This is a genomic window from Streptomyces sp. DSM 15324, assembly GCF_001514285.1.
Classification (GTDB): Bacteria; Actinomycetota; Actinomycetes; order Streptomycetales; family Streptomycetaceae; genus Streptomyces.
Window position 1 is genome coordinate 1,000,678 of the sequence record NZ_KQ949023.1, and the last position, 111,952, is coordinate 1,112,629.

At 72.3% G+C, this 111,952-nt stretch carries 100 protein-coding genes and 3 pseudogenes (2 of these 103 running past the window's edge); 50 read left to right on the forward strand and 53 right to left on the reverse strand.

Features of this window, described 5'->3' with window-relative positions; all coding sequences use genetic code 11:
• The 13 genes from AQJ58_RS04380 to AQJ58_RS04440 all read left to right on the forward strand — a co-directional run.
• Positions 1-513, forward strand: partial view of an MAB_1171c family putative transporter gene (locus tag AQJ58_RS04380; RefSeq protein WP_067244878.1) — the 3' end only. 729 nt of this gene lie to the left of the window's left edge; 513 of the gene's 1,242 nt are visible here — the last part of the coding sequence; its start codon lies beyond the left edge, outside the window; it ends in the stop codon at positions 511-513.
• 180 nt (positions 514-693) lie between these two features.
• Complete coding sequence (locus AQJ58_RS04385; protein WP_234359950.1) at positions 694-1,182, forward strand: hypothetical protein; 489 nt, start codon at positions 694-696, stop codon at positions 1,180-1,182.
• A gap of 253 nt (positions 1,183-1,435) precedes the next feature.
• Complete coding sequence (gene fabI, locus AQJ58_RS04390) at positions 1,436-2,215, forward strand: enoyl-ACP reductase FabI (protein ID WP_067244880.1); 780 nt, start codon at positions 1,436-1,438, stop codon at positions 2,213-2,215.
• A gap of 211 nt (positions 2,216-2,426) precedes the next feature.
• The gene (locus tag AQJ58_RS04395) at positions 2,427-3,854 is read left to right on the forward strand and encodes a DHA2 family efflux MFS transporter permease subunit (RefSeq protein WP_067244881.1); all 1,428 of its coding nucleotides are present in this window, start codon (positions 2,427-2,429) and stop codon (positions 3,852-3,854) included.
• Between the two features lie 151 nt (positions 3,855-4,005).
• Positions 4,006-4,533, forward strand: coding sequence for a YceI family protein (locus AQJ58_RS04400; RefSeq protein WP_067244883.1), 528 nt, complete (start codon positions 4,006-4,008; stop codon positions 4,531-4,533).
• Between the two features lie 254 nt (positions 4,534-4,787).
• Positions 4,788-5,657, forward strand: a complete 870-nt coding sequence (locus tag AQJ58_RS04405) for an NmrA family NAD(P)-binding protein (protein ID WP_067244885.1) — start codon at positions 4,788-4,790, stop codon at positions 5,655-5,657.
• Positions 5,644-6,366, forward strand: coding sequence for a putative quinol monooxygenase (locus AQJ58_RS04410; RefSeq protein WP_079078688.1), 723 nt, complete (start codon positions 5,644-5,646; stop codon positions 6,364-6,366). The genes AQJ58_RS04405 and AQJ58_RS04410 overlap by 14 nt, the downstream gene beginning before the upstream one ends.
• A gap of 70 nt (positions 6,367-6,436) precedes the next feature.
• Positions 6,437-7,237 carry a class I SAM-dependent methyltransferase gene (locus AQJ58_RS04415; protein ID WP_079078689.1) on the forward strand — a complete coding sequence of 267 codons (801 nt, stop codon included), beginning with the start codon at positions 6,437-6,439 and terminating at the stop codon, positions 7,235-7,237.
• Positions 7,238-7,261: 24 nt separating this feature from the next.
• Positions 7,262-7,927, forward strand: a complete 666-nt coding sequence (locus AQJ58_RS04420; RefSeq protein WP_067244888.1) for a nucleoside/nucleotide kinase family protein — start codon at positions 7,262-7,264, stop codon at positions 7,925-7,927.
• Complete coding sequence (locus AQJ58_RS04425; protein ID WP_067244890.1) at positions 7,914-9,626, forward strand: GH3 family acyl-acid amido synthetase; 1,713 nt, start codon at positions 7,914-7,916, stop codon at positions 9,624-9,626. Before AQJ58_RS04420 ends, AQJ58_RS04425 begins: the two co-directional genes overlap by 14 nt.
• Positions 9,623-10,519 carry a class I SAM-dependent methyltransferase gene (locus AQJ58_RS04430; RefSeq protein ID WP_067244892.1) on the forward strand — a complete coding sequence of 299 codons (897 nt, stop codon included), beginning with the start codon at positions 9,623-9,625 and terminating at the stop codon, positions 10,517-10,519. Before AQJ58_RS04425 ends, AQJ58_RS04430 begins: the two co-directional genes overlap by 4 nt.
• Before the next feature lie 38 nt (positions 10,520-10,557).
• The gene (locus tag AQJ58_RS04435) at positions 10,558-11,715 is read left to right on the forward strand and encodes a hypothetical protein (RefSeq protein ID WP_067244893.1); all 1,158 of its coding nucleotides are present in this window, start codon (positions 10,558-10,560) and stop codon (positions 11,713-11,715) included.
• Positions 11,712-12,539: a DUF6182 family protein gene (locus tag AQJ58_RS04440; RefSeq protein WP_067244895.1), complete on the forward strand. Its 828-nt coding sequence runs from the start codon at positions 11,712-11,714 to the stop codon at positions 12,537-12,539. Before AQJ58_RS04435 ends, AQJ58_RS04440 begins: the two co-directional genes overlap by 4 nt.
• Here the strand turns inward: AQJ58_RS04440 and AQJ58_RS04445 are convergent.
• On the reverse strand, positions 12,536-12,895 hold the full coding sequence (locus AQJ58_RS04445) for a MazG-like family protein (protein WP_067244897.1): 360 nt from the start codon (positions 12,893-12,895) through the stop codon (positions 12,536-12,538). The two genes, AQJ58_RS04440 and AQJ58_RS04445, sit on opposite strands and share 4 nt — an antisense overlap.
• 45 nt (positions 12,896-12,940) lie before the next feature.
• Positions 12,941-13,507, reverse strand: coding sequence for a DoxX family protein (locus AQJ58_RS04450; RefSeq protein WP_067244899.1), 567 nt, complete (start codon positions 13,505-13,507; stop codon positions 12,941-12,943).
• A 128-nt stretch (positions 13,508-13,635) separates the two neighbouring features.
• On the opposite strand from AQJ58_RS04450, the gene AQJ58_RS04455 reads away from it, so the two are divergent.
• Complete coding sequence (locus AQJ58_RS04455) at positions 13,636-13,962, forward strand: nuclear transport factor 2-like protein (RefSeq protein WP_067244901.1); 327 nt, start codon at positions 13,636-13,638, stop codon at positions 13,960-13,962.
• Positions 13,963-13,984: 22 nt separating this feature from the next.
• Here the strand turns inward: AQJ58_RS04455 and AQJ58_RS04460 are convergent.
• The 5 genes and pseudogenes from AQJ58_RS04460 to AQJ58_RS04480 form a co-directional block, all read right to left on the reverse strand.
• Positions 13,985-14,302, reverse strand: a pseudogene (locus tag AQJ58_RS04460) (ATP-binding cassette domain-containing protein); the annotation flags it as partial.
• Between the two features lie 502 nt (positions 14,303-14,804).
• Positions 14,805-15,575: an SDR family oxidoreductase gene (locus AQJ58_RS04465; RefSeq protein WP_067244902.1), complete on the reverse strand. Its 771-nt coding sequence runs from the start codon at positions 15,573-15,575 to the stop codon at positions 14,805-14,807.
• 76 nt (positions 15,576-15,651) lie between these two features.
• Positions 15,652-16,638, reverse strand: a complete 987-nt coding sequence (locus AQJ58_RS04470) for a small ribosomal subunit Rsm22 family protein (protein WP_067244904.1) — start codon at positions 16,636-16,638, stop codon at positions 15,652-15,654.
• A 32-nt stretch (positions 16,639-16,670) separates the two neighbouring features.
• Positions 16,671-17,828 carry a serine hydrolase domain-containing protein gene (locus AQJ58_RS04475; RefSeq protein ID WP_067244906.1) on the reverse strand — a complete coding sequence of 386 codons (1,158 nt, stop codon included), beginning with the start codon at positions 17,826-17,828 and terminating at the stop codon, positions 16,671-16,673.
• Positions 17,792-19,066, reverse strand: a complete 1,275-nt coding sequence (locus AQJ58_RS04480; RefSeq protein ID WP_067244909.1) for a multidrug effflux MFS transporter — start codon at positions 19,064-19,066, stop codon at positions 17,792-17,794. Before AQJ58_RS04480 ends, AQJ58_RS04475 begins: the two co-directional genes overlap by 37 nt.
• 86 nt (positions 19,067-19,152) lie before the next feature.
• Between AQJ58_RS04480 and AQJ58_RS04485 the strand changes: the two genes are divergently transcribed.
• The 3 genes from AQJ58_RS04485 to AQJ58_RS04495 all read left to right on the forward strand — a co-directional run bounded on the left by AQJ58_RS04485 (position 19,153) and on the right by AQJ58_RS04495 (position 21,613).
• Complete coding sequence (locus AQJ58_RS04485) at positions 19,153-20,148, forward strand: Gfo/Idh/MocA family protein (RefSeq protein WP_067244911.1); 996 nt, start codon at positions 19,153-19,155, stop codon at positions 20,146-20,148.
• A gap of 16 nt (positions 20,149-20,164) precedes the next feature.
• A complete protein-coding gene (locus AQJ58_RS04490; protein ID WP_067244912.1) occupies positions 20,165-20,806 on the forward strand; it encodes a TetR/AcrR family transcriptional regulator in 642 nt (213 codons plus the stop codon).
• Positions 20,807-20,905: 99 nt separating this feature from the next.
• On the forward strand, positions 20,906-21,613 hold the full coding sequence (locus AQJ58_RS04495; RefSeq protein ID WP_067244914.1) for a bifunctional DNA primase/polymerase: 708 nt from the start codon (positions 20,906-20,908) through the stop codon (positions 21,611-21,613).
• 94 nt (positions 21,614-21,707) lie between these two features.
• Here AQJ58_RS04495 and AQJ58_RS04500 read toward each other — a convergent pair whose 3' ends face one another.
• Genes AQJ58_RS04500 through efeO form a run of 4 tightly spaced genes read right to left on the reverse strand, consistent with a single transcriptional unit; the run spans position 21,708 to position 25,973 of the window.
• Positions 21,708-22,721 (reverse strand): SCO2278 family lipoprotein, encoded by a 1,014-nt coding sequence (locus AQJ58_RS04500; protein ID WP_079078690.1) that lies wholly within the window; start codon positions 22,719-22,721, stop codon positions 21,708-21,710.
• Positions 22,669-23,553, reverse strand: coding sequence for an iron uptake transporter permease EfeU (gene efeU / locus AQJ58_RS04505; protein WP_067244917.1), 885 nt, complete (start codon positions 23,551-23,553; stop codon positions 22,669-22,671). Before efeU ends, AQJ58_RS04500 begins: the two co-directional genes overlap by 53 nt.
• Positions 23,554-23,556: 3 nt before the next feature.
• Positions 23,557-24,819, reverse strand: a complete 1,263-nt coding sequence (efeB, locus tag AQJ58_RS04510; protein WP_067244919.1) for an iron uptake transporter deferrochelatase/peroxidase subunit — start codon at positions 24,817-24,819, stop codon at positions 23,557-23,559.
• An 11-nt stretch (positions 24,820-24,830) separates the two neighbouring features.
• Positions 24,831-25,973, reverse strand: coding sequence for an iron uptake system protein EfeO (gene efeO / locus AQJ58_RS04515; RefSeq protein WP_067244921.1), 1,143 nt, complete (start codon positions 25,971-25,973; stop codon positions 24,831-24,833).
• A gap of 240 nt (positions 25,974-26,213) precedes the next feature.
• Here efeO and AQJ58_RS04520 point away from each other — a divergent pair, with 240 nt between their 5' ends.
• Together AQJ58_RS04520 and AQJ58_RS04525 are read left to right on the forward strand one after the other, a co-directional pair.
• Entirely contained in the window at positions 26,214-26,867 is a 654-nt protein-coding gene (locus tag AQJ58_RS04520) for a PhzF family phenazine biosynthesis protein (RefSeq protein WP_067244923.1), read from the forward strand.
• A gap of 142 nt (positions 26,868-27,009) precedes the next feature.
• Positions 27,010-27,234, forward strand: coding sequence for a hypothetical protein (locus AQJ58_RS04525; RefSeq protein WP_067244924.1), 225 nt, complete (start codon positions 27,010-27,012; stop codon positions 27,232-27,234).
• An 81-nt stretch (positions 27,235-27,315) separates the two neighbouring features.
• Here the strand turns inward: AQJ58_RS04525 and map are convergent, their stop codons facing one another.
• The gene (map, locus tag AQJ58_RS04530; RefSeq protein WP_067244926.1) at positions 27,316-28,173 is read right to left on the reverse strand and encodes a type I methionyl aminopeptidase; all 858 of its coding nucleotides are present in this window, start codon (positions 28,171-28,173) and stop codon (positions 27,316-27,318) included.
• Between the two features lie 58 nt (positions 28,174-28,231).
• On the opposite strand from map, the gene AQJ58_RS04535 reads away from it, so the two are divergent.
• Positions 28,232-28,459: a hypothetical protein gene (locus tag AQJ58_RS04535; protein ID WP_067244928.1), complete on the forward strand. Its 228-nt coding sequence runs from the start codon at positions 28,232-28,234 to the stop codon at positions 28,457-28,459.
• A 53-nt stretch (positions 28,460-28,512) separates the two neighbouring features.
• Here the strand turns inward: AQJ58_RS04535 and AQJ58_RS04540 are convergent, their stop codons facing one another.
• Both AQJ58_RS04540 and AQJ58_RS04545 read right to left on the reverse strand, forming a co-directional pair.
• Entirely contained in the window at positions 28,513-29,811 is a 1,299-nt protein-coding gene (locus AQJ58_RS04540; protein WP_067244930.1) for an MFS transporter, read from the reverse strand.
• Between the two features lie 107 nt (positions 29,812-29,918).
• Positions 29,919-30,515, reverse strand: coding sequence for a hypothetical protein (locus tag AQJ58_RS04545; protein WP_067244931.1), 597 nt, complete (start codon positions 30,513-30,515; stop codon positions 29,919-29,921).
• A 104-nt stretch (positions 30,516-30,619) separates the two neighbouring features.
• Here AQJ58_RS04545 and npdG point away from each other — a divergent pair, with 104 nt between their 5' ends.
• Positions 30,620-31,336 (forward strand): NADPH-dependent F420 reductase, encoded by a 717-nt coding sequence (gene npdG, locus AQJ58_RS04550; protein ID WP_067244933.1) that lies wholly within the window; start codon positions 30,620-30,622, stop codon positions 31,334-31,336.
• A 4-nt stretch (positions 31,337-31,340) separates the two neighbouring features.
• Positions 31,341-31,580: a hypothetical protein gene (locus tag AQJ58_RS04555; protein WP_199844524.1), complete on the forward strand. Its 240-nt coding sequence runs from the start codon at positions 31,341-31,343 to the stop codon at positions 31,578-31,580.
• On the opposite strand, the gene AQJ58_RS04560 is transcribed toward AQJ58_RS04555, so the two are convergent.
• Both AQJ58_RS04560 and tnpA read right to left on the reverse strand, forming a co-directional pair.
• Positions 31,570-32,370: a site-2 protease family protein gene (locus AQJ58_RS04560; protein WP_067244936.1), complete on the reverse strand. Its 801-nt coding sequence runs from the start codon at positions 32,368-32,370 to the stop codon at positions 31,570-31,572. The two genes, AQJ58_RS04555 and AQJ58_RS04560, sit on opposite strands and share 11 nt — an antisense overlap.
• A gap of 227 nt (positions 32,371-32,597) precedes the next feature.
• Entirely contained in the window at positions 32,598-33,029 is a 432-nt protein-coding gene (gene tnpA / locus AQJ58_RS04565; RefSeq protein ID WP_079078691.1) for an IS200/IS605 family transposase, read from the reverse strand.
• Between the two features lie 23 nt (positions 33,030-33,052).
• On the opposite strand from tnpA, the gene AQJ58_RS04570 reads away from it, so the two are divergent.
• From AQJ58_RS04570 to AQJ58_RS04580, 3 genes are read left to right on the forward strand one after another with little or no spacing between them, the layout of a single operon-like run.
• The gene (locus AQJ58_RS04570) at positions 33,053-34,399 is read left to right on the forward strand and encodes an RNA-guided endonuclease InsQ/TnpB family protein (RefSeq protein WP_067244939.1); all 1,347 of its coding nucleotides are present in this window, start codon (positions 33,053-33,055) and stop codon (positions 34,397-34,399) included.
• 58 nt (positions 34,400-34,457) lie between these two features.
• Positions 34,458-35,030, forward strand: a complete 573-nt coding sequence (locus AQJ58_RS04575) for a DUF6578 domain-containing protein (protein ID WP_067244941.1) — start codon at positions 34,458-34,460, stop codon at positions 35,028-35,030.
• Positions 35,027-39,367: an AfsR/SARP family transcriptional regulator gene (locus AQJ58_RS04580; RefSeq protein ID WP_067244943.1), complete on the forward strand. Its 4,341-nt coding sequence runs from the start codon at positions 35,027-35,029 to the stop codon at positions 39,365-39,367. The genes AQJ58_RS04575 and AQJ58_RS04580 overlap by 4 nt, the downstream gene beginning before the upstream one ends.
• Before the next feature lie 39 nt (positions 39,368-39,406).
• Here AQJ58_RS04580 and AQJ58_RS04585 read toward each other — a convergent pair whose 3' ends face one another.
• The 3 genes from AQJ58_RS04585 to panB form a co-directional block, all read right to left on the reverse strand.
• Positions 39,407-40,243 (reverse strand): ABC transporter permease, encoded by an 837-nt coding sequence (locus AQJ58_RS04585; protein WP_067244945.1) that lies wholly within the window; start codon positions 40,241-40,243, stop codon positions 39,407-39,409.
• Positions 40,240-41,265, reverse strand: a complete 1,026-nt coding sequence (locus AQJ58_RS04590; RefSeq protein WP_067244947.1) for an ATP-binding cassette domain-containing protein — start codon at positions 41,263-41,265, stop codon at positions 40,240-40,242. Before AQJ58_RS04590 ends, AQJ58_RS04585 begins: the two co-directional genes overlap by 4 nt.
• A 163-nt stretch (positions 41,266-41,428) precedes the next feature.
• Entirely contained in the window at positions 41,429-42,295 is an 867-nt protein-coding gene (gene panB / locus AQJ58_RS04595) for a 3-methyl-2-oxobutanoate hydroxymethyltransferase (RefSeq protein ID WP_067244949.1), read from the reverse strand.
• A gap of 190 nt (positions 42,296-42,485) precedes the next feature.
• On the opposite strand from panB, the gene AQJ58_RS04600 reads away from it, so the two are divergent.
• From AQJ58_RS04600 to AQJ58_RS04615, 4 genes are all read left to right on the forward strand, one after another.
• Positions 42,486-44,078, forward strand: coding sequence for an MFS transporter (locus AQJ58_RS04600; RefSeq protein ID WP_067244950.1), 1,593 nt, complete (start codon positions 42,486-42,488; stop codon positions 44,076-44,078).
• A gap of 57 nt (positions 44,079-44,135) precedes the next feature.
• On the forward strand, positions 44,136-44,762 hold the full coding sequence (locus AQJ58_RS04605; RefSeq protein WP_107121955.1) for a TetR/AcrR family transcriptional regulator: 627 nt from the start codon (positions 44,136-44,138) through the stop codon (positions 44,760-44,762).
• Positions 44,763-44,955: 193 nt separating this feature from the next.
• Positions 44,956-46,005, forward strand: coding sequence for an endonuclease/exonuclease/phosphatase family protein (locus AQJ58_RS04610; protein ID WP_079078692.1), 1,050 nt, complete (start codon positions 44,956-44,958; stop codon positions 46,003-46,005).
• A 105-nt stretch (positions 46,006-46,110) separates the two neighbouring features.
• Positions 46,111-47,331: an MFS transporter gene (locus AQJ58_RS04615; RefSeq protein WP_067244952.1), complete on the forward strand. Its 1,221-nt coding sequence runs from the start codon at positions 46,111-46,113 to the stop codon at positions 47,329-47,331.
• 117 nt (positions 47,332-47,448) lie between these two features.
• Here AQJ58_RS04615 and AQJ58_RS04620 read toward each other — a convergent pair whose 3' ends face one another.
• Both AQJ58_RS04620 and AQJ58_RS04625 read right to left on the reverse strand, forming a co-directional pair.
• Positions 47,449-49,275, reverse strand: a complete 1,827-nt coding sequence (locus AQJ58_RS04620) for an acyl-CoA dehydrogenase family protein (protein ID WP_067244954.1) — start codon at positions 49,273-49,275, stop codon at positions 47,449-47,451.
• An 89-nt stretch (positions 49,276-49,364) separates the two neighbouring features.
• Positions 49,365-51,404, reverse strand: coding sequence for an NAD(+) synthase (locus AQJ58_RS04625; RefSeq protein WP_234359951.1), 2,040 nt, complete (start codon positions 51,402-51,404; stop codon positions 49,365-49,367).
• Positions 51,405-51,572: 168 nt separating this feature from the next.
• Between AQJ58_RS04625 and AQJ58_RS04630 the strand changes: the two genes are divergently transcribed.
• The gene (locus AQJ58_RS04630; RefSeq protein WP_067244957.1) at positions 51,573-51,977 is read left to right on the forward strand and encodes a hypothetical protein; all 405 of its coding nucleotides are present in this window, start codon (positions 51,573-51,575) and stop codon (positions 51,975-51,977) included.
• Between the two features lie 126 nt (positions 51,978-52,103).
• Here the strand turns inward: AQJ58_RS04630 and AQJ58_RS04635 are convergent, their stop codons facing one another.
• The 3 genes from AQJ58_RS04635 to AQJ58_RS04645 form a co-directional block, all read right to left on the reverse strand.
• Positions 52,104-54,053 (reverse strand): S53 family peptidase, encoded by a 1,950-nt coding sequence (locus AQJ58_RS04635; protein WP_067244959.1) that lies wholly within the window; start codon positions 54,051-54,053, stop codon positions 52,104-52,106.
• Positions 54,054-54,225: 172 nt separating this feature from the next.
• Positions 54,226-54,849 (reverse strand): DUF305 domain-containing protein, encoded by a 624-nt coding sequence (locus tag AQJ58_RS04640; protein WP_067244961.1) that lies wholly within the window; start codon positions 54,847-54,849, stop codon positions 54,226-54,228.
• Positions 54,846-55,514 (reverse strand): thioredoxin-like domain-containing protein, encoded by a 669-nt coding sequence (locus tag AQJ58_RS04645; RefSeq protein ID WP_067244963.1) that lies wholly within the window; start codon positions 55,512-55,514, stop codon positions 54,846-54,848. The genes AQJ58_RS04640 and AQJ58_RS04645 overlap by 4 nt, the downstream gene beginning before the upstream one ends.
• A gap of 161 nt (positions 55,515-55,675) precedes the next feature.
• Between AQJ58_RS04645 and AQJ58_RS04650 the strand changes: the two genes are divergently transcribed.
• Positions 55,676-56,128, forward strand: a complete 453-nt coding sequence (locus AQJ58_RS04650; RefSeq protein ID WP_067244965.1) for an RrF2 family transcriptional regulator — start codon at positions 55,676-55,678, stop codon at positions 56,126-56,128.
• A 26-nt stretch (positions 56,129-56,154) separates the two neighbouring features.
• Here AQJ58_RS04650 and AQJ58_RS04655 read toward each other — a convergent pair whose 3' ends face one another.
• On the reverse strand, positions 56,155-57,342 hold the full coding sequence (locus AQJ58_RS04655; RefSeq protein WP_067244967.1) for a globin domain-containing protein: 1,188 nt from the start codon (positions 57,340-57,342) through the stop codon (positions 56,155-56,157).
• A gap of 319 nt (positions 57,343-57,661) precedes the next feature.
• Here AQJ58_RS04655 and glnA (AQJ58_RS04660) point away from each other — a divergent pair, with 319 nt between their 5' ends.
• Positions 57,662-59,023: a type I glutamate--ammonia ligase gene (gene glnA / locus AQJ58_RS04660; RefSeq protein WP_055634019.1), complete on the forward strand. Its 1,362-nt coding sequence runs from the start codon at positions 57,662-57,664 to the stop codon at positions 59,021-59,023.
• Between the two features lie 96 nt (positions 59,024-59,119).
• Positions 59,120-60,184 (forward strand): S8 family peptidase, encoded by a 1,065-nt coding sequence (locus tag AQJ58_RS04665; RefSeq protein ID WP_234359952.1) that lies wholly within the window; start codon positions 59,120-59,122, stop codon positions 60,182-60,184.
• 13 nt (positions 60,185-60,197) lie between these two features.
• On the opposite strand, the gene AQJ58_RS04670 is transcribed toward AQJ58_RS04665, so the two are convergent.
• Positions 60,198-60,644 carry a VOC family protein gene (locus tag AQJ58_RS04670; RefSeq protein WP_067244970.1) on the reverse strand — a complete coding sequence of 149 codons (447 nt, stop codon included), beginning with the start codon at positions 60,642-60,644 and terminating at the stop codon, positions 60,198-60,200.
• 220 nt (positions 60,645-60,864) lie between these two features.
• Between AQJ58_RS04670 and AQJ58_RS04675 the strand changes: the two genes are divergently transcribed.
• Positions 60,865-63,906 carry a bifunctional [glutamine synthetase] adenylyltransferase/[glutamine synthetase]-adenylyl-L-tyrosine phosphorylase gene (locus AQJ58_RS04675; protein ID WP_067244971.1) on the forward strand — a complete coding sequence of 1,014 codons (3,042 nt, stop codon included), beginning with the start codon at positions 60,865-60,867 and terminating at the stop codon, positions 63,904-63,906.
• Between the two features lie 335 nt (positions 63,907-64,241).
• On the opposite strand, the gene AQJ58_RS04680 is transcribed toward AQJ58_RS04675, so the two are convergent.
• Entirely contained in the window at positions 64,242-65,270 is a 1,029-nt protein-coding gene (locus AQJ58_RS04680) for a DMT family transporter (protein WP_079078693.1), read from the reverse strand.
• A 71-nt stretch (positions 65,271-65,341) separates the two neighbouring features.
• On the opposite strand from AQJ58_RS04680, the gene AQJ58_RS04685 reads away from it, so the two are divergent.
• Complete coding sequence (locus AQJ58_RS04685) at positions 65,342-66,244, forward strand: LysR family transcriptional regulator (RefSeq protein ID WP_107121956.1); 903 nt, start codon at positions 65,342-65,344, stop codon at positions 66,242-66,244.
• A 24-nt stretch (positions 66,245-66,268) separates the two neighbouring features.
• On the opposite strand, the pseudogene AQJ58_RS04690 reads toward AQJ58_RS04685, so the two are convergent.
• Positions 66,269-66,550 (reverse strand): annotated as a pseudogene (locus tag AQJ58_RS04690) (TetR/AcrR family transcriptional regulator C-terminal domain-containing protein); the annotation flags it as partial.
• A gap of 188 nt (positions 66,551-66,738) precedes the next feature.
• On the opposite strand from AQJ58_RS04690, the pseudogene AQJ58_RS44230 reads away from it, so the two are divergent.
• Positions 66,739-66,882: pseudogene (locus AQJ58_RS44230) on the forward strand (amidohydrolase); the annotation flags it as partial.
• A 93-nt stretch (positions 66,883-66,975) separates the two neighbouring features.
• On the opposite strand, the gene AQJ58_RS04695 reads toward AQJ58_RS44230, so the two are convergent.
• Positions 66,976-67,836 (reverse strand): phosphatase PAP2 family protein, encoded by an 861-nt coding sequence (locus tag AQJ58_RS04695; RefSeq protein ID WP_067245798.1) that lies wholly within the window; start codon positions 67,834-67,836, stop codon positions 66,976-66,978.
• Between the two features lie 165 nt (positions 67,837-68,001).
• Positions 68,002-69,036 carry a LacI family DNA-binding transcriptional regulator gene (locus AQJ58_RS04700; protein WP_067244975.1) on the reverse strand — a complete coding sequence of 345 codons (1,035 nt, stop codon included), beginning with the start codon at positions 69,034-69,036 and terminating at the stop codon, positions 68,002-68,004.
• Positions 69,037-69,464: 428 nt separating this feature from the next.
• Between AQJ58_RS04700 and AQJ58_RS04705 the strand changes: the two genes are divergently transcribed.
• The 7 genes from AQJ58_RS04705 to AQJ58_RS04735 all read left to right on the forward strand — a co-directional run bounded on the left by AQJ58_RS04705 (position 69,465) and on the right by AQJ58_RS04735 (position 82,222).
• On the forward strand, positions 69,465-70,739 hold the full coding sequence (locus AQJ58_RS04705) for an extracellular solute-binding protein (RefSeq protein ID WP_067244976.1): 1,275 nt from the start codon (positions 69,465-69,467) through the stop codon (positions 70,737-70,739).
• Positions 70,740-70,854: 115 nt separating this feature from the next.
• Positions 70,855-71,859 (forward strand): carbohydrate ABC transporter permease, encoded by a 1,005-nt coding sequence (locus AQJ58_RS04710; protein WP_067244978.1) that lies wholly within the window; start codon positions 70,855-70,857, stop codon positions 71,857-71,859.
• Between the two features lie 14 nt (positions 71,860-71,873).
• On the forward strand, positions 71,874-72,797 hold the full coding sequence (locus AQJ58_RS04715) for a sugar ABC transporter permease (RefSeq protein WP_067244980.1): 924 nt from the start codon (positions 71,874-71,876) through the stop codon (positions 72,795-72,797).
• A 115-nt stretch (positions 72,798-72,912) separates the two neighbouring features.
• Complete coding sequence (locus tag AQJ58_RS04720; RefSeq protein ID WP_067244981.1) at positions 72,913-74,646, forward strand: glycoside hydrolase family 13 protein; 1,734 nt, start codon at positions 72,913-72,915, stop codon at positions 74,644-74,646.
• 194 nt (positions 74,647-74,840) lie between these two features.
• Positions 74,841-76,220, forward strand: coding sequence for an alpha-amylase (locus AQJ58_RS04725; RefSeq protein ID WP_067244983.1), 1,380 nt, complete (start codon positions 74,841-74,843; stop codon positions 76,218-76,220).
• 164 nt (positions 76,221-76,384) lie between these two features.
• On the forward strand, positions 76,385-81,751 hold the full coding sequence (pulA, locus tag AQJ58_RS04730) for a pullulanase-type alpha-1,6-glucosidase (protein ID WP_067244985.1): 5,367 nt from the start codon (positions 76,385-76,387) through the stop codon (positions 81,749-81,751).
• A gap of 108 nt (positions 81,752-81,859) precedes the next feature.
• Positions 81,860-82,222 (forward strand): 5-carboxymethyl-2-hydroxymuconate Delta-isomerase, encoded by a 363-nt coding sequence (locus AQJ58_RS04735; protein WP_067244987.1) that lies wholly within the window; start codon positions 81,860-81,862, stop codon positions 82,220-82,222.
• A gap of 3 nt (positions 82,223-82,225) precedes the next feature.
• Here AQJ58_RS04735 and AQJ58_RS04740 read toward each other — a convergent pair whose 3' ends face one another.
• From AQJ58_RS04740 to AQJ58_RS04750, 3 genes are all read right to left on the reverse strand, one after another.
• Positions 82,226-82,915, reverse strand: coding sequence for a TetR/AcrR family transcriptional regulator (locus tag AQJ58_RS04740; RefSeq protein ID WP_107121957.1), 690 nt, complete (start codon positions 82,913-82,915; stop codon positions 82,226-82,228).
• A 90-nt stretch (positions 82,916-83,005) separates the two neighbouring features.
• Positions 83,006-84,934 (reverse strand): hypothetical protein, encoded by a 1,929-nt coding sequence (locus AQJ58_RS04745; protein WP_067245800.1) that lies wholly within the window; start codon positions 84,932-84,934, stop codon positions 83,006-83,008.
• Positions 84,935-85,015: 81 nt separating this feature from the next.
• A complete protein-coding gene (locus AQJ58_RS04750) occupies positions 85,016-85,510 on the reverse strand; it encodes a tetratricopeptide repeat protein (protein WP_107121958.1) in 495 nt (164 codons plus the stop codon).
• A gap of 98 nt (positions 85,511-85,608) precedes the next feature.
• Here AQJ58_RS04750 and AQJ58_RS04755 point away from each other — a divergent pair, with 98 nt between their 5' ends.
• Positions 85,609-86,058: a hypothetical protein gene (locus AQJ58_RS04755; RefSeq protein ID WP_067244992.1), complete on the forward strand. Its 450-nt coding sequence runs from the start codon at positions 85,609-85,611 to the stop codon at positions 86,056-86,058.
• A gap of 107 nt (positions 86,059-86,165) precedes the next feature.
• On the opposite strand, the gene AQJ58_RS04760 is transcribed toward AQJ58_RS04755, so the two are convergent.
• The 8 genes from AQJ58_RS04760 to AQJ58_RS04795 all read right to left on the reverse strand — a co-directional run bounded on the left by AQJ58_RS04760 (position 86,166) and on the right by AQJ58_RS04795 (position 94,549).
• A complete protein-coding gene (locus AQJ58_RS04760) occupies positions 86,166-87,752 on the reverse strand; it encodes a DUF1996 domain-containing protein (RefSeq protein ID WP_067244994.1) in 1,587 nt (528 codons plus the stop codon).
• A gap of 171 nt (positions 87,753-87,923) precedes the next feature.
• Positions 87,924-88,580, reverse strand: a complete 657-nt coding sequence (locus AQJ58_RS04765) for a LuxR C-terminal-related transcriptional regulator (protein ID WP_067244996.1) — start codon at positions 88,578-88,580, stop codon at positions 87,924-87,926.
• Positions 88,565-89,884, reverse strand: a complete 1,320-nt coding sequence (locus AQJ58_RS04770; protein ID WP_067244998.1) for a sensor histidine kinase — start codon at positions 89,882-89,884, stop codon at positions 88,565-88,567. Before AQJ58_RS04770 ends, AQJ58_RS04765 begins: the two co-directional genes overlap by 16 nt.
• Positions 89,885-89,936: 52 nt before the next feature.
• Positions 89,937-90,965: an NAD-dependent epimerase/dehydratase family protein gene (locus tag AQJ58_RS04775; protein ID WP_067245000.1), complete on the reverse strand. Its 1,029-nt coding sequence runs from the start codon at positions 90,963-90,965 to the stop codon at positions 89,937-89,939.
• Positions 90,966-91,025: 60 nt separating this feature from the next.
• A complete protein-coding gene (locus tag AQJ58_RS04780) occupies positions 91,026-91,595 on the reverse strand; it encodes a winged helix-turn-helix domain-containing protein (RefSeq protein ID WP_067245002.1) in 570 nt (189 codons plus the stop codon).
• 443 nt (positions 91,596-92,038) lie between these two features.
• On the reverse strand, positions 92,039-93,070 hold the full coding sequence (gene glnII / locus AQJ58_RS04785; RefSeq protein WP_067245004.1) for a glutamine synthetase: 1,032 nt from the start codon (positions 93,068-93,070) through the stop codon (positions 92,039-92,041).
• Between the two features lie 287 nt (positions 93,071-93,357).
• The gene (locus AQJ58_RS04790) at positions 93,358-94,065 is read right to left on the reverse strand and encodes an RlpA-like double-psi beta-barrel domain-containing protein (protein WP_067245006.1); all 708 of its coding nucleotides are present in this window, start codon (positions 94,063-94,065) and stop codon (positions 93,358-93,360) included.
• A 124-nt stretch (positions 94,066-94,189) separates the two neighbouring features.
• The gene (locus AQJ58_RS04795) at positions 94,190-94,549 is read right to left on the reverse strand and encodes an arsenate reductase family protein (protein WP_067245008.1); all 360 of its coding nucleotides are present in this window, start codon (positions 94,547-94,549) and stop codon (positions 94,190-94,192) included.
• 239 nt (positions 94,550-94,788) lie between these two features.
• On the opposite strand from AQJ58_RS04795, the gene AQJ58_RS04800 reads away from it, so the two are divergent.
• The gene (locus AQJ58_RS04800) at positions 94,789-95,103 is read left to right on the forward strand and encodes a hypothetical protein (protein ID WP_067245803.1); all 315 of its coding nucleotides are present in this window, start codon (positions 94,789-94,791) and stop codon (positions 95,101-95,103) included.
• 76 nt (positions 95,104-95,179) lie between these two features.
• Here AQJ58_RS04800 and AQJ58_RS04805 read toward each other — a convergent pair whose 3' ends face one another.
• Positions 95,180-96,364 (reverse strand): winged helix DNA-binding domain-containing protein, encoded by a 1,185-nt coding sequence (locus AQJ58_RS04805; RefSeq protein WP_067245010.1) that lies wholly within the window; start codon positions 96,362-96,364, stop codon positions 95,180-95,182.
• Positions 96,365-96,560: 196 nt separating this feature from the next.
• Here AQJ58_RS04805 and AQJ58_RS04810 point away from each other — a divergent pair, with 196 nt between their 5' ends.
• Together AQJ58_RS04810 and AQJ58_RS04815 are read left to right on the forward strand one after the other, a co-directional pair.
• The gene (locus AQJ58_RS04810) at positions 96,561-97,919 is read left to right on the forward strand and encodes a DUF2252 domain-containing protein (protein ID WP_067245012.1); all 1,359 of its coding nucleotides are present in this window, start codon (positions 96,561-96,563) and stop codon (positions 97,917-97,919) included.
• Between the two features lie 102 nt (positions 97,920-98,021).
• Positions 98,022-98,282, forward strand: a complete 261-nt coding sequence (locus tag AQJ58_RS04815) for a hypothetical protein (protein ID WP_067245014.1) — start codon at positions 98,022-98,024, stop codon at positions 98,280-98,282.
• A 20-nt stretch (positions 98,283-98,302) separates the two neighbouring features.
• On the opposite strand, the gene pspAB is transcribed toward AQJ58_RS04815, so the two are convergent.
• From pspAB to glnA (AQJ58_RS04840), 5 genes are all read right to left on the reverse strand, one after another.
• Positions 98,303-98,887: a PspA-associated protein PspAB gene (gene pspAB, locus AQJ58_RS04820; protein WP_067245016.1), complete on the reverse strand. Its 585-nt coding sequence runs from the start codon at positions 98,885-98,887 to the stop codon at positions 98,303-98,305.
• Between the two features lie 3 nt (positions 98,888-98,890).
• Positions 98,891-99,808, reverse strand: a complete 918-nt coding sequence (gene htpX, locus AQJ58_RS04825; protein WP_067245804.1) for a zinc metalloprotease HtpX — start codon at positions 99,806-99,808, stop codon at positions 98,891-98,893.
• 108 nt (positions 99,809-99,916) lie between these two features.
• A complete protein-coding gene (locus AQJ58_RS04830) occupies positions 99,917-101,422 on the reverse strand; it encodes a hypothetical protein (RefSeq protein WP_067245018.1) in 1,506 nt (501 codons plus the stop codon).
• Positions 101,423-101,424: 2 nt separating this feature from the next.
• Positions 101,425-101,682 carry an SCO2583/SCO2584 N-terminal domain-containing protein gene (locus AQJ58_RS04835; protein ID WP_067245020.1) on the reverse strand — a complete coding sequence of 86 codons (258 nt, stop codon included), beginning with the start codon at positions 101,680-101,682 and terminating at the stop codon, positions 101,425-101,427.
• 109 nt (positions 101,683-101,791) lie between these two features.
• Complete coding sequence (gene glnA, locus AQJ58_RS04840; RefSeq protein WP_067245022.1) at positions 101,792-103,201, reverse strand: type I glutamate--ammonia ligase; 1,410 nt, start codon at positions 103,199-103,201, stop codon at positions 101,792-101,794.
• A 196-nt stretch (positions 103,202-103,397) separates the two neighbouring features.
• On the opposite strand from glnA (AQJ58_RS04840), the gene AQJ58_RS04845 reads away from it, so the two are divergent.
• Entirely contained in the window at positions 103,398-103,865 is a 468-nt protein-coding gene (locus AQJ58_RS04845; protein ID WP_067245024.1) for an RDD family protein, read from the forward strand.
• Positions 103,866-103,991: 126 nt separating this feature from the next.
• Here the strand turns inward: AQJ58_RS04845 and AQJ58_RS04850 are convergent, their stop codons facing one another.
• The 4 genes from AQJ58_RS04850 to lipB all read right to left on the reverse strand — a co-directional run bounded on the left by AQJ58_RS04850 (position 103,992) and on the right by lipB (position 107,201).
• Positions 103,992-104,690 carry a DUF4191 domain-containing protein gene (locus tag AQJ58_RS04850; RefSeq protein WP_067245026.1) on the reverse strand — a complete coding sequence of 233 codons (699 nt, stop codon included), beginning with the start codon at positions 104,688-104,690 and terminating at the stop codon, positions 103,992-103,994.
• 123 nt (positions 104,691-104,813) lie between these two features.
• Positions 104,814-105,017 (reverse strand): SCO2195 family GlnR-regulated protein, encoded by a 204-nt coding sequence (locus tag AQJ58_RS04855; protein WP_067245807.1) that lies wholly within the window; start codon positions 105,015-105,017, stop codon positions 104,814-104,816.
• 289 nt (positions 105,018-105,306) lie between these two features.
• Positions 105,307-106,296, reverse strand: coding sequence for a lipoyl synthase (gene lipA / locus AQJ58_RS04860; protein ID WP_067245027.1), 990 nt, complete (start codon positions 106,294-106,296; stop codon positions 105,307-105,309).
• Positions 106,297-106,403: 107 nt separating this feature from the next.
• A complete protein-coding gene (lipB, locus tag AQJ58_RS04865; RefSeq protein WP_067245028.1) occupies positions 106,404-107,201 on the reverse strand; it encodes a lipoyl(octanoyl) transferase LipB in 798 nt (265 codons plus the stop codon).
• A gap of 245 nt (positions 107,202-107,446) precedes the next feature.
• Here lipB and AQJ58_RS04870 point away from each other — a divergent pair, with 245 nt between their 5' ends.
• On the forward strand, positions 107,447-108,952 hold the full coding sequence (locus AQJ58_RS04870; protein ID WP_067245030.1) for an NsdA family TPR-like regulatory protein: 1,506 nt from the start codon (positions 107,447-107,449) through the stop codon (positions 108,950-108,952).
• 72 nt (positions 108,953-109,024) lie between these two features.
• On the opposite strand, the gene AQJ58_RS04875 is transcribed toward AQJ58_RS04870, so the two are convergent.
• Complete coding sequence (locus AQJ58_RS04875; protein WP_067245032.1) at positions 109,025-110,488, reverse strand: NAD(P)/FAD-dependent oxidoreductase; 1,464 nt, start codon at positions 110,486-110,488, stop codon at positions 109,025-109,027.
• A gap of 197 nt (positions 110,489-110,685) precedes the next feature.
• Complete coding sequence (locus AQJ58_RS04880) at positions 110,686-111,585, reverse strand: TIGR01777 family oxidoreductase (protein WP_067245033.1); 900 nt, start codon at positions 111,583-111,585, stop codon at positions 110,686-110,688.
• Between the two features lie 70 nt (positions 111,586-111,655).
• Between AQJ58_RS04880 and AQJ58_RS04885 the strand changes: the two genes are divergently transcribed.
• Positions 111,656-111,952, forward strand: the 5' portion of a protein-coding gene (locus AQJ58_RS04885; protein ID WP_067245035.1) for a GNAT family N-acetyltransferase. The gene runs 198 nt beyond the window's last position; only the first 297 of its 495 coding nucleotides appear in the window; the start codon lies at positions 111,656-111,658; the stop codon falls past the right edge of the window.

The following is a 111,952-nucleotide window of genomic DNA, read 5'->3' on the forward strand; positions in this document are numbered from 1 at the left end:
TCCCGGGTGACGGCCGTGGTGGCGCGGCACGCGGTGTTCCGCGAACTCGGTCCGCTCTGGCGGGCGTTGCACGACGCCTACCCCGAACTGGCCCTGCCGCGCACCTCCGAGTCGTGGTGGACCCGTAGTCCGTACGTCTGGCCCTGGCGCGCCCGTGCCTACTACCGGCGGGTGATCGAGATCCGGGACGGGCTGGTCCGGCTCACGCCGTACTGCGCCCTCGACGTCGAGCGGGACGCGCGGGCCGCCGGGGAGGCGCGCGGGCTCGTGGGCCGGGACCTGGACCTCCACACGGGTGCCGCGGTGGTGGCCGCGGCGCTGGTGCGCAGGGCCGGTGACACCCCCGCCGACGAGCGCTGTGCCGTCCCCGGCGGCGGCGGCCACGACCTGGACTCGGACGCACGCTGGCTGGTGGGTCTGTCCAGAGCGTTGACAACCCTTCAGGCTTCGGGCAAGGTCCCAGCAGCCCCGTCCCGTCCGCACACGGGGACCCCCGGGTCCGCACACCGCTGACACCTGCTGTCCCGGGAGGACTCCCGTTCCCACGCGCCCCGTGCCACCCGTGCGGTACCGTCCGTCGGGTCGGCGCGGCGTCGCCGTCGCGCGGAGTCAAGCGGGACACGCTGTCTGCTCAGGGTTTTCTCCTGTAAAGTCGTGAGCCGGTATGCGCTTTCACCAGGAGAGGAGCAGGCGGTGGCGGGTGGTGACGGCGGCACCGGGAGCTGGCCTCGGCCCGCCGGTGACTTCACCCAGTGCCTCAACGGACTCTTCGCGTCCGTGACGTACGAGGACAACCACGGCCGCACCCAGTCGTACTCCACGCCGTACGTGGCCCGGAAGATCACCGAGGACCCCTCCCACGACACGACGGTCTCCCGTGTCTACCTCGCGGCACTGCGCTCCGGGCGCAACACCAATCCGACGATCGCGGTCGTCAAGGCCATCGCCAAGTTCTTCGACGAGCGCCGCACGCCCGGCATGCCGCACATCACGGCCGCCTATCTGCTCGGCGTCGAAGAGGTCGAGGAACTGGAAGAGCTGGAGCGCAAGCTGACCGATCGTCAGGTGCGCACCATCGCCATGCGCGCCGGTGAGATGACCCCCGCGATGCGCCGTCAGCTCCTACAGATGCTCGACGCCCTCGACGCGCAGGCCGACTCCTCGGCGCCGGACCGCGGCTGACGCCCTCGGCCCGTCGGCGGCCTTTTCCTTCACCGCGGCCCGGCTCCCGTTCCGGCCTGTGCGGCCAGTCCTGTGCGATTTCTGGCGCGGGAGCGGATGGTGTGGTCCTCCCGCCTGCAAGTAAAGTATAGTTTACGTCCAGGCGGGGCGGTGAATGCCGTGCACCTTCCTGATCAGCAGCCTCACACACCACTTCCACCGGAGCCGTCCTGTCCTGTGCGGACGGCGGATTGGGCATGGGTCACTGAGCACCATGAGTGGAATCCTCGCAGGCAAGCGCATCCTGGTCACCGGCGTCCTGACCGACTTCTCCATCGCCTTCCATGTGGCACGTCTCGCACAGGAGGAGGGGGCCGAGGTCGTCCTGACCGGCTTCGGCCGGCTCGCCGTCGTGGAACGGGCGGCACGGCGGCTCCCGAAGCCGGCACCCGTCATCGAACTCGACGTCCAGAACCAGCAGCACCTGGACAGCCTCGCCGGCCGCGTCGGCGAACACCTCGGCGAGGGCGTCGGTCTCGACGGGGTCGTGCACTCCATCGGCTTCAGTCCCCAGGACGCCCTCGGCGGCAACTTCCTCAACACCCCCTGGTCCTCGGTGGCGACGGCGGTCGAGATCTCCGCGTACTCCCTGAAGTCCCTCACCACGGCGCTGGTGCCGCTGCTGGGCCGACGCGGCGGATCCGTGGTCGGCCTGAGCCTGGACTCGCAGGTCACCTGGCCGATGTACGACTGGATGGGCGTGGCCAAGGCCGCACTCGAATCGACGTCACGCTACCTCGCGCGCGAGCTGGCCGAACAGGACATCCGCGTGAACCTGGTCTCCGCCGGGCCGGTCAAGACGGTCGCCGCACGCTCCATACCGGGTTTCGCCCACCTGGTCAGGGTCTGGGACGAGCGCTCCCCGATGGAATGGGACATCAACGACCCCGAACCCGCCGCACGAGGTGTGGTCGCCCTGCTGTCCGACTGGTTCCCGAAGACGACGGGCGAGATGGTCCACGTCGACGGCGGCCTGCACGCGGTCGGCGGCTGAGGCCCCGAAGGAGCGGCGTTCGGTGCGCGCACCCGCGTCGCCCGGCGCGGTCGGTGCCCCGCATCGACGCCCCTCCCGCCGTGCGGCCGCGCGCACCGGAACCCGCCCACCCCCGGTGAACGGCCACCCCCGCCTTCCTCCGACCCGATCCGCCGGCCCGGCGCCAGCGCCGGCCGCCCCCCCACCGAGCACCGAACTCCTGAGGAGTGTCATGCAACAGCGACCGGCAGCCCGTCCGGACACCGCTTTATGGACGCTGGTCATCGCCAGCGTGGCCGGCTTCATGGCCGCCCTCGACAACCTGGTGGTCACCACCGCGCTGCCCTCCATCCGCGAGGACCTCGGAGGCGGACTCGGTGATCTGGAGTGGACGGTCAGCGCCTACACCCTCACCTTCGCCGTGCTCCTGATGATGGGCGCCGCCCTCGGCGACCGGTTCGGCCGCCGACTGCTCTTCACCGTCGGCCTCGGCATCTTCACCGCCGCCTCCGCCGGTGCCGCCCTCGCGCCCGGCATGGAGGCCCTCATCGCGGCACGGGCCGTCCAGGGACTCGGCGCCGCGATCATGATGCCCCTCACCCTCACCCTGCTGTCCGCCGCCGTACCGCCCGAGCGGCGAGGCGCCGCCTTCGGCATCTGGGGTGCGGTCAACGGCCTCGCCGTGGCCGCCGGTCCGCTCATCGGCGGCACGCTCACCGAGCACCTCTCCTGGCAGTGGATCTTCTGGATCAACGTGCCGCTGGGAGCCGCACTCGTTCCCCTGGCGCTGCTGCGCCTGGAGGAGAGCCGTGGCCCCTCCCCCCGGCTCGACCTCCCCGGCACCGCGCTCGTCAGCGCCGGCCTGTTCGGCATCGTCTACGCGCTGATCCGCGGCAACGGCGACGGCTGGTCCAGCCCGCGCGTCCTCACCGGCCTGATCGGCGGCACCCTCCTGCTCGCCGTGTTCGTCCTCTACGAGACACGCGCCAACAACCCGATGCTGCCCATGCGCCTCTTCCGCAGCCGCGCCTTCAGCTCCGTCAACGCCGCCAGCCTCTTCATGTTCGTCGGCATGTTCGGGTCCATCTTCCTGCTCAGCCAGTTCCTCCAGGACGTCGGCGGCTACTCGCCGATGGAGGCCGGTGTGCGGATGCTGCCCTGGACGGCCATGCCCATGATCGCCGCGCCGATCGCCGGCACGCTCTCCGACCGATTCGGCGGACAGCCGGTCGTGGTCACCGGCCTGCTGCTCCAGGCCACCGGACTCGCGCTCCTCGCCCTGGTCGTGTCTCCCGGCGTGTCCTATCCGGAACTGGTCCCGTCCCTCGTCATCAGCGGCCTCGGCATGGGCTTCTTCTTCGCCCCGACGGCCAACCTGGTCATGAGCAGCGTCCGTCTTGAGGAACAGGGCATCGCCTCCGGCTCCAACAACGCGCTGCGCGAGGTCGGCGGAGCCCTGGGGGTCGCGACCATGTCCGCGGTCTTCTCCGCACAGGGCGGCTACGCGTCGGCCCGGCAGTTCGTCGACGGACTGACGCCCGCGCTGTGGGCCGGGACCGCGGCCGTCGTGTGCGCCGCCGTCGCCGCCGTGCTGGTGCCCCGGCAGACGGGACGCGTCCAGGAACCGAGCGCCGAACGCCCGGATCCCGTCACGGCCTGACGGCCCTCGTTCCTCCTCCGTCCCCGGACCCCGCGTCGAGGCCCCGCGTCGAGGCCCGCCCCGGCGTCCGGCGGACGGAGGTGGCGTTACGGGAGCCGGCTGCGCCCGCAGACGACGGTTCCCTTTCTCCTACAGCGCAGAGGAGCGCAGCATGGCCGTTTTCGGCAACACGGTGGAGTTCAAGCCCGGGACGGGCACGTACACCATCGACCCCGCACAGTCCACGGTCCGGTTCCGGATCCGCAATTTCTTCGGCCTGGCCGTCGTCCGCGGCACCTTCGCCGTCTCCGGGGGCGAGTTGGTGGTGGGCGATCCCGCGGAGTCCTCGACCGTCGAGGCGGTCGTCTCCGCCGCCAGCATCGACACCGGCAACGAGAAGCGTGACGCGCACGTCCGTGAGGCCGGGTTCCTGGACGTCGCCACGCACACCGAGATGCACTTCCGGGGTGAGCGCGTCGAGGCCGGTGACGGGGCCTACCTGGTCCACGGGCGGCTGACGGTGCGGGGGATCAGCAAGCCGGCCGCGCTCACCCTGGACGCCGTCTCCGGAGACGAACGGCGCCTGGTGTGCCACGCGGTCACCACCGTCGACCGGTACGCCTTCGGCGTGACCAAGGGCAAGGGGTCCATGGGCCGTCACCTGACCCTCGATCTCGACGTGGTCGCCGAGCGGCGCTGACCCCCCCAGGACCGTCGGCCGGAAACTTCGCGGAATCTTAGAGAAATTTCCTTGCCCGTCGGATTCCCGGACTGTGAAGCTGTAGCCCGAATTCCCGGGCAATAGCGCCGGCGTGGAATCAGCCGCCCTGTCGCACATTCCGTGCGGGACGGGCGCCGAAATTCATTCCTTCCGGAGAACAGCCGGGAAACCGAGGGGCCCCTGAGGGGAACCACCGCGGAAATCCAACGAAGCCAACGGAAAGGGAGAGGGTCATGGGCGCGGACATCACGGCTCTGGTCATCGGAGCCACCGGAAACGTCGGCCCCAACGTGGTCCGTCAGCTGATCGGCGAGGGTGTCACCACCCGCGTCCTGCTGCTGGCGGACGACCCCCGGGCGGGACGCCTGCCCGACGAGGGAGTCGAGGTCTTCCACGGCGACCTGGCCGACCCCGACAGTCTGCTGCCCGCCCTCGACGGCGTGGAGTCCGTCCTGCTGATGTGGCCGTTCTTCACCCTGAACGTCGACACCGCCCCGGCGGTCCTGGAGCGCATCGAACGCCACGCCCGGCGGGTCGTCTTCGTCTCCTCGATCGGCGTGCACATCGGCTACGAGCACACCGACAACAACTGCCACGCCTACCTGGAAGGACTGATCGAGAAGACCGGCCTGGAGTGGACGTTCCTCCAGACCACCGGGTTCACCGCGAACGCCCGGCTCTCCTATGCCCAGCAGATCAAGGCCGGCGGCGTGGTGCGTTCTCCCTACGGCACCGCAGCCCGTTCCTCCATCCACGAGGAGGACGTCGCCGCCGTCGCCGTCCGTGCCCTGACCGGCAGCGAGCTGGCCGGCCGCCGCCTGGTCATCACCGGCCCCGAGGTCCTCACCCAGATCCAACAGGTGGAGATCATCGGCGAGGTGATCGGACGCGAGCTGAGCTGGGAGGACGTACCGGCCGAGGCCGCGCTCGAGGCCATGGTCGGCGCGGGCTGGCCGCCCGCCTACGCCAGCGGTGCCCTCGACTACTTCGCCATGCTCACCGAGGAGCCCGAGCTGATCACCACGACGGTGGAAGAGGTCATCGGCCGTCCGCCGCGCACCTTCCGCGAGTGGGCCGTGGAGTTCGCCGATGACTTCCGCTGAGCCGATGACGTCCGCCGAGGCGACGGCTTCCGCCGAGCCGATGACGTCCGCCGAGGCGATGCCCTCCCCCGACGGGACGGGCGAGGGGTTCCGCACCTTTCTCACCCTGCGCACGGACGGACCGCCGACCTCGCGGCAGGCGGTCACCGCCCTGGAGGAGGCGGTCGACGGCTGGATCCGCCGACTGGACGGGTTCCTCTCCTCCCGCATCCACCTGGGCCTCGACGGAGCGACCGTCGTGCACTCCGTGGCCTGGCGGGACGAGGCGAGCGCCCGCGACTCCTACCCGGCCGGCATCGGCGAGGCCCTCCTGAACCGCCTCGGCCCAGCGGTCACCGGCCCGGACCTGGTGGGCGGCGTCCCGTCCCCCGGCGTGCGGGGACCGGCGGCCGACAGCCCGCCCGGCCTGGTCTGCGTCGCCACCCGGTACGTCGCCGACCGCGGGGCCGCCGAGGCCATGGCGGACCTGCTGCGCCGCAGCGGCGACTGGAAGAAGGACTTCCCCGGGTTCATCGCGGCGACGCCGTACATCAGCCCCGACGGCAGGACGTACGTCAACTACCCGCAGTGGGCCGACCGCGACGCCTTCGAGGCGTACATGGCCGATCCGCGCAACGCGGCCGGACAGCAGGACATCGGCGACCTGGAGGTCGCGCCGCCGGACCTCCTGCTGTGCACCCTGGTCGCCGAGACCCTCGCGGCCGGGTAGACGACGGCTCTTGCCGCCTCCCGCGCCCCCACCGCCGCCCGACCGCATCCGCCCGGAGGAAGTGACAGGCATGACCACGGACGCACAGGCCGCCCGCAGCACCGGATCGCTGACCCAGGGGCAGCTCTCCCCGCTCGACCAGATACGGCTGTTCGAGAAGAAGTACGACGTGGTGACCACCGGCATCATCGGCCGGCTGCCCCTCGCCCCCACCTGGCGGTGCCTCGACCTCGGGGCCGGCGCCGGATCCATGGCGTACTGGCTGGCGGAACGGGTGAGCGGGGGATCGGTGCTCGCGCTCGACACCGACACCGAGTACCTCGAACCCGGCCGGGCCGCCAATCTGAGCGTACGTCAGGCGGACCTGACCACGGCCGAGTTACCCGAGGGAGCGTTCGACCTGATCCTGGTCCGGGCCGTCCTGGAGCATCTGCGGGAGCCCGAGGAGGCGCTCGGCCGGATCACCCGATGGCTGGCGCCGGGCGGCTGGCTGGTGGCGGAGGACTTCTACTACCTCCCCGCGGAGCACGCCCCCACCCCGGTCGGCAGAGCCCTCGTCGGGGCCTATGTGCGGCGGATGGAGGCCCAGGGCGCCGACATGCGGTGGGCCAGGGCCCTGCCCGCCGCCCTGAGCCGGGCGGGACTGGCGAACGTCGACTCGGAGGTCACCCCCGCGGGCCCCGGCCAGTCGGCCGCCGACGACGAACTGATCGGCACCCGGCTGCGCCAGGAGGGACACACCCTGGTCGACAGCGGCCTGGTCACGGCCGAACAGCTCACCGACTTCCTCGACGCCCTCGGCACACCCCGGGGCCAGGACATGACGACCCTGCTGATCTCCGCGTGGGGACAACGGCCGACAACAGGCTGACCGGAAAAGGAAGAAGAAAGCGCCATGCCCTTGAGCCGCCGGGAATTCCGGACCGGTTCCGTACCGCCGTTCTTCGTTCTCCTCGGGCCGGACTACGCGGGAAAGTCGTCGGTGCTCGCCGAGCTCAGGCGCACGGCCACGCCCTGGCGCCTCGTCTCCGTCGACGACACCTTCCTGGCACCCGAGCACGCCCTGATCGGACGGCTGCGCCGGGACGTGGTGAAGGACGTGGCACCGCACGAGAGCCGGTGGTCCCCGGACTTCCTCGCCGCGATGATGCACACCGCCGTCGTGCACCTGCGGGACCAGCTCGTCAACGGCGATCCGCTGACCCCGGCCGTCGTCGACTCCTACTACTACAAGTTCCTCGCGAAGTGCCGGCTGGCCGGTGTGCCCGACGACCCCCTCCTGACCTGGTGGCGGTCCTTTCCCCCGCCGGGCCGGATCATCTACCTCGATGTCAGCCCCGAGAACGCCTGGCGCCGGTCGCGGGACGGCGCCGACCTCAACGTCCTCGAGTACTACGGCCCGCAGCCGCAGCCGTGCGGATTCAAGCGCTACCAGAGGGACCTCGACCGGCTCGTGCGCGAGGAGATACGGGACCTGCCCGTGACCGTCCTCGCGGAGCAGACCGACGCCGCGCGGACCGCGGCCACCGTACGGGAGCTGATCACCCATGAACTCGGCTGACCCGCAGCCAGGCACCGACCGCACGGACCGCTACACCGCGCGGGTCTACACGGAACGGGCCCGGCTGCTGGCCGCCCTCGCCGACCCGGCCGCACACCAGCGCCACGTCCTGGCCGACCTGCTGGAGTTCAACGCCAGAACCGACTACGGCACCGCCCACGGCTTCGGCCGTATCCGCACCCTCGACGCCTACCGCCGGGCGGTGCCCATCCAGACGTACGCCGATCTCGAACCCTGGATCGAGCGGAGCGCGGCCGGTGAGCCGGACGTCCTGACCGCCGACCGGCCCGCCGTCTTCTTCACCAGCAGCGGCAGCACCGGCGCCCACAAGAAGATCCCGGTCACCCCGCGGTTCATGCGGACCTCGTTCTTCCCCTTCTACTACGCGGCATGGGCACCGCTCATCGCCCACTTCCCCGAGGTGCTCCGGCGTCCCGACGCGGTGCTCAACCTCAAGCACGACCCGCTCGCCGCCCCGCCCACCACCAGCTCCGGCAAGCCCCATGTGGGCGCCAGCCAGGTGGACTTCGGCGCGACCTTCGGCGAGCCCCTCTCCGCCGAACCGGGCACCGACGCCCCCTGGGCACGGCTGCCGGTGCCGGTCGACGCGCGCGACCACCTGGAGAAGACGTATCTGCGGCTGCGCCTCGCGGTCGCCGCCGACGTCCGCTGCGTCATCGGGATCAACCCGGCCATGGTGGCGGCCCTGCCCCACCAACTGAGGCTGTGGTGGCCGCGGATCATCAAGGAGATCCGTGACGGCACGCTCGGCGGCCGCCCCCATGGGAGCCCCGATCCGCACCGCGCGGCCGAACTGGAACGGCTCGCCGACCGGTTCGGCACCGTGCGCCCCGCCCATGTGTGGCCCAGGATGCGTGCCCTGTTCTGCTGGACCACCGGTCTGGCCACCCTCTATCTGCCCCGGCTGCGGGAGGAGTTCGGCGCCGGCGTGGCCGTGCTGCCCGCTCCGGTGGCCGCCTCCGAGGGCCCCGTGGCGGTCCCCCTGGACCGGCACGGCAGCGCGGGCACTCCCGTCCTCACCGCGTCGGTGTACGAGTTCGTCGACGCCGACCTGGACCTCGTGCCCGACGCACCGACCCTGCGGCCCGAGGAACTCGAACCGGGACGCGACTACCACGTCGTCTTCAGCCATGTCGGCGGCCTCTACCGGTACGCCGTCGGGGATGTCGTCCGGGTCGTCGACCGGGCACACGGCGTCCCCCGGGTCGCCTACGCCGGACGCGCCACCCGCAGCGACCACGCCGGGGAACGGCTGCGCGAGGCCCATGTCGTCCGGGCCCTGTCGGCCGCCGCCGACGCCACCGGAGTCGAACTGCGCAATGCCGCCACCCGGGTGGACACCGCCGGCGGCACCGCCCGGTACGTGTTCGCCGTGGCGCCCGCCGGCCCGTGGCACGACGAGGAGGCCGACGCGTTCGCGGCACGGCTCGACGACCGACTGGCCCACGAGTCCGCGGGCTACCGCGCCGCCCGCGCCACCGGCCGCCTCGCCGCGCCCACCGTCCTGAGGCTGCCCGCCGACGCCTTCTGGCGCGACTGGCAGGACACCGTCGCCGCCGGGGTACGGCCCACCCAGGTCAAGGACCGGCTCTTCCGCCAGGACCCCGGCCAGTGGGAGCGGCTCGTCGGCCCCACCGGCGCGGCACCGGCCCCGCTGCCGCTGGAGGAGGGCGCATGACCACGCACGAGAACCCCACCGCCACGGACCCGGCGGAGCTGACCGCGCTGGAACGCACCGCGCTGCTCACCGCGGCGTTGCGCGCCGCCGAGTCGAGCCGCGCGGACCGGCTGTACACCGACCCCTACGCCGCCGGACTGGCCGGAGCCCGCGGCCGGGCGCTGCTCGCCGAGATCGCCGCGGTCACCGGCCGCCGCACAGACCGCCAGGAGGTGCCGAGCACCCCCGACTTCAACGCCATCCGCACCCGTTTCCTCGATGACCGGCTGCGCCGCCTCACCCACGAACACGGCGTACGGCAGGTCGTGCTGGCGCCCGCGGGCCTCGACACCCGGGCCTGGCGGCTGGCCTGGCCGGACGGCACCCGGTGGTTCGAGATCGACCGGCCCGCCGTGCTCGGCCACAAGGGACGACGGCTGGCCGGCCGCCCGCCCCGGGCGGACCTGCGCACCGTCGCGGCCGACCTGACCGGACACGGCTGGGAGGAGAGCCTGCGCAACAGCGGCTACGACCCGGCCCGTCCCTCGGCGTGGGTGCTCGAAGGCCTGCTGTACTACCTTCCGCGGGACGACGTGCGCCGGCTGCTGACCAGGATCGCCGCCTGCTCCGCACCGGGCAGCGGGATCGCCGCCGATCTGGTGAACACCGCCGCCCTGACGCTGCCCCACATGAAACCGCTGCTCTCGGTGTTCGAGGGCTGGGGAACGCCCTGGGTGTCGGGCTTCGACGAGCCCGAGGCCCTCTTCGACGCCTGCGGATACACGGTGACGGCCCTCCAGCCCGGCGAGGAGGGAGCCGACTTCGACCGCTGGCCCGATCCGGTGCCGCCCCGGCACCTGCCGGGCGAGGGCCGCGTCTTCTTCGTCCACGGATCCCTGCGGGCACCCCGGTGAAGGGGACCGGCACAGGAACGCCCCGCGCGGCGACGGCCGTGGCCACCCCGGCCCCCGCGCCGGGCCGGCCCGCGTCCCGGTCCGCCGGGCACCGGGTTCTGCTGGCCCCGGTCACCGTCACCCCGTCCAAGCCGCTCACCCCCAGCCACCTCAAGGGACTGCTGTGGTCGGACGTGATGTACCGGGCCACCCGCCATGTCGCCGAGGTCACCCTCCGCTACAGCCACACGACCTACCACCCGACCGAACAGACCCTGGGCTTCTGGGAGTTCCTCGACCGCCGGTACGGCGACCTGGACTACACCTCCCTCGACGAGCGCGCCGTCGGAGAGCTGTACGTCGCCTTCCGCGCGGCCGGCGAGGACGTCCCGGCAGCCGCCCTGCGCCCGTACGCGCAGGCCGTCGAACACGGCTGGACCCACCCCGCCGCCACCACGGTCCTGCGCGTCTGGGCCGAGCAGTACACCGCACTCGGGCTGACCGATCCCGGACTGCTCGCCCACCAGCCGCCGGGACTCGGCCTGACCGAGGTGATCGCCCGGCTCGGCACCCTCGGGATGTGCCTGGACCAGCGGGCCCTGGGCGGCCCCGTCTACCTCGACCTGACCCGCCACGGTCTTCCCCTGCGGACCCTGGTGAGCGCCGACGGCCGGCCCAACTACCTGGCCTGCGCCCTGCGCGAACTCCTGCCCCTGGCACCGGCGTACGACGAGGTCGTCCTGCTCTACGACAGCCAGCTGGACCCCGACTACCAGCGTCTCGCCCGGGTCCTCACCGCGCTCGGGCCCACGGTGGTCCGGGTACCGGTCGGACGCGTGCCGGTCGACGGCAGGATCCGTTCCGCGCGGGAGGGCGGCTGGCACGACCACGACGCCCGCGCCCTGCTCGCCGCCGCCCGATCCGGACACACCCCGGCGGCCGTGCGCCTCGGCATGCGTCTGTACTTCATCGCCGTCCTCGGCCCGGGGCAGTCCGAGGGCCACCGGCCCGACCTGCTGCACCAGTGTCTCGGCCGGGCCGAGCGGCTCCTGGCGGCGGCGGACGGGGACCCGGAGCCGCCCGTGCCCCCGCTCGCCGAACGCGTGGCCCGCCACCGCGGATCCCACCTCCACGTCGATCCCTACCGTCTGACGTCGTCACTCCTCGGCAGACGCCGCCGCCCGGCGGGCGACCTGCTGACGGGGGTGTACCTGTGACCCCGACCGAGAACGCCTCAGCCGCGGCGCAGCGGACCCTGCGGGCCGCCGTGGCGCAGCGCCTGCGCCGCGCGCGGCCCGAACTGGCCGCGCGCCACGACCTCTCGACACCGGCGGGCCTGGCGGCGGCCGCCGCCCAGGCCGCCGAAGCCGCCCACGACACGGTCGTGGCCGTGGTGGTACGGGACCTGGACCTGGCGGCCTGGGCCCGGCAGACCTGTGCCTACACCCTGGGGCTGGGCGTCGAGGAGGCCGGCGCCTGGCGGCGGTCCCTCACCCGGACCGTGTTCCTCGCGGGCAATCCCGAGCACCTCGGCGCACGCTTCCCCCTCGTCCGCCTCGCGCCCGACGGCTCGGCCGCGTGGACCGTCCCCGGCCCGCCCGCGGCCACCGTCGCGTTGCGCCGCCTCCTGAAACTCCTCCAGGCCCCGGCCCAGGTCCCCACCGGCCGGGACGTGTCCTTCGAGGTACCCCACCCCGCGTCGTACGACGCTCCGGGGGCGGTCCGCCCACCTGTCCGCCCGCCCGTCCGCCGGGACCTCTGGCTGGCCACGGCCGACTGCACGACGGCAGCCGCCCTCATCCACCTGAACCACCTCCTCGCCGAGGCCGTCCTGGACGGTCTGATCGCCCCGGGAGACCGGCTGACCCTCCGCAGAACCCCACGCCTCGCGCCCCGCCAGTCCGACTACGCGGCCGTACGGGCCGTCCCGGACGACCACGACCCGCGGCGCCTCCGACTGACGGCGGCACTCACCACGCCGTCGGTCCAGGACCTGTCCGACCTGTCCGACCTGTCCTCAGGCGCGGGGGCGGCTTGCTAGGGGGTTTCAGTCGGGGCGAGGTGACCGAGCGACCGCTCCGCCACCCGCCCCAGATGTTCCCCGAACACCCGCTCGGGCTCCGGTGTCAGCGTCCGCAGCGCCACCAGCGCCGTGATCACGACGTCGCACAGCTCCCCCTGTACGTCCTCCCAGCTGTGGCTGTTCCCCTTCCTCGGGTTCTGGCCCATCGCGCCGATCACCGCCTCCGCGACCTCGCCGACCTCCTCCGACAGCTTCAGCATGCGCAGAAGGAGGCCCGTGGAGCCGTCGTGCGGGCGGTGGGTGTCCAGCCAGGTCCAGAGGGATTCGATCGTGGGCCAGATGTCGTCGGAGGTGGGGGAGACGGCGTCAGTCATGGGGGCAGCTTGGCATGAGCGGCCGAGCTGGTGACACCGCCCGCCTCATCCCATCAGCAGCTCCCCCTCCTCGAACAACGCCGCCTGCTCGCCCTCCTCCCGGCGCCGGACCCGGCGGTTGCGCGTGCCCACCACCACCGCTGTCAGCACGCCCGTCGCCGCCAGGGCCGTCGGGACCATCCAGCCCCGGTCGAGGACGTGGCCGAGGGCGTGGTCGAGGGAGAGGCGGCCGGGGCCCGTGATCGCGAGGCCGGTGGCGGCCAGGCCCAGGGTGGCCGCGTACTCGTAGCCGCCCTCCATGTTGAAGAAGCCGTTCGGGGTGTGGACCGCCGCCGCGCCCGCCATGCCGCCGGCCGCCGCCGCGCCCGCCGCCGGGGTCGCCAGGCCCAGGGCGAGGAGTGTGCCGCCGCCCGCCTCGGCCAGGCCCGCCGCCGTCGCGCTGGCCCGGCCGGGCTTGTAGCCGACCGACTCCATGAACTGGCCCGTGCCCTCCAGGCCGTGGCCGCCGAACCAGCCGAAGAGTTTCTGCGCGCCGTGGGCGGCCAGTACGCCGCCCGTGCCCAGCCGTAGCAGCAGCAGACCCACGTCACGGCGGTTGAAGGAGGTGGTCACAGCGACTCCCTGAGTGGACAGCAGGACAACCCCCCTCGCGTTTCCACCCTCGCATCCCTCACACGCCCCCGCCCCCCGCCGGTGGCGTTCGGGTGGCGGGGGGCCTGGCGCGGTGTGACGCTGCCCGTATGACGATCCAGACCGGAAAACTCACCGACCCGGCCGTCCGGGCCTTCGTCAACGCCGTCAACGACGGTGACCAGGAGGCGTTCCTCAAGATCCTGACCGAAGACGCGACCATGGCCGACGACGGCACCGACCGGGACATGGTCCAGTGGATCGACCGGGAGATCTTCACCCCCAGGGGCCACATGGACGTCGTCAACCAGTCGAACGACGGCCACGACCTCGTCGTGAACTACCGCAACGACACCTGGGGCGAGATGCGGACCCGCTGGCACTTCGACGTCACCCGTGACGGGCACATCGCCCGGTTCGAGACCGGGCAGGCGTAGCCGGGGCGGGAGGTTCCCGGGTTCAGTGGCCCTGCCGCGCCGGCGCGTACGCGTGGTGCGCGTGCTGCTCGGTCAGCGTGATCCGGCCCGCCTTGATCGTGGCCAGGCGCGGCGCGCGGCGGGCGATCGACGAGTCGTGGGTGACCATGACGAAGGTCAGGCCGTACTCGTGCCACAGGCCCTCCAGCAGTCCCATGATGTCGTCGCGGGTGCCCTCGTCGAGGTTGCCGGTGGGCTCGTCGGCGAGCAGGACCTTCGGCTTCTTCACCAGCGCGCGGGCGATCGCGACGCGCTGCTGCTGGCCGCCGGAGAGCTCCGCGGGGGTGGGGTGGGCAATCTGGTGGAGCCCCTGAGCGAGGGCGGGACCCCGGCCTCACCTTCCGCCGCCGTCCACGCGGGCTCGACGGCCGCGCCGAAGGCCGACGAGTCGGGTGCGGCCCGGGGCGCGCTGGGCGCGGCGGGAGCGCTGTCCGTCCTGGCGGCAGGCGCATACACAGTGCGAAGGAGACTCCGGGCGCGACGAGCCACCACGGACCCGCACCCCGCAGACGACAGCACCCACACGCCCGACCCGGCCCGGCCACGAAATAAGTGGCAGCCGCTCCACGCCACCGGCGCAAACCTCGCGGTCCCGGCGAGGCCCACCCCCACCCGGTGCCGTGGAGCGGCTGCCCTTCCCCCCCTCGGTATGGCTCGATGGGCTCCGTCAGCGGAGCGTCCCCGTGGGGAAAGTGTGAAGTTCTCGTGGAGATCAGTTGAGCACAGGTCCGCTACCGGCCGCAATGGCACGGATGGCCAAATTCCGCTTGTACGGGTGGGGGAGTTGACGACCCGTGAGGCCCTCACCCGCGCCCCACGTACGGCATCGCCGTCGCCAGCACCGTCGCGAACTGCACGTTCGCCCCCAGCGGCAGCTCCGCCATGTGCCGCACCGTGCGCGCCACGTCCGTCACGTCCATCACGGGTTCCGGCGCGATCTCGCCGTTGGCCTGGAGCGCGCCCGTCTCCATCCGGGCTGTCATCTCGGTCGCCGCGTTGCCGATGTCGATCTGTCCCACGGCGATGCCGTACGCCCGCCCGTCCAGGGACAGGGACTTGGTCAGGCCGGTCAGCGCGTGCTTGGTCGCGGTGTACGGCGCCGACAGCGGGCGCGGGGAGTGCGCCGAGATCGAGCCGTTGTTGATGATCCGTCCGCCCCGCGGCTCCTGCTCCTTCATCTGCCGGAACGCCGCCTGGGCGCACAGGAACGCCCCGTTGAGGTTGGTGTCCACCACGTGCCGCCAGGCGTCGTACGGCAGATCCTCGAACGGCACCCCGCCCGGCCCGAACGTGCCCGCGTTGTTGAACAACAGGTCCAGCCGTCCGAACCGCTCCCGCACGGCGGCGAACAGGGCGGCCACGTCCGCGGGGTCCGAGACGTCCGCCCGTACGGCGAGGTGCGCGCCCCCCGGCACCAGTGCCGCCGTCGCCTCCAGCGTCCCGGGGCGCCGGCCGGCGAGCCCCACCGCCCAGCCCGCACGCAGCAGTTCCACGGCGACCGCCCGCCCGATGCCGGAACCGGCGCCGGTGACGATCGCGACCCCTGCGGTCCCCGCACTCTCCTTGGCGTCCATGGAGCCGCAGCGTACGGCAGGCGGAAAGGCGGCGTCCCTCATCCGGACGACCCGCCTCAGGCCCGCCCGGGGGTGCTCACGGCCGGGGCGGCCAGGCGTCGCCCCAGTCCGCGTCCCGGGCCGCCCTGTACAGCTCGCCGTGCTTCTTCGTCACCGTCGTCCGGGCCAGCCGCTCCTCGGTCTCGCACAGGTCGAGGAGCACCTGCCCCTTGCGGATCTGCGGCCGGCGCACGACACGGGAGGAGGCGAGGGAGACCGGGAAGCGGGCGGCGGCGACGTACGAGAACTTCTCGTCCTCGTACGGCAGGGAGCCCCCCTTGACCTGCCGGTGCAGGGAGGAGCGGCTGACCCGCGCCGAGAAGTGGCACCAGTCCGTGCCGGGCGCGATCGGGCAGCCGGCGCTGTGCGGGCAGGGCGCGGCGATGTGGAAACCGGCGCCGACCAGCCGGTCACGGGCCTCGATCACCCGGGCGTAGCCGTCGGGCGTGCCCGGCTCCACGATCACCACGGCCTGCGCGGCGCCCGCGGCGGCGTCCACCAGCGCGGCGCGGTCGGGGGCGGCCAGCTCGTTGAGGACGTACGAGACCGTCACGAGGTCGGCCGGGTCCAGCGCGAGGGCCGACCCGATCCGGGCGCGCCGCCAGCGGACCTCGTCGAGCGCCGGGTTCGCGGCGGCGATCTCCCGGCCCAGGGCCAGCGCGGGCTCCGCCCAGTCGAGCACGGTCACCGGACGCCTCCCCTCCCAGACGGCGCTCACCGCCCAGGTCGCCGCGCCCGTCCCGCCGCCCACGTCCGTGTGGCTGCCCGGCGTCCACCGCGGCACCGCGTCCGCGAACGCCTCCAGCGCCGAGCACACCGCCTCGAAGGTCGCCGGCATCCGGTACGCGGCATAGGCGGCCACGTCCGCCCGGTCGCGCAGGATCGGCGCTGCGGTGGGGGTGGCCCCCCGGTAGGTGGCGATGAGCCGCTCGACGGCCTGGGCGGCCTGCCGGGGCGGCAGACCGTCGAGGAGTTCCCCGAGGGCGCTACGGAGGGTTTCGGCGGCGGAGACGGAGACGTTCACCCGCCGATTTTCTCAGGTCGCGGCCGGCGGGTTCACCGCACCGCCCGCGCCAGCCGCGTCGCCGCCCGCGCCCGCGGCCCGCTGTCCGGGGCCCTGCGCACCGGATGCACCGTGTTCGCCAGCAGCACGAGGTAGGTGTCCGTGGCCGGGTCCAGGACCAGGGACGTACCGGTGAAGCCGGTGTGGCCCGCCGCGCCCCCGCCGGACAGCTCGCCCATGAACCACGGCCGGTCCACGGCGAAGCCCAGCCCCGGCGGGGCCAGCAGCAGCTCCACGAAGTCCGGGCCGAGGACACGCGCGCGGCCGTAGCAGCCGCCCGCGAGCAGGGTGCGGCACAGGACCGCCAGGTCGCGGCCGGTGGAGAAGAGTCCCGCGTGCCCGGCCACCCCGCCCAGCGCCCAGGCGTTCTCGTCGTGCACCTCGCCCCGCAGCATGCCCCGGTCCGCCTTCGCCCACGGCCGCCGCTGGTCCTCGGTGGCCGCCGCGCCCGGGCAGGGGCCGAAGCGGGTCGCGGTCATGCCCAGCGGACGGGTGATCCCCTCGTGCACCAGGACGTCCAGGGTCCGGCCCGAGAGGCGCTCCAGGAGCTGCTGGAGCAGAAGCATGTTCAGGTCGGAGTAGACGTACGCGCCGGGCTCCCCGGCCGGCGTCTCGGCCCGCAGCAGCTCCAGCCGCTCCCCGGCGTCCGCGCAGTCGTACAGCGGCAGCTCGGGGCGCAGGCCCGAGGTGTGGGTGAGGAGCTGGCGGACCGTGACGCCGTGCGCGGCGGCCCCGCGGAAGTCGGGCAGATACGCGCCGACCCGGGCGTCGATGCCCAGCGTGCCCCGCTCGATCTGCTGCACCGCCGCCACCGAGGTGCACAGCTTGGTCAGGGAGGCAACGTCGAAGGGGGTGTCCACCGTCATCGGGACCCGCGCCCCGGGCGGCAGCTCCACCCCGGCACCGGCCTCCGGGTCGTAGGAGGCGTACCGCACCGCCCAGCCCGCCGCCTCCTCGACGGCGATCACCGGGCCACGGCCCGCGACCACCACGGCGCCCGCGGCCCAGGGCCGCTCACCGGTGGTCAGGGTCCTGACGTCGTCCACGAGGAGGCGCATCTCCTCCGGGTCGAGCCCGGCCCGTTCCGGGGTGTCGACGCGCAGTCTCGGCGCGCTCAGCTCTCCTCCACGGTCTGTCTCCAGGGACGGCACAGTCCCACGAAACAGGCCAGCGCCACCAGCGCGGCCGCCAGCTGGACGACGGCCATCGGGACGGCGGTGTGCTCCCCGGCGATCCCGACCAGCGGGGAGGCGACCGCGCCGATGAGGAAGGAGGAGGTGCCGAGCAGCGCGGAGGCGGACCCGGCGGAGTGCCGGACCCGGGTCAGGGCGAGCGTCTGCGCGTTGGGCAGCGTCACACCCATCGCCGACATCAGCACGAACAGGGCCACCGCCACCGGAGCCAGACCCACCGCGCCGAACACACCCGACGTCATCAGCAGCAGCGCGGCCGCCGCCAGCGCCACCACCGTCAGCCCCGCGGCCAGCACCCGGTCCAGCCGGACCCGGCCCACCAGCAGCTTGCCGTTGATCTGCCCGACCAGCACCAGCCCCACCGAGTTCACCCCGAACAGCAGACCGAACATCTGCGGGGAGGCGCCGTAGATCTCCTGGACGACGAAGGGCGAGGCGCTGATGTACGCGAACAGCGCGGCGAAGGCGAAGCCGCCGGCGAGCAGGTAGCCGGTGAAGGACGCGTCGGCCAGCAGCCCGCGCATCGACCGCAGGGCCTCGCCCACCCCGCCCGCGTGCCGCCCGGCGGGCTCCAGCGTCTCCGGCAGCCGTGTCCACGCGAGCACCGCCAGCGCCAGCCCCACCACCGAGAGCAGCGCGAACACCCCCCGCCAGTCCGTCGCCCGCAGGAGCTGCGCCCCGATCAGCGGCGCCACCACCGGCGCCACCCCGGAGATCAGCATCAGGGTGGAGAAGAAGCGGGCCATCGCCACACCGTCGTACAGATCGCGCACCACGGCCCGCGCGATCACGATTCCCGCCGCGCCCGCGAGGCCCTGCGCCAGCCGGAAGGCGACCAGCAGCTCCACGGTCGGCGCGAGCGCGCACAGCACGGTCGCGACGACGTACACCGCGAGCCCCGCGAGCAGGGGGCGCCTGCGCCCCCACCGGTCGCTCATCGGCCCGACCACCAGCTGCCCCAGCGCCATGCCCGCCAGACAGGCGGTCAGCGTGAGCTGGACGGTCGCGGCGGGCGCGTGCAGACCACGGGTGACCTCCGGCAGCGCCGGGAGGTACATGTCCATCGACAGCGGGGGAGTGGCCGTCAGACCGCCCAGCACCAGGGTGAGAAGCAGACCGGTCCGGCGCGGGCCGGCCGACGGCGGCGCGACGGCCGTCGTCTCCGGCACCCGCGGTATCGCCCCACCCTCCGGCATGCCGCCGCCCCTCCCTCTGCCCGGTCCTCGCCCCTATGCTCTCAGCTCGGAACGACTGCTGGTACGGCACGAGGACGGGACGGGGTATGACGACGGACACGGTGCGATGGGGAATCCTGGCGACCGGCGGCATAGCCGCCGCGTTCACGGCGGACCTGGTCGACCTGCCCGACGCGGAGGTCGTCGCGGTCGGCTCCCGCACCGAGGCCTCCGCCCAGGCCTTCGCCGAACGCTTCGGCATCCCCAGGGCCTACGGCGACTGGGGCGCGCTCGCCGAGGACGCGGACATCGATGTCGTCTACGTCGCCACCCCGCACGCCGCCCACCGTGCCGCCGCCGGCCTGTGCCTGAAGGCCGGCCGGGGCGTGCTGTGCGAGAAGCCCTTCACCCTCAACGTGCGCGAGGCGGAGGAACTCGTCGCCCTGGCCCGCGACAACGGCCGCTTCCTCATGGAAGCCATGTGGATGTACTGCAACCCGCTGATCCGCCGCCTGAAGGCGCTCGTCGACGACGGCGCCATCGGCGAGGTCCGCACCGTCCAGGCCGACTTCGGACTCGAAGGCCCCTTCCCTCCCTCGCACCGGCTGCGCGACCCCGCCCAGGGCGGCGGCGCCCTCCTCGACCTCGGCGTCTACCCCGTCTCCTTCGCCCACCTCCTGCTCGGCGAACCCGACGGCATCCGCGCGCAGGCCGTCCTCTCCGCCGAGGGCGTCGACCTGCAGACCGCCCTCGCCCTGTCCTGGGACTCCGGCGCGCTCGCCGCCCTGCACTGCTCGGTCTCCGGCGGCACCGGCACCACCGCCTCCGTCACCGGTTCCCGCGGCCGCATCGACATCCCCTCCGGGTTCTTCCACCCCGACCGGCTGGTCCTGCACCGCGCCGGACGCGACCCCGAGGAGTTCACCGCCGACCCCGCCGACGGTCCGCGCACCACCTTCCGCCACGAGGCCCGCGAGGTCATGCGCGCCCTCAGGGCCGGCGAGACCGAGTCCCCGCTCGCCCCGCTCGACGGCACCCTCGCCGTGATGCGCACCCTGGACGCCGTACGGGAACGGATCGGCGTGCGCTACCCGCACGAGTAGGCCGTACCGTCGACCCATGGTCACCCAGCCCGCCAAGCCCGCTCAGCCCGCCCGACCGGCCCCCGACACCAGTCGCCGCAGCGAGAGGTCCCGCCGCGCCATCTACGAGGCGGCCCTCGCGCTCGTCGCCGAGGCGGGCTATCCGAAGACCACGATCGAGGGGATCGCCGCCCGCGCCGGCGTCGGCAAGCAGACCATCTACCGCTGGTGGGGGTCGAAGGCCGACGTCCTGCTGGAGGCGTTCCTCGACCTCGGCGAGCGGGCCGCCGAGGCCGCGGGGCACGCCCCGGACTCCCTGCCCGACACCGGGGACCTCGCCGCCGACCTCAAGGCCGTCCTGCGCGCCACCGTCGACGAACTCCTCGACCCCCGCTTCGAGGCCCCCGCCCGCGCCCTCTCCGCCGAGGGAGTGGTCAACGAACCCCTCGGCCGCGAGTTCGTCGCCAAGCTCCTCGAACCCCGGCTCCAGCTCTACGTCGACCGGCTGCGCTCCGCCCAGCGCACCGGCCGGCTCCGCACGGAGATCGACCCGCGCATCGCCCTCGAACTCTTCGTCTCCCCGCTCGCCCAGCGCTGGCTCCAGCGCACGGGCCCCATCTCGTACGCCTACACGGACACCCTCGTCGACTACGCCCTGTACGGACTCGCACCCCGCTGACGGGCCCTTTGCCCCGTTTGGGGGTACGGAACCCCCGATGCGCCGGATGATGGGACCATAGGGCATGCTGTCCGCATCACCAGCGAGGCGAGGGGATAGATGAGCGCGGAGTTCGCCGGCCTGAGCGGCCTGCGGGGCAGACTCACCCAGTGGCTGCGCGGAAGCGGCCCGAGCGGGGCCGCCGACGAAGGCGGCCGGGAAGCCCTGCTGCTCGCCGCGGCCGGGGCCGGACTGCCCCTCGCGCCCGCCGCGTACCCCGCCGCCGACTACCGCTGCTCCTGCGACCGCGTGGGCTGTCCCACCCCGGCCCGGCACCCGGTGTCCTTCGCCTGGCAGACCCAGTCGACCACCGACCGGGCCCAGATCGAGCGGTGGGCCCGGCACCAGCCGCAGGCCAACTTCATCACCGCGACCGGCATGACCCACGACGTCCTCGACGTCCCCCTGGAGGCCGGCCGCGAGGCCCTCGACCGGCTCCTCGGCGCGGGCGTGGAGGTCGGCCCGGTCGCCGAGAGCGACGACGGCCGCCTCCTCTTCTTCACCCTCACCCGGGGCACCCCCGAGGACGAGGACGAGTGGTGGCCCTGCGAGCTGGACTGCCACCCCGAGACGATGGACGAACACCCCGGCCTGCGCTGGCACTGCCGGGGTTCGTACGTCCTGGTCCCACCGGCCCGTCTCCCGGGGGACGACGGCCGGTCCGTCCACTGGCTGCGGGGCCCCGAACACCCCCTCCCGGAGCCCCTGAGCCTCCTGGAGACCCTGACGGAGGCCTGCGCCCGGCACGCGAACGCCTACGGCTCGTAGGTTTCCTGTCCTCAGGGGCGCGGGGCGGTATCGATGTGCGGCTCCGCCGCGTGGGCGCGACCAGCCGCCACGCGCCCGCCGGCGAACGACGGCTTCACCCGCCCTTCGCGCCGGTCAGCCCCTCCAGCCGGCTCAGCAACGCCACCTTCCCGTCCCCGGACCCCTTCACCGGATCGAGCGCGATCGCGTTCGCCACGAACTCCATCGTCAGCGACTGCTTGATCTCCCCCGTGGTCAGCGCCTTCACGCTCACGTTCGGTGCCGGCACGGACGCCCCCGTCGCGGCCGTCTGCTTGACGTAGTGGTGGGAGGCGAAGAAGACCAACGCCCCGCCGTCCGCCGTCCGCAGCGCCAGGGGAGCGAACTCCCCGCCGGCCAGCGGCTCGTCGACGTACTGCTGCACCAGCCCCGGCTTCTCGGCGTTCTTCGCCCGCGTGGTGCGCAGGGTGCTGGTGTACGCGCCGTCCGCGAACACACCCCCGCCGTCCCCGAGGTAGGCGGTGTACTCCTTGCTCAAGTCCTCCGGCGCCCGCGTCAGTTCGGCCGAGTCCGCCGGTACGGCCTCGGCCCAGCCGTCCTTGTCCTTGCTGAACTCCGGCAGCGCGCCCCGCGCCACCAGCGTCAGGTACGCCGCCTGCCACGGCTCGGAGAGGTCGCCCCGGGTGAACACCAGCACCCACCGGGCGTCACCGCCCTTGTTGGCCCCGGCGTCGGCGACGAACCAGCGCGGCCAGCCCGCCTTCTTGGGGATCGTGTACGTCACGTCCGACAGCACCAGCGGGGTGTGCTGCGGGTTGCCGCCCGGGTTGTTGACCTTCCCGGCCTTCAACCGCGCCGCGTCGATGGCCCCGAGGGCGCCGGTGGTGTACGCGGCGTCCAGCGAGGGGTCGTACGCCTGGTCGGCCTTGTTGTACGCGGCCGTGAACTGATCGAGCGCCTTCGCGGCCTCCGCGCGCGTCGCCGAGGGGAGCACCACCCGCTCCCCGTGGACGACCACACAACCGCTCGCCGTCAACGACAAGGCCGTCGCGCAGGCCGCCCACAGCGCGCCCCGCTCAAGCCTGCGGAGCCTTCGACTGCCGGGAACCCCGGTCGTCAGGTGCGTCATCAGGAGCCTTCACCTTCCCCTTCCCGGAGGCGAACCCTACCGGGGCGAGGAACAGCGCGAGCGTGGGGACCAGGTACAGCAGCCACACCGTGACCTGGAGGACGGTCGGATCGGGCTGGAAGTTGAACACGCCCTTCAGCAGCGTTCCGTACCAGCTGTCCGGCGGGATCGTGCCGCTGATGTCGAAGGCCAGGCTGTTCAGGCCCGGCAGCCAGTCGGCCTCCTGGAGGTCGTGGAAGCCGTACGCCAGCACGCCCGCGGCCACGACGACGAGCATGCCACCCGTCCAGGTGAAGAACTTCGCCAGGTTGATCCGCAGCGCCCCGCGGTAGAACAGCCAGCCCAGGAACACCGCGGTCGCGAGGCCGAGGGCCACACCGATGAGCGGACGCGGGGTGCCGTCACCGGCCGCGTGCACCGACGCCCACACGAACAGGGCGGTCTCCAGGCCCTCCCGGCCCACCGCGAGGAACGCGGTCGCCACCAGCGCGCCCGTGCCCATCGCGAGGGCGGCGTCCAGCTTGTCGTGCAGCTCGGAGCGCAGATGCCGGGCGGTGCGCCGCATCCAGAAGACCATCCAGGTCACCAGGCAGACCGCGAGGACCGACAGGGAACCGCCGAGCGCCTCCTGCGCCTCGAACGTCAGCTCCTGCGAGCCGAATTCGAGGACGCTGCCGAAGCCCAGCGCGATCAGCACGGCGATCGCGATACCGGTCCACACCGGCTTCAGCGCGTCCCTGCGGCCGGTCTTGACCAGGTAGGCGATGAGGATGCAGACGACCAGCGAGGCCTCGAGACCCTCGCGCAGGCCGATCAGATAGTTGGAGAACACGGGCTACGCCTCCTCGGAGAACAGCGTCCGGCCCCACCAGTCGTCCTTGTCCCGGACGCCCGGCGGCACGGCGAAGACGGCCGAACCCACGTGCTGGATGTACTCGTTGAGCGCGTCGGTCGCGAGATTGCGCTGGATGCGGATGAACCCGTTGCTCACGTCGCGCATGTAGGCCAGGAAGAACAGGCCCGCCTCCAGGCGCCCCAGACCGTCGGTGCCGTCGGTGAAGGAGTAGCCGCGGCGCAGGATCGTCGAGCCCTGGTTGGAGTCGGGGTGCGCGAGCCGGACGTGCGCGTCGGGCTTCATCGCCTTCAGGAACGGCTCGTCGTGCTCCTTCGCCTTGCCGACGGGCGCGCCCTCGCCCTTGTCCCGCCCGAACACGTCCTCCTGCTCCTGGAGCGAGGTGCGGTCCCAGGTCTCGATGTGCATCCGGATCCGCCGGGCGACGACGTAGGAGCCGCCCACCATCCACTCGGGGCCGTCCTTCTCGCCGACCCACACGAACTTCTTCAGCCGGTCGGTCTCGGTGCCCGCGATGTTGCGGGTGCCGTCCTTGAACCCCATCAGGTTGCGCGGGGTCTGCGCGTCCGGGGTGGTGGAGGAGGTCTTGCCGAACCCGAGCTGCGACCAGCGGATGGAGACCTTGCCCATGCCGATGCGGGCCAGGTTGCGGATGGCGTGCACGGCGACCTGGGGGTCGTCGGCGCAGGCCTGGACGCACAGATCGCCGCCCGAGCGGCTCGCGTCGAGGGCGTCCCCGGCGAACTTGGGCAGGTCGACGAGCGCGTCGGGCCGCTTGTCGGCCAGATCGAACTTCGCGAAGAGCGACGGGCCGAAGCCGAGGGTGAGCGTCAGCCGCGAGGGCTTCAGGCCCAGGGCCTCCCCGGTGTCGTCCGGCGGGGCCTCGGCGAGCCCGCCGTACGCCCCGTCGCCGACCGCCTTGCCGGCGGTCATCCGGCGCGCGGCGGCCGTCCAGTCCTTGAGCATCCGGACGAACTCGGCGCGGTCGGTGGTGTCCACGTCGAACGCGGCGAAGTGCAGCCGGTCCTGGACCGGGGTGGCGATACCGGCCTGGTTCGCGCCGTGGAAGGCGACCGCGGCGCCGGTCTCGGCGGCCGTCGGCTCGACGTCGTCGCCGGTGCGGGCCATGGCCACCGCGCCGCCGGCCACGGCGGCCCCGAGCGCGAGCCCGGCCCCGCCCCAGCCGATGAGCGACCGCCGCGAGGGGTGGTGGTCGTCGTTCCTGGTCTCGGTGATCTCGGTCATCGCCGTCCCCCTTACTTGGCCACGGCCGCGGCGAGCTTGGACAGGGGCTCGGCGAGCGCGTTCACCGCGTCCGAGAGCTCCTTGCGCTGCGCCTCGGTGACCTTGTCGTAGGAGACGAAGTCGTACGAGGCCTTGTCGGTGCGGTACGTGTCGAGCAGCGTGTTCAGCGCGGCGAACTGCTTGTCGAGTTCGGCGGTGAGCGCCGCGTCGTTGGTCTGCGCGACCGGCTTCAGCAGGTCGTACGCCTTCTGCGCGCCCTCGACGTTGGCCTTGAAGTCGACGAGGTCGGTGTGCGCGTAGCGGTCCTCCTCGCCGGTGACCTTGCCGGTGGCGACCTCGTCGAGCAGCTCCTTGGCGCCGTTGGCCATGGAGGTCGGGGTGATCTCCGCCTTGCCGACCCGGCCCTGCCAGTCCTTCAGGTCGGTGACGAGCCGGTCGGCGAGGGTCTTCTCCTCGTCGCCGATCTTCTTGTCCTGCCAGAGGGCCTTCTCCAGCCGGTGCCAGCCGGTCCACTTCTGGCCGTCCTCCAGGCCGTCCGCGCGGGTGTCGACCAGCGGGTCGATGTCACCGAAGGACTCGGCGACCGGCTCGGTGCGCTCCCAGCCGAGGCGGGAGGGCGCGTAGGCCTTCTGCGCGGCGGTGAGGTCGCCGGCCTTGACCGCCTTCACGAAGGTCTCGACGAGCGGGATGGTGGCGTCGGCCTGCTCCTGCGCGTACTCGCGGTAGTCGGCGACGGCCTGGTCGAGCTTGGGGTCGCGCTCGGCCGCGCTGCCGCCGCCGGTGACCTTGAGCTCCTGGCGGATGCCGGCGCCCTTCATGCCGGGCTTGCAGGCGATCCGGTAGGTGCCGGCCTTCACCTCGGCGGTGACGTGCTGCTTGGTGCCGGGCCCGATGTTCTCCCGCTCGGTCACCACCCGGTCGTCCGGGAACAGCACGTACACCTCGGTGACCTTGGAGCCCTTGTTCTCGATGGCGAGCTCGACGTGTCCGGCGGAGATCTCCTTCCTGGAGGTCTCGCACCGGGAGTCCGTGGCCGTCACGTTGATGACGCGGTCGCCGTTCTTCGCATCGCTCTTCTCGGTGCAGCCGGTGACGGTGGTCAGTGCGGTCACGGCGGTGACGGCGGTGACGACGGACAGTCTGGCGGCTCGCATGCGGGCTCCCGGCGATGGCTGAATATTCACGTGACGGCACTCACAGGATTGGTGAGCCTCGCCTAACTTATCCAAGGCTTACCTAGGTAATGCCCGCCCGTGCCGTGATTCAGCTCTCATAGACGCTGTAAGAGCACGAGGCGATCACGGTGGCTCAAAACAGACCCCAACGGAAGGTCAAAGGAGATTCAAGGATTCCGCATCCGGGTCGCACCCTCCGGTCGGTGTTTCAATTCCGGAGTGACTGATTACGACGTGCTCCGCGTCTTCTGCGCGCCGAACGGCGGCTACGGCAACGAACTGGGCGTGGTCCGCGAAGGCTCGGTGCTGCCGGACCGCGAGGACCGCCAGGCCCTCGCGGCGAAACTCGCCTTCAGCGAGACGGTGTTCGTCGACGATCCCGAGCGCGGGATCATCGACATCTACACCCCCACCGCCCGCCTGCCCTTCGCCGGCTACCCCTGCGTCGGCGCCGCCTGGCTGCTCGACGTCCCCGAACTGGTCACCCCGGCCGGGGTCGTCGGCGCCCGGCTGGACGGGGAGTTCAGCTGGATCGAGGCACGCGCCGAGTGGGCGCCGCCGCGCACGTTCCGCCAGTACGCGAGCGCCGCCGAGATCGACGACCTGAGCGTGCCGCCGCCCGGCGAGTGGATCTATGCCTGGGCCTGGGAGGACGAGCCCGCCGGGCGGATCCGCGCCCGCGGCTTCCCCGGCCGCGGCGACGGGATCGAGGAGGACGAGGCGACCGGAGCCGCCGCGCTCCTGCTCACCGAACAGCTGGGGCGGGCCCTGAACATCACCCAGGGCGCGGGTTCGCAGATCCTCACCGCCCCGCAGCCGTACGGCTGGGTGGAGATCGGCGGCCGGGTCCGACTGGAGGGCGCCGAGCGCTGAGCGCCGGGGCGGGCGCCGGACGATACCTCCGATGACCGGCGTTCGTGGTGTTCCGGGCGTCCGTACGGGTGGTCCCGCGTGTGCGCCGGGAGGCGAACGGTTACCTCTGGCGTGACCACTCAGCCTCCGTGAGAGGAGCATCATGCGTATCCGATCAGTCCTGGCCGCCACCGTCCTGGGGGTCGCGCTGGCCGCCGCCGGCGCGACGAGCGCCACCGCCGACGAGGGACCGCGCCACGGCGGCCACTACGGCTCGGAGGCCACGTACGGCGGTGAGCACGAGCCCGTGTGCAGCCCGTACTTCGGCAAGATCGACACGGTCTCCAGCGACATCTTCTGGGGCGGCGCGCACTGCGGCTGGTTCTGACCGGACCGGACCGTGCGACGGACAGTGGGCCCCCTCCCGCCACGGGAGGGGGCCCACCTGTCTCCACGCGGGCTCCGCCCGCTACGGGAGCGTGAGGATCTCCGCGCCGGTCTCCGTCACGACCAGCGTGTGCTCGAACTGGGCGGTGCGCCGGCGGTCCTTGGTGACCACGGTCCAGCCGTCGTCCCACATGTCGTAGTCGTGCGTCCCCAGGGTCAGCATCGGCTCGATCGTGAAGGTCATCCCCGGCTGCATCACGGTCGTCGCGTGCGGGCTGTCGTAGTGCGGGACGATCAGGCCCGAGTGGAACGAGGAGTTGATCCCGTGGCCCGTGAAGTCCCGGACCACGCCGTAACCGAAGCGCTTGGCGTACGACTCGATGACCCGCCCGATGATGTTGATCTGGCGGCCCGGCCGGACCGCCTTGATCGCGCGGGCCAGGGCCTCCCGGGTCCGCTCCACCAGCAGCCGGCTCTCCTCGTCGACGTCCCCGACCAGGTAGGTGGCGTTGTTGTCGCCGTGCACCCCGCCGATGTACGCCGTCACGTCGAGGTTGACGATGTCGCCGTCGCGCAGCACCGTCGAGTCCGGGATGCCGTGGCAGATCACCTCGTTGACGCTGGTGCACAGCGACTTGGGGAAGCCGCGGTAGCCGAGCGTGGAGGGGTAGGCGCCGTGGTCGCACATGTACTCGTGCGCCACCCGGTCCAGTTCGTCGGTCGTCACCCCCGGCGCGATCAGCTTGGCGGCCTCCTCCATCGCCCGCGCGGCGATCCGCCCGGCGACCCGCATCGCCTCGACGGTCTCCGGGGTCTGCACCTCGGGGCCGGTGTACGGCTTCGGCGCGGGCTTGCCGACGTACTCGGGACGGCGGATGTTTCCGGGCACGGAACGGGTGGGGGAGAGTTCCCCGGGCACGAGCAGCGACTGGCCTGACATACCGGCGAGTCTATCGAGCGGCCACGGGGGAACATGGGGGTGGCGAGAGGAGCCGGTCATGCCCCTGTTCAAACGGCGCGTCACGGGAAAGCCGGGCGAGTGGTACTACTGCCTGGAGCACAAGAAGGTCGAGGAGGGTCCGGACTGTCCCGGCAAGGACCGCTTCGGCCCGTACGCCTCCCGCCAGGAGGCGGAACACGCGATGGAGAGCGCCCGCGAGCGCAACCTCCAGTGGGAGAACGACCCGCGGTGGCACGACGCGCCGAAGAGCGAGGCCGACGACTGACGGCGGGTGCGGGGCCGGCCGTCGTGGCCGCTCGCGCGGTTCCCCGCGCCCCTTCAGGGCGCGGACACCGCCCCCGCCCCCGCCGCCGCCCGCCGCTCGCGTTCGCGGGCCGCGTGTTCGTCGGTCCGCACGTCGTAGCGCATCAGCGCCGGCAGGCACAGGGCCAGCAGCCCCACCGCGCCGGCGCACAGCGCACCGCCCGACCACACGGACGTGCGCACCCCCAGCCAGGCAGCGAAACCGCCGCTGCGGACCTGGCCCACCGTCGGTCCCGCGGAGTAGGACAGCAGCTCGATCCCGGCGAGCCGCCCCCGCAGCTCGTCCGGGATCGTCTGGTTCCACATCGCCCCGCGGAAGATCCCGCTGACCATGTCGCACCCGCCCGCGAGCGTCAGGCACAGCAGCGCCAGCCAGACGTTGCCGACCAGCCCGGCGCCCGCGATCGCCACGCCCCACAGCGCGGCCGCGACCACGACCGCCCGTCCGTGCCGGTGCACCCGGGAGGTCCAGCCGCTCGTCAGGCTCACCAGCATCGCCCCGGCCGGCAGGGACGCGTACATCAGGCCCAGCGACCACTCGGCGTCCAGCTCGTCGGCGAGGAACGGCAGCACGGCGAGCGGCATGGCCAGGAACATCGCGGCGAGGTCCACGGCGTACGTCCCGAGGAGTTCCTTCCTGCCCCAGGCGTACCGGGCTCCCTCGGCGATAGCCCGCCAGGACGGCTGCGCGGCCTCGTGCGCGGCCGGGGAGGCGGCGATCCGCACGGTCAGGGCGACGGAGACGGCGAAGGTGAAGGCGTCGGCGGCATAGGCCCAGCCGAGGCCCGCGTACGCCACGACGATCCCCGCGACCGCCGGTCCGGCGACCCCGCCCACCGTCCAGCGCAGCGAGTTCAGCGCGGTGGCCGCCGGCAGGTGCTCATGGGCGACGATCCGCGGCCACAGCGAGTCCAGCGCGGGCCGCTGCACGGAGAACAGCACGGCGGAGAGCCCCGCGACCAGGTACAGCGGCCATACGGCGGGCTCCGGCAGCAGCGCGTTCACCAGCAGCGCGGCACTGAGCAGGCCCTGCCCGACCTCCGTCCACACGATCAGGGTCCGCTTGTCGAGAGCGTCGGCGAGCGCGCCCCCGTACAGCCCGAACACCACCAGCGGCACCAGCTCCACGGCCCCGATCGCCCCCACCGCCGCCGCGGACCCGGTCAGCTCCTTCACCTGCACCGGAAGCGCGACGAACGTCAGGAAACTCCCGAAGTTCGAGACCAGCCCCGAGAACCAGAGCCGTCTGAAGTCACGGGAGGCGTGCCAGGGGGCGAGATCGGGAAGAACCGCACGCAGGGAGTCGATGGCCACGAGGGGCCATGCTCGGCGGACCGGGGGAGGAGGGCAACGGGTTTTCCCAGGCGGCCGCACGTTTCCCGCCGCGAACCGGTTCCGGGGGAGGTGGTCCGTCGGGCGAGTCACCAGGAGGGTGGGGGCGGGGCGGTCAGGGACTCCGCCAGTCTGGAGAGGCGGTCGCGCAGACCCCGCCGTGCCCGGGCGGAGCGCCCGCACTCGCCCGCCGCCGCGCTGACCAGGTGCTGCACGGTGTCCAGGTCCAGCTCCGAGCCGTCCGGCACGGTCAGCGCCTCGTGGGACAGCGCCGTCAACTCGTCCTCACCCGGCCCGAGGGACAGCACCGTGAGCCCGGAACGCCGCGCGTCCGCCACCCGCTCCAGCAGCTCCGGATCCCCTTCCGGGGACGCCACCAGCAGCGTCTCGCCCCGCCGCGCCGCCTCGATCCGCCCGAGGCCCACCGCGAGATGCGCGGGGTCGCCCGCACGCGCGTGATGCCGTACGAGCGTGGGCGCCAGTTCCGGCGTACCGGACCACGCCGCCTCGTCCACCAGATGCGCCGCGAGATGCCAGGGCTCGTACGCCGCCGTCCCCACCAGCAGCAGCCCGCCCCCGTGCGAGACCACCGATCCGCGCAGCACCGCGCCGAACCTCCGCGTGGCCCCGAGCCACTCCGTCCCGGCGAGCACCTCGCGCAGCAGCGCGACCCGTACGGCGTCCATGCGCCCGCATCCTGCCCCAGCGGCCCCACCCCCGCCCCCGCTTCGCCCCCCCATTCACCCGACACGGCGAAAGCGTCCTCGCCGGCCCCGCGTAAAGTCGGCCCATGACCTCTACCGACAGCGCACAGAACGCCCCCGCGAAGGCCCCCGCCAAGGACCCGTGGGACCTCCCCGACGTCTCCGGACTGGTCGTCGGCGTGCTCGGCGGCACCGGCCCGCAGGGCAAGGGTCTCGCCTACCGGCTCGCCAAGGCCGGCCAGAAGGTGATCATCGGCTCGCGCGCCGCCGACCGCGCGCAGTCGGCCGCCGAGGAGCTCGGGTACGGCGTCGAGGGCGCCGACAACGCCGAGACCGCCCGCCGCAGCGACATCGTGATCGTCGCCGTGCCGTGGGACGGGCACGGCGAGACGCTCGGCTCGCTGCGCGAGGAACTGGCCGGCAAGCTCGTCGTCGACTGCGTCAACCCGCTCGGCTTCGACAAGAAGGGCGCCTACGCCCTCAAGCCCGAGGAGGGCAGCGCCGCCGAGCAGGCCGCCGCCCTGCTGCCGGACTCCCGGGTCGCCGCCGCCTTCCACCACCTCTCCGCCGTCCTCCTGCAGGACCCGGCGATCGAGGAGATCGACACCGATGTGATGGTGCTCGGCGAGGAGCGCGCCGACGTGGAGATCGTGCAGGCCCTGGCCGGCCGCATCCCCGGGATGCGCGGCGTCTTCGCGGGCCGGTTGCGAGGCGCCCACCAGGTCGAGTCCCTGGTCGCCAACCTGATCTCCGTCAACCGCCGCTACAAGGCACACGCGGGCCTGCGGGTCACCGACGTCTGAGCACATGGGGGACACTGGACGACGCACGCACCCACCCGGTGTCCCCCGACAGGAGAGCAGCACCATGCCCCGCCTCGCGATCTACACCCTCGTCGTCTGTCTCCTCGCTGTCGCCGCCGCGATCGTCTCGTTCGCGCAGGGCAGCTTCCTCGGGGTCGTCTGGGTGCTGCTGGCCGGGCTGTCGTCCAACATGACCTGGTACTACGTCAAGCGGGACAAGGCACGCAGGTCCGTCACCGGCTGACCGCGCAGTAGGTGTTCGTCTCCTGCCAGAAGCGGTAGAGGTTCTGACCGCAGTACGTGTCGAAGTCGCTGATGCCGAGACCGCGCAGCACCGCGTCCACCCCGTCGAAGAACACCGCGTTGACCGACGGCACCCACAGCAGTGCGAACACGAACAGCAGTCCGAACGGTGCGAACGGCTCCACCTGCCGCTTCACGTCGTACGACAGCCAGGGCTCGATCACGCCGTACCCGTCGAGGCCGGGCACCGGCAGGAAGTTCAGGATCGCCGCGGTGACCTGGAGCAGCGCCAGGAACGCGAGCGCGAAGCGGAAGGCGGCCGGCACCCCGTCCAGCGCGCCCAGCCAGAACGGCGCCGTGCACACGGCCGCGAACAGCACGTTCGTCAGCGGGCCGGCCGCCGAGACCAGACTGTGCTGCCAGCGCTTGCGGATCCGCTGCCGCTCGATGAACACCGCGCCGCCCGGCAGACCGATTCCGCCCATGACCACGAAGATCACCGGCAGCACGATGCTGAGCAGGGCATGGGTGTACTTCAGCGGATTGAGGGTGAGGTACCCCTTCGCGCCGACCGTGATGTCACCGCTGTGCAGGGCCGTCCGCGCGTGGGCGTACTCGTGCAGACACAGCGAGACGATCCAGGCCGCCGTCACGAACAGGAACACCGCCAGGCCGGGCTGCTCGGCGAACCCCGTCCAGGTGGCCCAGCCGGTGACCGCGGTGACGGCGAGGATCCCCACGAAGACCGGGCTGATCCTCCGGTCGCCGTTACGGGTGGTGGCGGTGGTCATGGGGCTCCCCTGAGCTGCTCGGCACGCGTGGAACGGCCCGACCGTACCGGGCGCACCGGGAAAACGTCTCGCGGTGGCCGCCGGGTTCCGGGGAAGGTGGGGACATGGGGCTGTGGCAGGTGTTCTACCTTTGATCTTGGCCAGTGCTCCGGCCTTCAGGCCGGATGGTGAAGGCCATCTCGGAACTGCGCTGACCCGCGCATGAGTACGGGTCCGCAGTATCAAGCTCAGCCTGTGGGGCGCTTCTGCCGCTCGATGTACTGCTTCACGACGGTCAGGGGCGCTCCGCCGCAGCTTCCGGCGAAGTAGGAGCCGGACCAGAAATGGCCGCCCCACAGGTACCGGCGGACGTGCGCATCGTACTCCTTGCGTAGCAGCCGGGCGGAGACGCCTTTGAGGCTGTTGACGAGCTTGGAGAGTTGGACTTTCGGCGGGTAGTGCACGAGCAGATGCACGTGGTCCTCCTCGCCGTTGAACTCCTTCAGCTCGGCCTCGAAGTCCGCGCACACCTCTCGCATGATCTCTTCGCAGCGCATCAGCATGGCGTCGGTCATGGCCTTGCGCCGGTACTTCGTGACGAAAACCAAGTGGACATGCAGGTTGTAGACGACATGGCGGCCAGTGCGTACATCGGGATTCGGATCCCATCGAGGTGACATGAACCAAATGATAGAGTGATCGCATGACCTCGGAACTCGGCCTGGCGAAACGGCAGTTCGGGCACCGCGCCCGACTGGCGCTGTCCCCTGCCGAGACTCGTGTTCTGGACGACCAGGCGCATGCAGCCCGCACCCTGTGGAACTGCCTGCACTCCTGGTGGACGATGCTGCCGAAAGAAAAGCGCAACCTGTCCGCCGCCGACGAGGCGATCCGGCAGGGCCGCAAGGATCTCGATTACCTCGGCAAGCTGCCCGCCCAGGCCGCGCAGGCCGTCTTGAAGACGTACTTCCAGAGCTGGAAGAACTGCTGGGACGGCCGGGCCGACGCCCCGAACTACAAGGGTCGCTTCCGCTCCGCGATGACGGTGGACATCCCCCAGGGACGGGACCTGCACATCGTCCGCGTGCACCGCCGGTGGGGCATGGTCAACATCCCCAAGGTCGGCCGTGTCCGCTTCCGCTGGACCAAGGATCTTCCCGTGGGCAAGAAGGCTGACGCCGACAACCGGATCACCGGCGCCAGGCTGGTCAAGAATGCTTTGGGCTGGCACATCGCCTTCCGCGTGCAGGCATTGGAGGCCGAGCCCGAGCCGCACCAGGGGCCGGAAGTCGGCATCGACGCCGGAGTCAACATCCCCCTCGCCCTCTCGAACGGGGACCATCAGGACCACGGGCGTGCATCCCGCCTGCCGGACGGCACCGCCGACCGCGACAAGTGGCTGACGCCCAAGGAGAAGGCCAAGCTCCTCAACCTGGAGCGGCAGGCCGCGCACCAGAAGTCTTTCCGCAAGAGGGGGGAGAAGACCTCCCGCCGCTTGCAGCACACCTACGACCAGATCAAGCAGCTCCGAGCAAAAGCCACGCGACGAGTCCTCGACTGGCAGCACCAGACCACCACCCACCTCGCCCGCACATACGGCACGGTCGTGGTCGAACAACTCAACATCCTCGGCATGACCAAAGCCCCCGCACCGAAGCCCGACCCCGACAACACGGACGAGTTCCTGCGCAACGGCGCCGCAGCGAAGGCCGGGCTCAACCGCTCCATCGCCCAGGAGGCGTGGGGCCGGACCGTGACGATGCTGACGTACAAGACCGCCCGCTTGGGCGGCCGGCTCGTCAAGGTCCCCGCCCCGCACACCTCCCAGCGATGCTCAGCCTGCGGCTTCATCACCCCCTGCAGCCGAGAGACCCAAGAGAAATTCGCGTGCAAGAACCCCGACTGCGGCTTCGTCGGCAATGCCGACTGGAACGCGGCCCGGAACATCTTGCACCTGCACCGGATCGGCCACGTCATCGTGGAGGTCCCGGCCGCCGGAAGGCGCGGTCGCAGGGCGGGTAAAACCGTCAAACCTGCCGCAGCAATGTAGGCAGGAATCCCCTTCCTGAGCTTGCGAAGGGAGGGGAGAACTTCAAGAGGACTGGCAGATGGAGTGCTGTGGCGAACCGTTCGCCGTGGGCGACGAGGTGAGCTGGCCGCTGCTGCTGCGGCCCTGCGGTGAGGTCCTCGGCGAAGGCTGGGACGAACACCTCACCGAGGTCTCAGGGCCGGTGGAGGACGTGCGGGACGACGAGTCCGGCGCGGGCGCGGTACGGGTGGTGCGCGAGGGGCCGACGACGGCGGTGCCGGTCGGTGACGCCTGTGACGAGCTGTCCCCCGGGGACCCGGTCCGCGTGGTCGGGCTGCTCGTCGTCAACGGGCACGGCGGCGGACCGCGGGTGACCGGCCGGGTGCGGGCCGTCCGGGTGGTCACCGAGGTGTACGAGGAGAATCCGCCCGGCTCGCGCACCTGGGAGCCGGTACCGGGGGAACGCGGGCTGCGTCCGGTGGACCGCTGTCCGAAGTGGTTCGACGACGGGACACCGGACGAGCGGGGCCGGCGGCCCGCCGAGTCGGGCGTCCTCGCGACCCTTGAGATCCCCGATCCCGATCCCGACCTGGGTGTCCGCGCCACCCCGGCGCAACTCCGTGACCGCTCCCGTTCCCGCCGGAGACAATGAACCCCGTGCGCTACCGCATTCTCGGCACCACCCAGGCATTCCGCCCCGACGGCACCCCCGTCGCCGTCGGCGGGGCGCGGCTGCGCGCGCTCCTGACCGTGCTGGCGTTGCGGGCCGGGCGGAGCGTGCCCGCGGCGCTGCTCGTGGAGGAGGTGTGGGCCGGGGATCCGCCCGCCGACGGACACGCCGCGCTCCAGGCCCTGGTCGGACGGCTGCGCCGGGCGCTGGGCGCGGGCGAGATCGTCTCCGGCGAGGGGGGCTACCGGCTCACCGCCGCCGCCGACGCCGTCGACCTGCACCGGTTCGAACGGCTCACCGCCGACGGCGTCCGCGCCCTCGCCGACGGCGACCCCGCCAGGGCGGCCGTCCTCCTCGACGACGCCCTCGCGCTCTGGCAGGACCCGCCCCTGGCGGACCTGCCCGACCGCACCACGGAGGCCGCCCGCCTCCAGGCCCGCCGGCTGGACGCGGTGCGCGTCCGGCACACCGCCGCGCTCGCCCTCGGCCACGCCGAACGCTCGCTGCCCGAACTCACCGCCCTGTGCGACGCCCACCCGCTGGACGAGCCGCTCCAGGCACTGCGGCTGCGCGCCCTGCGCGACGCCGGCCGCCCGGCCCAGGCCCTGGCGGCCTACGACGGTGTCCGCCGCCTCCTCACCGACCGCCTCGGCTCCGACCCGGGCCCGGAACTCCAGACCCTCCACGCGGAACTCCTCAACCCCCCGGCCCCCCGGCCGCCGTCCACCCAGAACGGGGGGCCCGGACCGGCCTCGGCCGCGCAGCCCCTGCATGGGGGTCCCGGGCCGGCCCCGGTCGCAGGGCCCCTGCATGGGGGGTACGGCGCCTCTTCGGCTGCGCAGGCTCCGCTAGGGGGTCCCGGGTCTGCTCAGGCCGCGCAGCCCCTGCTCGGGGGCGACGGCCAAGTCCCGGCCGCGCAGCCCTCGCACGGGGGCGACGGGTCGGCCGCGGCCGCGCAGGCCCTGCATGGGGGTCGCGGGGCCTCTTCGGCCGCTGGGCACCTGTACCGGGGTGCCGGGTCGGCTCAGGCCGCGCAGCCCTCGCTCGGGGGCGACAGCCGAGCCCCGTCCGTACAGCCCCCGCATGGGGGCCACGGGCCGGCGGCGGCCGCGCAGCCCCTCCTGCATGGGGGGCACGGGGCCTCTTCGGCAGTAGGGCACCCGCACGGGGGTGCCGGGTCTGCTCAGGCCGCGCAGCCCCTGCTCGGGGGCGACGGCCAAGTCCCGGCCGCGCAGCCCCCGCACGGGGGCCACGGGCCGGCCGCGTCCGCACAGCCCCCGCACGGGGGCCACGGCGCCTCTTCGGTCGTACAGCCCGCGCACGAGGGCTACGACCCCACCCCCTCCACCTGGCCCGCGGACCCGGGCTACGACCCCACCCCCGCCACCCGGCCCGCGGACCCGGGCCACGGCACCACCCCGGCCGCCCGGCCCCCGCTCCCGGACGGCCCGCCCACCCCGGACGGCTCCCGCCCGCCTGCGGCACAGCCGCCCGTCGGGCCACCCATGACCAACGGTGCCGCCGGTCCGACCGAGTCTCGGCTCCCCGCCGGGCCACCGGTATCGAACGGTGTCGCCGGTCCGACCGAGGCCCAGCCGCCCGCCGGCCCCCATAGCGCCCCCTGGCCCCGGCCTCACCCGCCCGCCGGCCCCCACAGCGCCCCCGCGCCCCCGCCCGTCGGCCCGCCCGCTGCGGGCGTCTTCCCGGCCAGCACCGGCACCGGCGCCGCCGCCGTCGCGGGAGACGGGAAGCTCTCCTCGGTGCCCCTCGCGCCCCCGGGCCGTTCGCCCGGACTCACCGCGCCGCCCCCCGGCAACCTCCGTGCCCGTCTCACCTCCTTCGTCGGCCGGGAGGGGGACATCGACGCCATCCGGGGGGACCTCGTGGAGGCGCGGCTCGTCACGCTGCTCGGGCCGGGCGGCGCGGGGAAGACGCGGCTGTCGCAGGAGGCCGCCGAGGGTGTGCGGGACATCGCGCGCGACGGCGTCTGGCTGGCGGAGCTCGCCCCCGTCGCCGACCCGGACGCCGTACCGCAGGCCGTGCTGACCGCCGTCGGCGCGCGGGAGACCGTGATGTACGCCGCCGGCGCGGAGGAGATGCGCGCGGTCGCCGAGCGCATGGACGACCCGGTGGAGCGGCTGGTCGAGCACTGCGCCCGGCGCCGCATGCTGATCGTCCTCGACAACTGCGAGCACGTCGTCGAGGCGGCCGCCCGTCTCGTCGAGGAACTCCTCGTCCGCTGCCCGGGCGTGACCGTCCTCGCCACCAGCCGGGAACCCCTCGGCGTCCCGGGCGAGTTGCTGCGCCCCGTGGAGCCGCTGCCGGAGCCCGTCGCGCTGCGGCTGTTCGCCGACCGGGGCGCCGCCGCCCGCCCCGGCTTCCGGATCGCGGACGATCCCGAGGCCTGCGCCGAGATCTGCCGCCGGCTCGACGGCCTGCCCCTCGCCATCGAACTCGCCGCCGCCCGGCTGCGCATGCTCACCCCGCGCCGGATAGCCGACCGCCTCGACGACCGCTTCCGGCTGCTCACCTCGGGCAGCCGTACCGTCCTGCCCCGCCAGCAGACCCTGCGGGCGGTCGTGGACTGGTCCTGGGACCTGCTGGACGAGGAGGAGCGCGAGGTCCTCGCCCGGCTGTCGGTGTTCGCCCGCGGCTGCGACCTGGCCGCCGTCGAGGCCGTGTGCGGGCCCGCCGCGCGCGACGCGCTCTCCTGCCTCGCCTCCCTCGTCGACAAGTCCCTCGTGGTCGCGGCGCCGGGCCCGGACGGCGAGATGCGCTACCGGCTCCTGGAGACCGTCGCCGAGTACGCCGCCGAGCGGCTCGACGAGACCGGTCGGCGTCACGAGGCCGAGTGGGCGCATCTGACGTACTACCGCGAACTCGCCCGCACCACCGAGCCCTCGCTGCGCGGCCCGCGCCAGCAGGCGGCCGTCGCGCTCTTCCAGCTCGAGTACGAGAACCTGCGCACCGCGCTGAGCCGCGCCGTCGCCGCCCGCGACGAGCAGGAGGCCCTCTCCCTCTCCCTCTCCCTCTCCTGGTACTGGCAGATGCGGGACCTGCGGATCGAGGCCCGTACCTGGTGCGGCGCGGTCATGGCGCTCGGCCCCGACCCCTTCGCCGAGCCCGTCCGCCCCGCCGCCGCGGTCCTCAGGCCGGTCATCGAGACGCCGCCACCGCTGTCCGGCGAGGTCCTCGCGGAGGCCCGGCGCGGGGTCCACCTCGTCCATCTCGCCTGTATGGAGACCGAGCTGGACGCCTGGAACACCCCGGAGGCCCGGCGCAAGCTGCGGATCGTCAGCGAGACCTACGCCCCCGGGCTGCCGCAGACCTGCCGCCCGCCGGGCCTGCTCTGGTTCTACGCCGTGATGATGACCGGGGACATGGACCGCATCCGCGTCATCCTCGACGCCAACGTCGCGACCTGCCGCACCACCCCGGGCTTCGAGTGGGAGCTCGCCACCACGCTGCAACTGCGGGCCAACCTCCTCGCCAACCGCGCCGACTGGGCCGGCGCCGCCGGCCGGGACGCCGACGAGGCCCTGGAGGTCTTCCGCCGGCTGGGCGACGCCTGGGGCGCGGGCGAGGCCCTCTCGGCGCGCGCCGAGGCCCGTGAGCGCACGGGCGACTACCGGGGCGCCGCGGCCGACTACGAGGAGGCCCGGCGCCAGGCCGAGCGGCTCGGCGCCCGCCACCAGTCGGCGGTCCTCGGCGCCCGGCTGGGCAGCGCGCTGATCGAGGCGGGTGAGGAGGAGCGCGGCGAGCGCCTGCTGCGCGAGGTCGTCGAGGCCACGGCCGACGGCCACAACGAGGCCATGCCCGCGGCCCGGCTCTTCCTGGCCTCGTACCTCGGGCTGACCGGCCGCGAGGCCGAGGCCCGGGAACAGCTGCGGCTGCTGCGCGAGACGTTCAGCCAGGCGCACTTCGTGGTCTTCGACGCCTTCATCCTGGGCGCGGAGGCCTGGGTGGACGTGGTCGACGGCCGGTACGCGCCGGCCCTGGTCTCCGTCCGCAGGGCCATGGAGCACGCGGCCGACCCGCTGGCCATGAACGTCGCCCCGCACATGCGCAGCTTCTACCTGGCCATCGGGGCCTACGCCCTGGCCTGCGTCGAGGGCGGCGCCCGCGCCCGGGACGCCGCCCGGTGTCTCGGCGGTGCGGCGGCCCTGCTGCCCCCGGGCCATGTCGCGGTCCGCCTGGAGCGCGAGACGGTCGCCCGGGCCACTGCCGCCGCCCGGGCCGTACTCGGCGACGCGGCGTTCGAGGCCGCGTACGCCGAGGGCGGCGCCCTCTCCTACGAGGAGGCCGCCGCCCTGGTCTGAGGGCCCCGCAGGACCCGGCTCGGCACCGAAGGGCCCGGCTCAGCTCTTGGTGCGGAACGTGCGGATGGCGACCGGCGCCATCACCGCCGTCAGCCCGACCGACCAGGCCAGCGTCACCCACAGGCCGTGGGCGACCGGACCGCCCACCATCAGCCCGCGGGCCGCGTCCGCCAGCGAGGACAGGGGGTTGTATGCGGTGAAGGTCTGCAGCCAGCCCGGCATCGAGGCGGTCGGCGCGAAGATCGACGAGCCGAACTGGAGCGGCATCAGCACCAGGAAGCCCATCGCCTGCACCGACTGGGCGCTCTTCATGACCACGCCGAGGGTGAGGAACACCCACATCAGCGCCGAGCCGAACACCGTGGCCAGCCCCACGGCCGCGAACAGCCCCGGCCAGTGCGTGATGTCGAAGCCCACCAGCACGGCCACGACCATGAGGATCACGCAGGCGACCAGCATGCGCATCAGCTCGACCACGATCTTGGCGAACAGCACCGACCCCCGGCCGATCGGCAGCGACCGGAAGCGGTCCATGACCCCGGAGTTGAAGTCCGTGTTGAAGCCGGTGCCCACGCCCTGGGCCATGTTCATCCCCATCATGGCGAGCAGACCGGGGATGACGTACTGGACGTAGCGCTCCTGTCCGCCGCCCAGCGACTGCCCGATGGACCCGCCGAAGACGTACACGAACAGCAGGGTGAAGATCACCGGGAACAGGATGGCGTCGAACATCGACTCCGGGTCCTGCCTGATCCACAGCAGATTGCGGCGGATGAGGGCACCGGTGTGCCGCAGATGGCTGCGCAGCGGGATCCGCGCGTCCGCCGCGCCCTTGATCTCGACGGCGGTGGGGGTGGCGGTGGCGGTGGCGCTCATACGGCGACCTCCTCGCGGTCGGCGGCGGGCACGGCGTCCTGCACGGCACCGGCGCGGTGGCCGGTGAGGGAGAGGAACACCTCGTCGAGGCTGGGCAGTTCGGTGGTGACGGAGGAGAGGGTGACGCCGCGCGCGGTGACCGCGCCGACGACGGCGGTGAGCTGCTCGTCGCTGAGCACCGGCACCAGCAGCGAGCCGCGTTCGGTGTCCACGACGGTGCCGGCGAGGCCGGTGACGCCGAGCTCGTCGATCCAGCCGGCCAGCGGGCGCAGCTGGAGCGGATCGGCGGGCCGGATGCGCAGGGTGCGTCCGCCGACCTTCGCCTTCAGGTCCTCGATCTCGCCGCCCGCGATGACCCGGCCCCGGTCCACCACGGTCAGCTCGGAGGCCAGCTGCTCGGCCTCCTCCATGTACTGGGTGGTCAGCACCACGGTCACGCCGTCCCCGACCATCGTCTTGACCTCGTCCCACACCTCGTTGCGGGTGCGCGGGTCGAGCCCGGTGGTCGGTTCGTCCAGGAAGAGCACGGTGGGCCGGCCGATCATGGACGCGGCGAGGTCCAGCCGCCGCCGCATACCGCCGGAGTACGTCCCCGCCGGCCGCCGTGCGGCCTCGGTCAGCGAGAACCGCTCCAGCAGTTCGTCGGCGCGGGCCCGTGCGTCCTTGCGGGACAGGTCGAGCAGCCGCCCGATCATGTACAGGTTCTCCCAGCCGGGGAGCTTCTCGTCCACGGAGGCGTACTGCCCCGTGAGGCCGATGACCCGGCGCAGCTGCCGCGGCTGGCGTACGACGTCGTAGCCGGCGACGGTCGCCTGCCCCGCGTCGGCGGCGAGCAGCGTGCACAGGATCCGCACCAGGGTGGTCTTGCCGGCGCCGTTCGGCCCCAGCACCCCCATCACGGTGCCCTCGCGCACATCCAGGTCCACCCCGTCCAGCGCCTTGGTCTCGCCATAGTGCTTGACCAGTCCCCGGACGGTCACGGCGCTGCCGGCGCCACCGGGGTTCGTGTCGATTCGCGTCATGCCAGGAACGGTGCCAGCCCCGACCGACAAACCACCGACAGCTCACCTACAGGCGTTCACCCGCGCCGACAGTCCGCCGACAAGCCCGCCGACAGTCCGCCGACAGAACGCGGCAGCCCGCCGACGGGGGAAGATCGGCGGGCTGCACTGTGCGGGGATGGTTCTAGTGGACGGAGTGCTCCTCCAGCGGGAACGTCCCGCCGACGACGTCCTCGGCGAACGCCTTCGCGGCGTCGCCCATCACCTCACGCAGGTTGGCGTACTGCTTGACGAACTTCGGCATCCGTCCGCCGGTCAGCCCGAGCATGTCGGTCCACACCAGCACCTGGGCGTCGCACTCCGGGCCCGCGCCGATGCCCACGGTGGGGATGTGCAGCACCCGGGTCACCTCGGCGGCGAGCTCGGCCGGCACCAGTTCCAGGACGACCGCGAACGCGCCCGCGTCCTGGACGGCCTTCGCGTCCCGCAGCAGCTGCTGGGCCGCCTCCTCGCCGCGGCCCTGCACGCGGTAGCCCATCGCGTTCACCGACTGGGGGGTCAGCCCGATGTGGGCCATGACCGGGATGCCGGACTCCACCAGCAGCTCGATCTGCCGGTGCGAGCGCTCGCCGCCCTCCAGCTTGACGGCCCCGACGCCGGCCTCCTTGACCAGCCGGGTCGCGCTGCGCAGCGCCTGGACCGGGCCCTCCTGGTACGAGCCGAAGGGCAGGTCGCCGACGATCAGGGCACGCCGGGTGCCGCGGACGACCGCCGCCGACAGCATGGTCATCTCGTCGAGGGTGACGGGTACGGTCGTCTCGTACCCCAGGTGGCAGTTGCCCGCCGAGTCGCCGACGAGCATGACGGGGATGCCCGCCTCGTCGAAGACGGACGCGGTCATCGCGTCGTAGGCGGTCAGCATGGGCCACTTCTCGCCGCGCTCCTTGGCGAGGGCGATGTCGCGGACGGTGATACGGCGTGTGCCCTTGCCCCCGTACAGCGCCTTGCTGCCGTCGGAGGGGTTCGTCTGGGCAGCCGAAAGCTGCGTCATTGCAACGGCTCCTTACGTCATCTCGAGGCGCCCTCACGGCGTCCCCGGACCACCCCCCATGGTGGCACCTCGTGCCACGCGGGGCCAGACCGCCCCGTGGGTCCGAGCGCAAGTAAAAGCTGGGTAAGAGAACCGCGTGTCGATCAAATACGAGACGGTCTCGTATCGAAAAAGCTCTACCCTCGACGGCATGACTACTCCTGCCGTACCCGCCGCGCCCCGGATACCGGAACAGGTGCACCGGCGCCGCTGGGCGATCCTCGGCGTGCTGATGCTGAGCCTGCTGATCGTGGTGCTGGACAACTCGATCCTGAACGTCGCGATCAAGACCATCTCCACCCCGGCCCCGACCGGGCTCGGCGCCACGCAGAGCGAGCTGGAGTGGGCCATAAACGCCTACACCCTGGTCTTCGCCGGTCTGCTGTTCACCGCCGGTCTCCTCGGCGACCGCATCGGCCGCAAGAAGGTCCTGCTCGGCGGACTGGCCGTGTTCGGCATCGGCTCGGCGCTCGCCGCCGAGTCGGGCTCGCCCGCCCAGCTCATCGCCTTCCGCGCGCTGATGGCCGTCGGGGCCGCCTTCGTGATGCCGGCCACCCTCGCCGTCCTCATGAACGTCTTCGAGCGGGACGAGCAGCCCAAGGCGATCGGCATCTGGGCCGGCGGCGTGGGCCTCGCCATCGCGATAGGGCCGATCACCGGAGGTCTCCTCCTCGACCACTTCTGGTGGGGCTCGGTCTTCCTCATCAACGTGCCGATCGTGATCCTGGCGTTCGCGCTGATGCTCTGGCTGGTGCCCGACTCCCGCGACCCCCGGCCGGGCCGGATCGACGCCGTGGGCGTCGTCCTGTCCGTCGTCGGCCTCGTGCTGCTCGTCTACGGCATCATCAAGGGCGGCGAGCTGGCCGACTTCACCGACGTCAAGGTGCTGTCGACGATCGGCGCCGGTCTCGCCGTACTCGCCGCGTTCGTCGTGTTCGAGGCGCGCAGCGACCACCCGTCGATAGACGTCACCTACTTCAAGAACAAGGTGTTCTCGGCCGCCATGGCCGTCATCACCCTGGTCTTCTTCGCGCTGATGGGCGTGACCTTCTTCTCGGTCTTCTACACCCAGAGCGTGCGCGGCTACTCGCCGCTCCAGTCCGGTCTGCTCCTGCTGCCGCTCGCCGCCGCCCAGCTGATCTTCGCGCCGCGCGCCCGGCTGGTCGTCGACCGCTTCGGGGTCCGGGCCACCACCACGGGCGCCATGCTCGTGCTCACCGCGACCCTGGCCGCGTTCGCCACCCTGGACGCCGACACGCCGATCTGGCTCCTGGAGATCGTCTTCTTCTGCATGGGCACCGGCATGGCCCATGTGATGACCCCGACCAGCGTGGTCATCATGCAGGCCCTGCCCCGGGAGAAGGCCGGCTCCGCCTCCGCCCTCAGCAACACCTTCCGCCAGCTGGGCGGCGCCCTCGGCATCGCCGTCCTCGGCTCGGTGCTCTCCACGTCGTACCGCACCGGCATCGAGGACAAGCTCGGCGCGCTGCCCGCCGGCCTGCGCGAGACCGCGGGCGAGTCCATCGCGGCCACCCTGGGCGTCGCCGCGCGGCTCGGCGCCCGCGGCAAGGGCCTGGTCGGGCCGGCCAACGACGCCTTCCTGCACGCCATGCACGTCACCGCGCTGTGCGGTGCCGTGGTGGCGCTGGCCGGGGCGGTCGTGGTGGCGGTCTTCCTGCCCCCCAAGCCGAAGGCACCTCAGCAGGGCGCCGCAGAGGAGGAGTTGGTCCGCACGGAGTCCTAGCACCGTCGTCAGGGGAGGCCCCGTGGGCGAGAATCCCCCCAGGAGACGAAAGGAACGATGGACGTGAGCCTCGTCGGCAGTGGCACCGCTCCGGACCAGCCCACCAGGGGCCGGCCCCGCAGCGAGGCCGTGGAACGGGCCATCCTCGAGGGGACGATGAAGCTCCTGGAGGACGGCGTGCCCCTCGCCGAGATCTCCATAGAGCGCATCGCCCGCACGGCGGGTGTCGGCAAGGCCACCATCTACCGGCGCTGGAGCGGCAAGGAGGAACTCTTCGTCGACGTCCTGCGCAGCGCCGAACCCGAGGACCCCGAACAGCTCCCGGGCACCTCCATGCGGGACGACCTCATCGTCCTGCTGGAGTCCCTGCGCCAACGGGGCCTCGCCAACCGCTCCTCGGCGATCCTGCACAACGTGCACGCCCAGATGAAGAGCAGCCCGAAGATCTGGGCGGCCTACCACAACGCGGTCATACTTCCCCGGCGCAGGGCCGGCATCGAAGTCCTGCGCCGCGGCCAGAAGAACGGCGAACTCCGCGCCGACCTGGACGTGGAACTGGTGAACGACATCGTCGTCGGCCCGATGCTCGTGCGTGCCGTCCTGCGCCCCGAGGCCGACCTCCCCGAGGACCTGGCGGAACGGATCGTCGACACCCTGCTCGCCGGACTGCGGCCCGTCGACTGACCCGGCGGCCGCTGCAATGTGCGCGTTCCGTCACAGGTCGGTCCACGCGGCGCCGCTCAGGAACTCCCGGCGCGGCACCGTTCGTCCTCGTGCCCGTACAGCCGTCGAGGGACGGCAGGATGGAAGCCGATCATCCCCTAGGGTCTATGCCCGGGGGAGAGACGGTGTGCACGGCAGGCAGTGAGGCGACGGTATGGCGCAGCAGGCGTACATGACGGAGACGGACGACGGCGGCAGCTCGGGACCCGAGCGCCGAGGAGACCGGTTCCGGCGCCTGATCGGACGTCTGGTCTCGGGCTGGCGCGGTGACCCACGCATCTGGCGCCGAGGTCTGGTGGTCGCGGCGCTGGCGCTGCTGCTCTCCCTGGTGATGCTGCTGCACTCGCGCATCCCCAACCGCTTCGGCAACCTCGGCAGCCTCACGGAGACGTTCCTGCCCTGGTTCGGGCTGTTCATCCCGGTGCTCGTGCTGCTCGCCCTGGTCCGCAGGTCGGCGAGCGCGCTGATCGCGCTGGTCCTCCCTGCCGTCGTCTGGCTGAACCTCTTCGGCGGGCTCCTCAGCGACAAGACCGGCAGCGGCGGCGACCTCACCGTCGCCACGCACAACGTCAACGCCGACAACCCCGACCCCTCCGACACCGCCCGGGACGTGGCCGCGTCCGGCGCGGACGTGGTGGCGCTGGAGGAGCTGACCGCCTCGGCGGTGCCGGTGTACGAGAAGGCGCTGGCGGCGACGTACCGGTACCACTCGGTGCAGGGCACGGTCGGCCTGTGGAGCACGTACCCGCTGAGCGGGGTCGAGCCCGTCGACATCAAGCTGGGCTGGACGCGCGCGATGCGGGCGACGGTGACGACCCCGGAGGGCGAGGTCGCCTTCTACGTCGCCCACCTCCCCTCGGTCCGCGTCAAGCTGCAGGCCGGCTTCACCGCCCGTCAGCGCGACAAGAGCGCGGACGCGCTGGGCGAGGCGATCGCCGACGAGCCGCTGAGCCGGGTGATCCTCCTCGGCGACCTCAACGGCACCATGAACGACCGCTCGCTGAACGCCGTTTCCTCCCAGATGCGGTCCACGCAGGGCGCGGCCGGCGACGGCTTCGGCTTCAGCTGGCCGGCGTCGTTCCCGATGGCACGGATCGACCAGATCCTGGTGCGGGGCGTGGAGCCGGTGACGTCGTGGACGCTGCCGCAGACGGGCAGCGACCATCTGCCCATCGCGGCACGCGTGAAGTTGACCGGCTCGTAACCCGCAGGAATACCGGACCGGGGAGACTTTGTTCCGTCGTTGAACATACGGAGTGTATGGCCGTACGACGGCACGACCCCCTGATCCGAAAGGCCACGTCCCCTCATGCCTCTGGCGCTGCTCGCCCTCGCCGTGGGTGCCTTCGGCATCGGCACCACGGAGTTCGTGATGATGGGCCTGCTGCCCGACGTGGCGGCAGACCTGCGCGTCTCCCTCCCCACCGCCGGCCACCTCGTCTCCGCCTACGCCCTCGGCGTCGTCATCGGCGCGCCCCTGCTCGCCGCCGTGACGGCCCGGATGCGCCGCCGCACCCTGCTGATGTCCCTGATGGTCCTGTTCGTCGCCGGCAACACCCTCTCGGCGCTCGCCCCCGGCTACGACTCCCTCCTCGCCGCCCGCTTCCTCAGCGGCCTCCCGCACGGCGCCTTCTTCGGCGTCGGCGCGGTCGTCGCCACCGGCCTGGTCGCACCGGAGCGCAAGGCGCGCTCGGTGTCGCTGATGTTCCTCGGCCTGACCGTCGCCAACATCGCGGGCGTCCCCGCCGCCACGCTCATGGGGCAGCACCTCGGCTGGCGGGCGACCTTCCTCGGCGTCGGCGTGATCGGCCTGGCCGCGGTGGCCTCCCTGGCGGTCCTGATCCCCCGGGACACGGGCGGGGTCCCCGCCACCGGCCTGCGTCACGAACTCGCCGCCCTGACGTCCCTCCCGGTCTGGCTGGCCCTCGGCACGACGGTGGCGGGCTTCGGTGCCCTCTTCTCGGCGTACAGCTACATCACCCCGATGCTGACCGACGCGGCCGGCTACGCCGACGGGAGCGTCACGCTCCTCCTCGCCCTGTTCGGCGTCGGCGCGACGATCGGCAACCTGCTGGGCGGCCGCCTCGCGGACCACGCGATGCGCCGCACCCTCTTCGCGGGCCTGGCCTCGCTCGCCGCCGTCCTCGCCCTCTTCCCGCTGATGATGCGCACCCAGGGGACCGGAGCCCTGGCGGTGGTCCTGCTCGGCATCGCGGCCTTCGTCGCGGGCACCCCCCTGAACCTCATGGTCATGGAGAAGGCCGCCACGGCCCCCTCCCTGGCCTCCTCCGCCAACCAGGCCGCCTTCAACCTCGCCAACGCGGGCGGCGCCTGGATCGGCGGCCTGACCCTGGCGGCGGGCCTCGGTGTCACGTCCCCGGCCCTCGCGGGCGCCGCACTGGCACTCCTCGGGCTGGGCGTCGCGGGGGTGGCGTACGGGGTGGACCGCCGCCGTGCCGCCGCCCGCGGATTCGAGCGGATCGTGGCGACCCACGTACCGGAGCCGGCGGAGGCGGCCGCACACCACTGACAGCGGTGGTGGACGGTCGGCCGGGCACCGGTCTCGGTCGTCCGCCAGGCGCACTCGCGTCACACAAGAAGGTCCATCGGCACGGCCCCCGTCACGAACGCGAGTCCCGCAGGCTGGTCACGGCTCGGTCCGGGCCGGCTCGGCCGGGTGAGCCGCGGTGGCCGTGAGCATCGGCAGTGAGGAGAGGTGCTCCTCGGGGACGTCGAAGGCGTCCGTGAGCGCGGCGAGATGGGGGGCCAGGCGGGCGATCAGCTCGCCCCGTGTCCGTGGCAGCGCCCTGACCTGGGGGGCGGTGAGCGCCTTGTGCGCCAGCAGCAGTCCGGCGCGGGCGTCCACCTCACCGAGCAGGAACAGCGCGCACAGGGATTCCAGGGCGGCGCGCGCCGAGGGGGCTGTCACGCGTGCGCACGCGGCGGTGAACGCGTCGGCCGCCTGCCCCACGGTGAACGCCTCGACCAGGGCCAGCGCGGCGTCGGACGCGTTGTTCCAGCGGCCCAGCCCGTCATCGCTGCGGCCGCTGCGGAGGTCACGCCGGGCGGTCAGGTGCCAGTGGCGTTCCGCGGCGGTGACGGCGCTTCGCAGGAAGCCGAGGTCGGTGAGGCTCTCCAGGCCGGTGGCCTGCGGAGGCTGCGGGGCGAGCTCGTGCCCGAAGATCATTTCGGCTCCGGCCTTGCACCAGACGGCCAGGTTGTCGCCCTCCGCCGTGATCGCGCCGTCGGCGTTGGCGGAGTACTCCGCCAGGCCGTTGACCGGGAACAGCCCCTGGGCGCCGCAGCGTTCCCGGCTCTCGGTCGTGATGTCCCGGGCCTTCCAGGTGACCCAGCCCTTGGTGACCGCCACCAGGCGCTCCGCTTCCGCGTGTTCGCCGGGGCGGTGGGTGATCCAGCGGTCGGTGACCGCGCGGTGCAGGAAGGTCGTGGCGTAGGCGGTGGCCACGCACTCCAGCAGCCGGGCGTGGTGGCTGCGGTGGGCGGCCAGCGGGATGCGCTGCCCGGCCACCGGGCCGGAGATCTGCCGGACATGGGCGTAGCGCACCGCGGTCGCCAGCGCCGACCGGCAGCCGCCGAGGGTGCTCGCGCTCATGCAGAGCTTGCCGACCGTCACCCGGCGGATGGCATGCAGGAACCGCTTGCGCGGACTGCCCACCGCACTGCTGAAGGTGCCGTCGGGCCCCAGCCGTCCGTGCGGGCCCTGGAGCAGGGCGGTGCGGGGCAGGCGGACCCGGTCGAAACGGGTGACACAGTGGTCCACCGGGCTGCCGATACGTTCCGGCAGCAGCGTCACGGTGACACCCGGCAGCGTGCCGCGGTGGTCGCTGAGCGGGGTGAGGAAGAGAAAGACGCCCTGGTCCACGTCGTCGACGAGCAGCCGGGCCGCGACGACCGCGGTCTTCGGCCCGCCCACCGGGCTGGTGTTGGGCATGTACGTGCGCGCGCCGTCGTTCGGGGTGTGCAGGACGAACTCGTCGCGTTCGCGGTCGTAGCGAGCGACGGTCTCCAGCGCCGCGGCGTCGTTGCCGTGCGCCCGCTCGGTGCACAGGAACGTTCCGACCCGGGCCAGCGACCAGAACGCGTCCAGTTCCCGGGCCGGCGACTCCTCGTCGTCCAGCACGCTGCCGAGGAAGAGGTTGAAGTGGATGCCGGCGACGGTCGCGGTGGCCCCGTCGACCACGGCAGCCCATTCGTGCAGGGCGGCGAGCCCGCGCGGGTCCGCGACGAACCACTGCGGGGAGACGGGCAGTTGCTCGTTCACGGCACGAAGACGGTCGTACGCGTGCTGCCACCTCTCCTCGACGGATGCCGAGGGACGGTGGCGGAACAGCTCGGCCGAGACGACCTTGCGCCGGTGCCCGTGCACGTAAGGACCGTCGGGCCCGTCCTGGAAGAGGGCGTCGGTCAGTCCGGTGCGGTCGAGATCGGTGGGGGAAGAAGGAGTGATCAACACGGCCGTTCAACGACACCGAACGACACACGGAAACGATCATGACTGTTGCCGTTGGGTTAAACCGCGGGACTCCCCCGCCCGGAAGGGCCCTAGTCGTCGAACCGGGCGAGATCCCGCAGCCACGCCCGCGCCGAGCTGTCCGACGGTGCCCGCCAGTCACCGCGCGGTGACAGCGAACCCCCCGCCGACACCTTCGGCCCGTTCGGCATCGCCGAGCGCTTGAACTGGGCGAAGGCGAAGAAGCGGCGGCAGAAGACCTCCAGCCACTGCCGGATCTCGGGCAGGTCGTACGCCACCCGCTTGGCCTCGGGGAAGCCGGGCGGCCAGGCGCCGTCCGCCGCGTCGTGCCAGGCGTGCCAGGCCAGGAAGGCGATCTTCGAGGGGCGGAAGCCGTACCGCAGGACGTGGAAGAGCGTGAAGTCGTGCAGCGCGTACGGGCCGATCTTCGACTCGGTCGACTGCATCTCCTCGCCCGGGACCAGCTCCGGGCTGATCTCGGTGTCGAGGATCGCGGCGAGCGTCCCGCCGGTCTCGTCGTCGAACTGGCCGCTGCTGATGACCCAGCGGATCAGGTGCTGCATCAGCGTCTTCGGCACGCCCGAGTTGACGTTGTAGTGGCTCATCTGGTCGCCCACGCCGTACGTGGACCAGCCGAGGGCCAGTTCCGAGAGGTCGCCGGTGCCGAGCACGATGCCGCCGCGCTGGTTGGCCAGCCGGAAGAGGTAGTCGGTGCGCAGGCCCGCCTGGACGTTCTCGAAGGTGACGTCGTACACCGGCTCGCCGGAGGCGAACGGGTGGCCCATCTCCCGCAGCATCAGCCGCGCGGTCGGCGTGATGTCCAGCTCGGCCGCGGTGACGCCGAGCGCGTTCATCAGCTTGTGCGCGTTGTCCTTGGTGTGGTCGCTGGTGGCGAAGCCCGGCAGGGTCCACGCCAGGATGTCGCTGCGCGGGCGGCCCGCGCGGTCCATCGCGCGGGCGGCGACGATCAGCGCGTGCGTGGAGTCCAGGCCGCCGGAGACCCCGATGACCACCTTGGGGCCGCCGATCGAGGCCAGTCGCTGCTGGAGGCCCGCGACCTGGATGTTGTACGCCTCGAAGCAGTCCAGCGCGAGCCGGTCGGCGTCGGCCGGCACGAACGGGAAGCGCTCCAGACGGCGGCGCAGGCCCAGGTCGGCCGACGGCGGGTCGAGCTCGAAGGAGACCGTCCGGAAGTCGGCGGTCCGGGCGTGGTGCGTACGGCGGTTCTCGTCGAACGTGCCCATCCGCTGCCGCTCCTGCCGCAGCAGGTCGAGGTCCACGTCGGCCACCGCGTACTCGTCGCCGAGCGGGAAGCGCTCGGTCTCCGCGAGCAGCACGCCGTTCTCGTAGACCATGGCCTGGCCGTCCCAGGACAGGTCGGTGGTGGACTCGCCGAGGCCGGCGGCCGCGTAGACGTACGCGGCGAGGCAGCGCGAGGACGCCGAGCGGCACAGCAGCTTGCGGTCCTCGGCCCGCCCGACCGTGATCGGGCTGCCGGAGAGGTTCACCAGGACGGTCGCACCGGCCAGCGCCGCCTCCGCGCTGGGCGGCACCGGCACCCACATGTCCTCGCAGATCTCCGCGAACAGCGTGAGACCGGGGACGTCGTCGGCCGTGAACAGCAGGTCCACGCCGAACGGCACGCTCGCGCCCCCGACCCGGATCGAGCCGCCGCGCTCGTCGGCGCCGTCCGCGATCTGCCGGCGCTCGTAGAACTCACGGTAGTTCGGGGGGTACGACTTCGGCACGACCCCGAGGATCCGGCCGCGGTGCACGATCACCGCGCAGTTGTAGACCCGGTTGCGGTGGCGCAGCGGGGCGCCGACGACCAGCACGGGCAGCAGCCCGGCCGAACCGGCCACCACGGTCGCGAGCGCCTCCTCGACCTGGTCGAGCAGCGCGTCCTGGAGCAGCAGGTCCTCGATGGAGTAGCCACACAGGCCCATCTCCGGGAAGACGGCGACGGCGACGCCCTCCTCGGCGCACCGGCGCGCGTGGCGCAGCACCGCCTCGGCGTTGGCGGGCGGGTCCGCGATGACCGTGTGGCCCGTACACGCGGCGACGCGCGCGAAGCCGTGCTGATAGATCGACCAGAAGTTCAACGGAGGCACGCGGCCCAGTGTAATCGCTGTAATCGTCAGAGCGACGCGATGGGGGTGCGGGAGTCCGGGGCGTCCCGCGCCGGGTCCGGGAGCCGGTTCCTGGTCACGGCGCCCCGGCTCAGGTCGGCTCGGCCGCAGGGCTGTTGGGGGCGGGTGAGCGTGCCTTCAATGGGACGTATGGCGTACACGAGGTCACAGGCGGAGCGTGCGGGCCGCCGGGCGGGCTGGGGCTGGTTCCTGGCGTGGTTCGCGGTGGGAGCGTGCGCCGCCGCGGGGTTCGCCGCCCTTCTGTCGGTGGGGGTGGTCCTGCTGGTCCTGGCCGCCGTGGCTGCGGGGCTGCTGTTGTGGAAGGGGCCCGGGCGGGCCGTTCTCGGAGGGCTCGCCGGTCTGGCGCTGCCGCTCTTCCACGTCGCGTATCTCAACCGCGGTGGTCCGGGGAACGTCTGCCGTTCCGTGCCGGGCGGACAGACGTGCACCGACGAGTACGCCCCCCTGCCGTTCCTGGTGGGCGGTGCTCTTCTGCTGGCGGCGGGTTTCGTGATCTTTCTGGTGATCGAGCGGTCCGGGCGGGGCCCTCGCTGAAGCGTGCTCCTGTTCCGGGGATTCAGGAGCACGCCTTGCGCTATTTCGCCGTGGAACCGGTGGGTGCGTCGGTGTTCCCGGACGGCTGGCCGTCCGGGAACGGGTTGTTCCGGGCGTGCTGCCGGGTCAGCGGCTGCGGTGCGGACGGAAGGAGTCGATGTAACGGCTCGTCGGGGTGCCCACGCCGGTGACGTCGTCGTAGCCCTTGACCGCGGACAGCGAGCTGTCCTTGCCGAGGCTGCGGACCGAGGTGCTCAGGCCGTCGGCGGCGTCGAAGCCGTTGACGAAGTCCACGCGGGCCACGGCCAGGTCGGAGCCGGTCGGGCTGTCGGTGACGTCGTGGTAGACGCCCCGACCGGACCTGGCGTAGATCGACGGGTTGGCGAAACCGATCGGCCGGCAGCCGTGCGCCTCCTGGGCCAGGGCCTGCACCGCCGCGATCACCGGGGCGGCGAGCGAGGTGCCGCCGATGCGGTACTCGCTGTACTGCTGCGACCCGTCCGGGAAGGTCTGGGTCTGGCCCACCTTGAAGCCGGTGTTCGGGTCGGCCAGAGCCGCGATGTCCGGGACGACCCGGTTGCCGGCCGCGCTGTTCGCGGTGGCCAGCGCCTTCGGGACGACGCCCCTCTGGTAGAAGGGCTCCGCGACGGTCTTGCTCGTGCCGCCTCCCGCGCCCGAGGTGAACACCCCCGGGAAGTCGGTCCAGCTCTTGCCGTCCGCGGACAGCACCGCCTTCTCGGTGCCCCAGCCGGTCTCCCACTGGTACGTGTCGCCCTTGCCGACCGCCAGCGACGTGCCGCCCACCGCCGTGACCCAGGCCGAGTTGGCCGGGCTGTCGACCTGCTTCGTCCCGGTGTTGGCGACCTCGTCGCCGTCGTCGCCGGAGGAGAAGTAGAAGCCGATGCCCTCGACCGCGCCGAGCTGGAACACCCGGTCGTAGGCGGCCGCGAGGTCCGGTGTCTGGCTGGCCTCGGTGTCGCCCCAGGAGTTGGAGACGATGTCGGCCAGGTGGTTGTCGACGACCTTGCTGAGCGCGTCGAGCAGATCGTCGTCGTGGCAGGAGGCGGATCCCACGTACGTGACGTTCGCAGCCGGCGCGACCGCGTGCACGGCCTCGACGTCGAGGGTCTCCTCGCCGTACCAGCCGGCCGCCGAGCACTCCTCGGTGTTGGTGTAGTCCTTCGGCAGGACCTGGGTCAGCTGGCCCGTCTTCCAGGCCGCGTCGCCGTGCTTTTGCGCATAGGTGGCCGCGTCGGAGGCGATCGTGGGGGAGGCGTACGCGTCGGTGATGGCGATGCGCACGTTCTTGCCGGTGTAGCGGCCGGCGCCGTAGGCGGAGCGCAGCTGCTTGCCGGTGTAGCCCTCGACGGCGTACGGGATCTTCGTGCCGTACGCGTCCGGGAGGGTGCTCGCGACGGCGGAGCCGTAGTACGAGGAGAACGGCCCGGAGTTCTTGAACACGGCGTCCGGCGGCGGCAGCTGGTCCTTGCTCCTGGCCTTGTGCGGCGCGTTGTCCAGGCCGGTGACGGTCAGTACGGCACCGTCGAGGCTCGCGGGCGCGGACGCCGACTTCGAGGGCGCGCGGTAGGTCTTCGAGCCCTTGGCGTAGTTGTGCAGGTCGGTGCCGAACGCCTTCTCGGCGGCGGCGACGTCACCGCTGACGGAGACGTAGTGCGGGGTGGTGCCCGTGACCTTCAGACCGGCCGCCGTCAGCCATGCCTTGACCGCGGCGACCTGGGTCGCGGTCGCGCCGAAGCGGGCGGCGGCCTGCTGGGCGGAGAGGAACTTGCCGTAGGCGGGGGAGCTCGGGTCGGACACCGCCTTTGCGTAGGCGGCGAGGCCTCGGGCGTCGCGGCCCGCGAGGTACACGCGGGCGTTCAGCCGGGCGCTGTTCGAGGTCGAGCCCTTGTCCGCCGTGGCCGTCGCCCACGCGGGCTTGGTCCCGGCCAGCGTGTCACGGGTCGGAGCGTCCGCGGCGTGGGCGGCGGGTATGCCGAGCGCGAGGGCGCCGGCGATCATGGGCAGTGTCGCCGCCATGCTCACCCCGGCGCGCAGCGCGGCGCGGTTGGATCTCATCGGACCCCCTGTGTGTGGTTCGACGCGAGTTGATCACTCGACGTGACGGCCACTCTTGCGACGAACCGTTCATGCAAGGGGAATACGAAAACCAAGAAGCGGCCAAGTGACCGCTTGCTGGGGTGATTTGACGGACAAGTCCGCGAAGTCGAGGGAAAACCCTACGGGTGGCCTACGCCTTCGCCCCACGCGCCTTCAACATGTCCGCCATCAGGGCGATTTCGGACTTCTGCGCGTCGACCATGCCCTGCGCGAGCCGCTTCTCCACGCCGACCGTGCACTGGGCGACACAGCCCTCGGCCATGTGGATGCCGCCCTTGTGGTGAGCGGTCATCAGCTGGAGGAAGAACACCTCGGCCCGCCTGCCGTTCAGCGTGCCCAGCTTCTTCAGCTCGGTGTCCGTCGCCATGCCGGGCATGAGCGCGCCGTCCTTGCCGTCGGCCATGTCGCCCATCCCCATCCAGGTCATGGGCGCGTCGGAGGACACCTTCGGCAGCCCCCACAGATCGAGCCAGCCGAGCAGCATCCCGCGCTGGTTGGCCTGCGTCTGGGCGATGTCGTAGGCGAGCCGCCGCACCTCCTCGTCCGTCGTCCGGTCGCGCACGATGTACGCCATCTCGACGGCCTGCTGGTGGTGGACGGCCATGTCCCGGGCGAACCCGGCGTCGGCGGAGTCGGCGGCGGGGACCGATCCGCCGCTGCCCCCGTCGTCCGCGGCGACGGCGTAGGTGATGGCGCCGGCCGCGACGAGCACCGCCGCCGCGGCCGAGGCGATCCAGCCCGCCGACGTCCTCACTTCATCGTCCCGCCGGTGCAGGAGGCGCCCGGCTCGGGCGTCTGCTCACCCTGCACGAACTTCTCGAAGAACGTGGCGACGGCGGGGTCGTCCGCACCGGTCACCGTGCGCTGCTTGCCCCAGGCGCTGAGCATGATCGGGTCGGCCTGCTTGTCGTCCGGACTCATGAACGTGTACGGCGTCTTCTTCACCTTCGCCGCGAGCGCGTCGACGTCGGCCTTCTCCGCCTTGCTGGTGTACGTCACCCAGACCGCGCCGTGCTCCAGCGCGTGCACGGCGTTCATGTTGTTCACGGGCTCGGTGTAGACGTTGCCGTTGCAGTTCAGCCAGACCGGGTCGTGGTCGCCGCCGACCGGGGGCTCCATCGGGTACGTCACGGTCTTGGCGACATGGGTGCGCCCCAGGGTGCCCTTCCAGGTCTTCACCCCGTCCGAGCCGGTGACCCAGTGCCCCGACGCCTTGGAGTCGGAGGCGGTGGTGGAGGAGTCGTCGTCGGACTGCGACTTCACGACGAACACCCCGCCGACGACGAGCGCGGCGACCGCGACCACGCTGCCCGTGATCACGAGGATCCGGTTGCGCCGCTCTCGGGCCTGCTGGGCCCGCCGCATCTCTTCTATGCGCGCCTTGCGCGCGGTGCTGCCGGTCTGGTCGGCGGAACCCATGGGGCCTGTCCTTCTGGGGAAAGGGGGCGGGACGGTGGCGGTGGTGCGGCTGGTGTCCAGCGAGTCCACTGATCGTAAGGGGGAGGACGCGCGAAGGCGTAGACACCCGCCCGGCCACTCCATAATTTGAAGCCCAGATGCGTATTATCTACGCTTCTCCCATGCGGCTGCTGCGATCCACCGACCTGGCCCTGCGGGTCCTGATGCGCCTCGCGGTCGCGGGCGAGACCACCCCGACGACCCGTGAGGTGGCGGCCGCGATGCAGGTCCCCTACACGCACGCGGCCAAGGTCGTGGCCGAACTCCAGCACCTGGGGCTGCTGGAGGCCCGCCGGGGCCGCGGCGGGGGCCTCGCCCTGACCGGAAAGGGCCGTACGGCGTCCGTGGGCGGCATCGTCCGCACCTTCGAGGGCGACGGCGACGTCGTCGACTGCGAGGGCTCGACCCCCTGCCCCCTGAACTCGGCCTGCCGCCTGCGCGGCGCCCTGCGCCGGGCCCAGGAGGCCTTCTACGCCTCCCTCGACCCCCTCACGATGGCGGACATCGTGGCGGAACCGACGGGGCCGCTGCTGCTGGGCCTCACGGGCCCCGGGTCCGGCGCGCACGCCCTCTGACGCGCGCCCCCGGGAGAGTTCGTAGGTCAGGCCGCCGCCAGCCACAGGTCGGGGCCGAAGACCTCGTAGTGGATGTCGGCGGGGGCGACGCCCTTCGCGATCAGCTGGGCGCGCACCGCCCGCATGAAGGGGAGCGGGCCGCACAGGTACGCGCGCGTGCCCGCCGGGACGGTGACGTCCGTGAGGTCGACCAGGCCCTCGGCGGCCCCCTTGGGGGCCTCGCGCTCGTACCAGAGGTGCACGGACGCCTCCGGGAGCTTCGCCGCGTACGCCTCGTGGTCGGCGCGCAGGGCGTGGGTCGCGGGGGTGCGGTCGGCGTGCACGACGGTGACCGGGGCCCGGTGACCGCGCCGCGCCAGGTCCGCCAGCATCGCGACCATCGGGGTCACGCCGATGCCGGCCGAGGCCAGCAGCAGGGGCGTGCCGTCGGTCCCGTCGAGGACCAGGTCGCCGTACGGCTCCGAAAGGTCGAGCACGTCCCCCACCCGCACGCGCGCGTGCAGGTGGTTCGAGACCTCGCCGTCGGGCGCGGCGCCCTCGCCGCGCACCCGCTTGACGGTGAACTGGCGGACCGAGTCGTCCGGCGCCCCCGAGAGGCTGTACTGGCGTGTCTGCCGGGCGCCGTCGGGCAGTGCGACGCCCACGGAGACGTACTGCCCGGCCCGGAAGCCGCGCACCCGCCCGCCGTCGGCCGGGCGCACCCGGAAGGTCACCACGTCGTCGCTCTCCAGGATCCGCTCGACGACCTCCCAGGGGCGCGGCCCGGCCGCGCCGCTCTCCTCGTACAGCCGCTTCTCGACGGCGACGAGCGCGTGCGCCATCAGCCAGTAGACCTCGTCCCAGGCCGCCGCGACCTCGGGGGTGACGGCCTCGCCGAGCACCTCGGCGAGGGCGGCGAAGAGGTGCTCGTGCACCACCGCGTACTGCTCCGGCGTGACGCCGAGCGAGGCGTGCTTGTGGGCGATGCGGCTCAGCAGCGCGTCGGGGCGCCGGTCGGGATGGTCCACCAGGTGCGCGGCGAACGCGGCGATGGAGCCGGCGAGGGCCTGGCGCTGGGTCCCGGCGGCCTGGTTGCCGCGGTTGAAGAGGTCCCGGAGCAGTGCGGGGTGGGCGGCGAAGAGACGGGCGTAGAAACGCTCGGTGATCTCGCCGATGGCCGCGCCGACGGCGGGGAGGGTGGCGCGGACGGTGGCTGCGGACGGCTCGGACAGCATCGGGACTCCTCGGGGCTCGGCCGAACGGCTCGGTGGCCCGACGCTATTAAAACTTGCATCTCAGATTCAATTTTAAGGGCCGTGGTTTCCGTCACCCCGGGGAGCCGATCCGGCCATTACGGATGCGGGTGCGAACAGGCAAGATGGGCGGGGAAGCAGTACACCCGGCGTACCCGAGCCGTTCAGGCCGGGGACGCCGCAGCGATCAAGGTCCGCAACGCGCATGAAATGCTGTTGTGGTGTGATGCGCAGGTGCCCGACCGCCTCCCGTGGGACGGGGAGACAGGCGGCCTGACCAGCAAGGATGGGGAAGCGGAAGATGGACAAGCAGCAGGAGTTCGTGCTCCGGACGCTCGAGGAGCGCGACATCCGGTTCGTACGCCTGTGGTTCACGGACGTGCTGGGCTTCCTGAAGTCCGTCGCCGTGGCCCCGGCCGAGCTCGAGCAGGCATTCGACGAGGGGATCGGCTTCGACGGCTCCGCGATCGAGGGCTTCGCCCGGGTCTACGAGTCCGACATGATCGCCAAGCCGGACCCGTCCACCTTCCAGATCCTGCCCTGGCGCGCCGAGGCCCCCGGCACCGCCCGGATGTTCTGCGACATCCTCATGCCGGACGGCTCCCCCTCCTTCGCCGACCCCCGCTACGTCCTCAAGCGCGCCCTCGCCCGCGCCTCCGACCTGGGCTTCACCTTCTACACCCACCCGGAGATCGAGTTCTTCCTGCTGAAGGACCGCCCGCTGGACGGCTCCCGTCCGACGCCCGCCGACAACTCCGGCTACTTCGACCACACCCCGCAGAACATCGGCATGGACTTCCGCCGCCAGGCCATCACCATGCTGGAGTCGATGGGCATCTCGGTGGAGTTCTCCCACCACGAGGGCGCCCCCGGCCAGCAGGAGATCGACCTGCGGTACGCCGACGCGCTCTCCACCGCCGACAACATCATGACGTTCCGCCTGGTCATGAAGCAGGTCGCGCTGGAGCAGGGCGTCCAGGCGACCTTCATGCCGAAGCCGTTCTCCGAGCACCCCGGCAGCGGCATGCACACCCACCTCTCGCTCTTCGAGGGCGACCGCAACGCGTTCTACGAGTCCGGGTCCGAATACCAGCTCTCCAAGGTGGGCCGCTCCTTCATCGCCGGTCTGCTCAAGCACGCCGCCGAGATCGCCGCCGTCACCAACCAGTGGGTCAACTCCTACAAGCGCATCTGGGGCGGCTCCGAGCGCACGGCGGGCGCGGGCGGCGAGGCCCCCTCGTACATCTGCTGGGGCCACAACAACCGCTCGGCCCTCGTCCGCGTCCCGATGTACAAGCCCGGCAAGACCGGCTCCGCCCGCATCGAGGTCCGCTCTCTCGACTCCGGCGCCAACCCCTACCTGGCGTACGCCATGCTCCTCGCCGCCGGCCTCAAGGGCGTCGAGGAGGGCTACGAGCTCCCGCCGGGCGCCGAGGACGACGTCTGGGCCCTCTCCGACGCCGAACGCCGCGCGATGGGCATCGAGCCCCTCCCGCAGAACCTCGGCGAGGCCCTCGCCCTCATGGAGCGCAGCGACCTGGTCGCCGAGACCCTCGGCGAGCACGTCTTCGACTTCTTCCTGCGCAACAAGAAGCAGGAGTGGTACGAGTACCGCTCGGAGGTCACCGCCTTCGAGCTGCGGAAGAACCTGCCGGTGCTGTAGGCACGGCGGGAGAGCCGTCCGCCGGCCGGAACCGCTTGCCCCCTGTGGCTCGTCTTGTGCGCTGACTGTGTACGAAACGGGCAAGTGGGGGACGTCGTGACGCGGAACGTGACGAAGGCCGGGCTCATCGCGGTGGCCATGGTGACGGTGCTCGGGGCCTCGGCCTGCGCGGGGGAGGCCGGTGCGGCGGCCTCCGGGGGCGGGGCGCCGGCCCGCTCGGCGGGGGTGTCCGACGGCGGCCTGGCGAAGCTCGCGGCCCCGGCCACGGCCGCGCGGCTCACCCGCACCGTGCCGTGGAACCTCGACATCCTGGACCAGCGGTCACGGCCGCTGAACGGGAAGCTCACCACCACCGCCACCGGCAAGGGCGTGCACGTCTACGTGATCGACACCGGGATGGACATCGGCCACAAGGAGTTCGGCGGACGGGCCCACCTCGGCGCCGACTTCGTGGGCCCGAAGGACTCCGGTGACTGCTTCAGCGAGGCGGGGACCGGGCACGGCACCTTCGTCGCGGGCATCATCGGCGGCGCGAAGTACGGCGTGGCGCCCAAGGCGGAGCTGGTACGCGTCCAGGGCGTGCTGTGCGAGAGCGACGGCGGCGGCTCGGCGGCGGCGGCCGAGGCGGCCCTGGTGAAGTCGGTCACATGGGTCACCGCGCACGCCCAGAAGCCCGCCGTGGTGAACATGTCGCTCAACCTCGACCACCGCTCGGCGGCCCTGGAGACCGCCGTGAAGAAGATGGTCGCCGCCGGGATCCCCACGGTGGTGTCGGCCGGCAACTTCCACGACGACGCCTGCAAGCACTCCCCGGCCGGCGTCCCCGGCACCATCGTCGTGGCGGCCGCCACCTCCACCGACCGCCCGTGGACCGACAGCGGCTCGTACGGATCGGGCTACGGACGGTGCGTGGACCTGTACGCCCCCGGCCAGAAGGTGACCTCCGCCCTCGCCGGCGGCGGTACCTACACCGAGACCGACGGCGCCACGTCCTGGGCCGCGCCGCACGCGACCGGCGTGATCGCCCTCTACCTGTCGGCCCACCCCCACGCCACGGCCGACCAGGTCCACGTCTGGCTCGACCACACGGCCACCCGAGGCGTCCTGCGCGGAGTCCGCTCCGACACGCCCAACCGGCTGCTCAACACCGGCGGCATCTGAGCCGACGGGCGGGTCAGGAGGTCTGCCGGGCCAGCTCCGCCAGGACCTGGTGCAGGGGTTCCTCGGCCCGGCGGCGGTACTCCTGGATCGCCCAGCCGTTGCCGTCCGGGTCGCTGAAGTACAGGAACGTGGCGCCGTCGTCGGGGGTGTAGCGGACCGGCTCGGAGACCTCCAGGCCCCGCTCCAGCAGTTCCACGCGGGCGGCGTCGATGTCGGCCACGCACAGCTGGAGCCCCTGGTAGGAGCCGGGGGCGGGGCGCGGGCCCCGGACCGCCTCCCAGATGCTGTCGCCGAGCGCGACCGAGCAGCCCGAGCCCGGCGGCGTCAGCTGCACGATCCGCATGCCGGGCATGACCTCCTGGTCGATGTCCACGTGGAAACCGACCTTGTCGCGGTAGAAGTCACGGGCCCGGTCGATGTCGCTCACGGGCAGCGGGATCACTTCGAGCGTGTACTGCATCCTGGGCCTCCGGAGCCTCGGTCGTACCGCCACGCCCGGCTCGGGCCGGACCGCTCCCCCTACCGAATCCGAAAACCGTCCCCGGCGCCACCGCGGGGACGGCAGCACCGCTCATCCGCCTCCCCTCGCCCCGGCGCTTCCCCGGACCTCTCCGGTTACGCTCAAGTGCGTACGACCTTGATCGGAGTCAGCGGAGCCAGTGGAGTCGAGGAGGCCGGGGATGACGGCGGCGCCGGGGCGCAGGAGCAGTACCTTCACACGGCTGCTGCGGCACGGGTTCACCGATCCCTCCGCCGCCGAACGGCTGCTGGACGGGCCGGAACTGGCTCCGGTGCGCAGTGATCCCATCCTGCTGGAGGCGCTGGGCGCGGTCGCCGACCCGGATCTGGCGCTGCGCGGTCTGGTCGGGCTGCTGGAGGCACAGGCCGACCACACGGCCCGGCGCGGCCTGCTCGACACGCTGATAGCGGCCAAGCCCCTGCGGGACCGGCTGCTGGGGGTGCTGGGAGCCTCCGCCGCACTCGCCGAGCATCTGGCCCGGCACCCGGGGGACTGGGAGGCGCTGCTCACCTATGAGCCGCGGGACCTGCACCCCGGGGTGGAGGAGTTCGAGCGGGGCCTCGCACCGGCGGACGACCCGGTGTCGCTGCGCGTCGCCTATCGGCGCTGCCTGCTGTCGATCGCCGCCCGGGACGTCTGCGGGACGACCGACGTCGCCGAGACCGCCGCCGAGCTCGCCGACCTCGCCACCGCCACCCTGCGCGCGGCGCTGCGGATCGCGACGGCGGCCGCCCCGCAGGACGCCGCGCTGTGCCGGCTCGCCGTCATCGCCATGGGCAAGTGCGGCGGCCACGAGCTGAACTACGTCTCCGACGTCGACGTCATCTTCGTGGGGGAGGCCGCCGAAGGCGCCGACGAGGGCAAGGCCCTGCGGGCCGCCACCAAGCTGGCCTCGCACATGATGCGGATCTGCTCCGAGACCACCGTGGAGGGCTCGATCTGGCCGGTCGACGCCAATCTGCGGCCCGAGGGGCGCAACGGGCCGCTGGTGCGCACGCTCAGCAGCCATCTCGCCTACTACCAGCGGTGGGCCAAGACCTGGGAGTTCCAGGCGCTGCTCAAGGCCCGGCCGGTGGCGGGCGACCTGGCCCTGGGCACCGAGTACGTCGCCGCCGTCGAGCCGCTGGTGTGGAAGGCCGCCGAGCGGGAGAACTTCGTCGTCGACGTGCAGAAGATGCGGCGGCGGGTCGTCGAGAACATCCCGGCCGCCGAGGTCGAGCGCGAGCTGAAGCTCGGGCCCGGCGGGCTGCGGGACGTCGAGTTCGCCGTACAACTGCTCCAGCTCGTGCACGGGCGCTCCGACGCCTCGCTGCGCAGCGGCACCACCCTGGACGCCCTCCAGGCGCTGGCCGCGGGCGGGTACGTGGGGCGGGCCGACGCCGTGCAGCTCGACGACGCCTACCGGTTCCTGCGGTCCATGGAGCACCGGATCCAGCTGTACCGGCTCCGGCGGACCCATCTCGTCCCCGAGGACGAGGACGACCAGCGCCGCCTCGGGCGCTCGCTCGGCCTGCGGACCGATCCGGTGGTGGAGCTGAACCGGGAGTGGAAGCGGCACGCGGCCGTGGTCCGGCGCCTCCACGAGAAGATCTTCTACCGGCCGCTGCTCGACGCCGTCGCCCAACTCTCCCCCACCCTCGAATTGGCTCGGGCGGGGGGACCCCCATCCGGAGAGGCCCGGTTGAGCCTGGAGGCGGCGCGTGAGCGGCTGATCGCCCTCGGGTACGCCGACCCGGCCGCCGCACTGCGGCACCTGGAGGCGCTCGCCTCGGGCGTCACCCGCAAGGCCGCCATCCAGCGCACCCTGCTGCCCGTGCTGCTCGCCTGGTTCGCCGACTCCGCCGATCCGGACGCCGGACTGCTCAACTTCCGCAAGGTGTCGGACGCCTTGGGCAAGACCCCTTGGTATCTGCGGCTGTTGCGGGACGAGGGGGCAGCCGCCGAGAACCTCGCCCGGGTGCTGTCGGCCGGCCGCCTCGCCCCCGATCTGCTGCTGCGGGCCCCCGAGGCGGTCGCCCTGCTCGGTGACGGCGACGGGGACGGCGGCGGGCTCCAGCCGCGCGGGCGGGCCCAGTTGGAGCAGGAGACCCTGGCCACGGTGGGGCGCGCGGGGAACGCCGAGCAGGCGGTCACAGCGGCCCGCGGAGTGCGCCGGCGCGAGCTGTTCCGTACGGCGGCCGGGGACATCGTCAGTTCCTACGGCACCGAGACCCGGCCCGCCGAGCCCGACCAGGGGGCGCTGGTGGACCGGGTCGGCGCGGCCGTCTCCGATCTGACGGCGGCCACACTCGCGGGGACGCTGCGGGCCGTGGTCCGCGAGGGCTGGGGGGACACCCTGCCCACCCGGTTCGCGGTGATCGGCATGGGACGCTTCGGCGGGCACGAACTGGGCTACGGCTCCGACGCCGACGTGCTGTTCGTGCACGAGCCCAGGGAGGGCACCGACGAGAGGGAGGCCTCCGAGGCCGCGAACCGGGTGGTCGCCGAGATGCGCCGGCTGCTCCAGGTCCCGAGCGCCGACCCCCCGCTGCTGATCGACGCCGATCTGCGGCCCGAGGGGAAGTCCGGGCCGCTGGTGCGGACGCTGAAGTCGTACGAGGCCTACTACCGGCGCTGGTCGCTGGTGTGGGAGTCGCAGGCGCTGCTGCGCGCCGAACCCGTCGCGGGCGACGAGGAGCTGGGGCGGCGGTTCATCGAGCTGATCGATCCGTTGCGGTATCCGGCGCAGGGGCTCGGGGAGGACGCCGTACGGGAGATCCGGCGGCTGAAGGCCCGGATGGAGTCGGAGCGGCTGCCGCGCGGCGCCGACCCCAAGCTGCACACCAAGCTCGGGCCGGGCGGGCTGTCCGACGTGGAGTGGACCGTGCAGCTGCTCCAGATGCGCCACGGATGGGCGCAGCCGGGGCTGCGGACCACGCGGACCCGGGAGGCGCTCGCGGCCGCGCGGGCGGCCGGGCTGATCACGGCGGAGGACGCGGAGACCCTCGACGAGGCGTGGGTGCTGGCCACCCGGGTGCGCAACGCCGTGATGCTGGTCCGGGGCCGGGCCGGGGACACCTTCCCCTCGGAGAGCCGTGAACTCACCGCCGTGGGGCGCTATTTGGGGTACGGCCCGGGTCGGGTGGGCGAGCTGCTCGACGGTTACCGCCGCACCGCCCGGCGGGCCCGGGCGGTGGTGGATCAGCTGTTCTACGGGGGGTGACGGCGGGCGTCATCCGAGGGCTGACGTGGGCGGGCGTCATCCGAGGGGGCGTGACGTGGGCGGGCGTCACCCGAGGGCGTGACGCGGGCGGGCGTCATCCGTGGTCGTGCGTGGGCGGGCGTGACCCGTGGCCGTGCGTGGGCGGGCGTCATCCGAGGCCGTGCGTGGGCGGGCGTCATCCGAGGGCGTGACGCGGGCGGGCGTGACCCGTGGCCGTGCGTGGGCGGGCGTCACCCGTGGCCGTGGCGGCCGGTGGGGTGGTGAGCGGGGCGGCGGACGGGACGGCTGGTGGGGCGGCGGACGGGTCGGCGTCCCGCCCGGCAACAGTCCCGTCGTCACGCCCGGGAACACGCCGGGCAGGAGTCCCGTCCGCGCTCGGGAACACGCCCGTCGGCACGCCCGTCCGCGCGCTCGGGAACACGCCCGTCGGCACTCCCGTGGCCACGCCCGTCGGCAGCCCCGCCGGCAGCCCCGTCGCCACGCCCCTCGGCCGCCCTGGGCGCGGTGCCGCGTCCGCGGGTCAGCGCCACGCCCACCAGGACGACCGTCATCCCGGCGAGGGTGCGGGCGCCCAGGTGCTCGTCCAGGACCAGCGCGCCGAGCGCCACGGAGACCACCGGCAGCAGATAGCCGACCGTCGCCGCCGCCGTCGCGCCCTCGTCCGCTATCAGACGGTAGTTGAGGTAGAAGGTCAGCCCCGTGCCCAGGACGCCCAGGGCGGTCACCGCCAGCAGGCCGACCGGGTCCGGGCGGAGCGGGCCGGCCGCCGGGAGGGCGAGCGTGGTCCACGCCGTGGCGGTCAGGAGCTGGGCCGCCGACATGGCCAGCGGGGCCTCCCGTACGGCGAGATGGCGGGCCATGTAGGCGAAGGCCACGGCGTAGCTGGCGGCCGCCGCCAACAGGGCCAGGGCGGGCCCGCCGAACAGGCCCTCCTGCTGCCACGGGGCGAAGATCAGAACCGTACCGGCGAAACCGAGGACCAGGCCGGCCAGGCGGAGCGGGTGGGCGCCCCGGTCGGTGCCCAGGGTCAGGCCGACGAGGAGGGACCACAGCGGGGTCGTGGCGTTGAGGACCCCCGCGAGCCCCGAGTCCACCCGCTGCTCTCCCAGGGCGAACAGGGCGAAGGGGAGCGCGTTGCAGAACAGGGCGGCCACGACGAGGTGGAGCCAGGTGGTGCGCCCGCGCGGGAGGCGCTGGCCCGATCGGCGGGCCAGGAGGAGGAGTACGGCCGTGCCCAGGGCGCAGCGCGCGATCGTGATCTGGACCGGGGTCAGTCCGTGGGTGAGGGCCAGTTTGATCCAGAGGAAGCCGGAGCCCCAGAACAGGGCCAGGGCCGCCATACGGAGAGTGGAAGCGAGGGGCATGCCACCACCGTGGCCCCCTTCTTCTGTGAGGACAAGTGAAAGGTTCTGGATGATTCGTTAAGCTGGACTGCATGCTTGATGTGCGACGGATGCAGATGCTGCGGGCGGTCGTGGGCAGCGGGTCCGTGACGGCGGCGGCCGGGGTGCTGGGATACACGCCGTCCGCGGTGAGCCAGCAGATCGCCGCGCTGGAGAAGGAGGCCGGGACCGCACTGCTGGAGCGGGTGGGGCGCGGGGTGCGGCCCACGGCCGCGGCGCTGTTGCTCACCGAGTACGCCGAGGCCATCGGGCGGCAGGTCGCCGAGGCGGAGGCGGCGCTCGCCGATCTGGCGGCGGGGCGGATCGGGCGGCTGTCCGTGCGGTACTTCGCGACCGCCGGGGCGGGGCTCGTGGCACCGGCCATGGCCCGGCTGCGGGAGCGGCACCCGGGCGTCCGGGTCGATCTGCGGCTGACCACCGACACCGGGGACGCCCTGGCGGACGTCCGGGAGGGGCGGGCCGATCTTGCCCTGGTGGTGCGCGGCGCGGACGAACCGGCGGAGCAGGGGGTGCGGCGTGCGCCCCTGCTCGACGACCCCTACCTCGCGGTGCTCCCGCGCGGACACCGGCTGGCCGGGCGGCGCGCGCTGCGGCTGGCGGAGCTGGCCGAGGAGGCGTTCGTCGGCAGTGAGTGGCCCGGCCCCTGCCTCGACGCCCAGCTCGACGCCTGCGCGGCGGTGGGTTTCCGGCCACGGTTCGTGGTGGAGAGCGAGGACTACGGGACCGCGCAGGGGTTCGTCGCGGCCGGGCTGGGGGTGGCCCTCGTGCCCCGTCTGGGGCTGGGGAGCCGGCATCCGGGGGTGGTGGTGAAGGAGGTACGGGATCCCGTACCGGTCCGCACGATCCACACGGCGGTGCGCGCGTCCGCCCCGCCGCAGGCGGCTCTGGAGGCGTTCGTCGAGGCACTGCGGGAGGCGGCCCCGCCACCCGCCTGAGCCGCGCCCCTGCCTCTGTTCCTTTTAGCGGACGTAGCGGACGAGGAGGGCGCGGGCGTGCTCCAGCAGGGCCTCCAGGCCCACCTCGAACGCCTGGTCGGCGCGGCCCTCGGGGACCGCCGCCAGCGCCTCGGCCAGGCGGGGGGTCGGGGCGGTCTCCGTCAGTTCCCGCATCGCCTCGGGGGCCGCCTGGTCCAGGGCCGAGCCGAGGACCAGGTTCTCCAGCGCCATGATCAGCGGCATCACGGCCGCCGGCGCGAAGCCCGCGTCCAGCAGCACGGTCACCGCCCGCTCGTACGTCACCAGCGTCCTCGCCTCCCTCCTCGCCTTCCACAACGCCATCAACCGCTACGTCCTCGCGCTCGCCGAGGAGGGTGTGCTGCCGAAGACGCTGGGCCTACGGATGCCCCCGGCCCTGGCCCCCGACCCTGCCCCCGGCCCCGCCCCGGTCCCGGCCCGGCCCTGGCCCCGCCCCGGGCTGGGCGTTCCGGCGGGAGGCCGGCCGTGGAGGGCGTATCGCCGTGGGCCTGCGGGCCGATCTCACGGCCTTCGGTCTGGACCCGGTCGCGGCTCCGGCGGACGAACTCGCGGAGGCACCGGTATGTCTCACGGTCACCGGAGGGGGTGACCGAGGGTGACCGGTGGCACTGCCGACGCCCCCGACGGCCAGCGCAGCCGTCCCTGAGGGGCACCGCGGCCGTCCCCGAGAGGCGCCGCGGCCGCCCCGCGGGCTACGCCTTCGTCGGCAGGAGGGCTCCGCCCCGGCCCCGGGGCGGGACGTGGCGGGGCAGGGAGTAGGGGAGGGCGCCGTACCAGAGGGCCGCGACCGTGAAGCCGAAGGCGAGGCAGATGATGCCGCCCACCGCGTCCAGCCAGAAGTGGTTGGCGGTGGCGACGATGACGATCAGCGTCGCCGCCGGGTAGAGCAGGCCCAGGATCCGCACCCAGGGCAGTTTCGCCAGCGCGAAGATCGTCAGCCCGCACCACAGGGACCAGCCGATGTGCATGGACGGCATCGCGGCGTACTGGTTCGACATGTTCTTCAGGTCGCCGGAGGCCATCGAACCCCAGGTGCGGTGGACCATGACGGTGTCGACGAAGTGGCCGCCGGTCATCAGCCGCGGCGGCGCCAGCGGATAGAAGTAGTAGCCGACCAGGGCGACCGCGGTGGTGGCGAAGAGGACCAGCCGGGTCGCGGCGTAGCGGCCCGGGTGGCTGCGGTAGAGCCAGACCAGGACGGTCAGCGTGATGATGAAGTGCAGCGTCGCGTAGTAGTAGTTCATGCCCACGATCAGCCACGTCACCGAGTTCACGGTGTGGTTGACCGAATGCTCGAAGGCGAGCCCCAGGTGGTGCTCCATGCGCCAGATCCAGTCCGCGTTGCCCAGCGCCTCGGACCGCTGCTCGGGCACCGCGTTGCGGATCAGCGAGTACGTCCAGTAACTCACCGCGATGAGCAGGATCTCGAACCAGAGGCGGGGCCGGCGGGGGGAGCGGAGCCGGCCGAGACGGCGCTCGCCGGCCCCGGCCGCGACGGCCTGTGGAACGGCCTGTTCACGGCCTTCCAACGGCGTCACGGTCGAGTCACCCATGGACACAAAGTCTGCCAGAAAAGCCCTCTTCGCCCGATCATCCTCCGGTCGGGTTGCCCCCGCATGTTCTACGGCGCACACCCACCATCGTCTCCTACCGGCGCAGCGGAGAAAACCCCCTTTTCCTCCACCCTGAGGACGACCTCCCGAGGACGATCCGACGAGCTAAGGGCGGTTCCGGTCCCCGGGGGCCGAAGCGGTCGAACCCCGCACCACCAGTTCCGGCATGAACACGAATTCGCTGTGCGGCGCGGGCGTCCCGCCGATCTCCTCCAGCAGCGTGCGCACCGCGGCCTGGCCCATCGCGGGGACCGGCTTGCGGATGGTGGTGAGCGGCGGGTCGGTGAAGGCGATCAGCGGGGAGTCGTCGAAGCCGACCACCGAGATGTCCTGGGGGACCGCGAGGCCCCGCTGCCGGGCCGCCCTTATCGCACCGAGCGCCATCATGTCGCTGGCGCAGACGATCGCCGTACAGCCCCGGTCGATCAGGGCCGTGGTCGCGGCCTGCCCGCCCTCCAGGGTGTAGAGGGAGTGCTGCACCAGCTCCGTCTCGATCTGCTCGGCGCCCAGCCCCAGCTGGTCCTGCATGGTGCGGACGAAGCCCTCGATCTTGCGCTGCACGGGCACGAACCGCTTCGGACCCAGGGCGAGCCCGATCCGGGTGTGGCCCAACGACGCGAGGTGGGTGACCGCGAGGGTCATCGCCGCCCGGTCGTCGGGGGAGATGAACGGCGCCTGCACCTTGGGGGAGAAACCGTCGACCAGGACGAAGGGGACGCCCTGCGCGCGCAGCTGCTCGTAGCGCTGCATGTCGGCCGTGGTGTCCGCGTGCAGCCCCGAGACATAGATGATGCCGGCGACCCCGCGGTCCACCAGCATCTCGGTCAGCTCGTCCTCCGTGGAGCCGCCCGGGGTCTGGGTGGCGAGCACGGGGGTGTAGCCCTGGCGGGTCAGCGCCTGCCCGATGACCTGGGCCAGGGCCGGGAATATCGGGTTCTCCAGCTCCGGCGTGATGAGGCCGACGAGGCCCGCGCTGCGCTGGCGCAGCCGGACCGGGCGTTCGTAGCCGAGGACGTCCAGTGCGGCGAGCACGGACTGGCGGGTGGTGGCGGCGACGCCAGGCTTGCCGTTGAGGACGCGGCTGACGGTCGCTTCGCTCACCCCCGCCTGCGCGGCGATGTCGGCAAGCCGTGTGGTCACAGACGTGGACTGTACCGGCCAGGTGTCGCCTTGCACACCAATCGGACGCCGCGGCCGACCCGCTGGCCTGCCTCGTCCCGGCTGCTGCGTCATCGCGCTCCCTCGTGATCCTTCATGACAGTGGATGGCAAGAGCTTGCAGAGTCTTGCACAGGCCGTCCCACCTGCTCGACGGGCGTAAACAAGCGTCTCATGACGGTCGCCGTCCGGTCACGCCCGAGTAACTTCCGAGCCGTCTTGCAAATTTTTGCAGCAAGTACTTTCGCCACGCTTACAACGCTGTTACGTTCGGCCACGCCCGGCGGCGTCCCCCACTCTCGAACGAACGCGAGCGGGAGGGGCCCCATCGACGCGGTCGGCCAGTCGGCAGGGACGGTGGACGGGACCGCCCCCTGTAGCTACACGGGCTTTCACCCTCAAGGAGAACTCATGCGGCGTGGCATAGCGGCCACCGCGCTGATGGCGTCCCTCGCCCTCGCGGCGACGGCCTGCGGCGGAGACGACAGCGGCAGCGACAACTCGGGCGGGCCGGTCACCCTCACCTGGTGGGACACCTCCAACGCCACCAATGAGGCGCCGACGTACCAGGCCTTGGTCAAGGAGTTCGAGGCCGCCAACAAGAACATCAAGGTCAAGTACGTCAACGTGCCCTTCGACCAGGCGCAGAACAAGTTCGACACCGCCGCCGGTGCCTCCGGCGCCCCGGACGTCCTGCGCTCCGAGGTCGGCTGGACGCCCGCCTTCGCCAAGAAGGGCTACTTCCTGCCGCTGGACGGTACCGAGGCCCTCTCCGACCAGGCCAAGTTCAAGTCCAACCTGATCGAGCAGGCGAAGTACGACGGCAAGACCTACGGCGTGCCGTTCGTCACCGACACCCTCGCGCTCGTCTACAACAAGGCGCTGTTCGCGAAGGCCGGCATCACCGAGGCCCCCAAGACCTGGGACGACCTCAAGAAGGCCGCCGCCACCGTCAAGACCAAGACCGGCGTCGACGGCTACTGGGGCTCCACCCAGGCCTACTACGCCCAGACCTTCCTCTACGGCGAGGGCACCGACACCGTCGACGTCGCCGCCAAGAAGATCACGGTCGACTCCGACGCCGCGAAGAAGGCGTACGGCACCTGGCTGAGCCTGTTCGACGGCACGGGCCTCCACAAGGCCGACACCACCGCCGACGCCTACGCCCACATCCAGGACGCGTTCGTCAACGGCAAGGTCGCCGCGATCATCCAGGGCCCCTGGGAGATCACCAACTTCTACAAGGGCACCGCCTTCAAGGACAAGGCCAACCTGGGCATCGCCACCGTCCCGGCCGGCTCCACCGGCAAGGCGGGCGCCCCGACCGGCGGCCACAACCTCTCGGTCTACGCCGGCTCGGACAAGGCCCACCAGGCCGCCGCGCTGAAGTTCGTCGACTTCATGACCTCGGCGAAGTCCCAGTCGACCATCGCGCTGAAGAACTCCACCCTGCCGACGCGCGACGACGCCTACACCGCCGAGGTCAAGGCCGACCCGGGCATCGCCGGGTACGGCACGGTCCTCGCCGCCGCCCAGCCGCGCCCCGCGCTGCCGGAGTACAGCTCCCTGTGGGGGCCGCTCGACACCGAACTGCCCAAGATCGCGGGCGGCAAGGAGACCCTCGACAAGGGCCTGAGCGCCGCCGAGACCGCCATCGCCAAGCTGGTGCCGGACTTCGGCAAGTGAGCCCCGCGTGGCCGCCGGATCCCCCGCAGCACGGGGGAGGGATCCGGCGGCCACCGGCCTGTGAGCCGTACACCCCCTCGAAGATCCAGCGTGCAGACCCAGAAGGTGCCGAACCATGACAGTCGTCATCGACCGCGCGACCGGCAGACGCCGCGGTGACCGTGAGCCAGGACCCGGCCTGGGCGGGCGCCTGAAGCGGGGCTACCACAAGCACTGGTACGCCTACGCCATGATCGCCCCGGTGGCGGTCGTCCTCGGCGTCCTCGTGCTCTACCCCCTGGTGTACGGCCTCTACCTGACCCTCACCGACGCCAACAGCCTCAACACCGCGCGCACGATCGGCGTCAACCACATCGACGCCACGTACACGTTCGTCGGCCTCGACAACTACGCCGACATCCTCTGGGGCCCGACCGCGTACGACCGCTTCTGGTCGCACTTCGTCTGGACGATCGTGTGGACGGCCCTCTGCGTCGCCCTGCACTACACCCTCGGCCTCGGCCTCGCCCTGCTGCTCAACCAGAAGCTGCGCGGCCGCACCCTGTACCGGCTGGTCCTGGTGCTGCCCTGGGCGGTGCCCACCTTCGTCACGGTCTTCGGCTGGCGCTTCATGCTCGCCGACGGCGGCATCATCAACTCCGCCCTCGACGCCCTGCACCTGCCGTCGCCGTCCTGGCTGGAGGACACCTTCTGGCAGCGGTTCGCCGCGATCATGGTCAACACCTGGTGCGGTGTGCCGTTCATGATGGTCTCCCTGCTCGGCGGCCTCCAGTCGATCGACGCCTCCCTCTACGAGGCGGCCGAGATGGACGGCGCGAGCGCCTGGCAGCGGTTCCGGTACGTCACCGTCCCCGGCCTGCGGACCGTCAGCTCCACCGTCGTGCTGCTCGGCATCATCTGGACCTTCAACCAGTTCGCCGTGATCTTCCTGCTGTTCGGCAACACCGCCCCCGACGCGCAGATCCTCGTCACCTGGGCCTACTACCTCGGCTTCGGACAGCAGCCGCGCGACTTCGCCCAGTCCGCCGCCTACGGCATCCTGCTGCTGGCGATCCTGATCGTCTTCACCTCCTTCTACCGCCGCTGGCTGGGCCGCAACGAGCAGCAGCTCGCGATCTGAGGCAGGAGTTCCCGATGAGTACCACGACCGCTCCCACCCCCGCCTCGGCCCCGGTGAGCAAGGAGAACCCCGTGAAGGCACCGAAGGCATCGCGCCGGGTCCGCCGCCGCGGCGAGACGGGCCTCGCCGGTTCCCTCGCCTCCCACGCCGTCCTGACCGTCGCGAGCCTGATCGCGCTGTTCCCGATCCTCTGGCTGGTGTACCTGTCCCTCGGCCCGGACAAGGACGACTACCTGCACCCGGGCGGCATCTGGGACAAGATGACGTTCGCCAACTACACGTTCGTGCTCGAACACACCCAGTTCTTCGACTGGCTGAAGAGCTCGCTGATCGTCACCCTCGGCACCACGGCCATCGGCGTGCTCATCGCCGCCACCACCGGCTACGCCGTCTCCCGGATGCGCTTCCCCGGCTACAAGAAGTTCATGTGGGTGCTGCTGGTGACCCAGATGTTCCCGGTCGCCGTCCTGATGGTGCCGATGTACCAGATCCTCTCGGACCTGAAGCTCATCGACAGCTACGTCGGCCTGATCCTCGTCTACTGCACGACGGTCATCCCGTACAGCGCGTGGCTGCTCAAGGGGTACTTCGACACCATCCCCTTCGAGATCGACGAGGCGGGACGCGTGGACGGGCTCACCCCGTTCGGCACCTTCTTCCGGCTGGTCCTGCCGCTCGCCAAGCCCGGCCTCGCCGTGGCCGCGTTCTACAACTTCCTCACCGCCTTCAGCGAGGTCGCCTTCGCCTCGACGTTCATGCTCAGCGACACCAAGTACACGCTGGCCGTCGGCCTGCAGTCCTTCGTCAGCGAGCACGACGCCCAGCGCAACCTCATGGCGGCCACCGCGGTGCTGATCGCCCTGCCCGCCGCCGCGTTCTTCTACCTCGTGCAGAAGAACCTGGTCACGGGCCTCACGGCCGGTGGCACCAAGGGCTGACCCATGAACCCGGGGCGGCCGCGGTGTCATCCGACCCCGCCGGCACCGCGGCCGCCCCGTCTCCCACCGACTCCTCCACCCCGACCCGATGAATCCGTTACGTACCAAGGACGCCATGAGCCAGCAGCACTCCGCAGCCCCGGCCCCCACCCCCGCCTCCGCAGCGGCCGTCGCCACCGTCGGCGCCCGCCGTGACTGGTGGCGGGACGCGGTGATCTACCAGGTGTACCCGCGCAGCTTCGCCGACAGCAACGGCGACGGCATGGGGGACCTGGAAGGCGTACGCTCCCGCCTGACGTACCTGCGCGACCTCGGCGTGGACGCCGTGTGGCTCAGCCCCTTCTACGCCTCCCCGCAGGCCGACGCCGGCTACGACGTCGCCGACTACCGGGCCGTCGACCCGATGTTCGGCAATCTGCTCGACGCCGACGCCCTGATCCGTGACGCCCGCGCGCTCGGCCTGCGCATCATCGTCGACCTGGTCCCCAACCACTCCTCCGACCAGCACGAGTGGTTCAAGCGGGCGGTCGCGGAGGGGCCGGGTTCCCCCCTCCGGGACCGCTACCACTTCCGCCCCGGCACGGGAGAGAACGGCGAACTGCCGCCCAACGACTGGGAGTCCATCTTCGGCGGCCCGGCGTGGACCCGCGTCGAGGACGGCGAGTGGTACCTGCACCTCTTCGCCCCCGAGCAGCCCGACTTCAACTGGGACCACCCGGCCGTGGGCGACGAGTTCCGCTCGATCCTGCGGTTCTGGCTGGACATGGGCGTGGACGGCTTCCGCATCGACGTCGCCCACGGCCTGGTGAAGGCCGCCGGTCTTCCCGACATCGGCTCCCACGACCAGCTCAAACTGCTGGGCAACGATGTCATGCCGTTCTTCGACCAGGACGGCGTCCACGACATCTACCGTCAGTGGCGGCTCATCCTCGACGAGTACGCCGGTGAGAAAAAGGGGACCGAAGGGCTCGCCGCGGAAGGGCGGTGGCGGGAGTCGGGCGAGCGGATCTTCGTCGCCGAGGCCTGGACCCCCACCGTCGAGCGCACCGCGAACTACGTCCGCCCCGACGAGCTCCATCAGGCCTTCAACTTCCAGTACCTGTCGACGGAATGGGACGCGAAGGAACTCCGCGCCGTCATCGACCGCACCCTGGAGGCGATGCGCCCGGTCGGCGCCCCGGCGACCTGGGTCCTGTCCAACCACGACGTGACCCGGCACGCCACCCGCTTCGCCAACCCGCCCGGCCTCGGCACCCAGATCCGCACGGCCGGCGACCGCGACCTGGGCCTGCGCCGCGCCCGCGCGGCCACCCTCCTCATGCTGGCCCTGCCCGGCTCCGCCTACGTCTACCAGGGCGAGGAACTCGGCCTGCCCGACGTCGTCGACCTCCCCGACGAGGTCCGCCAGGACCCGGCCTACTTCCGCGGCGCCGGCCAGGACGGCTTCCGCGACGGCTGCCGGGTGCCGATCCCGTGGACGCGGGAAGGGGCGTCGTACGGCTTCGGCACGGGCGGCAGCTGGCTGCCCCAGCCCGCGGAGTGGGCGGAGCTCAGCGTCGAGGCCCAGCAGGGCGTGGCCGGCTCCACCCTGGAGCTCTACCGCTCCGCCCTGCACCTGCGCCGCACCCAGCCCGACCTGGGCGCCGGTGACGCGGTGGAGTGGCTGAAGGCCCCGGAGGGCGTCCTCGCCTTCCGGCGCGGCGAGTTCGTGTGCGTCACGAACACCTCCGGCGAGTCGGTCCGCGTCCCGTCGTACGGCCGTGTCCTCCTCACCAGCGGCGAGGTGGCCGAGACGGACGGCGAGCTCAAGCTCCCCGCCGACACGACCGTGTGGTGGACCACGGCCTGACGAACCGTCAAGGACCCCGCCGCTTCCCCGGGAAGCGGCGGGGTCCTCTGTCGTCCCGGGCGTCGATCCATGGGCTCGCGCGCACTTCTTTCACGCCGCCCCCTGCCTTTTCCGGCCCGCGCACCGTTAACCTCGCGCCACCGCAAGGTTTCTGAAAGATTGCAGCAAGAGCCTTCAACGGAGAAGGAACCCCCATGGTCAGCAGCAGAACCCTTTCGGGCGCCGTCGCCCTCGCCGCCGGGGCGGCCCTCCTGGCCCCCGCGTCCGCAGCCCACGCCGCCCCGCCCGGCACCAAGGACGTCACGGCCGTCCTCTTCGAGTGGAACTTCGCCTCTGTCGCCAAGGAGTGCACCGACACCCTCGGCCCGGCCGGCTACGGATACGTCCAGGTCTCCCCGCCCGCCGAGCACATACAGGGAGCGCAGTGGTGGACGTCGTACCAGCCGGTCAGCTACCGGATCGCCGGTCGCCTCGGTGACCGCGCCGCGTTCCGGAACATGGTCACCACGTGCCACGCGGCGGGTGTGAAGGTCGTCGTCGACACGGTCGTCAACCACATGGCCGCGGGCAGCGGCACCGGCACCGGCGGCTCCTCGTACACGAAGTACGACTACCCGGGCCTGTACTCCTCCTACGACTTCGACGACTGCACCTCCCCGGTGACCGACTACCGGGACCGCTGGAACGTCCAGCACTGCGAGCTGGTGCACCTCGCCGACCTGGACACGGGCGAGGAGTACGTGCGCAGGACCCTCGCCGGATACCTGAACGACCTGCTCACCCTCGGCGTCGACGGCTTCCGCATCGACGCGGCCAAGCACATCGACACCGCCGACCTCGCCAACATCAAGTCCCGGCTCACGAAAACCGGCGTGTACTGGAAGCAGGAGGTCATCTACGGCAGCGGCGAGGCTGTCCAGCCCACGGAGTACACGGGGAACGGCGACGTCCAGGAATTCCGCTACGCCTACGACCTCAAGCGGGTCTTCAACAACGAGAACCTCGCTTACCTGAAGAACTACGGCGAGGGCTGGGGCTATCTGAGCAGTTCCGTCGCCGACGTGTTCGTCGACAACCACGACACCGAGCGCAACGGCTCCACCCTCAACTACAAGGACGGCGCGAAGTACACCCTCGCCAACGTCTTCATGCTGGCGTACCCGTACGGCGCCCCGGACATCAACTCCGGCTACGAGTGGTCCGACACGGACGCCGGTCCGCCCAACGGCGGTGCGGTCACAGCCTGTTGGCAGGACGGCTGGAAGTGCCAGCACGCCTGGCCGGAGATCCGCCGCATGGTCGCCTTCCGCAACGCCACCCGCGGTGAGGCCGTCACGAACTGGTGGGACAACGGCGGCGACGCCATCGCCTTCGGCCGGGGCGGCAAGGGGTACGTCGCGATCAACCACGAGAGCGGCTCGCTGACCCGGACCTACCAGACCTCCCTGGCCGCGGGGACGTACTGCGACGTCCAGAACAACACCACCGTGACCGTGAACTCCGGCGGCCGGTTCACCGCCACCCTCGGCGCGGACACCGCCCTGGCGATCTACGCCGGCAAGTCCAGCTGCTGAAGCCCCCTCCCGGGCCCCGCACCCCGCGCACACCGGCTGTCCAGGCCGGCTCCGGTGAAAGTTCTTGCTGCTGGTTGCATGACTCTTGCTGTAAACCTTGCGCCAGCGATACGGTCGCGCGGGGTCGGACCCAAGAGAGCCGCCATCGCTAGGAGTTCACACCGGTGATACACGTCAGACGGGTCGCGGCCGGCGCCGCCGCGGCCCTCGCCGCCGCGCTCGTACAGCCGCTCGCCGCCCACGCGGACAGCCCGCCCCCGCCGCCCTCCGACACGAGGCTCGCCGCCGAGCCCGCCCGGCACGACGACACCCGCGAGCAGTTCTACTTCGTCATGCCGGACCGTTTCGCCAACGGGGACACCACCAACGACCGGGGCGGTCTGACGGGTTCACGCCTGACCACCGGCTACGACCCCACCGACAAGGGCTTCTACCAGGGCGGCGACCTCAAGGGTCTGACCCGGCGCCTCGACTACATCAAGGGCCTCGGCACCACCGCCATCTGGATGGCCCCGATCTTCAAGAACCGCCCCGTGCAGGGCACCGGCAGCAACACCTCGGCCGGCTACCACGGCTACTGGATCACCGACTTCACCCAGGTCGACCCGCACTTCGGCACCAACAAGGACCTCTCGACCCTCATCACCCGGGCGCACGCCAAGGGCATGAAGGTGTTCTTCGACGTCATCACCAACCACACCGCCGACGTCGTCGACTACGAGGAGAAGTCCTACGACTACCTCTCCAAGGGCGCCTTCCCCTATCTGACCAAGGACGGCCGGCCCTTCGACGACGCCGACCACGCGGCCGCCGGGGAGACGTTCCCGGCCGTCGACGCCGACTCCTTCCCGCGCACCCCGAAGGTCACGTCCCGGTCCAAAGTGCCGTCCTGGCTCAACGACCCGACGATGTACCACAACCGCGGCGACTCGACGTACGCCGGCGAGTCCACGACCTACGGCGACTTCGCCGGCCTCGACGACCTGTGGACCGAGCGCCCCGAGGTCGTCAGCGGCATGGAGAGGATCTACCAGCGCTGGGTCGGGGACTTCGACATCGACGGCTTCCGGATCGACACCGTCAAGCATGTGAACATGGAGTTCTGGACCCAGTGGGCGACCGCCCTCGACGCCTACGCGGCGAAGCGGGGCCGCAAGGACTTCTTCATGTTCGGCGAGGTCTACTCTGCCGACCCCTCGATCACCTCACCGTACGTCACCCGAGGCCGCCTCGACGCCACCCTCGACTTCCCCTTCCAGGAGGCGGCCCGCCAGTACGCCTCCCAGGGCGGCAGCGCGCAGAAGCTCGCGGGCGTCTTCGCCGACGACTACCGGTACACGACCGACAAGGCCAACGCGTACGAGCAGGTCACCTTCCTCGGCAACCACGACATGGGCCGCATCGGCGCCTTCCTGAAGCAGGACAACCCGAGGGCCACCGACGCCGAACTGCTCAAGAAGGACCGGCTCGCCACCGAGCTGATGTTCCTCAGCCGCGGCAACCCGGTCGTCTACTACGGCGACGAGCAGGGCTTCACCGGCTCCGGCGGCGACAAGGACGCCCGCCAGACCATGTTCGCCTCCAAGGTCGCCGACTACCTCGACGACGACGAGCTCGGCACCGACCGCACCCACGCGAGCGACGCCTACGACCCGAGCGCCCCGCTGTACCGGCGGATCGCGGCCCTCGCGGGGCTCCGCAAGGCCAACCCGGCGCTGACCGACGGCGTCCAGACCGAGCGGTACGCCGCCGAGGGCGCGGGCGTCTACGCCTTCTCCCGCACCGACGCGAGGACCGGCACCGAGTACGTCGTCGCCTTCAACAACGCGGACACCGCCCGGACGGCGACCTTCGCGACCGGTTCCGCGGCCATGGCCTTCCACGGGATCTACGGCACCAGGAGCACGGCGACCTCCGGCGCCGACAAGAAGATCACGGTGACCGTCCCGGCCGGGTCGGCGATCGTCCTCAAGGCCGCCCGTAAGCTCGACCGGCCCGCGAGCAGGCCGACGATCACTCTCCGTGCCCCCGCCGTCGGCGCCACCGGCACCGTCGAGCTCGGCGCGGACGTCGACGGCGGTCAGCTCAACCGCGTCGTCTTCGCCGCCCGGACCGGCAACGGGAAGTGGCGGACCCTCGGTTCCGCCGACCACGCCCCCTACAAGGTCACCCAGACCATCGGCGAGAACGTCCCGGCCGGAACCGCCCTGCGCTACAAGGCGGTGGTCGTCGACTCGGCCGGCCGGACCGCGTCCGCGACCGCCGGGTCCACCACCGGCACCCCGCCGGCCAGGGAGATCCCCACCGCCTCCTCCCGCGACTACGCGATCGTCCACTACCGGCGCACCGACGGCGACTACACCGACTGGGGCCTGTACGCCTGGGGCGACCTCGCCGCCGGCGAGGCCACGAACTGGCCGGCCGGCCACCCCTTCACCGGCCGTGACGCCTACGGCGCCTTCGCCTACGTCAAGCTGAAGCCCGGCGCCTCGAACATCGGCTTCCTCGTCGTAGACAAGGACGGCACCAAGGACGTCGCCACCGACCGCACGATCGACGTCACCAAGGCCGGCGAGGTCTGGATCGAGCAGGGCAAGGAGGACGTGCGGACGGAGCGACCCGACCACCCCGCCCAGGACACGTCGAAGGCGATCCTGCACTACCACCGCGCCGACGGCGACCACGACGGCTGGGGCCTGCACGTCTGGACGGGCGCCGCGAACCCCACCGAGTGGTCCCACCCGCTGAAGCCGGTGAGGACCGACGCCTACGGGGCCGTCTTCGAGGTGCCGCTCACCGCCGGGGCCACCAGCCTCAGCTACATCCTCCACAAGGGCGACGACAAGGACCTGCCCGCCGACCAGGTGCTCGACCTCACGGCGAACGGCCACGAGGTGTGGCTGCTGGGCGGCCAGGAGAAGTACCTGCTCCCGCAGCCCGCCGGGTCCGCCGCCGCGCTCGACCTGACCACTTCCAAGGCGGTCTGGATCGACCGGGACACGGTCGCCTGGAACGGCTCGGACGCCGCCGCCTCCACCCAGCTCCTCTCCTCCCACGACGGCTCGATCACCGTCGACAAGGGCACGCTGACCAGCGACGACGAGCGCTGGCTGCGGCTGACGAAGACCACGCTCAGCGACGCCCAGAAGGCGAGGTTCCCGCACCTGAAGGACTACACCGCCTGGTCCGTCGACCCGCGCGACCGCGACCGGGTGCGCGAGGCCCTCGACGGTCAGCTCGTCGCCTCCCAGCGGGCAACGAACGGTGCGGTCCTCGCCGCGACCGGCGTCCAGATCGCCGGAGTGCTCGACGCGCTGTACCCCGCCGCGACGAAGGCGAAGCTGGGCCCGACGTTCGCGAAGGGCCGCCCCACCCTGTCCGTCTGGGCGCCGACCGCTCAGCAGGTGTCCCTGGAACTCGACGGCTCCCTCGTGAGGATGAGGCGTGACGCCACCACCGGCGTCTGGTCCGTCACCGGCCCCACGACCTGGAAGGGCAAGGCCTACCGGTACGTCGTGAAGGTCTGGGCGCCCAGCGTCCGCAAGGTCGTCACCAACAAGGTCACCGACCCCTACTCGGTCGCCCTGACGGCGGACTCCGCGCGCAGCCTGGTCGTCGACCTCGACGACGGGACCCTGGCGCCGGGCGGCTGGTCCTCGTACCCGAAGCCCAGGGCGGTGCCGCTCAAGGACGCCGAGATCCAGGAGCTGCACATCCGGGACTTCTCCGTCGCGGACCCGACCGTACCGGCGAAGGACCGGGGCACCTACCTCGCCTTCACCGACAGGAACAGCGACGGCTCCCGGCATCTGCGCGCCCTGGCGACGTCGGGCACGTCGTACGTCCACCTGCTGCCCGCGTTCGACCTCGCCACCGTCCCCGAGAGGAAGGCCGACCAGCAGAGTCCCGGCTGCGACCTGGCCTCCTACCCGGCCGACTCCGAGCGGCAGCAGGAGTGCGTGGCGAAGACCGCCGCGAAGGACGCCTACAACTGGGGCTACGACCCGTACCACTACACGGTCCCCGAGGGCTCGTACGCCACCGAAGCGGACGGCACCGCCCGCACGGTCCAGTTCCGCGAGATGGTCAAGTCCCTGAACGAGGACGGCCTGAGGGTCGTCATGGACGTCGTCTACAACCACACGGCGGCGAGCGGCCAGGCGGACACCTCCGTCCTGGACCGGATCGTCCCCGGCTACTACCAGCGCCTCCTCGCCGACGGATCGGTCGCCGTCAGCACCTGCTGCGCCAACACCGCCACCGAGAACGCCATGATGGGCAAGCTGGTCGTCGACTCGATCGTCACCTGGGCCAGGGAGTACAAGGTCGACGGCTTCCGCTTCGACCTCATGGGCCACCACCCGAAGGCCAACATCCTGGCCGTCCGCAAGGCGCTCGACGCGCTGACCCCCGCCGAGGACGGCGTGGACGGCAAGGGGATCATCCTGTACGGCGAGGGCTGGAACTTCGGCGAGGTCGCCGACGACGCCCGGTTCACGCAGGCCACGCAGAAGAACATGGCCGGCACCGGCATCGCGACCTTCTCCGACCGGGCCCGGGACGCGGTGCGCGGCGGCGGACCCTTCGACTCCGACCCCGGCGTCCAGGGCTTCGCGTCCGGCCTGTACACCGACCCCAACTCCGCCACGGCCAACGGGACGAGGGCCGAGCAGAAGGCCCGCCTCCTGCACTACCAGGACCTGATCAAGGTCGGTCTGTCCGGCAACCTCGCCGCCTACCGGTTCACCGACACCGACGGCAAGGAGGTCACCGGCGCCCAGGTCGACTACAACGGGCAGCCCGCCGGATACGCGGCCGCGCCCGGCGACGCCCTCGCCTACGCCGACGCGCACGACAACGAGTCCCTGTTCGACGCCCTCGCCTACAAGCTGCCGTCGTCGACGAGCCCCGCCGACCGGGCCCGGATGCAGGTCCTCGCGATGGCCACGGCCGTCCTCTCCCAGGGACCGTCGCTCTCGCAGGCCGGCTCCGACCTGCTGCGCTCCAAGTCCCTGGACCGCAACTCCTTCGACAGCGGCGACTGGTTCAACGCGATCCACTGGAACTGCGCCGACGGCAACGGCTTCGGCCGCGGGCTGCCCCCGGCCGCCGACAACGCCTCCAAGTGGCCTTACGCCAAGCCCCTGTTGACGAGCGTCGAGGTGGGCTGCGCGCAGATCACCGGCGCCTCTGCCGCCTACCGGGACCTGCTGAGGATCCGTACGACGCAGAAGGCGTTCTCGCTCGGCACGGCCGCCCGGGTGCAGTCCGCGCTGTCCTTCCCGCTGTCCGGCACGGACGAGACGCCGGGGGTGATCACCATGGAGCTGGGCGATCTGGTCGTCGTCTTCAACGCCACGCCGGACGAGCAGAGGCAGCGGATCGTCTCTCTCGCCGGCCGGGGCTACCGGCTCCACCCGGTGCAGGCGTCGGGCGCGGACTCCACCGTCAAGGCCTCGTCCTACGTGCGGGAATCGGGCACCTTCGCCGTCCCGGGTCGTACGGTCGCGGTCTTCTCCCGGGTCTCCTGATACGGGACCGGCGGCCCCTTCGCCCACGGCCAGGACGACGACATCGCCAGGCCGGCACTGCGGCTAGGGTGACGTGACCGACGCCGTCGTCCTGGACCAGGAGCGCTCATGCCGAACATCACCGTCGACTACTCGGCCGCCGTGACCCACGCCTTCGACCGGGAGGCCTTCGCCCGGGCGCTGCACACCGCGGTGGTCGAGATCGCGGTCGCCAAGCCGGAGGCCTGCAAGACCCTGTTCCGCCGGGCGGACGAGACCGCGTACGGCTACGAGGACCCGCTCGAGCAGCAGCACGCGGTCGTCCACGTCTGTCTTGGTCTGCTCGCCGGCCGCACCGACGACACCAAGGCCCGGCTGACCGAGGCGGTCCTGGAACTGCTGCGGGGGCACATCGCGGACGAGGGCATCACCCTGCACGCCTCGGCCGAGATCCGGGACCTCGACCCGTCGTACCGCAAGTTCGACAGGTGATCCTCAGGAGGCCAGCGCGATGAGCCGGGCCGCCAGGTTCCCGAAGGGACCGTCGGCCGGCTCCGCGGCCAGCACCGGGTGCAGCAGCCTGCGCAATTCCTCGTCGTAGGCCGCGCTGACGGCGGTGAGCGCGGCGAAGTCGTGCACCAACTGCACCTCCAGCTCCTCGCGCGGGATCCGCCGCCCGTCCAGCCAGATCAGCGCGGTCGACTCGGCGAGCGAGATCCAGGAGCGCACCACCAGCTCCAGCCGGACGGGCGGGTCCGTGATGCCCAGGTGGGACAGGATCTGCTCGTAGGCGGCCTGGCGCACGGAGTCGATCAGGGCGTTCGTCGTGGACGAGCCGACGGCCGGGCCGCCGCGCATCAGGGCGGAGAAGCCCGGGCCGTGCTCGTCGACGAAGTCGAAGTAGCGGCGCATGGCCCGCAGCAGCCGGGAGCCGAGCGGGCCCTCGGGGGCCTCGACGAAACGGGCGGCGAGGTCCTCCGAGGCCCGCTTCAACGCCGCCTCGTACAGGCTGAGCTTGCCGGGGAAGTAGTGGTAGACGAGGGGGCGCGAGATACCGGCGGCGGCCGCTATCTCGTCGATGGAGACCTCGTCGGGCGAGCGCTGGGCGAACAGTTCGAGGGCGACGCCGATCAACTGCTGCCGACGCTCCTCGACTCCCATTCTTCGACGAACCCCGGTAGTCATGCGCACACCTTACCGATCGGATCCGGCCTCGAACGGACCGGATCGGCCTCGGGTGGACACCTGTCGGGCACGTCCCGGCGCGGCCTGCGATCAGTTGAGACCGCTCACCCGACGCCCGTTCGCCAGCGTGCCCTTGAGGTCCGCCTTCGCCCCCTTCTCCGCGGCGGCGGTGAGCAGATGGCCCGGCGCGAAGCCGCGTACCCCGCCGGTCGCCCGCACGTTCCGGGTCCCCGAGTCGCCGGCCGCGAGGAGGTACCAGTGGCCGCCCTGCGACTTCCACAACACCCCGGCCAGCACATGCGGATCGCGCGGCCCGCACGCGGGGACGTCCCCGGCCTTCGCCACGGCCGCCCCGAACAGCCCGCCCGGGGTACGGAACTGGGCCAGCACCCGGCTCCCGTCGCCCCGCCAGGTCTCCGCCCGGGTGCACACCCATTCCGCCGAGCCGCTCGCGTCGGGCAGCGGCTGGCGCGCGTACGACCACACGTTCACCGTGCGCACACCCTGCCCGCGCACATCGGCCAGCGAGCAGGCGTACGGCGCCCAGGTGCCGAGCGCCTCCGCTCCCGTGGCCTCCTTCGGCGCGGTGGGCCGGCCGCCGGTCAGCCGGGCGGGCACCAGCTCGCCCAGGTCGGTCAGGAGATGGGTGCCGGAGGCTTCGGTGAGCTGGAGGACGTTCCAGCCGGTGCAGCTGCCGGTCCGGGTCACCGGGCTGGCCAGCGGCGAGGTGATGCCGTCGGTGAGCGTCAGGGCCATCACCCCGGCGCCCGGCTTGCCGAGGTCCCGCTCGCCCGCCGCGGTCACCCAGGGCGCCGTCAGCCAGCGGACGTTGCCGTCGGCCCGGTCCAGGACGATCGCGGACGCCTCGGCGCCGGTCGCGCCGTCCACCCGCGCGAAGTCCAGGGCGGCCCCGGCCGTGCCGTCCTTCGGCTCGGCATAGCGGGCGATGCGCCAACCGTCGTGGAAGAGCACCACGCGCGCGTTGCCGACCTCGGCCGCGTACAGGAGCTGGGGCGGGCCGGACGGGCCGCCGGAGGGGGTGTCGGGGGTCGCCGAGACCTGCACCGACGCGCCGGGGCGAGCCCAGACCGCGAGGGCGCGGCGCAGCAGAGCGGTGTCGCGGACCAGGGCGCCACGGGCCGGCCAGACGGAGAAGTCGGTGCGCGCGGACGTCTTCCAGGCGACGGGGGAGACCCGCAGCAGCCGGCCCGGGTCGAGCGCGGCCTCGGCGGCCGGGTTCTGCGCGTACACCGGGGCGGCCGCGCCGTCCGGTCCCCAGCCGTCGCCGGGCAGCGCGACCAGTGCACCGCACACCGCGAGGGCCGCGGCGGCGGCCAGCGCGGCCGTGGTGTGCCGGCGGCGGCGCAGCAGATCGGTGGGCCGGGCCTGGAGGGAGCAGGGGTCGAACTCGGGGGAGTCGAGCAGCGCGTACCGGGCGGGCACCGCGTCGGCCTCGTCCAGCGCCGCGTCGGTGTCCGCCACCCCCGCCTCGGCGAGGACCTTGCGCACCTCGCCGTCGGCGAGCTTCTCCAGGCCGCGCAGCACATAGGCGGCGCGGGCCGGGCCGTCCAGGGCGGACAGCCGCTGGTCCAGGGCGAGTTCGTCGGCGCCGCCGGAGTGCGGGAACAGCCTCAGGCCCCGGACCTGCGGGAGCAGCGGCGGCAGCTGCGCCCGCCTGGGCCAGGCCGGGCGGGCGAGCGGCAGACCCGCCTGGAGGGCCGTCCGCACCACCTGGAGGCGGACGTAGGCGTACCCGGGGTCGCCGTCACGGCCGCCGGCCTGCGCCTGGGCCGGGATCACCGGGGCCTGGGCGCGACGCCGGGGCAGGGCGCGCTGGACGAGGGCGTGGGCGGTCAGGACCCGGCGGCCCCGGCCGAGGCCCGGCGGCAGCACCAGATAGGCGAGCCGGACGAGGCGCGGATAGTGCTCGACGAGCGCGGCCTCGGCCTGCTCGACGTCGACGGCCCGGTCGGTGACGGAACCGGGTGCGGGGCTCGGGGCGACATCCTGTGACTGCACGCCCAGCGCAACGAGCGGCACGGAGGATGGTCACCGCCGTAGGGGCCGACGCCCGGCCTACGACTCCACCTGCGACTCCGCCTACGACTCCACGAGCGCCCGTGCGTAGTTCGCCATCGAGCGCTGGTACCGGGGCAGATGGGGGGCGAGGGCGCCGAGGGTCAGGGACAGGGCCTCGCGGTCGCGGCCGAGGCTGGACAGGCACAGGGCGAGCGCGGCGCGTACCGCGTCGTCCAGTTCGTCGGAGGGGGCGTCCAGTTCGGGGGTGAGCAGCGCGACGCCCTCCTCGGCCTGCCCGGTGTTCCGCAGCGAGCTGGCGAGCTGGATCCTGGCGCGGCGGCCCTTGTACCCGGTCAGACCGAGGGCGAGGGCCTCCCGGTAGAGCGGTACGGCCCGGTCGCTGTGGCCGGTGGAGTCCCAGGCGCAGGCCCGCTCGAAGGCGCCGAGGGGGCTGTCCCCGGGCAGTTCGGCGACGAGTTCGTCGATCACCGCCCGGAAGTCGGCGGCCCGCGCCTGCGGGTAGTGGTCAAGGGTGGCCCAGGCGGCCGTCACGCGCTCTTCCCAGTCGTCGTTCACCGGCCCACTCTCGCACGTGTGTGCCAGGCCGTCAGCGTATTTTGAGCGGACCGTACGCGGGAGCCGTATCCAGGACGAAGCTCACGCAGGGAGGACAGATGAAGGTGACCCGACCGATCCTCGCGGCAGCGACCGCCGTGGCGGCGCTGGTGCTGGCGGGGTGCGCGTCCGGAAGTCAGGGCAAGGCCGAGGTGGCCGTCCCGACGGCGGCCACCGGCAGCCTGGAGCACCTGGCCGCCGAGGTGGACTGCACGCCCGACATGCAGACCGACGCCGACGAACTCCGCCAGGCCATCTGCAAGACCGCCGCGGGCAAGTTCCTCCTGCTGACCTTCGCCACCGACCGGGGCCAGCGCGAGTGGATCAACGGCGCCAAGGACTACGGCGGCCACTACCTGGTCGGCCGCAAGTGGGTGGTCGTGGGCGAGAAGGACAGCACGGTGACCTCGCTGCGCAAGACGCTCGGCGGCGACATCGAGGAGGGCACGGACCACTCGGCGCACGAGTCGGGCGAGGCGTCTGGGAGCGCGACGCACTCCGGCCACTGAGCACGTCGGCACGGCACACGAAAGGCACACGAGAAAGGCCGGCGGTGAGGATTCCTCACCGCCGGCCTTCTCAGTGTGCCGTCCCGGTCATCGACCGGGGTCGGCGACTACTGGCACTGCTTGCCGGTGTTGATGCAGTTGACCATCTTGTTCATCGTGTTCGCGGAGAAGAAGTTGATGAAGTCGTTGTGGTCGGTGATCGGCTTGTGCAGGTTCTCCGGGAAGGTGTCGACCGCGTAGGCGTTCTTCACGACGCCGTTCTGGATCGACGGCCGCGGAACGTTGTAGACCAGCCGGACCTTCAGCTGCGGGATCGCCTTGAAGCCGTTGGCGCAGGTGCCGTCCCCACGGACGAAGGACACGTGCGTACGGTGGTTGGCGGAGTCGATGTTCTTGCCGTCCCAGCAGCTCTGGAAGAACGTCGTGCGCACCACCTGGCTGCCCTGCGGGCAGATCGGGTACTGGGTCTCCAGCTGCACCCGGTTCTCGAAGCCGGTGCAGGACCAGTTCACGTTGGCGTTGGCGTTGCCGTTGACGAAGGCCTTGGCGTCACCGGTGATGATGCGCAGCGCCGTCGGCATCGCGACGACGTTGCCCCGCTTGTTGCCGAGGAACGTCAGCTGGGCCTGGGCGGGCTGGAGGATCTTGCCGACGTTGCCCTCCTTGCCACCGCCGTCCCTGTTCTGGTCGAAGTCCTGCTGGCCGTTCTGCACGCGCAGCACCGGCCAGAAGTAGGACGACTTGTCGCCCTGGTTCTGGCAGCTCGTCTGGGCCGCCGCCAGCTTCTGGTCGCTCGCGAAAGCGTCGTTGGACTGGTTGCCGACGTAGTCGTGCAGGTGGTGGGCGCCGTTGCTGACACCGGGGGCCACGATCACGTTGTCCGTGTTGTGGTTCTTGTTGCCGTTGGTGCCGCACCGGGTGGTGAAGCTGCCGCGGGAGCCGGAGTTGCCGTTGGCCGCGAGGCCGTTGGCGCCGACGCCCAGCTGCGCGTTCGGCTGGACCTTCGTGATGTCCACGAAGTCGGCCGCGGTCGGACCGTTGCCGCCCTGGCCGTTGGCGCCGGCCTGCTGCTGACCGTTGTTCTGCTGGCCGTTGTTCTGCTGACCGTTGTTCTGGCCATTGTTCTGCTGGCCATTGTTCTGCTGGCCATTGTTCTGCTGGCCGTTGTTGTTGTTCTGCTGGCCGTTGCCCGCCTGGCCCGCGGTGGTGTTGGCGTTGGCCGCCTGCGTGGTGCAGGCCGCGAGCTGGCTGATCTGGTTGTCGAACTGGCCGCCGACCCGCTGGATGTCGATGCGGATCCGGTCGATCGTGGCGGCCCGCTTCTCCTTCAGGGGACCGACGATCGCGTTCTGCACGAAGCCGGGGTCGTTCGCCTGCGCCTGACGCGAGGAGGCGAGCCGGGCGTAGGCCTCGGTGATCTGCTTGTCGAGGTTCGCGAGCTCGGCGGCGACGCCCTGCTTGGCCCTGTCCGGCACGTTCGTCAGCTTCTGCCCCACGTCCGGGCAGGAGATGGTGGCGACCTGCGCTGCCGCGGTGGCGGCCTTGGTCGTGTTCTGGCCCGAGTCGCCGGACTCGTGGGCCGAGGCGTAGAAGTTCGCCCAGATCAGCCCGCCCCCGCCGAGCGCTAGGGCCGCCGATGCTGCCACGGCCTTCGTGGCCATCGACGAGCGGCGTTTACGAATGTTGCGTCCCATGGAACTCCTCTGACTTCCTTGGCGGGGTCGCATCGAGGCGCCCGACAGGAGTGAAGCTGCCCCCTCCCATACGCAGCCCGTCCCACAGGTGTTCAGCGCTCTCAGAAATTGATGAGAGACCCGTACGACAAACCCTCCCCAACGACCCCACAGTCCGAGGTAGTTGGCCGTCTATCGGTCCCGGTCCAGATAGGCCAGCACCGCCAGTACCCTGCGGTTGTCGTCGTCGGAGACCTCCAAACCGAGCTTCACGAAAATATTCGCGGTGTGCTTGGCGACGGCCCGCTCGGTGACGACCAGTTTGCCGGCGATCGCCGCGTTCGACCGGCCCTGCGCCATCAGCTCCAGAACCTCCCGTTCGCGGGGAGTGAGCCGCTCCACCGGCCCCTGCCCGTCGCCCGACCGGCGGGCCAGCAGCTGCTGGATCACCTGGGGGTCCATCGCCGTACCTCCCGCCGCGACCCGCCGTACGGCGTCCACGAACTGCTCCGCGTCGAACACCCGGTCCTTCAGCAGATAGCCGACCCCGCCGCTGCCGTCGGCGAGCAGCTCGCGCGCGTACAACTGCTCGACGTGCTGGGAGAGGACGAGCACCGGGAGGCCGGGCCTGCGGCGGCGGGCGGCCAGCGCGCACTGGAGGCCCTCGTCCGTGTGCGTGGGCGGGAGCCGGACGTCCACCACGGCGACGTCCGGCTCCAGCTCGGCGAGGGCCCGCTCCAGCTCGGGCCCGCTCTCCACGGCGGCGGCGATCTCGAAGTCGTAGGCCTCCAGCAGCCGCACCAGCCCGTCCCGCAGCAGGAACAGGTCTTCGGCTAGGACAACGCGCAAGGAATCTCCATGGTCACCATGGTGGGACCGCCCGCCGGGGAGCTGACGGCCAGGACGCCGTCGAATGTACCCAGCCGCCGCTCCACCCCGGCCAGGCCCGACCCGGACCCCGCCCCGATCACCGCGCCGCCGCGGCCGTTGTCGGTGACGGAGATCCGCAGCCGGCCCTCCGCGTGGTGCAGGTCGGCCCAGATCCGGTCGGCGCCGGAGTGCTTGACCGCGTTGGTGAGGATCTCGCTGACCGCGAAGTACGCGGCCGACTCGACCGGCGCCTCGGCCCGTCCGGACACGTCCACCGCCACCTCGGTCGGCACGGGCAGCCGGAGCGCCAACGCCCGTACGGCGTCGCCCAGCCCGCGCTCGGCCAGCACCGGCGGATGGATCCCGCGCACCAGGTCGCGCAGTTCGGCGAGGGCCTCGGCCGACGACTGCCGGGTCTGCGCGAGCAACTGCCTGGCCTTCTCGGGGTCCTTGTCGAGGAGCATCTCGATCGTGCCCAGGTCCATGCCCATGGCCACCAGCCGGGCCTGCGCCCCGTCGTGCAGATCCCGCTCGATGCGCCGCAGTTCGGCGGCCGAGGTGTCCACGGCGTCGCGCCGGGTGTCGGTCAGCACCTTGACCCGTTCGGCGAGTTCGGCCTGGCCGGGGGCGAGCAGAGCGCGGGTCATCCGGAAGTGGACGCCGAGCGCGCTCACGGCGAACCGGTCGGCGACGACCAGCAGGAGGACCGCGAGCGCCCCGGCGCCGATCGCGGTCGCCTGGTCGTGGACGGGCACGAAGGCGTACCAGTAGGGGCCGTGGCCGTCCGACCCGTCGGCGTACCAGTAGGGGCCGTCCGACCCGTCCGACACCACCCGCCACAGCCCCGCCGCGAGCGCCAGCCCCTCCAGCGGGTAGACCACCAGGACGACCGGCAGCAGCACGGTGACCAGCCCCGCCACCGTGTCCGCCATCAGCCACCGCAGGTCCCGCCAGGTCGCCGTATCGCGCAGCAGCGCGTGGGTGCGCCGCACCGGGTTGGCGGTCGCGGGCAACGGCCGGTAGGCGGACGGGATGTGGATCCCGCACCATCGCTGCGCGAGCTCGCGCCGGTTGTCGGCGAGGGCGCGCGCCGCGGCCATCACCCAGGGGGTGGTGACCAGGCCCACTCCGACGGGGATCAGGGCGAGGGAGACGAGGGCCAGGCAGTAGACCACCACCGTCCAGGGCCACACCGCCAGGGCCAGCACGAGCCCCCGTACGGCGGCGAGCGCCATCTCCCGTGTCCTGGAACCGCGCCGGCCGCTCTTCGTGTCGGTGTTCATACGGTCAGTCTGTCCGACCGCCCGGGGCCGGTCACGGGGCCGAAGCCCCCGGTCAGGGGGTGGTGCCGGGTACACCACCTGCCCCGGCCAGCACCCGTGCCTCCACCCGTGGGTCCAGTCCCTTCACCGCCCGGTCCGAGCGGTGCGGTGCGGTGCCGCCGATCGCCTCCAGCCAGGCCCAGGTGTCGGCGACGGTCTCCTCGACCGGACGGCAGGACAGTCCCGTCGCCACCGCCCGCGAGACGTCCGCGGCGTGCAGCGCGTCGTGCAGGTCGGTGCCCGGCGGCACCCACACCGGCAGCTGGACCCAGGGCTCGATGCCCGCGTCGAGGACGGTCTCCGGGGCGGTCCAGCGCAGCCGCGCGTCCGACCCCGTGGCCCGCACGCACGCGTCCAGGAACCCGCCCATGGTGGCGTGACCCTGGGGGCTCATCAGGTTGAACGGGCCGCTCAGCTCCCGCTCGACGGCGCCGAGGATCCAGGCGGCGAGGTCGCGGGCGTCGACGTACTGGAGGGGAAGGTCGCGGGGCCCGGGGGCGAGGACCGGGCCGCCGCGCGCGATCCGGCCCAGCCACCAGGGCAGCCGGCCGACGTTCTCGTACGGGCCGAGGATCAGTCCGGCCCGTACGAGCACCGACTCGCCCGTGCCGAAGGCGTCGACGGCGGCCAGCTCGCCGCCCCGCTTGTCGCGGGCGTAGTCCGTCGGTCCGGCGTCGGGTGCCGCGCCCTCGACCACGGGCGCGTCCTCCGTGTACCCGGCGGGCGGGGCCCAGGTGTACACCGAGCAGCTCGACACGTACACGTACCGTCCGGCGCGGCCCCGCAGCAGCCGCGCCGCCTCGTGCACCGGGCGGGGCGCCGACGACCAGGTGTCGACCACGGCGTCCCAGTCCCCGTCGTCCGCGGCCAGGGCGGCGGCCAGGCCCCCGGGCGCGGTGCGGTCCCCGGTCAGGACCCGTACACCGGGGGCGGGTGCGTGCCTCCCCCGGTTCAGGAGCGTGACCTCCCAGCCGCGCCCGAGGGCCGCCTCCACGACGGCCCGCCCCACGAACTCCGTACCACCCAGCACCAGAAGTCTCATGCGGGTGACTGTGCCCGGCCGGTCCGGGGGGCGGAACCGTCCTCTGCTCAGGGCAGAGCGTCAGCGGCCGGTCGGCGGGGTGTACTTGTAGCCGACGCGGCGCACGGTCTGGATGGTGCCGCGGTGCTCGGCGCCCAGCTTGCGGCGGAGCCGGGCCACATGGACGTCGACCGTACGGCCGTCGCCGACATGGCCGTACCCCCAGACGGTGGTGACGAGCTGGTCGCGGGTGTGCACCCGGTTCGGGTGCGCCACGAGATGCGCGAGCAGCTCGAACTCCAGGTACGTCAGGTCGAGTTCACGTCCGTCGACCGCCGCGGTGCGCTGGACCGGGTCGATGCGCACGAGGGGGTCGCCCGCGGCGGAACCGCTCTGCGTCGCCGGCACCGGCACGGGCTGGAACGGCTGCTGCTGGTCCGCCGGGATCAGCACGAGGTAGCCGACCATCGCCGGGTGGCCGGGCAGGTCGGGAAGGGAGTGCTGCGGCGCGGGCAGCCAGGTGGCGCCGGGCGGCAGCAGATCGGTGACATCGGCCACCTCGTCGGGGCCGACGGCCCGCAGCCGGTGCCGCGGGGCGTCCTGGACGGGGTGGGGGAGGGTGGCGGTGGAGAAGGAACGGGTGGTCGCCATGAGAGGTCAGCTCTTTTCGCGCGAGAAGTCCGTCGGGGAGGTCGACGGCCGCGATGCCTGGTCGGGCTCGTCGAGGGACGTACGTCGTGCGCGCTGGCCGAAGGCCGGTGTGTACGGCTTTAGAGGGCCGGCGCGTTCGTCGCGCGGCAACACACCCGGTCGAAGTCGTGGTGCTGACGGGAAGGCCAGAAGGGCTCGAGGTCATGGCGACCCGTCGCGGTGTACTTCTGGAAGCTGGCCATGCCCCCATTGAAGCAGACACACGCCCGCAACAGGACCCTCCTCTCACAGCTTGGACGCTTTCCTTGACGCGAAGTTGACGTCACGCGCGGGACGCACCCCGAACACGCGCGAGGGGGGCACCCGGAAACACGCGCGGGACACACGGAAGGGGCGCCCCGCCGGACCGGCGGGGCGCCCCTTCCGCGTTGCCGTGGGACGGATCAGACCTGGCCGGCCTTCTCCAGGGCGGCGCAGCAGGTGTCGACCAGGAGACGGGTCACCGTGTAGGGGTCGACGTTGGCGTTCGGGCGGCGGTCCTCGATGTAGCCCTTGCCGTCCTTCTCGACCTGCCACGGGATACGGACCGAGGCGCCGCGGTTGGAGACCCCGTAGGAGTACTCGTTCCACGGGGCGGTCTCGTGCAGACCGGTCAGGCGGTCGTCGATGCCGGCGCCGTAGTTCTTGACGTGGTCGAGCGGCTTGGAGCCCTCACCGAGCGACTCGCAGGCGGTGATGATCGCGTCGTAGCCCTCGCGCATCGCCTTGGTGGAGAAGTTGGTGTGCGCGCCGGCGCCGTTCCAGTCGCCCTTGACCGGCTTGGGGTCGAGGGTGGCGGAGATGCCGAAGTCCTCGGCGGTGCGGTAGAGCAGCCAGCGGGCGACCCACAGCTGGTCCGAGACCTCGAGCGGGGCGAGCGGGCCGACCTGGAACTCCCACTGGCCGGGCATGACCTCGGCGTTGATGCCGGAGATGCCGAGGCCGGCGGCCAGGCAGTTCTCCAGGTGGGCCTCGACGACCTCACGGCCGAAGATCTCGTCGGCGCCGACACCGCAGTAGTAGCCGCCCTGCGGGGCCGGGAAGCCGCCCTTGGGGAAGCCGAGCGGGTAACCGTCCTGGAAGAACGTGTACTCCTGCTCGATGCCGAAGATCGGCTCCTGCGCGCCGTACTTCGCCTCGACCTCGACGAGCGCGGCACGGGTGTTGGACTCGTGCGGCGTCATGTCGATGTTGAGGACCTCGCACAGGACGAGGACGTCGTCGCCGCCGCGGATCGGGTCGGGGCAGGTGAAGACCGGCTTCAGCACACGGTCCGAGGAGTGCCCCTCGGCCTGGTTCGTGGAGGACCCGTCGAAGCCCCAGATCGGCAGTGCGTCCAGACCGGCGGGCTCATCCGTGATGATCTTGGTCTTGGAGCGGAGCTTCGCCGTCGGCTGGGTGCCGTCGATCCAGATGTACTCAGCCTTGAAGGTCACGGGCCACTTCCTTCGGGGGTGTGTCTGACGCACTTGCGGGTGCTGTTGCTGCTGCGGCGCTGCGGCACTGGGGCGCCTTCTGTGTTGATCGGCAGCTTGTCAACAGGCGATTTCCCGGTCATTGCTCGCATGTGAACCCCGTGTTACCTGGCGGTGCTGTGGCGCGGGTCACCGCGCGGGGGATCGCTCGGCCGTGCCGCGCGGCCCGCGTGCGGGGGTCCCGCTGTTCGTGGCCGCGAACAGCGGGACCCCGTCAGCCGCCGGTCACGTCTGACGGCGGGGGAACCTCACCCCACCTTCTCGATCACGGCCCGGCGGATCAGGAACTTGCCGGGTTCGCGGACCTGCTCGAAGGCGGCGTTGTTAAGCAGCGCACAACTGCCGGAGACCGAGGTCACCTGGACGGTGACGGACTTGTTGTTGTCCAGGTTGGTGACCTTCAGTTTCGTACCTGCCGGGAACTGGTTGCTGGACGCGGCGGGCGCGCCGCCCTCTCCCGAGAGGGTGACCGTCGAGCCGTTGCAGACCTGCTGACCGGAGGCCGCGGCACCGCCGTTGCCGGCGCCGCCCGCGTTCCCGGTTTTCCCCGCGTTCCCGGCATTGCCCGCGTTCCCGGTGTTCGCCGCGGGGGCCGAGGCCGTCTGCGAAGGCTGGGCCGGCTGCGCCGCCTGGGAGTCCTGAGCCGACTCCCCGACGGTGCACCCCGACGCCTTCTGCTGGACCTTGATCTGCGCGATGACCGCCTCGCGGTTGGCGATCCGGGCCGCCGACTGCGCGTCCGGAGCGGCCCGCTGGCCGTCGATGAACTTCTGGTTGTTGCCGAGGGCGGTGGCGAGCCCCTGGCAGACGGTCGAGTTCCCGGCGGACAGGGTCTGCGGCGTCTGCGAGGCGTTCGAGCTGCCCGCCATGGCGAAGGCCCCACCGCCCGCCACCGCCGCCGCGCCGACGAGCAGTGCGATCGTCTTCTTCGTGCCGAGTGTTCTCCTGCGCGACATGCGCGCCTCCTGAAAGGGATAGGGGAGCGTACGCCGCTATGTACGAGATCCCGAACGAAGGTACTCAGGGGTCACGGAAGTCGACGGGAGTGGCGCGCATCACATCACGGCCCGTGCGGGGCGGTTAGCGGGACAGCGCGTCCCGTACGGCCTCGTCCGTGCGGGCCACCACGGCCGTGCCGTCGTCGGCCGTGATGATCGGCCGCTGGATCAGCTCGGGATGCCCGGCGAGCGCCGCGATCCAGCGTGAGCGGGACGCCGCGTCCCGCGCCCACTCCTTCAGCCCCAGCTCCCCGGCCGCGGCCTCCTGGGTCCGGGCGATGTCCCACGGCTCCAGACCGAGCCGGTCCAGTACGTCCCTGATCTCGTCCTCGCTCGGCACCTCCTCCAGATAGCGGCGGACGGTGTAGTCGGCACCCTCCGCGTCGAGCAGCGTCAGCGCGCTGCGGCACTTCGAGCAGGCCGGGTTGATCCAGATCTCCATGGGGTCACGGTAACGGCCTGCCGCACGGGGAGCCCGGGCGGCGACTCTGTTCGAATACTTGGCGTCTCTCGCGCACCGTGCGAACCTCGGGTGACACGGCACCAATTTCCTTGCTCACCTGGGCATTTGAAGGAGATTGCGGACTGCTGAATGTCAGTGGGGGGCAGTAGACTGGATGCAGTGTTCGAGAGTTCCGCCGGAGATCCCGGCGGGGTTCCGACCGCGACAGGAGGATGTTCGTGCCCGCTGCCGCACTGAAGCCGAAGCCGCTGCCGACCCAGTCCACCGCGAAGCGTTCCGTCCAGCTCGACCTGCCTTATGGGCCCGTGGCGAAGCGGCCGTTGCCGGCCGGACGGCCCCGGGAGTGGTACGTGGCGCACAACCGCCGCCTCAAGGCGATGCGCCTCGCCATCGCGCTGCTCGACCTCGGTGTCTACCTGCCGAACCAGGCCCGCAACGAGAAGATCCGCAGCACGGCGGAGCTGATCGGCGTCCACCCGCCGTCGGACACCACGTGCCACATGGTCAGGGCCTACCTGCGCTACAACCGGTGAGCCGGGCGCCGGGTGCCGTCCCTCGGCACGGCACCCGGCGTCCCTCACGCCGCCGGCTCCTTCTCCACCGGCCCCTTCACGCCGCCAGCTCCCTCTCCACCGGCGTCCGGAACCGGGGCGTCACCCGCGCCCCGCCCAGCAGGCCGGCCAGCCGCTCCGCCTCGGCGGCCACCGCCGCCCGCCCCTCCCGGCCGATCCCCTCCCCGGTGAGGATCCGCCAGACGACCTCCCCGTCCGCCCGCTGGGCCCAGGCCCCCACCACCCGGCCGTTCCACCACACCGTCGGCCCGATGTTGCCGCTCCGGTCGAACAGGGCGGGCCGCAGCTCCGGCGCCAGATACCAGTCCCGGCCCTGCCAGCCCATTGCCGTCGGATCGAGAGCGGGCAGCAGGGCCGCCCAGGGCTCCTCGGGCCCCGCCACCGGATCGGCGTCCCCCTCGACGACGTACGCCGTGCCCTCGTCCACCCCCACCGCCCGCGCCCCCATCGCCTCCAGCGCCCGCCGGACGTCGGTCACCTTCCACCCCGTCCACCACTTCAGATCCGCCTCGGTGGCCGGACCGCACACCGTCAGCCAGCGCCGCAGCAGCTCCGCCCGCGCCCGCCCGGGATCCAGCTCCGGATGGGCCGGGGCGAGGGCCCAGCGGAACTGGCTCGACGTCCAGGAGCCCAACGGCCGTCCCCGGACCACCTTCCCCTCCACCCCCAGCAGCCGCAGCAGCCGGGTCGAGACGGTGTGGACCCCCTCGTAGCTCTTCCCCGCCGCGTACACGAACTGCTCCCGCAGCCGCGGCTCCTCCCGCGCCAGCTCGGCCGCCGTCGCCTGCCCCAGCCGCCCCAGCGCGGCCAGCGCCGACTCCTCGACCTCCTTCAGCCAGGCCGCGTCCGGAGCACCCGCCTTCGCCATGTCCGCCACCAGCGAGGCCCGAGTCCGGGCGGCGACCGCGAGACCGGTCGAGGCGTGCACGACGGCCGTCAGCTCCGCGGGGAACACGAACACCGTGTCCCGCATGCCGTGCATCCGCACCAGCGTCCGGTCCTCGTACAACGCCCGCTCCGTCGCCGCCACCGGTCCCGCCGGGTCGGCGAGCCGCGCCCCGACCGCGAGATACACCGTCGCCGGATCCGTCCCGTGCAGGGCGACCAGGGAAGCGGCCACCGCCTCGGGCGTCGCCGCCCGCCCCGCCGCGGTCAGCCGGTGCCGCAGCGCCAGCCGGGCCCTGCGCTCCGCCCCGTCGATGAACCGCATGTCCTCACCCATCCCCGACCACCGCCCCGTCCTCACCGGTCCCTGCACGCATCATCCCCGACCCCACTGACCATCGCGCCCGGCCCCGCGCGTCACCCGTTCGCCGGACCCGGCATGCGCGCCCGGGCACCCGGCTCTTCACTGCGAACAAGGGCGTGTCGGCGGCGTGTTCGAGACGGGAGACCGGCGTGGTGCGGAGACGAGGAACATGAGCGCCCCCGGCGCCACCGGCACCCCCGAGGAGCGGGCCCGGCGCGGCAAGGAGGCCCGCAAGCGGGTCCCCCGCTCCGCGCACGCGGACTGGCTGCCCCCACTCGACCGGCCCGACCCCGTCGTCGTCCTGGAACGGCAGGGCCGCGACCGGCTGCCCGAACTGCTGCCCGTCCGCTACGGACGGATGGCGGCCTCGCCCTTCGCCTTCCTGCGCGGCGCCGCCGCCGTGATGGCCGCCGACCTTGCCGCCCGGCCGCACACCGGACTCACCGTCCAGCTCTGCGGCGACGCCCATCTGCTCAACTTCGGGCTGTACACCTCCCCGAAGCGGGCGCTGATGTTCGACCTGAACGACTTCGACGAGACGTTCCCCGGACCCTTCGAATGGGACGTGCAACGCCTCGCCGCCTCCGTCACCGTCGCCGCCCGCGAGAACGGCCACGCCGGGCCCCGGGCGCGCGCCGCCACCGTCGAGGCGGTCGCCGCCTACCGCACCGCGATGTTGCGGCTGGCCCGGCTCGGCGAACTGGACGTCTGGTACGAACGCATCGACGCCGACCGGCTGCTGCCCCTGTTGCGCGCCTCCCGCCACCGCCGGCGCGCCGAGGCCAGCCTCACCCGGGCCCGCCGCCGCACCAGCCTCCAGGCCCTCGGCAAACTCACCGAACGCGTCGACGGACGCCACCGCATCATCCACGACCCGCCGCTCCTCTCACCCGCCGGAGTCTCCGACTCCGCCGCCCTGCGCAAGATCTTCAGCGACTACCGCTCCACTCTCTCCGAGGAGCGCCGGCTGCTCCTCGACCGCTACCGCTTCGCCGACGCCGCCCGCAAGGTCGTCGGCGTCGGCAGCGTCGGCCTGCGCTGCTTCCTCATCCTGCTGACCGGCCGCGACGCCGACGACCCGCTCTTCCTCCAGATCAAGGAGGCGCGCGCCTCCGTCCTGGAGGCCCACCTGCCGAGCGGGCCCCACCTCCACCCCGGCCACCGGGTCGTCGCCGGACAGCGGCTGCTCCAGGCGGCCGGCGACGTCTTCCTCGGCTGGACGACCGGACCCCAGGGCCGCGCCTACTACTGGCGGCGGCTGCGGGACATCAAGGGCTCCGCAGACGTCGCCGGCATGACCCCCGCCGACCTCACGGCGTACGCCCGGCTCTGCGGCACCGCCCTGGCCCGCGCCCACGCCCGCTCCGGCGACCGGATCGCCCTCGCCGGCTACCTCGGCACCGGTGACACCTTCGACCACGCGATCGCCGACTTCGCCGAGGCCTACGCCGACCGGACCACCACCGACCACGCGTCGCTGTGCGCCGCCATCGCGGCGGGAGTGGTCACGGCGGCCCCCGACGTGTGACACGGCCGTACGACACAGACGTACGCCACGGAGGTACGACACGCCACCACGCGCCCGAAAAACGGGATGCACGGTGAGTGACGGTCTCCCTACGCTGGACGCATGGCCACCGTCATCATCACCGGGACCTTCGTCCTGGTCGTCCTGGGATTCGGAAACCCCCTCTACTGGCTGGCCGCCGTCGCCCTGCTCTACGTCCACGTCCAGTACGGCAGGGACACGACCAGGTCCTCCTCGTCGACCCCGCCGCCCACCTCCACCCCTGCCCCGGGCCCCGCCCCGACCACCTACAAGGCCTACCGCGCCCGCCGCGACCTCCAGACCAAGTGGGAGCGCCGCTACGAGCGCGAGCGCGGCAGGTAGGGGAGCGGGGGAGGACCGGCTCACAGGCCGGGGGCGCCCCACACGGGGAACCAGCGGCTGAGGTCCTGCTCGATCCGCAGGTCGTTCGCCAGGACGGCCTTCACCTGGAGTTCGAGCGCGTTGTCGCGCCGCTGTCCCCGCCCGGGCAGCGGCGCGAACGGAAAGAACGTGCCGCGCTTGTAGAGGTACACGAGCGCGAGGGGCCGCCCCGAGGGGTTCGTGAAGGCCGCCAGCGAGCACAGCAGCTGGGGCCCGAAGCCGTTGATCTCCATGGCGCTGTTGACCGCGTGCAGGTCGTTGACCAGGGCGGAGAGGTCGTCGGGGGAGCGGTGGGAGAGGAGCCAGGAGTAGCCGTAGTCGTCGCGCAGGAGCTGCACCGGGGGCCCGGTGCGCTCGGTGTCGGCGTCCAGGAGGGCCTGGACCTCACGGTGCGTCTGTTCGAAGGCGGCGCCCTCCACGGTCGCGAAACAGACGGCGCCCTGCCCGGTCGGGGTGAAGCCGGCCGCCGCCTCCAGTGTGATCGCAGCCGAAGGCAGTGCGAACAGCTGATCGAGGTCGGGGACGACCGGCTTGGTCCGGCCGAGCAGGATGTCGAGCAGCCCCATGCGTCAGCCTGCCTTCCCGGGGGTCGCCGACTCACCCAGCTCGGCGGAGATCCGCCCCAGCTGGTCGAGCCGCTGCTCAAGGCTCGGGTGGGTGGAGAAGTAGCGTTCGATGCCGGGCTCCTTGCCGGTCGCGGGGGTGAAGTAGAAGGCGTTGAAGGCCTGGGCCGTGCGCAGGTCCTTGGTGGGGATACGGGCGATGTCCCCGGAGACCTTGGTGAGCGCGGAGGCCAGCACGGAGGGGCGCCCGGTCAGCAGCGCGGCCGCCCGGTCCGCGGCCAGCTCCCGGTACCGGGACAGCGCCCTGATCAGCAGGAAGCTGAGCGCGTACACGGCCGCTGACACTCCCATCACGGCCGCGAAGACGACGGCCGTGTTCTGGTCCCGGCGCCCGCCGAACAGCTGCGAGTAGAAGGCGAACCGCACGATCAGGCCCGCGATCACCCCGAGGAACGAGGCGATCGTGATCACGGCCACGTCCTTGTGCGCCACGTGCGACAGCTCGTGCGCGAGCACGCCCTCCAGCTCGGCCGGTTCCAGCCGCCGCAGCAGCCCGGTCGTCACGCACACCACCGCGTTGTCGGGATTGCGGCCGGTGGCGAACGCGTTCGGCATGTCCAGGTCGGACACGGCGACGACCGGCTTCGGCAGGTCGGACAGGGCGCACAGCCGGTCCACCACGGCGTGCAGCTCGGGGTACTCCTCGCGCTCCACGACCCGCCCGCGCATGGCGAACATCGCGATCCGGTCGGAGAACCAGAACTGCGCCACGAACATGGCCGCGACCAGCACGACCACGAGCAGCCACGACTTCAGCAACACGATCAGCGCGGCGACGAACGCCACGTACAGCAGCCCCAGCAGAAACATGGTGACCGTCATTCGCACGGTCAGCCCCCGGTCGCTCCGGAAACGGCTCCGCATCTGCATCACCCCGCAGGCAGTCAGGCACTCGCCCCCACAGCCAGTGTGCACCCGCGCACTCCCATGAAGTGCTCCTGAGCCGGCCTAGGAGCAGCAAAGCCTCAGAGGTCAGATGGGGACGCCGGCTTCCCACTTCCTCAGCCGCAGCGCGTACGCACTGAACAGATGCGCAGACCGGTCCAGCAGCGCCCCGGCCTCGGCGACCGCCTCCCGCGGTACGTCCCCGCGCGCGTGCCAGCCCTGGACCGACTGCCGCGCCCACTCCCGGATCCGCTCGTCCGGGTCGTCGAGCGCCGCGACCCCTGCCCGCAGCCGTACGATCCCGCCGTGCGCCTCCAGCAGCCGGAACGCGGCGACCCGCACGTGCCGGGGTCGCCCGGCGTCGAGCCGCTCGGTCAGGTCCTCCTCGGGCACGTCGCCCGCCGATGGCAGCAGCGCGGCCGTCACCTCCCGCACCACCGCTGGCGCCGGATCGTCCAGCATCGGCCGCAGCCGTCGTACGTCCGTCACGTCCAGGGTCCGCAGTCCGGCGACGGCCCGGGCCCGCACGCCCGCGACCGGGTGCCCGAGCAGCGTCCCCAGCACCGCGGCGTCGGCCCGCTCCCCGCACTCCGCGAGCCCGATCACGGCCCCCGGCGGCAGCCCCTCGGGCTCGGCGCACCGCTCGCGGTACCAGGGCAGCGGATCGCCGCCGCCCTGCCGTACGACATACCGGGCACAGGCCCGCACCACGCCGGACCGGTCCGCGAGGAACCCCACCGCCCGCTCGGTCCGCCCGGCCCGCCGCAGGGCGGTGACGCCGGCGGCCCGCACCTGCGGACCGCGCGCCCCGAGCAGCAGGTCCAGGACGCCGTCCTGCTCCCCGCCGTCCGTCAGGGCGGCCACGGCGGCGTCGGCACAGAGGTTCTGGACGATCGTGTCGGGGTCGCGGGCGGCGGTGCGGGCCAGTTCGGCGGCGGAGAGGTGCCGCCCGTCGACCGCGAGCCGGTGCGCGTACCGCCGTACGGCGCGGTCGGGGTCGGTGTACAGCGGCGTGAGGAACTCGGGCGGCGCCGCGCGCAGCAGCCGGTCCGCGAGGCCGGCGGCGAAGTCCCCGCGGCCTCGGCGCCGCAGGCGCAGGATCAGGGGCGTCAGCCGTACGGCGGTCCGCGCGTCGAGCGCCGCCGTCAGCAGCAGCCGGGCGGGCTCGTGCACCTGGGGAGCCCAGTCGGCGCTGCGCAGCACCACCAGGGGCAGCAGCGCGGGGTGTCCGGCGGCCTGTTCGAGGGCCGCCTGCCGGTTCCTGCCGTCCCAGTGGCACAGCGCGAGCGCGAGCTGGGGCTCGGTGAGTGCGGTGAGTGCGGGTTCGGCGGGCGGTTTCGCGCGCCGCAGGAAGGCGGTCAGTCGGCGTGCCGGGCGCCGGTGCAGGGCGGCGAGAACGGCGCGTCCGCCCTCGGTGACGGCCCAGGGGTGCCTCCCTACGCCGTCGTCTTCCTGCCACACCCTCTGCCGGACGCCCGCGTCGAGGGCGATCCAGGCCGCCGGGTCGTCATCGGGCAGCACCGCGCCGACCGGCTCCCCCTCCGCGAGCCGTACCGCGGCCGCCACTCCGGCTCCGCCGGTGACCGTGCGCATGCCTAGTACGGCGCCTGGAACCGCGTGTACCCCAGGATCAGGATCACCGCGGCCACGCACCCCAGGACGATCACCGTCGACAGCCACGACGACCGCCGCGGCCCCACGTGCTCCGGCTCTCCCCGGAACGGCACCGGCTCCGGCGGGTTCTCCTTCCAGCGGGCGGCCAGCATCCGGGCCCGGGCCGAGGGCTCCTTGTGCTCGGCCTGGTCGGCCCACTTGATGTCGAACTCGCGCTGGTCGTCGTCCGGTTCGGACATCCCCGTATCCCCCGTTGCCTGGTCTCGAACAGCAGTGCCAGAAACCATACGACGGCGCCCCCGCCCTGAGAAACAGGAAACGGGGGCGCCGCCTACGGCAGAGGCTCGATCACACGTCGAAGTACAGCTCGAACTCGTGCGGGTGCGGGCGCAGCTGGAGCGGGGCGATCTCGTTGGCGCGCTTGAAGTCGATCCACGTCTCGATCAGGTCGGACGTGAAGACGTCACCGGCGAGCAGGAACTCGTGGTCGCGCTCCAGCGAGTCGAGGACGGCCGGGAGCGAGGTCGGGACCTGCGGGACGCCCGCGTGCTCCTCGGGGGCCAGCTCGTAGAGGTCCTTGTCGATCGGCTCGGCCGGCTCGATCTTGTTCTTGATGCCGTCGAGGCCGGCGAGGAGCAGGGCCGAGAAGGCGAGGTACGGGTTGCCGGAGGAGTCGGGCGCGCGGAACTCGACGCGCTTGGCCTTCGGGTTCGACCCCGTGATCGGGATACGCATCGCGGCGGAGCGGTTGCGCTGCGAGTACACCAGGTTGACCGGGGCCTCGAAGCCCGGGACCAGGCGGTGGTACGAGTTCACCGTCGGGTTGGTGAAGGCGAGCAGCGACGGGGCGTGCTTGAGGATGCCGCCGATGTAGTAGCGGGCGGTGTCCGACAGACCCGCGTAGCCGGCCTCGTCGTAGAACAGGGGGGTGCCGTTGCTCCACAGCGACTGGTGGACGTGCATGCCCGAGCCGTTGTCGCCGAAGATCGGCTTCGGCATGAAGGTGGCGGTCTTGCCGTTGCGCCAGGCCACGTTCTTCACGATGTACTTGAAGAGCTGGAGGTCGTCGGCCGCGGCGAGCAGCGTGTTGAACTTGTAGTTGATCTCGGCCTGGCCGGCGGTGCCCACCTCGTGGTGCTGGCGCTCGACCTGGAGGCCGGAGGCGGCCAGTTCCAGGGAGATCTCGGCACGCAGGTCGGCGAAGTGGTCGACCGGCGGGGTGGGGAAGTAGCCGCCCTTGTAGCGGACCTTGTAACCGCGGTTGTCCTCCAGCGCACCGGTGTTCCAGGCGCCGGCCTCGGAGTCGATGTGGTAGAAGGACTCGTTCTCCGAGGTCTTGAAGCGCACGCTGTCGAACACGTAGAACTCGGCCTCGGGGCCGAAGTACGCGGTGTCGGCGATACCGGTCGACGCCAGGTACGCCTCCGCCTTCTTCGCCACGTTGCGCGGGTCACGGGAGTACTGCTCGCCCGTGATCGGGTCGTGGATGAAGAAGTTGATGTTGATCGTCTTGTCGCGGCGGAAGGGGTCCACCCGCGCGGTCGACAGGTCGGCGCGCAGGGCCATGTCCGACTCGTGGATGGCCTGGAAGCCGCGGATCGACGAACCGTCGAACGCCAGCTCCTCGTCCGGGTCGAACGCCTCGACGGGCAGCGTGAAGTGCTGCATGACGCCCGGCAGGTCGCAGAAGCGGACGTCGACGAACTTGACGTCCTCGTCCGCGATGAACTTCTTGGCCTCGTCGGCGTTCTGGAACATCCAGCTCCTCCTACTCCCGGCCGTCGAGCCGGGGTGGTAGTTCGTTCGTGCGGCCAGTGCGGTGGCACACGCTGTCCCCGACCCTAGGGATGCGTGATTTCTCGGGCGTGACCCATTTGTTTCGCACAAGTTAACCGGACTCCGTCCGAATCACCCACCTGTCCGCATCGCGAAACGGGGGCAGTACCGTGGACGCGTGGACAAGAGGGAAGCAATCGGATCGTGGCTCTCGGGCCCCCGCGCGGCGGCGGAGGAAGCCGGTGTCGACTTCGGATACAGGGGCGAGCAGCTGGGCCTCCCGGAGGAGGGGCCGGGCTCGATCGCCCGCCCCGGCCGACGTCTCGGCGCCCTCGCCGTGGACTGGGGCCTGTGCCTGCTGATCGCATACAGCTTGATCACCGACGGCTACACCCCCTCCACCAGCAACTGGACCCTGCTGGTCTTCCTGCTGGTGAGCCTGCTGACGGTGGGTACGCTCGGCTTCACCCCCGGCAAGCGGATCTTCGGTCTGCGGGTGGTGTCGCTGGACACCGGCACGGTCAAGCCGCTGCGCTCGGCGATCCGCACGCTGCTGCTCTGCCTCGCGCTCCCGGCCCTGATCTGGGACCGCGACGGCCGGGGCCTGCACGACCGGCTGGCCCGTACGGTCGAGGTGCGGATCTAGGACTTCGGGACGTATCCAGGACTTCGGGACGTACGACGACCTCGGGGTCGTACGACGAGGGGGCGCCCGGTGATCACCGGGCGCCCCCTCGTCGTACGGGAAGCAGGAAGGACGAGCCCCAGGGGCTCAGCGGGCCTTTCCGCCCTTCGGCAGGCGCATGCCCTTGGGCATGGGCCCCTTGGGGAGCGGCATGTTGCTCATCAGATCGCCCATGGCGCGCAGCCGGTCGTTCGTCGCGGTGACCTGCGGGCCGGTGAGGACGCGCGGGTACTTCAGCAGGGTGGTCCGCAGCTTCTTCAGCTCGGTCTGGCCCTCGCCCGTGCCGACGATCACGTCGTGCACCGGCACGTCCGCGACGATGCGGTTCATCTTCTTCTTCTCGGCGGCCAGCAGGCTCTTCACCCGGTTCGGGTTGCCCTCGGCGACCAGGACGATGCCGGCCTTGCCGACGGCCCGGTGCACCACGTCCTGGCTGCGGTTCATCGCCACCGCGGGGGTCGTCGTCCAGCCGCGGCCGACGTTGTCGAGCACGGCCGCCGCGGCGCCCGGCTGGCCCTCCATCTGGCCGAACGCGGCCCGTTCGGCCCGTCGGCCGAACACGATCGCCGTCCCGAGGAAGGCGAGCAGGAAGCCGAGGATGCCCAGGTAGACCGGGTGGCCGATCAGGAAACCGATCGCGAGAAAGACACCGAGGATGAGGATGAAGACGCCCGCGAGCACCAGACCGATCGTCTTGTCGGCCTTGCGGGTCATCTTGTACGTCAGGGCGATCTGCTTCAGTCGCCCGGGGTTCGCGGCGTCCGCCGCGCTGTCACTTCTCGCCATGCCAGGAAGTCTACGTGGCCCCGGAAGTGCCGACGACGGCAGTGTCCGGGAGGCGGGCGGCGGGGGAAGCGGAGGGGGAGGCGCGGGGAGGGGTGTGGGGTGGGGAGTGGGTGGAGCGGTGGGTCAGGAGGTGCGGGCGGAGGTGACCGCTTCGAGGACGCGCTGCGCCTCGACCCGGTCCTTGGCGCGGCGGCGGTCCTCCAGGACGGAGGTCCAGGCGTTGCGGCGGGCGGTGCGCTGTCCGCTGCTCAGCAGCAGCGACTCGACGGCGCGCAGGGCGGTGGTGAAAGACGGGATCGCGGTGGCGCGAACGGGCGCGGCCTGCATGGGATGGTCCCCCTCGGGCAGGTTGGGGTGGGTCTCTACGAGGTGTGACACCAGCGTCACTGTTCGGTGTTACCAGGGCGTGACCGACCGGTCAAACGCCCATGAAGCCTTGATGAGGGGCCCTGCGCGGCCGGGGAACGCCGACGCGGTCCCGACCGGGGCCCTCATCTGCGAGGACGGTCGGGACCGCGCCGTTTCGGCCGTTACCGGCCAGTAGCACCTTGTGCGCGAGTTCACACGCTTGCCCGACGCCCGGACGGCGCAAGGCGGGTGGCGGCTGTCGCCCAGGTCACACGGCCTGCGAGGCGATGTGGGCGCCCCCCTGCTGCGGAGCGGCCGAGTGCCGCTGCTCCACGGCCATCTGGTACAGCCGGCCCGCGCGGTACGAGGAGCGCACCAGCGGACCCGACATCACCCCGGAGAAGCCGAGCTGCTCGGCCTCCTCCTTCAGCTCCACGAACTCCTGCGGCTTGACCCAGCGCTCCACGGGGTGGTGGCGCACGGACGGGCGCAGGTACTGGGTGATGGTGATCAGCTCGCAGCCGGCGTCGTGCAGCTGCTTCAGCGCCTCGCTGACCTCCTCACGGGTCTCGCCCATGCCGAGGATCAGGTTGGACTTGGTGACCAGGCCGTGGTCGCGGGCCTCGGTGATCACCTTCAGGGAGCGCTCGTAGCGGAAGCCGGGGCGGATCCGCTTGAAGATCCGCGGGACCGTCTCGACGTTGTGCGCGAAGACCTCGGGGCGGGAGGCGAAGACCTCCGCCAGCAGCTCGGGCACGGCGTTGAAGTCGGGGGCGAGGAGCTCGACCTTGGTGCGGCCGGCCTCCCGGGCCGCCGTCTGCTCGTGGATCTGGCGGACCGTCTCGGCGTACAGCCAGGCGCCGCCGTCCTCCAGGTCGTCACGGGCGACGCCGGTGATGGTGGCGTAGTTCAGGTCCATGGTGACCACGGACTCGCCGACGCGGCGGGGCTCGTCACGGTCCAGCGCCTCGGGCTTGCCGGTGTCGATCTGGCAGAAGTCGCAGCGCCGGGTGCACTGGTCGCCGCCGATGAGGAAGGTCGCCTCGCGGTCCTCCCAGCACTCGTAGATGTTGGGGCAGCCGGCCTCCTGGCACACGGTGTGCAGGCCCTCGCTCTTCACGAGCTTCTGCATGGCGGTGTACTCGGGGCCCATTTTCGCCCGGGTCTTGATCCACTCGGGCTTGCGCTCGATGGGCGTCTGGCTGTTGCGGACCTCCAGGCGCAGCATCTTGCGTCCGTCGGGGGTGACTGCGGACACGACCGGCTCCCTGTGACTTCGATTCCTCGGCGCACACCAGGGTACGCCCGTGTTTACTGAGCCCTGCCGTCAGGCCGACCCCGACGGACCCAAGGCCTTTCTCTGCGTCAGGCCGTCGCCGGCTCGACGGTCCGCGGCTTGAGGTCCGCGTTCCCGAGGACGTCCCGCAGATGGCGCTCGGCGACCGGCAGGACCTCCTCGATGGTGAGCTCCCGGCCCAGTTCGTGCGCCAGGGAGGTGACACCGGCGTCACGGATGCCACAAGGGATGATCTTGTCGAAGTTGGACGTGTCCGGATTCACGTTGAGGGCGAAGCCGTGCATGGTCACGCCCTTGGCGACCCGGACGCCCATGGCGCAGATCTTGCGGTCCTCGCGGCGCTGGCCGGCGTTGGAGGGGGCGTACTCCGGGCCGTTCAGCCGGGGGTCGAACTCGTCGTCGGTCAGCCGGGGGTCGAAGTCGAGGGAGAGTCCGCCCACCGCGGGCCGCTTCTCCACCGGATCGCCCAGCACCCAGACGCCCGCCCGGCCCTCCACCCGGCTGGTCGCGACGCCGAACTCCGCGCAGACGCGGATCATCGCCTCCTCCAGCCGGCGCAGGTGCGCCACCACGTCCACCGGGCGGGGGAGCTGCTGGATGGGGTAGCCGACCAGCTGGCCGGGGCCGTGCCAGGTGATCTTGCCGCCGCGGTCCACGTCGACGACCGGGGTGCCGTCGAGGGGGCGCTCGTTGTCGGCGGTGCGCCGGCCGGCCGTGTAGACCGGCGGGTGTTCGAGGAGCAGCACGGTGTCGGGGATCTCGCCGGCGAACCGGGCCGCGTGCACCCGGCGCTGTTCGTCCCAGGCCTCCTGGTACTCCACGGCGTCGGCTCCGAAACCCATACGGACGAACCGCAACTCACTCACGGCAAGCGCCTCCCTGGAAGGTCGTAAGGCACGAAACGCGCCCACGCCACTGTACGTCCGCGCCCGCCGCGTCAGCCGCACGGCCAATCCTCACACGATCGGATGAATGCGGGTCGAGATGTGCGACCGGCTGCTTACGCTCCGCTACATTCGCGCCGTTCACGAGGCATCACACCTGATCACAGCCCTCAGGGCACTTCATCCGGGCATGTCAGACGCCCGGGAGGCAGGAGACCGCACCGCAGATGACGGAACGACCCGCGCAGCGCACTCCCAACCGCCAGCTCGCCGCGCTCATCGCAGAAGCCGGGTTCTCCAACGCGGGTCTGGCCCGTCGCGTCGATCAGCTGGGCCTCGAACACGGACTGGACCTCAGATACGACAAGACCTCCGTCACCCGGTGGCTGCGCGGCCAGCAGCCCCGGGGCACCACCCCGGCGCTGATCGCCGAGGTGTTCACCCGCCGCCTGGGCCGCCGCCTCACGGCCCAGGACCTCGGCCTGGACGCGTGCGCCCCGGTGTACGCGGGGCTGGAGTTCGCCGGCACCCCCGAGGAGGCCATCGAGATCGTCGGCGGCCTGTGGCGCAAGGACTCCGGCAGCCACGCCGAACTCCGCAAGATCGCCTTCACCCCGGCCGGACTCGTCGTCCCCAGCCGCGACTGGCTGATCGGCCGGGCCGACGAGAAGGTGGCCCGCGGTGCCGAGACGGTTCCCCGGGTACCGGTCCAGAGCCGTCCGGCGGTCCCCCGGGCCACGGCCGGGAAACCCGGCGGGCCGCTCCTGCCCGCCGTCCCGCAGATCGCCGTCCCGCGCCAGCGCGGCCAGGGCGCCGAACGCGGCCCCGGCCAGCGGGTCACCGGCGGCGACATCTCCGCCCTGCGCTCCGTCGGCGAGCTCTTCCGCACCCTCGACGACATGTACGGCGGCGGGCACGCCCGCCAGGCCCTCGTGCGCTACCTGGAGCACGAGTGCGAGCCGATGCTGCGCGGCACCTACGGCGAGCAGACCGGCCGCCGGCTCTTCGGCGCCGCCGCCGACCTCACCCGGCTGGCCGGCTGGACCTCCTTCGACATCGCCGCGCACGGCCTCGCCCAGCGCTACTTCGTGCAGTCCCTGCGGCTGGCCCAGGCGGCCGGGGACCGCGCCTACGGCTCGTACGTCCTGGTCACCATGAGCCGCCAGGCCGTCTACCTCGGGCACGGCCGCGAGGCCGTCCAGCTCGCGCGGGTCGCCCAGCAGGGCATCGGCGGCGGCGCTCCGCCGGTCGTCCAGGCCCTGCTGCACGCGGTGGAGGCGCGCGGGCACGGGGTGCTCGGCGAGGTGCGGGCCGGCACGGCCGCGCTGGTGCGGGCCGAGCGGGCCCTGGAGGCGGCCCGCCCCGGCGACGAGGTGCCGCACTGGGCGCGCTGCTTCGACGAGGGCCAGCTGGCCGACGAGTTCGGGCACTGCCACCGCGACCTCCAGCAGTTCCGGGCCGCCGCCCAGCACGCCGAACGCTCCCTCCAGCTGCGCCCCGCCGCCTACGCCCGCAGCCGCCTGTTCAGCCGCGTCGTCCTCGCCACCGCCCGCCTGGGCCTCGGCGAACTCGACCAGGCCTGCCACCTGGCCGCCGAGGCGGCCGTCCAGGCGGCCGAGATGCGCTCGGTCCGCGCGCTGGAGTACATCAGGGACTTCGAACGCAGACTGGAGCCGTACCGGGACGCGGCCCCGGCGAGGACCTACCGGGACAAGGTGTCGGCGCTGGGCTGACGCACCCTTGCATCGCGGGGGCGCGGGGAACCGCGCGACCGGCCCCCGCGCCGCCGCACCCGGACAACGGGGTCACGCGGCCTCGGCGGCGGCGCCCCGCACCGGATCGGCCCGATGCATGGATCCCCCCGCCCCCAGGTCGGACAGGATCGCCGCCGCCGCCCGGTGGGCGGAGTGCAGCGCCCCCTGGACGGTACTGGTGTCCCGGTGATCCCCGCACACGTACAGCCCCGCGAGGAGCCGTACCGCCCGCCGCAGATCGTGCGGCGGGCGCATCGCGGGCACGGCCTCGGCCGTGTGGTGGACGGCGAGCGTCTCCCACCGCGCGGTCGAGGTGCCGTACAGCCGTGCCAGGTGCATCCGGACGGCGGTGTCGACGCCGTCGGGCGGGGTGCCGAGGACGGTGGAGGAGATCAGGGCGCGCCCCTCGGGAGCCCGCGAGGGATCGACCGCGCTGGTCACGGCGGTGTGCGCGACCGGGCCGCCGCGGTCGGCGTCCAGCAGCAGGGACCCGCCGGTCGCCGGGGGCTCGTCCGTGGTGTGGTGGACCACCGTCACGGGGTGGAAGTCCGGCACCCGCAGACCGGGCAGCAGCTCGGCCGCGGCGCGCGCGTCGGTGGCCACCAGGACCGCGCGGCAGCGGAACACGCCGTGCTCGGCGGTGGTCACCGAGGTCGTGGAGACCGAGGTGACGCGCACTCCGGTGTGCACCACGCCCGGCGGCAGCGTCCGGGCGAGCAGCTCCGGCAGCACCTCGGCGCCGCCCTCCGGCACACAGAGCCGGCCCGCCGCGAAGGCGCGCAGCGCGAGGTCCGCGCACCGGCTGGAGGTGGTGAGGTCCGGGTCGCACAGCAGCGCGGCGAGCAGCGGGCGCAGGAACCCGTCGATCGTGCGGGCGGGCAGCCCGCGCGCGGCGAGGGCCTCGGCCGCCGCCGCCTCCGGGCGGCGCAGCAGCCGTTCGGCGGGGGTGGCCGCGATCCGGGTGAGGGCGGCGCCCAGCCGGGCCTGGTCCACGGCCGTGCCCAGCGGGGCGCCCGGCCGCACCCGGGGCGGCGGGACGGACTGCCACGGCCCGCCCGGGCGGGAGCCGGGCAGCGGCACGGCCCGTCCGCCGGGCAGTGCCCCGGTCCGGGCGGCGGCCGCGCGCGACCGGGGCAGCGCACCCGGCCGAGGGGCGTTCGCCAGGGCGCGTACGGCGTGGAGCGCGCCCCTCGCGCTCCCCACGCCCGCCTGCGCGCCGGCCCGGTGGTGGCGCCCGTCGCTGTGCAGCAGGACTCCGGGGGCGAAGGGGCGCAGGACGAGCGCGTCGAGCCCCGGGGTCAGGCCCAGTTCGGGGTAGGCGGTGGACAGCAGCTGTCCGATGCGGTCGAGCCGGAAGCCGTCGACCTTCTCGGTCGACATGCGGCCGCCGACGCAGTGGGCGGCCTCCAGGACTGCGGTCGTCATTCCTGCGCTGGTCAGCCGATGTGCGGCGGAGAGTCCGGCGACTCCGGCTCCCACGACGACGACGTCTGCCTGGTACGCGGGCTCAAGCACGTGCCCCTCCTCGAGGTTTGCGCGGCCGGTGGAGACGTCATGCCCCCAACGGGCTCCCGGGATGCCCGAGTTCGGATCGAGGTTAGGGCCCGAGGCGGTCAGGGTCAGTCGCGCATCGACAGGGCACGGTCGCACGGCGGTCGCATATGGTCGTCGCGGGTGGGCACGTCCGGTCGCACACCGCCGTACGCGCCCTCTCACGCCGCCCGCACGGCGTCCTCGATTCCCGGGAACGCGAAGGTGAACCCGGACTCCAGCAGCCGCTTCGGCACCACCCGTGCGCTGCCCAGGACGTCCCCGGCCATCTCGCCCAGCACCGTGCGCAGCACCGGCGCCGGCACCGGGAACAGCGTCGGCCGCCGCAGCACCCGCCCCATCGCCTCGGTGATCTCACGGTTCGTCAGCGGCTCGGGAGCGGTCAGGTTGAACGGCCCCGACAGGTCGTCACGGTCCAGCAGCCACCGGATCGCCGCGACCTCGTCGTGCAGCGCGATGAACGACCAGTACTGCCGGCCGTCGCCCATCCGCCCGCCGAGGCCCGCCCGGAACAGCGGGAACAGCTTCGCCCAGGCCCCGCCGTCGCGCGCCACGACCAGCCCGGTCCGGGTGAACACCGTCCGCACCCCGGCCCGCCCGGCGGGCGCCGCCGCGGCCTCCCACTCCACGCACAGCTCCGGCAGGAAGCCCGTGCCGGCGGGGGAGTCCTCGTCGACGATCCGCTCGCCCGTCTCGCCGTAGATGCCCATCGCGCTGCCGTTGACGAACACCCGCGGCGGCTCGTCGAGTGAGGCGATCGCCCGCGCGAGACCCGCCGTGGCGTGCACCCGGCTGTCGTGGATGCGCCGCTTGTAGTCTTCCGTCCACCGCCGGTCCCCGACCCCGGCGCCCGCCAGGTTGACCACGGCCGCGCACCCCGTGAGCCCCGCCGCGTCCACCTGCCCCCGCTCGGGGTCCCAGCGCACCTCGTCCGCGCCCCGGGGCGCGTGCCGCACCAGCCGGACCACCTCGTGCCCGTCGGCCGTCAGGGACCGCACCAGGGCGCTGCCGATGAGACCGGACGCGCCGGCCACCGCGATTCGCACACGTTCCTTCTGCATGGACTCATCCTGCCGGGCGGTGGCGTAAAACCTCCGTCGGTCCCCGCCCCGCGCGGCCTAGGGTGACGCCATGTCCGACGCTCCCGCACTCCGCATCCGGCCCGCCCGCCCCGCCGACGGCCCCGCGCTCGCCCGGCTCGACCACGCCACCTGGTCGCACCTGCACTCCGTCTCGCCGCGGCCCGCGCCCGACGCCGCCTTCTTCGACGAACGCCACGAGCCCGAGGACCACCTCGTCGCCGAACTCGGCGACGACGTCCTCGGCTACATCCGCCTGGTGCCGCCGACCTCGCTGGCCGCCACCGCGCACGTACGGCAGATACAGGGCCTCGCCGTCGCCGACGAGGCCCGCGGCCGGGGCGTTGGC

Excerpts from the sequence above, each read along its gene's own strand:
- fabI (WP_067244880.1), top strand. The coding sequence starts at position 1,436 with ATGAGTGGAATCCTCGCAGGCAAGCGCATCCTGGTCACCGGCGTCCTG.
- AQJ58_RS04395 (WP_067244881.1), top strand. The coding sequence starts at position 2,427 with ATGCAACAGCGACCGGCAGCCCGTCCGGACACCGCTTTATGGACGCTG.
- AQJ58_RS04400 (WP_067244883.1), top strand. The coding sequence starts at position 4,006 with ATGGCCGTTTTCGGCAACACGGTGGAGTTCAAGCCCGGGACGGGCACG.
- AQJ58_RS04405 (WP_067244885.1), top strand. The coding sequence starts at position 4,788 with ATGGGCGCGGACATCACGGCTCTGGTCATCGGAGCCACCGGAAACGTC.
- AQJ58_RS04410 (WP_079078688.1), top strand. The coding sequence starts at position 5,644 with ATGACTTCCGCTGAGCCGATGACGTCCGCCGAGGCGACGGCTTCCGCC.
- AQJ58_RS04415 (WP_079078689.1), top strand. The coding sequence starts at position 6,437 with ATGACCACGGACGCACAGGCCGCCCGCAGCACCGGATCGCTGACCCAG.
- AQJ58_RS04420 (WP_067244888.1), top strand. The coding sequence starts at position 7,262 with ATGCCCTTGAGCCGCCGGGAATTCCGGACCGGTTCCGTACCGCCGTTC.
- AQJ58_RS04425 (WP_067244890.1), top strand. The coding sequence starts at position 7,914 with ATGAACTCGGCTGACCCGCAGCCAGGCACCGACCGCACGGACCGCTAC.
- AQJ58_RS04430 (WP_067244892.1), top strand. The coding sequence starts at position 9,623 with ATGACCACGCACGAGAACCCCACCGCCACGGACCCGGCGGAGCTGACC.
- AQJ58_RS04445 (WP_067244897.1), bottom strand. The coding sequence starts at position 12,895 with ATGACTGACGCCGTCTCCCCCACCTCCGACGACATCTGGCCCACGATC.
- AQJ58_RS04455 (WP_067244901.1), top strand. The coding sequence starts at position 13,636 with ATGACGATCCAGACCGGAAAACTCACCGACCCGGCCGTCCGGGCCTTC.
- AQJ58_RS04465 (WP_067244902.1), bottom strand. The coding sequence starts at position 15,575 with ATGGACGCCAAGGAGAGTGCGGGGACCGCAGGGGTCGCGATCGTCACC.
- AQJ58_RS04480 (WP_067244909.1), bottom strand. The coding sequence starts at position 19,066 with ATGCCGGAGGGTGGGGCGATACCGCGGGTGCCGGAGACGACGGCCGTC.
- AQJ58_RS04485 (WP_067244911.1), top strand. The coding sequence starts at position 19,153 with ATGACGACGGACACGGTGCGATGGGGAATCCTGGCGACCGGCGGCATA.
- AQJ58_RS04490 (WP_067244912.1), top strand. The coding sequence starts at position 20,165 with ATGGTCACCCAGCCCGCCAAGCCCGCTCAGCCCGCCCGACCGGCCCCC.
- AQJ58_RS04495 (WP_067244914.1), top strand. The coding sequence starts at position 20,906 with ATGAGCGCGGAGTTCGCCGGCCTGAGCGGCCTGCGGGGCAGACTCACC.
- AQJ58_RS04500 (WP_079078690.1), bottom strand. The coding sequence starts at position 22,721 with ATGACGCACCTGACGACCGGGGTTCCCGGCAGTCGAAGGCTCCGCAGG.
- efeB (WP_067244919.1), bottom strand. The coding sequence starts at position 24,819 with ATGACCGAGATCACCGAGACCAGGAACGACGACCACCACCCCTCGCGG.
- efeO (WP_067244921.1), bottom strand. The coding sequence starts at position 25,973 with ATGCGAGCCGCCAGACTGTCCGTCGTCACCGCCGTCACCGCCGTGACC.
- AQJ58_RS04525 (WP_067244924.1), top strand. The coding sequence starts at position 27,010 with ATGCGTATCCGATCAGTCCTGGCCGCCACCGTCCTGGGGGTCGCGCTG.
- map (WP_067244926.1), bottom strand. The coding sequence starts at position 28,173 with ATGTCAGGCCAGTCGCTGCTCGTGCCCGGGGAACTCTCCCCCACCCGT.
- AQJ58_RS04535 (WP_067244928.1), top strand. The coding sequence starts at position 28,232 with ATGCCCCTGTTCAAACGGCGCGTCACGGGAAAGCCGGGCGAGTGGTAC.
- AQJ58_RS04545 (WP_067244931.1), bottom strand. The coding sequence starts at position 30,515 with ATGGACGCCGTACGGGTCGCGCTGCTGCGCGAGGTGCTCGCCGGGACG.
- npdG (WP_067244933.1), top strand. The coding sequence starts at position 30,620 with ATGACCTCTACCGACAGCGCACAGAACGCCCCCGCGAAGGCCCCCGCC.
- AQJ58_RS04555 (WP_199844524.1), top strand. The coding sequence starts at position 31,341 with ATGGGGGACACTGGACGACGCACGCACCCACCCGGTGTCCCCCGACAG.
- AQJ58_RS04560 (WP_067244936.1), bottom strand. The coding sequence starts at position 32,370 with ATGACCACCGCCACCACCCGTAACGGCGACCGGAGGATCAGCCCGGTC.
- tnpA (WP_079078691.1), bottom strand. The coding sequence starts at position 33,029 with ATGTCACCTCGATGGGATCCGAATCCCGATGTACGCACTGGCCGCCAT.
- AQJ58_RS04570 (WP_067244939.1), top strand. The coding sequence starts at position 33,053 with ATGACCTCGGAACTCGGCCTGGCGAAACGGCAGTTCGGGCACCGCGCC.
- AQJ58_RS04575 (WP_067244941.1), top strand. The coding sequence starts at position 34,458 with ATGGAGTGCTGTGGCGAACCGTTCGCCGTGGGCGACGAGGTGAGCTGG.
- AQJ58_RS04580 (WP_067244943.1), top strand. The coding sequence starts at position 35,027 with ATGAACCCCGTGCGCTACCGCATTCTCGGCACCACCCAGGCATTCCGC.
- AQJ58_RS04585 (WP_067244945.1), bottom strand. The coding sequence starts at position 40,243 with ATGAGCGCCACCGCCACCGCCACCCCCACCGCCGTCGAGATCAAGGGC.
- AQJ58_RS04590 (WP_067244947.1), bottom strand. The coding sequence starts at position 41,265 with ATGACGCGAATCGACACGAACCCCGGTGGCGCCGGCAGCGCCGTGACC.
- panB (WP_067244949.1), bottom strand. The coding sequence starts at position 42,295 with ATGACGCAGCTTTCGGCTGCCCAGACGAACCCCTCCGACGGCAGCAAG.
- AQJ58_RS04600 (WP_067244950.1), top strand. The coding sequence starts at position 42,486 with ATGACTACTCCTGCCGTACCCGCCGCGCCCCGGATACCGGAACAGGTG.
- AQJ58_RS04605 (WP_107121955.1), top strand. The coding sequence starts at position 44,136 with ATGGACGTGAGCCTCGTCGGCAGTGGCACCGCTCCGGACCAGCCCACC.
- AQJ58_RS04610 (WP_079078692.1), top strand. The coding sequence starts at position 44,956 with ATGGCGCAGCAGGCGTACATGACGGAGACGGACGACGGCGGCAGCTCG.
- AQJ58_RS04615 (WP_067244952.1), top strand. The coding sequence starts at position 46,111 with ATGCCTCTGGCGCTGCTCGCCCTCGCCGTGGGTGCCTTCGGCATCGGC.
- AQJ58_RS04630 (WP_067244957.1), top strand. The coding sequence starts at position 51,573 with ATGGCGTACACGAGGTCACAGGCGGAGCGTGCGGGCCGCCGGGCGGGC.
- AQJ58_RS04635 (WP_067244959.1), bottom strand. The coding sequence starts at position 54,053 with ATGAGATCCAACCGCGCCGCGCTGCGCGCCGGGGTGAGCATGGCGGCG.
- AQJ58_RS04645 (WP_067244963.1), bottom strand. The coding sequence starts at position 55,514 with ATGGGTTCCGCCGACCAGACCGGCAGCACCGCGCGCAAGGCGCGCATA.
- AQJ58_RS04650 (WP_067244965.1), top strand. The coding sequence starts at position 55,676 with ATGCGGCTGCTGCGATCCACCGACCTGGCCCTGCGGGTCCTGATGCGC.
- AQJ58_RS04655 (WP_067244967.1), bottom strand. The coding sequence starts at position 57,342 with ATGCTGTCCGAGCCGTCCGCAGCCACCGTCCGCGCCACCCTCCCCGCC.
- glnA (WP_055634019.1), top strand. The coding sequence starts at position 57,662 with ATGGACAAGCAGCAGGAGTTCGTGCTCCGGACGCTCGAGGAGCGCGAC.
- AQJ58_RS04670 (WP_067244970.1), bottom strand. The coding sequence starts at position 60,644 with ATGCAGTACACGCTCGAAGTGATCCCGCTGCCCGTGAGCGACATCGAC.
- AQJ58_RS04675 (WP_067244971.1), top strand. The coding sequence starts at position 60,865 with ATGACGGCGGCGCCGGGGCGCAGGAGCAGTACCTTCACACGGCTGCTG.
- AQJ58_RS04680 (WP_079078693.1), bottom strand. The coding sequence starts at position 65,270 with ATGCCCCTCGCTTCCACTCTCCGTATGGCGGCCCTGGCCCTGTTCTGG.
- AQJ58_RS04685 (WP_107121956.1), top strand. The coding sequence starts at position 65,342 with ATGCTTGATGTGCGACGGATGCAGATGCTGCGGGCGGTCGTGGGCAGC.
- AQJ58_RS04695 (WP_067245798.1), bottom strand. The coding sequence starts at position 67,836 with ATGGGTGACTCGACCGTGACGCCGTTGGAAGGCCGTGAACAGGCCGTT.
- AQJ58_RS04705 (WP_067244976.1), top strand. The coding sequence starts at position 69,465 with ATGCGGCGTGGCATAGCGGCCACCGCGCTGATGGCGTCCCTCGCCCTC.
- AQJ58_RS04710 (WP_067244978.1), top strand. The coding sequence starts at position 70,855 with ATGACAGTCGTCATCGACCGCGCGACCGGCAGACGCCGCGGTGACCGT.
- AQJ58_RS04715 (WP_067244980.1), top strand. The coding sequence starts at position 71,874 with ATGAGTACCACGACCGCTCCCACCCCCGCCTCGGCCCCGGTGAGCAAG.
- AQJ58_RS04720 (WP_067244981.1), top strand. The coding sequence starts at position 72,913 with ATGAGCCAGCAGCACTCCGCAGCCCCGGCCCCCACCCCCGCCTCCGCA.
- AQJ58_RS04725 (WP_067244983.1), top strand. The coding sequence starts at position 74,841 with ATGGTCAGCAGCAGAACCCTTTCGGGCGCCGTCGCCCTCGCCGCCGGG.
- AQJ58_RS04735 (WP_067244987.1), top strand. The coding sequence starts at position 81,860 with ATGCCGAACATCACCGTCGACTACTCGGCCGCCGTGACCCACGCCTTC.
- AQJ58_RS04740 (WP_107121957.1), bottom strand. The coding sequence starts at position 82,915 with ATGACTACCGGGGTTCGTCGAAGAATGGGAGTCGAGGAGCGTCGGCAG.
- AQJ58_RS04755 (WP_067244992.1), top strand. The coding sequence starts at position 85,609 with ATGAAGGTGACCCGACCGATCCTCGCGGCAGCGACCGCCGTGGCGGCG.
- AQJ58_RS04760 (WP_067244994.1), bottom strand. The coding sequence starts at position 87,752 with ATGGGACGCAACATTCGTAAACGCCGCTCGTCGATGGCCACGAAGGCC.
- AQJ58_RS04770 (WP_067244998.1), bottom strand. The coding sequence starts at position 89,884 with ATGAACACCGACACGAAGAGCGGCCGGCGCGGTTCCAGGACACGGGAG.
- AQJ58_RS04775 (WP_067245000.1), bottom strand. The coding sequence starts at position 90,965 with ATGAGACTTCTGGTGCTGGGTGGTACGGAGTTCGTGGGGCGGGCCGTC.
- AQJ58_RS04780 (WP_067245002.1), bottom strand. The coding sequence starts at position 91,595 with ATGGCGACCACCCGTTCCTTCTCCACCGCCACCCTCCCCCACCCCGTC.
- AQJ58_RS04790 (WP_067245006.1), bottom strand. The coding sequence starts at position 94,065 with ATGTCGCGCAGGAGAACACTCGGCACGAAGAAGACGATCGCACTGCTC.
- AQJ58_RS04795 (WP_067245008.1), bottom strand. The coding sequence starts at position 94,549 with ATGGAGATCTGGATCAACCCGGCCTGCTCGAAGTGCCGCAGCGCGCTG.
- AQJ58_RS04805 (WP_067245010.1), bottom strand. The coding sequence starts at position 96,364 with ATGGGTGAGGACATGCGGTTCATCGACGGGGCGGAGCGCAGGGCCCGG.
- AQJ58_RS04810 (WP_067245012.1), top strand. The coding sequence starts at position 96,561 with ATGAGCGCCCCCGGCGCCACCGGCACCCCCGAGGAGCGGGCCCGGCGC.
- AQJ58_RS04815 (WP_067245014.1), top strand. The coding sequence starts at position 98,022 with ATGGCCACCGTCATCATCACCGGGACCTTCGTCCTGGTCGTCCTGGGA.
- pspAB (WP_067245016.1), bottom strand. The coding sequence starts at position 98,887 with ATGGGGCTGCTCGACATCCTGCTCGGCCGGACCAAGCCGGTCGTCCCC.
- htpX (WP_067245804.1), bottom strand. The coding sequence starts at position 99,808 with ATGCGGAGCCGTTTCCGGAGCGACCGGGGGCTGACCGTGCGAATGACG.
- AQJ58_RS04830 (WP_067245018.1), bottom strand. The coding sequence starts at position 101,422 with ATGCGCACGGTCACCGGCGGAGCCGGAGTGGCGGCCGCGGTACGGCTC.
- AQJ58_RS04835 (WP_067245020.1), bottom strand. The coding sequence starts at position 101,682 with ATGTCCGAACCGGACGACGACCAGCGCGAGTTCGACATCAAGTGGGCC.
- glnA (WP_067245022.1), bottom strand. The coding sequence starts at position 103,201 with ATGTTCCAGAACGCCGACGAGGCCAAGAAGTTCATCGCGGACGAGGAC.
- AQJ58_RS04850 (WP_067245026.1), bottom strand. The coding sequence starts at position 104,690 with ATGGCGAGAAGTGACAGCGCGGCGGACGCCGCGAACCCCGGGCGACTG.
- AQJ58_RS04855 (WP_067245807.1), bottom strand. The coding sequence starts at position 105,017 with ATGCAGGCCGCGCCCGTTCGCGCCACCGCGATCCCGTCTTTCACCACC.
- AQJ58_RS04870 (WP_067245030.1), top strand. The coding sequence starts at position 107,447 with ATGACGGAACGACCCGCGCAGCGCACTCCCAACCGCCAGCTCGCCGCG.
- AQJ58_RS04880 (WP_067245033.1), bottom strand. The coding sequence starts at position 111,585 with ATGCAGAAGGAACGTGTGCGAATCGCGGTGGCCGGCGCGTCCGGTCTC.